The organism is Pseudomonas sp. AC172, assembly GCF_979258595.1.
In genome coordinates, this window is sequence record NZ_OZ409868.1 from 1,591,450 (window position 1) to 1,706,792 (window position 115,343).

86 protein-coding genes, 2 pseudogenes and 2 riboswitches (1 of these 90 running past the window's edge) are annotated in these 115,343 nt (G+C 60.7%); of the genes and pseudogenes, 59 read left to right on the forward strand and 29 right to left on the reverse strand.

Translation table 11 applies throughout. The annotated features are described in order from the left end of the window. The first annotated feature begins 7 nt into the window (after window positions 1-7). The 8 genes from gspK to ACZ0A4_RS07290 all read left to right on the forward strand — a co-directional run bounded on the left by gspK (window position 8) and on the right by ACZ0A4_RS07290 (window position 21,940). Entirely contained in the window at window positions 8-967 is a 960-nt protein-coding gene (gene gspK / locus ACZ0A4_RS07255; RefSeq protein ID WP_463573815.1) for a type II secretion system minor pseudopilin GspK, read from the forward strand. Beyond that, window positions 964-2,142 (forward strand): type II secretion system protein GspL, encoded by a 1,179-nt coding sequence (gene gspL, locus ACZ0A4_RS07260; RefSeq protein WP_463573817.1) that lies wholly within the window; start codon window positions 964-966, stop codon window positions 2,140-2,142. Before gspK ends, gspL begins: the two co-directional genes overlap by 4 nt. Beyond that, window positions 2,135-2,680: a type II secretion system protein GspM gene (gspM, locus tag ACZ0A4_RS07265; protein WP_463573819.1), complete on the forward strand. Its 546-nt coding sequence runs from the start codon at window positions 2,135-2,137 to the stop codon at window positions 2,678-2,680. The genes gspL and gspM overlap by 8 nt, the downstream gene beginning before the upstream one ends. Beyond that, window positions 2,677-5,049: a type II secretion system secretin GspD gene (gspD, locus tag ACZ0A4_RS07270; protein ID WP_463573821.1), complete on the forward strand. Its 2,373-nt coding sequence runs from the start codon at window positions 2,677-2,679 to the stop codon at window positions 5,047-5,049. Before gspM ends, gspD begins: the two co-directional genes overlap by 4 nt. Beyond that, a complete protein-coding gene (gspE, locus tag ACZ0A4_RS07275) occupies window positions 5,046-6,452 on the forward strand; it encodes a type II secretion system ATPase GspE (RefSeq protein WP_463573823.1) in 1,407 nt (468 codons plus the stop codon). Before gspD ends, gspE begins: the two co-directional genes overlap by 4 nt. Further along, window positions 6,452-7,663, forward strand: a complete 1,212-nt coding sequence (gene gspF, locus ACZ0A4_RS07280) for a type II secretion system inner membrane protein GspF (RefSeq protein WP_463573825.1) — start codon at window positions 6,452-6,454, stop codon at window positions 7,661-7,663. Before gspE ends, gspF begins: the two co-directional genes overlap by 1 nt. 469 nt (window positions 7,664-8,132) lie before the next feature. Beyond that, the gene (locus tag ACZ0A4_RS07285) at window positions 8,133-9,239 is read left to right on the forward strand and encodes a substrate-binding domain-containing protein (RefSeq protein WP_463573827.1); all 1,107 of its coding nucleotides are present in this window, start codon (window positions 8,133-8,135) and stop codon (window positions 9,237-9,239) included. Window positions 9,240-9,442: 203 nt separating this feature from the next. Next, complete coding sequence (locus ACZ0A4_RS07290) at window positions 9,443-21,940, forward strand: filamentous haemagglutinin family protein (RefSeq protein ID WP_463573828.1); 12,498 nt, start codon at window positions 9,443-9,445, stop codon at window positions 21,938-21,940. A gap of 47 nt (window positions 21,941-21,987) precedes the next feature. On the opposite strand, the gene ACZ0A4_RS07295 is transcribed toward ACZ0A4_RS07290, so the two are convergent. The 3 genes from ACZ0A4_RS07295 to ACZ0A4_RS07305 form a co-directional block, all read right to left on the reverse strand. Next, the gene (locus tag ACZ0A4_RS07295; RefSeq protein ID WP_127930382.1) at window positions 21,988-22,329 is read right to left on the reverse strand and encodes a type II toxin-antitoxin system RelE/ParE family toxin; all 342 of its coding nucleotides are present in this window, start codon (window positions 22,327-22,329) and stop codon (window positions 21,988-21,990) included. Next, window positions 22,262-22,456: a type II toxin-antitoxin system RelB family antitoxin gene (relB, locus tag ACZ0A4_RS07300; RefSeq protein ID WP_122600383.1), complete on the reverse strand. Its 195-nt coding sequence runs from the start codon at window positions 22,454-22,456 to the stop codon at window positions 22,262-22,264. The genes ACZ0A4_RS07295 and relB overlap by 68 nt, the downstream gene beginning before the upstream one ends. 259 nt (window positions 22,457-22,715) lie before the next feature. Next, the gene (locus ACZ0A4_RS07305) at window positions 22,716-23,663 is read right to left on the reverse strand and encodes a SphA family protein (RefSeq protein ID WP_463573829.1); all 948 of its coding nucleotides are present in this window, start codon (window positions 23,661-23,663) and stop codon (window positions 22,716-22,718) included. A gap of 211 nt (window positions 23,664-23,874) precedes the next feature. On the opposite strand from ACZ0A4_RS07305, the gene ACZ0A4_RS07310 reads away from it, so the two are divergent. From ACZ0A4_RS07310 to ACZ0A4_RS07360, 11 genes and pseudogenes are all read left to right on the forward strand, one after another. Continuing rightward, complete coding sequence (locus ACZ0A4_RS07310) at window positions 23,875-24,972, forward strand: AraC family transcriptional regulator (protein ID WP_463573831.1); 1,098 nt, start codon at window positions 23,875-23,877, stop codon at window positions 24,970-24,972. 242 nt (window positions 24,973-25,214) lie between these two features. Next, on the forward strand, window positions 25,215-26,102 hold the full coding sequence (locus ACZ0A4_RS07315) for a Dyp-type peroxidase (protein ID WP_463573832.1): 888 nt from the start codon (window positions 25,215-25,217) through the stop codon (window positions 26,100-26,102). 10 nt (window positions 26,103-26,112) lie between these two features. Continuing rightward, window positions 26,113-27,081, forward strand: a complete 969-nt coding sequence (locus ACZ0A4_RS07320) for a Gfo/Idh/MocA family protein (protein ID WP_463573833.1) — start codon at window positions 26,113-26,115, stop codon at window positions 27,079-27,081. Window positions 27,082-27,303: 222 nt separating this feature from the next. Further along, entirely contained in the window at window positions 27,304-28,056 is a 753-nt protein-coding gene (locus ACZ0A4_RS07325; protein ID WP_038368826.1) for a GntR family transcriptional regulator, read from the forward strand. Further along, window positions 28,053-29,783, forward strand: coding sequence for a fumarate reductase/succinate dehydrogenase flavoprotein subunit (locus ACZ0A4_RS07330; protein WP_463573835.1), 1,731 nt, complete (start codon window positions 28,053-28,055; stop codon window positions 29,781-29,783). Before ACZ0A4_RS07325 ends, ACZ0A4_RS07330 begins: the two co-directional genes overlap by 4 nt. Window positions 29,784-29,811: 28 nt before the next feature. Next, a complete protein-coding gene (locus tag ACZ0A4_RS07335) occupies window positions 29,812-30,057 on the forward strand; it encodes a 4Fe-4S dicluster domain-containing protein (RefSeq protein WP_003225615.1) in 246 nt (81 codons plus the stop codon). Window positions 30,058-30,333: 276 nt separating this feature from the next. Next, window positions 30,334-31,758 (forward strand): ABC transporter substrate-binding protein, encoded by a 1,425-nt coding sequence (locus tag ACZ0A4_RS07340; RefSeq protein WP_463573836.1) that lies wholly within the window; start codon window positions 30,334-30,336, stop codon window positions 31,756-31,758. A gap of 251 nt (window positions 31,759-32,009) precedes the next feature. Continuing rightward, complete coding sequence (locus ACZ0A4_RS07345) at window positions 32,010-32,792, forward strand: ABC transporter permease (protein ID WP_463573838.1); 783 nt, start codon at window positions 32,010-32,012, stop codon at window positions 32,790-32,792. Next, window positions 32,792-33,640 (forward strand): ABC transporter ATP-binding protein, encoded by an 849-nt coding sequence (locus tag ACZ0A4_RS07350; RefSeq protein ID WP_463573840.1) that lies wholly within the window; start codon window positions 32,792-32,794, stop codon window positions 33,638-33,640. Before ACZ0A4_RS07345 ends, ACZ0A4_RS07350 begins: the two co-directional genes overlap by 1 nt. Beyond that, window positions 33,637-34,599 (forward strand): HEAT repeat domain-containing protein, encoded by a 963-nt coding sequence (locus ACZ0A4_RS07355; RefSeq protein ID WP_463573841.1) that lies wholly within the window; start codon window positions 33,637-33,639, stop codon window positions 34,597-34,599. Before ACZ0A4_RS07350 ends, ACZ0A4_RS07355 begins: the two co-directional genes overlap by 4 nt. After that, window positions 34,596-34,868: pseudogene (locus tag ACZ0A4_RS07360) on the forward strand (DUF971 domain-containing protein); the annotation flags it as partial. The gene ACZ0A4_RS07355 and the pseudogene ACZ0A4_RS07360, both read left to right, overlap by 4 nt. 128 nt (window positions 34,869-34,996) lie before the next feature. Here the strand turns inward: ACZ0A4_RS07360 and ACZ0A4_RS07365 are convergent. From ACZ0A4_RS07365 to ACZ0A4_RS07375, 3 genes are all read right to left on the reverse strand, one after another. Further along, window positions 34,997-36,655 (reverse strand): phosphoethanolamine transferase, encoded by a 1,659-nt coding sequence (locus tag ACZ0A4_RS07365; protein WP_463573843.1) that lies wholly within the window; start codon window positions 36,653-36,655, stop codon window positions 34,997-34,999. A 227-nt stretch (window positions 36,656-36,882) separates the two neighbouring features. Continuing rightward, complete coding sequence (locus tag ACZ0A4_RS07370) at window positions 36,883-37,620, reverse strand: TorF family putative porin (protein WP_463573844.1); 738 nt, start codon at window positions 37,618-37,620, stop codon at window positions 36,883-36,885. A 97-nt stretch (window positions 37,621-37,717) separates the two neighbouring features. Then, the gene (locus ACZ0A4_RS07375; RefSeq protein ID WP_463573846.1) at window positions 37,718-39,460 is read right to left on the reverse strand and encodes an amidohydrolase; all 1,743 of its coding nucleotides are present in this window, start codon (window positions 39,458-39,460) and stop codon (window positions 37,718-37,720) included. 103 nt (window positions 39,461-39,563) lie between these two features. Here ACZ0A4_RS07375 and ACZ0A4_RS07380 point away from each other — a divergent pair, with 103 nt between their 5' ends. The 8 genes from ACZ0A4_RS07380 to ACZ0A4_RS07415 all read left to right on the forward strand — a co-directional run bounded on the left by ACZ0A4_RS07380 (window position 39,564) and on the right by ACZ0A4_RS07415 (window position 48,321). After that, complete coding sequence (locus ACZ0A4_RS07380) at window positions 39,564-40,481, forward strand: LysR family transcriptional regulator (RefSeq protein ID WP_457465670.1); 918 nt, start codon at window positions 39,564-39,566, stop codon at window positions 40,479-40,481. 89 nt (window positions 40,482-40,570) lie between these two features. Beyond that, window positions 40,571-41,188: a transcriptional repressor LexA gene (lexA, locus tag ACZ0A4_RS07385; RefSeq protein ID WP_463573847.1), complete on the forward strand. Its 618-nt coding sequence runs from the start codon at window positions 40,571-40,573 to the stop codon at window positions 41,186-41,188. After that, window positions 41,188-41,805 carry a translesion DNA synthesis-associated protein ImuA gene (gene imuA / locus ACZ0A4_RS07390; RefSeq protein WP_122600346.1) on the forward strand — a complete coding sequence of 206 codons (618 nt, stop codon included), beginning with the start codon at window positions 41,188-41,190 and terminating at the stop codon, window positions 41,803-41,805. The genes lexA and imuA overlap by 1 nt, the downstream gene beginning before the upstream one ends. 7 nt (window positions 41,806-41,812) lie before the next feature. Beyond that, a complete protein-coding gene (locus tag ACZ0A4_RS07395) occupies window positions 41,813-43,228 on the forward strand; it encodes a Y-family DNA polymerase (RefSeq protein ID WP_463573849.1) in 1,416 nt (471 codons plus the stop codon). Next, complete coding sequence (locus ACZ0A4_RS07400) at window positions 43,225-46,302, forward strand: error-prone DNA polymerase (RefSeq protein ID WP_463573851.1); 3,078 nt, start codon at window positions 43,225-43,227, stop codon at window positions 46,300-46,302. The genes ACZ0A4_RS07395 and ACZ0A4_RS07400 overlap by 4 nt, the downstream gene beginning before the upstream one ends. Before the next feature lie 275 nt (window positions 46,303-46,577). After that, window positions 46,578-47,264 carry a CsgG/HfaB family protein gene (locus tag ACZ0A4_RS07405; RefSeq protein ID WP_161986630.1) on the forward strand — a complete coding sequence of 229 codons (687 nt, stop codon included), beginning with the start codon at window positions 46,578-46,580 and terminating at the stop codon, window positions 47,262-47,264. Window positions 47,265-47,293: 29 nt separating this feature from the next. Continuing rightward, window positions 47,294-47,665 (forward strand): DUF4810 domain-containing protein, encoded by a 372-nt coding sequence (locus ACZ0A4_RS07410; RefSeq protein ID WP_463573853.1) that lies wholly within the window; start codon window positions 47,294-47,296, stop codon window positions 47,663-47,665. Further along, window positions 47,662-48,321 (forward strand): DUF799 domain-containing protein, encoded by a 660-nt coding sequence (locus tag ACZ0A4_RS07415; RefSeq protein ID WP_141130022.1) that lies wholly within the window; start codon window positions 47,662-47,664, stop codon window positions 48,319-48,321. The genes ACZ0A4_RS07410 and ACZ0A4_RS07415 overlap by 4 nt, the downstream gene beginning before the upstream one ends. A gap of 127 nt (window positions 48,322-48,448) precedes the next feature. On the opposite strand, the pseudogene ACZ0A4_RS07420 reads toward ACZ0A4_RS07415, so the two are convergent. Next, window positions 48,449-48,691: pseudogene (locus ACZ0A4_RS07420) on the reverse strand (flavin reductase family protein); the annotation flags it as partial. Window positions 48,692-48,812: 121 nt separating this feature from the next. Here ACZ0A4_RS07420 and ACZ0A4_RS07425 point away from each other — a divergent pair. The 3 genes from ACZ0A4_RS07425 (at window position 48,813) to ACZ0A4_RS07435 (ending at window position 54,414) form a co-directional block, all read left to right on the forward strand. Beyond that, the gene (locus ACZ0A4_RS07425; RefSeq protein ID WP_463573854.1) at window positions 48,813-49,502 is read left to right on the forward strand and encodes a GntR family transcriptional regulator; all 690 of its coding nucleotides are present in this window, start codon (window positions 48,813-48,815) and stop codon (window positions 49,500-49,502) included. 135 nt (window positions 49,503-49,637) lie between these two features. After that, window positions 49,638-51,749, forward strand: a complete 2,112-nt coding sequence (locus ACZ0A4_RS07430; protein ID WP_463573855.1) for a hybrid sensor histidine kinase/response regulator — start codon at window positions 49,638-49,640, stop codon at window positions 51,747-51,749. 31 nt (window positions 51,750-51,780) lie between these two features. Continuing rightward, window positions 51,781-54,414: an excinuclease ABC subunit UvrA gene (locus ACZ0A4_RS07435; RefSeq protein ID WP_463573856.1), complete on the forward strand. Its 2,634-nt coding sequence runs from the start codon at window positions 51,781-51,783 to the stop codon at window positions 54,412-54,414. Window positions 54,415-54,536: 122 nt separating this feature from the next. On the opposite strand, the gene ACZ0A4_RS07440 is transcribed toward ACZ0A4_RS07435, so the two are convergent. The 6 genes from ACZ0A4_RS07440 to ACZ0A4_RS07465 are packed head-to-tail and all read right to left on the reverse strand — an operon-like array spanning window position 54,537 to window position 59,962. After that, the gene (locus ACZ0A4_RS07440; protein WP_463573858.1) at window positions 54,537-56,480 is read right to left on the reverse strand and encodes a response regulator; all 1,944 of its coding nucleotides are present in this window, start codon (window positions 56,478-56,480) and stop codon (window positions 54,537-54,539) included. Further along, window positions 56,470-57,345 (reverse strand): sensor histidine kinase, encoded by an 876-nt coding sequence (locus tag ACZ0A4_RS07445; protein ID WP_463573859.1) that lies wholly within the window; start codon window positions 57,343-57,345, stop codon window positions 56,470-56,472. The genes ACZ0A4_RS07440 and ACZ0A4_RS07445 overlap by 11 nt, the downstream gene beginning before the upstream one ends. Next, window positions 57,338-58,348 (reverse strand): ATP-binding protein, encoded by a 1,011-nt coding sequence (locus ACZ0A4_RS07450; RefSeq protein ID WP_463577502.1) that lies wholly within the window; start codon window positions 58,346-58,348, stop codon window positions 57,338-57,340. The genes ACZ0A4_RS07445 and ACZ0A4_RS07450 overlap by 8 nt, the downstream gene beginning before the upstream one ends. Next, window positions 58,345-58,749, reverse strand: coding sequence for an anti-sigma regulatory factor (locus ACZ0A4_RS07455; RefSeq protein WP_003225570.1), 405 nt, complete (start codon window positions 58,747-58,749; stop codon window positions 58,345-58,347). The genes ACZ0A4_RS07450 and ACZ0A4_RS07455 overlap by 4 nt, the downstream gene beginning before the upstream one ends. Beyond that, a complete protein-coding gene (locus ACZ0A4_RS07460) occupies window positions 58,746-59,108 on the reverse strand; it encodes an STAS domain-containing protein (protein WP_007912539.1) in 363 nt (120 codons plus the stop codon). The genes ACZ0A4_RS07455 and ACZ0A4_RS07460 overlap by 4 nt, the downstream gene beginning before the upstream one ends. A gap of 2 nt (window positions 59,109-59,110) precedes the next feature. Further along, on the reverse strand, window positions 59,111-59,962 hold the full coding sequence (locus ACZ0A4_RS07465) for an STAS domain-containing protein (protein ID WP_463573861.1): 852 nt from the start codon (window positions 59,960-59,962) through the stop codon (window positions 59,111-59,113). A gap of 250 nt (window positions 59,963-60,212) precedes the next feature. Here ACZ0A4_RS07465 and ACZ0A4_RS07470 point away from each other — a divergent pair, with 250 nt between their 5' ends. Next, entirely contained in the window at window positions 60,213-60,479 is a 267-nt protein-coding gene (locus ACZ0A4_RS07470) for a hypothetical protein (RefSeq protein ID WP_463573863.1), read from the forward strand. 138 nt (window positions 60,480-60,617) lie between these two features. On the opposite strand, the gene ACZ0A4_RS07475 is transcribed toward ACZ0A4_RS07470, so the two are convergent. Next, on the reverse strand, window positions 60,618-61,139 hold the full coding sequence (locus ACZ0A4_RS07475; protein ID WP_463573865.1) for a DUF4142 domain-containing protein: 522 nt from the start codon (window positions 61,137-61,139) through the stop codon (window positions 60,618-60,620). Between the two features lie 203 nt (window positions 61,140-61,342). On the opposite strand from ACZ0A4_RS07475, the gene ACZ0A4_RS07480 reads away from it, so the two are divergent. After that, window positions 61,343-61,585: a DUF465 domain-containing protein gene (locus tag ACZ0A4_RS07480; protein WP_038368920.1), complete on the forward strand. Its 243-nt coding sequence runs from the start codon at window positions 61,343-61,345 to the stop codon at window positions 61,583-61,585. A 109-nt stretch (window positions 61,586-61,694) separates the two neighbouring features. Continuing rightward, a complete protein-coding gene (locus ACZ0A4_RS07485; RefSeq protein WP_007912545.1) occupies window positions 61,695-61,859 on the forward strand; it encodes a hypothetical protein in 165 nt (54 codons plus the stop codon). Window positions 61,860-61,966: 107 nt separating this feature from the next. Here the strand turns inward: ACZ0A4_RS07485 and ACZ0A4_RS07490 are convergent, their stop codons facing one another. From ACZ0A4_RS07490 to ACZ0A4_RS07505, 4 genes are all read right to left on the reverse strand, one after another. Next, on the reverse strand, window positions 61,967-63,043 hold the full coding sequence (locus ACZ0A4_RS07490; RefSeq protein WP_463573868.1) for an SMP-30/gluconolactonase/LRE family protein: 1,077 nt from the start codon (window positions 63,041-63,043) through the stop codon (window positions 61,967-61,969). After that, entirely contained in the window at window positions 63,040-64,185 is a 1,146-nt protein-coding gene (locus tag ACZ0A4_RS07495; RefSeq protein WP_463573870.1) for a sterol desaturase/SRPBCC family protein, read from the reverse strand. Before ACZ0A4_RS07495 ends, ACZ0A4_RS07490 begins: the two co-directional genes overlap by 4 nt. A 111-nt stretch (window positions 64,186-64,296) precedes the next feature. Continuing rightward, a complete protein-coding gene (locus tag ACZ0A4_RS07500; protein WP_322846979.1) occupies window positions 64,297-65,160 on the reverse strand; it encodes a LysR family transcriptional regulator in 864 nt (287 codons plus the stop codon). A 241-nt stretch (window positions 65,161-65,401) separates the two neighbouring features. After that, window positions 65,402-67,120 (reverse strand): hydrogenase maturation protein, encoded by a 1,719-nt coding sequence (locus ACZ0A4_RS07505; protein ID WP_463573872.1) that lies wholly within the window; start codon window positions 67,118-67,120, stop codon window positions 65,402-65,404. A 297-nt stretch (window positions 67,121-67,417) separates the two neighbouring features. On the opposite strand from ACZ0A4_RS07505, the gene ACZ0A4_RS07510 reads away from it, so the two are divergent. The 10 genes from ACZ0A4_RS07510 (at window position 67,418) to ACZ0A4_RS07555 (ending at window position 81,606) form a co-directional block, all read left to right on the forward strand. Continuing rightward, window positions 67,418-67,924 (forward strand): sigma-70 family RNA polymerase sigma factor, encoded by a 507-nt coding sequence (locus ACZ0A4_RS07510; RefSeq protein WP_463573874.1) that lies wholly within the window; start codon window positions 67,418-67,420, stop codon window positions 67,922-67,924. Beyond that, window positions 67,921-68,868 carry a FecR domain-containing protein gene (locus ACZ0A4_RS07515; RefSeq protein ID WP_463573876.1) on the forward strand — a complete coding sequence of 316 codons (948 nt, stop codon included), beginning with the start codon at window positions 67,921-67,923 and terminating at the stop codon, window positions 68,866-68,868. Before ACZ0A4_RS07510 ends, ACZ0A4_RS07515 begins: the two co-directional genes overlap by 4 nt. Window positions 68,869-68,959: 91 nt before the next feature. Then, window positions 68,960-71,869 carry a TonB-dependent receptor domain-containing protein gene (locus ACZ0A4_RS07520; RefSeq protein ID WP_463573878.1) on the forward strand — a complete coding sequence of 970 codons (2,910 nt, stop codon included), beginning with the start codon at window positions 68,960-68,962 and terminating at the stop codon, window positions 71,867-71,869. A gap of 270 nt (window positions 71,870-72,139) precedes the next feature. Next, window positions 72,140-72,616, forward strand: coding sequence for an antitoxin Xre/MbcA/ParS toxin-binding domain-containing protein (locus tag ACZ0A4_RS07525; RefSeq protein WP_463577503.1), 477 nt, complete (start codon window positions 72,140-72,142; stop codon window positions 72,614-72,616). Further along, window positions 72,613-73,116 (forward strand): RES family NAD+ phosphorylase, encoded by a 504-nt coding sequence (locus ACZ0A4_RS07530; protein ID WP_141129644.1) that lies wholly within the window; start codon window positions 72,613-72,615, stop codon window positions 73,114-73,116. Before ACZ0A4_RS07525 ends, ACZ0A4_RS07530 begins: the two co-directional genes overlap by 4 nt. Before the next feature lie 118 nt (window positions 73,117-73,234). After that, complete coding sequence (locus ACZ0A4_RS07535) at window positions 73,235-75,889, forward strand: TonB-dependent receptor (protein WP_463573881.1); 2,655 nt, start codon at window positions 73,235-73,237, stop codon at window positions 75,887-75,889. Window positions 75,890-76,115: 226 nt separating this feature from the next. Next, window positions 76,116-77,957: an extracellular solute-binding protein gene (locus ACZ0A4_RS07540; RefSeq protein WP_463573883.1), complete on the forward strand. Its 1,842-nt coding sequence runs from the start codon at window positions 76,116-76,118 to the stop codon at window positions 77,955-77,957. Then, the gene (locus tag ACZ0A4_RS07545) at window positions 77,944-79,008 is read left to right on the forward strand and encodes a microcin C ABC transporter permease YejB (protein ID WP_463573885.1); all 1,065 of its coding nucleotides are present in this window, start codon (window positions 77,944-77,946) and stop codon (window positions 79,006-79,008) included. Before ACZ0A4_RS07540 ends, ACZ0A4_RS07545 begins: the two co-directional genes overlap by 14 nt. Next, the gene (locus ACZ0A4_RS07550; RefSeq protein ID WP_463573887.1) at window positions 79,008-80,030 is read left to right on the forward strand and encodes an ABC transporter permease; all 1,023 of its coding nucleotides are present in this window, start codon (window positions 79,008-79,010) and stop codon (window positions 80,028-80,030) included. Before ACZ0A4_RS07545 ends, ACZ0A4_RS07550 begins: the two co-directional genes overlap by 1 nt. A 1-nt stretch (window position 80,031) precedes the next feature. Then, window positions 80,032-81,606: an ABC transporter ATP-binding protein gene (locus ACZ0A4_RS07555; RefSeq protein ID WP_463573889.1), complete on the forward strand. Its 1,575-nt coding sequence runs from the start codon at window positions 80,032-80,034 to the stop codon at window positions 81,604-81,606. A 190-nt stretch (window positions 81,607-81,796) separates the two neighbouring features. Here ACZ0A4_RS07555 and ACZ0A4_RS07560 read toward each other — a convergent pair whose 3' ends face one another. Both ACZ0A4_RS07560 and ACZ0A4_RS07565 read right to left on the reverse strand, forming a co-directional pair. Then, entirely contained in the window at window positions 81,797-82,114 is a 318-nt protein-coding gene (locus ACZ0A4_RS07560) for an SCP2 sterol-binding domain-containing protein (protein ID WP_007912567.1), read from the reverse strand. A gap of 49 nt (window positions 82,115-82,163) precedes the next feature. Then, on the reverse strand, window positions 82,164-82,874 hold the full coding sequence (locus ACZ0A4_RS07565) for a histidine phosphatase family protein (protein ID WP_463573891.1): 711 nt from the start codon (window positions 82,872-82,874) through the stop codon (window positions 82,164-82,166). Window positions 82,875-83,078: 204 nt separating this feature from the next. On the opposite strand from ACZ0A4_RS07565, the gene sohB reads away from it, so the two are divergent. Continuing rightward, a complete protein-coding gene (sohB, locus tag ACZ0A4_RS07570) occupies window positions 83,079-84,110 on the forward strand; it encodes a protease SohB (protein WP_463573893.1) in 1,032 nt (343 codons plus the stop codon). A 68-nt stretch (window positions 84,111-84,178) separates the two neighbouring features. Here the strand turns inward: sohB and ACZ0A4_RS07575 are convergent, their stop codons facing one another. Beyond that, window positions 84,179-84,673, reverse strand: a complete 495-nt coding sequence (locus tag ACZ0A4_RS07575; RefSeq protein WP_160058279.1) for a DUF934 domain-containing protein — start codon at window positions 84,671-84,673, stop codon at window positions 84,179-84,181. After that, window positions 84,657-86,315: a nitrite/sulfite reductase gene (locus tag ACZ0A4_RS07580; RefSeq protein ID WP_463573894.1), complete on the reverse strand. Its 1,659-nt coding sequence runs from the start codon at window positions 86,313-86,315 to the stop codon at window positions 84,657-84,659. Before ACZ0A4_RS07580 ends, ACZ0A4_RS07575 begins: the two co-directional genes overlap by 17 nt. A 523-nt stretch (window positions 86,316-86,838) precedes the next feature. Here ACZ0A4_RS07580 and ACZ0A4_RS07585 point away from each other — a divergent pair. Next, window positions 86,839-87,912 (forward strand): ABC transporter substrate-binding protein, encoded by a 1,074-nt coding sequence (locus ACZ0A4_RS07585; protein ID WP_463573895.1) that lies wholly within the window; start codon window positions 86,839-86,841, stop codon window positions 87,910-87,912. A gap of 5 nt (window positions 87,913-87,917) precedes the next feature. Here the strand turns inward: ACZ0A4_RS07585 and ACZ0A4_RS07590 are convergent, their stop codons facing one another. Together ACZ0A4_RS07590 and metH are read right to left on the reverse strand one after the other, a co-directional pair. Further along, window positions 87,918-88,136 carry a DUF2970 domain-containing protein gene (locus ACZ0A4_RS07590; protein ID WP_008080467.1) on the reverse strand — a complete coding sequence of 73 codons (219 nt, stop codon included), beginning with the start codon at window positions 88,134-88,136 and terminating at the stop codon, window positions 87,918-87,920. Window positions 88,137-88,329: 193 nt separating this feature from the next. Continuing rightward, complete coding sequence (metH, locus tag ACZ0A4_RS07595) at window positions 88,330-92,040, reverse strand: methionine synthase (RefSeq protein ID WP_463573897.1); 3,711 nt, start codon at window positions 92,038-92,040, stop codon at window positions 88,330-88,332. Between the two features lie 154 nt (window positions 92,041-92,194). On the opposite strand from metH, the gene ACZ0A4_RS07600 reads away from it, so the two are divergent. The 3 genes from ACZ0A4_RS07600 to nfuA all read left to right on the forward strand — a co-directional run bounded on the left by ACZ0A4_RS07600 (window position 92,195) and on the right by nfuA (window position 96,343). Further along, window positions 92,195-94,501: a fatty acid cis/trans isomerase gene (locus tag ACZ0A4_RS07600; RefSeq protein ID WP_463573898.1), complete on the forward strand. Its 2,307-nt coding sequence runs from the start codon at window positions 92,195-92,197 to the stop codon at window positions 94,499-94,501. A 177-nt stretch (window positions 94,502-94,678) separates the two neighbouring features. Further along, entirely contained in the window at window positions 94,679-95,701 is a 1,023-nt protein-coding gene (locus ACZ0A4_RS07605; RefSeq protein ID WP_463573899.1) for an acyltransferase family protein, read from the forward strand. A 57-nt stretch (window positions 95,702-95,758) separates the two neighbouring features. Next, window positions 95,759-96,343, forward strand: coding sequence for a Fe-S biogenesis protein NfuA (gene nfuA / locus ACZ0A4_RS07610; RefSeq protein ID WP_007912592.1), 585 nt, complete (start codon window positions 95,759-95,761; stop codon window positions 96,341-96,343). 144 nt (window positions 96,344-96,487) lie between these two features. Here the strand turns inward: nfuA and cobM are convergent, their stop codons facing one another. From cobM to ACZ0A4_RS07630, 4 genes are all read right to left on the reverse strand, one after another. Continuing rightward, window positions 96,488-97,234 carry a precorrin-4 C(11)-methyltransferase gene (gene cobM / locus ACZ0A4_RS07615; RefSeq protein WP_463573901.1) on the reverse strand — a complete coding sequence of 249 codons (747 nt, stop codon included), beginning with the start codon at window positions 97,232-97,234 and terminating at the stop codon, window positions 96,488-96,490. A 79-nt stretch (window positions 97,235-97,313) separates the two neighbouring features. Then, entirely contained in the window at window positions 97,314-97,727 is a 414-nt protein-coding gene (locus tag ACZ0A4_RS07620) for a cobalamin biosynthesis protein (RefSeq protein ID WP_463573902.1), read from the reverse strand. Then, window positions 97,724-98,425 carry a CbtA family protein gene (locus tag ACZ0A4_RS07625; RefSeq protein WP_463573903.1) on the reverse strand — a complete coding sequence of 234 codons (702 nt, stop codon included), beginning with the start codon at window positions 98,423-98,425 and terminating at the stop codon, window positions 97,724-97,726. The genes ACZ0A4_RS07620 and ACZ0A4_RS07625 overlap by 4 nt, the downstream gene beginning before the upstream one ends. Before the next feature lie 11 nt (window positions 98,426-98,436). Beyond that, window positions 98,437-98,634 (reverse strand): CbtB domain-containing protein, encoded by a 198-nt coding sequence (locus tag ACZ0A4_RS07630; RefSeq protein ID WP_016983301.1) that lies wholly within the window; start codon window positions 98,632-98,634, stop codon window positions 98,437-98,439. Between the two features lie 124 nt (window positions 98,635-98,758). After that, window positions 98,759-98,980, reverse strand: a riboswitch (cobalamin riboswitch). 616 nt (window positions 98,981-99,596) lie between these two features. On the opposite strand from ACZ0A4_RS07630, the gene ACZ0A4_RS07635 reads away from it, so the two are divergent. The 7 genes from ACZ0A4_RS07635 (at window position 99,597) to ACZ0A4_RS07665 (ending at window position 111,994) form a co-directional block, all read left to right on the forward strand. After that, window positions 99,597-100,739: an IS481 family transposase gene (locus tag ACZ0A4_RS07635; RefSeq protein WP_463573905.1), complete on the forward strand. Its 1,143-nt coding sequence runs from the start codon at window positions 99,597-99,599 to the stop codon at window positions 100,737-100,739. 439 nt (window positions 100,740-101,178) lie between these two features. After that, window positions 101,179-101,389, forward strand: a riboswitch (cobalamin riboswitch). Between the two features lie 99 nt (window positions 101,390-101,488). Beyond that, the gene (cobW, locus tag ACZ0A4_RS07640) at window positions 101,489-102,562 is read left to right on the forward strand and encodes a cobalamin biosynthesis protein CobW (RefSeq protein WP_463573906.1); all 1,074 of its coding nucleotides are present in this window, start codon (window positions 101,489-101,491) and stop codon (window positions 102,560-102,562) included. A 3-nt stretch (window positions 102,563-102,565) separates the two neighbouring features. Then, complete coding sequence (cobN, locus tag ACZ0A4_RS07645) at window positions 102,566-106,414, forward strand: cobaltochelatase subunit CobN (RefSeq protein ID WP_463573907.1); 3,849 nt, start codon at window positions 102,566-102,568, stop codon at window positions 106,412-106,414. A gap of 223 nt (window positions 106,415-106,637) precedes the next feature. Further along, complete coding sequence (locus tag ACZ0A4_RS07650; RefSeq protein ID WP_463573908.1) at window positions 106,638-107,639, forward strand: ATP-binding protein; 1,002 nt, start codon at window positions 106,638-106,640, stop codon at window positions 107,637-107,639. Window positions 107,640-107,692: 53 nt separating this feature from the next. After that, window positions 107,693-108,304, forward strand: a complete 612-nt coding sequence (locus ACZ0A4_RS07655) for a vWA domain-containing protein (RefSeq protein WP_463577505.1) — start codon at window positions 107,693-107,695, stop codon at window positions 108,302-108,304. Window positions 108,305-108,478: 174 nt separating this feature from the next. Further along, window positions 108,479-110,125, forward strand: coding sequence for a phospholipase D-like domain-containing protein (locus ACZ0A4_RS07660; RefSeq protein WP_463573909.1), 1,647 nt, complete (start codon window positions 108,479-108,481; stop codon window positions 110,123-110,125). Between the two features lie 309 nt (window positions 110,126-110,434). Further along, window positions 110,435-111,994, forward strand: coding sequence for a TerC family protein (locus tag ACZ0A4_RS07665; RefSeq protein ID WP_463573910.1), 1,560 nt, complete (start codon window positions 110,435-110,437; stop codon window positions 111,992-111,994). 280 nt (window positions 111,995-112,274) lie between these two features. On the opposite strand, the gene ACZ0A4_RS07670 is transcribed toward ACZ0A4_RS07665, so the two are convergent. Beyond that, window positions 112,275-112,703 carry a thioredoxin family protein gene (locus ACZ0A4_RS07670; protein WP_463573911.1) on the reverse strand — a complete coding sequence of 143 codons (429 nt, stop codon included), beginning with the start codon at window positions 112,701-112,703 and terminating at the stop codon, window positions 112,275-112,277. A gap of 337 nt (window positions 112,704-113,040) precedes the next feature. Between ACZ0A4_RS07670 and ACZ0A4_RS07675 the strand changes: the two genes are divergently transcribed. The 4 genes in view from ACZ0A4_RS07675 to ACZ0A4_RS07690 are tightly spaced (at most 51 nt apart) and all read left to right on the forward strand, a layout consistent with a single transcriptional unit that may run on beyond the window. After that, window positions 113,041-113,889, forward strand: a complete 849-nt coding sequence (locus tag ACZ0A4_RS07675; protein WP_463573913.1) for a transporter substrate-binding domain-containing protein — start codon at window positions 113,041-113,043, stop codon at window positions 113,887-113,889. A gap of 51 nt (window positions 113,890-113,940) precedes the next feature. Continuing rightward, window positions 113,941-114,603 (forward strand): amino acid ABC transporter permease, encoded by a 663-nt coding sequence (locus ACZ0A4_RS07680; RefSeq protein WP_038368362.1) that lies wholly within the window; start codon window positions 113,941-113,943, stop codon window positions 114,601-114,603. A gap of 9 nt (window positions 114,604-114,612) precedes the next feature. Then, window positions 114,613-115,275: an amino acid ABC transporter permease gene (locus tag ACZ0A4_RS07685; protein WP_463573914.1), complete on the forward strand. Its 663-nt coding sequence runs from the start codon at window positions 114,613-114,615 to the stop codon at window positions 115,273-115,275. Continuing rightward, a protein-coding gene (locus ACZ0A4_RS07690; protein ID WP_463557916.1) for an amino acid ABC transporter ATP-binding protein crosses the window boundary here: on the forward strand, window positions 115,272-115,343 show its beginning. 720 nt of this gene lie beyond the right edge of the window; the window shows 72 of its 792 coding nt (coding positions 1-72); the start codon lies at window positions 115,272-115,274; the stop codon falls past the right edge of the window. The genes ACZ0A4_RS07685 and ACZ0A4_RS07690 overlap by 4 nt, the downstream gene beginning before the upstream one ends.

Sequence of the window (115,343 nt, forward strand, 5' to 3'; positions counted from 1 at the left end):
GCCGGGCATGAACAGCCGCTCGCCTGAGGGGGCGAAGCAACAGGGCATGGCGATTATCAGCGCGTTGTTGATTGCGGCCGTGGTGGCGGTGATTGCGGCGGGCATGTTGACGCGCCAGAGCGTGTCGACCCGGGCGCTGGAGGCGGATCAGCAGCGTGTGCAGGGGCGTTGGCTGGTGCTGGGCGGGTTGGAGATCAGCCGTCAGTTGCTGTGGGACGCACGTCAGCGCGATCCGTTGACCCGGCTCGATCAGCCGTGGGCGCAGCGTCTCTCCGCGCAAGGTTTTGAAGGGCGGCTGGAGGATGAGCAGGGCAAGTTCAACCTGCGCAATCTGGTCGCCAACGAGCGGATTGATGAGGCGCAGGTCGCGGCGTTTCAGCGCTTGTGCGAGTTGATCGGGGTCAGTGCCGGGTTGAGTCAGCGCATCAGTCAGCGGGTGATTGCTTCGTACCCGCGACTGCTGAATGCGCAAATGGCCGAGGCGTCGAAAAGTGGTTTCGACAGTGGCCGCGCCACCTCGCCTAACGCTTCACACAAACCGCAGAATCCGACGCTGCCGATGCTGCGCAGCATCGATGATTTGCGCAGTGTCGACGGCGTGAATGAGGCGCTGATCGGCAAACTGGCGCCGTACCTGACGGTGATTCCGGCGACGACTTGGCTTAACGGCAACACCGCCACCGCGCCGGTGTTGGCCGCGTATGTGCCGGGGCTGTCGCTGGAGCGTGCCAATGCGCTGATTGCCGAGCGCGATGCCGGGCGTTGGTTTATCAACCGGGGCGACTTCGTTAACCGTTTGCGCATGCCGCAACTGGAGTTGACCAGCGTCAAGGTCGGCATCACCAGTGACTGGTTTCGCCTGCGCGGTGAGGCGCGGCGTGATCAGCGGCGGGTCAGTCTCGAGGCGTTGTTGCATCGCAGCCAGGACCGCTTGCCGCAAGTGATCTGGTCGCGGGTGGGCGTATGAGCCAGTTGAAGATTGCGTTGCCGCCCTTGGCGGAGCTGGATCTGCACAGTCAATTGCACTGCGCGTGGCTGGATCGTCAGGGCCAGGTCACGCGCGAAGAACGCCTCAGTCTGAGCCAGTTGAGCCAGCAGTCGAAACTGCCACCGCTGGTGTGTTTTCTGCACCCGGCTGACAGCCTGTTGGCGAGTCTCGATTTGCCGCCGTTGCCGGCCAACAAGATTGTCGCGGCGGTGCAATGTGCGGCGCAGGCTTTGATGCTTGGCGACAGCAACGAGATGCACATCGCGCACAGTTCGCGGGATGAGGCCGGGCAGGTGCAGATCGCCTGGGCGCCTCGGCAGCAATTGTTGCGGTTTGGCCAATTGCTCAAAAGCGCTGGGCTGAACCTGCGCGGTCTCTATCCGGCGCCGTACAGCTTGCCGGTGCTGCCCGGCACTGTCGCTTGCGTGCAGGACGGGCATTTGTTGTTGCGCGATAGCGTGCAAGTGGCGCGGGTGCAGCCGTTGTTCGATGACGGTTTTGACGGTGTGGTGTGGGAACCGGGTGCGACTTTGCATTGGATCGGTGAGCAACCACCGCCGGGCGCCGAATTGCCGATGGCGGGTGCGCAGCGTTGGACTGGACCGCTACCGGGTTGGGGCCTGCACGGCGCAGTCCAGCAGCAACAAACCGAGCATCGCGGTTGGGGCCGAGCCATTGGCTTGTCGGCGTTGGCCGTGGTGGTGTGGGTGATCGGTTTGAACCTGTATGCCGCTCGCGAGGCCGGGCAGGGTCAGCAGCTGAAAACCCAGATGAACCTGCGGGTAAAGCAGGCATTCCCTGAGTTGCCAGTGATCCTCAATCCATTGCAACAAGCGCGTCAGCAATTGGCGGCGCGGCAGAAGGGCGCGGCGGATGATCCGGCGCAGACGTTCAATCGTCTGGTGTTGCAGGCGGGCAGCGGCATGCCGTCGATGGCCGGCAGTGTTGAGCGGCTGGCGTTTGTCGACGGCACGTTGCAACTAAGTCTGCTGAGTGAAGCCCGTCGCGGCGGCAATGATCAGGAGTGGCAAAGCACCTTGGCCCAGGCCGGTATCAGCGTGACGGCGGATGACGAGGGCTGGACCTTGCGGCCGTCCACTGAGGCCAGCCCAAGTGAAAGCGACGACAGCGGTGGAGCAGAAGAAGATGAATAAGGCCTCGCTCGCGCTCTATCGCACCAAGTGGCAACGCTTTAACGCTCAGGTGCAGGCGCGTTGGCAGCCGTTGGCCCTGCGTGAAAAACGCATGGTTGCCGGCATGGCCATTGCGCTGATCGGCCTGCTGCTCTGGGTGGCGCTGATCCAGCCGCCGCTGAAGAAAATCACCTATTGGCAAACCGAGACGCCAAAGCTGCGCGCCCAGACCGAAGCGCTCGAAGTGCTGCTGCGCGAAGTCAGCGTGCGTCCGGACGGGCAAAGCGTGGCGCAGTCGCTGGAGCAGACCCTGCAGGCCAGTGGCTTGGCGGGGCATTACCAACTACAGGAGGCACAAGGCGCCTGGCAGTTGACCTTCGACGCGGCGCCGGCCGACGCCGTGCTCGATTGGCTGTTGAGCAACCCGGCACAACTTTCTCTGCAAGTGGTCGAGGCCCGTTTGCAACGCGCAGACAACCCCTCGACCGAAGTCACCGCCGGCACTTTGTCAGGCACCGTTCGCATGGATCAGGCGCAGGGCGCTAAGGAAGCTTCATGAAGTGGTCAGGTTCCAATTGTGTACGTACGGCCGCGCCGTTTCTGTTGTTGGCACTGAGCGCATGCAGCAACACCACCGCGCCACAGAATCAGCCGCCGTTGCTGGTCGACAGCGAACTGGGGCGGCCGCTGGCCAACACCCAGCGCAGCGGCGACGCAGTGCTCGACCGCGAACGCGCTCAGGCGCAGGCGCGACCTGTGCCGAAGCAATTGCACAACATCACTAAGAGTGCGCGCAGTGGCGCGGCGGCGTCGGGCATTGCCTTGCCGAGTAATCCTTTGGGCGATCAACCGGTGACGCTGAATTTTGTCGACGCCGATATTCAAGCGGTGGTGCGGGCGTTGGCACGTTCGACCGGTCAGCAGTTTTTGGTCGACCCTCGGGTCAAGGGCACGCTGACGCTGGTCTCGGAAGGTCAGGTGCCGGCGCGGCAGGCTTACGACATGCTGTTGGCGGCGTTGCGCATGCAGGGTTTCAGTGTGGTTGACGTGGGCGGTGTGGCGCAGGTGGTGCCGGAGGCGGATGCGAAGCTGCTGGGTGGGCCGATTTACAGCGCCGATAAGCCGGCCGGCAACGGCATGCTCACGCGCACGTTTCGGCTGCAATACGAGAACGCGGTGAACTTGATTCCGGTGCTGCGGCCGATCGTTTCGCCGAATAATCCGATCAACGCTTACCCCGGCAACAACACCATCGTTATCACCGATTACGCCGAGAACCTGACCCGCGTTGCGCAGTTGATCGCGAGCATTGATTCGCCGAGTGCGATCGATACGGATGTGGTGCAGATCCAGAACGGCATCGCTGCCGACATCGCGCCAATGGTGGCTGATCTACTCGATGCGCCGGGCAATGATCCGACGCAGAAAATTGCGGTGATCGGTGATCCGCGTTCCAACACCATCATCATTCGCGCTGGCAGCCCGGAGCGCACGGAGTTGGCGCGTAACCTGATCTACAAACTCGACAACGCGCAGAGCAATCCGAGCAATCTGCATGTGGTTTATCTGCGCAACGCTCAGGCGGCGAAACTGGCGCAGGCGTTGCGCGGTTTGCTCACCGGTGAGAGCGACAGCGGTACCAGCGACAGTGCGCGTTCGGTGCTCAGCGCGATGGGCGGCAGTACCGGCGGCAGCGCTGGGCAGAACGGCCAGAGCGGTACGCAAAGCAGCGGCAGCACGTCGACCACTACCAGCAGCGGCAGCACGGGCGGAAGTTACGCGCAGGGCAGCAGTGGCAGCACAACCGGTAGTGGCGGCGCGCAGAACAGCGAGCAGAACGTCGCCTTCAGCGCCGGTGGCGTGACCATTCAGGCTGACGCCACCACCAACACCTTGCTGATTTCCGCGCCGGAGCCGCTGTATCGCAACCTGCGCGAAGTCATCGACTTGCTCGACCAGCGCCGCGCGCAAGTGGTGATCGAGAGCCTGATCGTCGAAGTCGGCGAGGACGATGCCAGCGAATTTGGTGTGCAATGGCAGACCGGCAACCTCGGTGGCAACGGCGTGATCGGCGGGGCCAATCTGGGTGGTTCGGGGCTCAACACCAACGGCAAGACCAGCATCGACGTGTTGCCGCAGGGTTTGAACCTGGGCTACGTCAACGGCACCGTGGATATTCCCGGCATCGGCAAGATTCTCGACCTGAAAGTGCTGGCCCGAGCCTTGAAAAGCAAGGGTGGCACCAACGTGCTGTCGACGCCGAACCTGCTGACTCTCGACAACGAAGCAGCGAGCATTTTTGTCGGCCAGACCATCCCGTTTGTCAGCGGCAGTTACGTGACTGGCGGTGGTGGCACCAGCAATAATCCGTTCCAGACCGTGACCCGTGAAGAGGTGGGTTTGAAGCTCAATGTGCGCCCGCAGATTTCCGAGGGCGGTACGGTCAAGCTCGACATCTATCAGGAAGTCAGCAGCATTGATGAGCGGGCTTCGGCCAGTGCCAATTCGGCGGGGATCGTCACCAACAAACGCGCGATCGATACCAGCATTCTGCTCGATGACGGGCAGATCATGGTGCTCGGCGGTTTGCTGCAGGACGGTTACAGCCAGAGCAATGACGCGGTGCCATGGCTGGGTAGCCTGCCGGGGATCGGCGCGCTGTTTCGCAACGAGCGCCGGGCGATCACCAAGACCAACCTGATGGTCTTTCTGCGCCCGTACATCATCCGCGACAGTGAGGCGGGGCGCAGCATCACCCTCAATCGCTACGACTTCATGCGCCGCGCTCAGGGCGGTTTACAGCCGGAACGCAGCTGGGCGATGCCGGACATGCAGGCGCCGCAGTTGCCGACGGCGGCGCAGGGTGTGCCGGCAGTTTTACCGGTATCGGGTCCGCGCGCCACTATCAAAGCGGTGCCGATCCAATGAGTTCGCTGCCCTACGCCTGGGCCAAGGCGCAGCGGATTTTGTTGTGCGATGGTGTGCTGACGGTGTGCCCATCGACGCCGGGCTGGTCGATCAGCGAGGCGCGGCGTCAGTTCGGCGCGACCACGATTCAGCGCGTGCGCGATGACGAACTCGATGGCTTGCTCGCCAGCGCTTACGCCGACACCGGCAGCGCAGCGGCAGTGGTCGGTGCTGCAGAAAACGAAGTCGACCTCGATCGGCTGATGCAAGACATGCCGGAAATCACCGACCTGCTCGACACCCAGGACGGCGCGCCGGTGATCCGCATGATCAACGCCTTGCTGACCCAAGCCGCGCGCGACGAGGCCAGCGATATTCACATCGAACCCTTCGAAACCCATTCGGTGGTGCGCTATCGCGTCGACGGCACGCTGCGTGATGTGGTCTCGCCGCGCAAGGCGTTACACGGTGCGCTGGTGTCGCGGATCAAGATCATGGCCCAGCTCGACATCGCCGAGAAACGCCTGCCGCAGGACGGTCGCATCGCTCTACGCGTGGCCGGGCGGCCCATCGATATTCGTGTTTCAACGGTGCCCACTGGGCATGGCGAAAGGGTGGTGATGCGTCTGCTCGACAAACAGGCCGGGCGTCTGCATCTGGAAACCCTGGGCATGGACGCGCAGGTATTGGCCAAACTCGATCACCTGATCCGCCAACCCCATGGCATCGTCTTGGTCACCGGGCCCACCGGCAGCGGCAAAACGACCAGCCTCTACGCGGCACTGGCACGACTGGATGCGAGCACCAGCAACATACTCACCGTTGAAGATCCGGTGGAATACGACCTGCCGGGGATCAGCCAGATTCAGGTCAACGCCAAGATCGACATGACCTTCGCCCTCGCACTGCGGGCGATTCTGCGTCAGGACCCGGACATCATCATGATCGGCGAAATCCGCGATCTCGAAACCGCGCAAATCGCCGTGCAGGCCTCGCTGACCGGACATTTGGTGTTGGCGACCTTGCACACCAATGACGCGGTGTCGGCGGTCAACCGCTTGATCGACATGGGCGTCGAGCCGTTTCTGCTGGCGTCTTCAATGCTCGGGGTTTTGGCGCAGCGACTGGTGAGGCGGCTGTGCAATCAATGCAAGGAAGAAGACCCCACCGCGCCCGGCACCTGGCGCCCGGTCGGTTGCGCAAACTGCAATCAAACCGGCTACAGCGGTCGCACCGGCATCCATGAATTGTTCTGCATCGACGACGACATCCGCACCCTGATTCACCAAGGGGCAGGGGAGCAGGCCTTGCGCGCATCCGCCGCGAAAGCCGGGATGTTCAGCCTGCGCGAGGACGGTGAACGCTGGATCCGCAGCGGCGCCACCGCCCCTGAAGAAATCTTGCGTGTAACACGGGACGCCTGATGAATCGCTATCGTTTTGAAGCCGCCGATGCCACCGGCAAGATCGAATCCGGGCACCTTGAAGCGGACAGTCAAAGTGCCGCTTTCACAACATTACGCGGGCGCGGTTTGACCGCACTGTCGGTGCACAAGGAAAGCAACGTCGCGCAGCATGGTGGCGGTGGATTGTTCAGCGCCAAACTCTCGGACAACGATCTGGCGTGGGCCACGCGGCAACTGGCAAGTCTGTTGGGCGCGAGCCTGCCGCTGGAGGCCGCGCTCAGTGCCACAGTCGAGCAGGCCGAGAAAAAGCACATCGCCCATACGCTCAGTGCTGTTCGTGCGGATGTGCGCAGTGGCATGCGGTTGGCGGAATCGCTGGCGGCACGGCCACGGGATTTCCCCGAGATCTATCGCGCGTTGATTGCGGCGGGGGAAGAGTCTGGCGATCTGGCGCAGGTCATGGAGCGACTTGCTGATTACATCGAAGAACGCAACAACCTGCACGGCAAGATTCTCACCGCTTTTATCTATCCGGGTGTGGTCGGGCTGGTCTCCATCGGCATCGTGATTTTCTTGCTCAGCTACGTGGTGCCGCAGGTGGTCAGTGCGTTTTCCCAAGCGCGGCAGGATCTGCCGGGGTTGACCCTGGCGATGCTCAACGCCAGTGATTTCATCCGCAGCTGGGGCTGGTTGTGTGCCGCGATCATGGCCGCCAGTTTCTGGAGTTGGCGGTTGTACCTGCGCAACCCGGCGGCACGTTTGAGTTGGCATCATCGGGTGCTGAAGTTGCCGTTATTTGGGCGCTTCATCCTCGGCCTTAATACTGCGCGTTTCGCCTCGACGCTGGCGATTCTCGGCGGCGCCGGAGTGCCGTTGCTGCGTGCGCTGGAGGCGGCGCGGCAGACGCTGTCCAACGACCGCCTGAGCCTGAGCGTCACTGAGGCCACGGCCAAGGTGCGCGAAGGCGTCAACCTCGCGGCGGCGCTTCGGGTGGAAAATGTCTTCCCGCCAGTGCTGATTCACTTGATCGCCAGCGGCGAAAAAACCGGGTCGTTGCCACCGATGCTCGAGCGTGCGGCGCAGACGTTGTCGCGGGATATCGAACGGCGGGCGATGGGCATGACCGCGCTGCTTGAACCGCTGATGATTGTGGTGATGGGCGGGGTGGTGCTGGTGATCGTGATGGCGGTGTTGTTGCCGATTATTGAGATCAACCAATTGGTGCAATAGATGTCTGCTGTTTTGTGGGTGTCTGGTCGGGCCTCATCGCGAGCAGGCTCACTCCTACATTTGAAATGCGTTCCCCTGTAGGAGTGAGCCTGCTCGCGATGAGGTCAGCTCAGGCAAAGAATCTGTAAAACTTTTTCACCGCCTCTGACCATCACCCGACCCTCGATTCCCCCATCCTCGGGTTCTCCTTTCTGTCATCTGCAACCACCCGCCAACGCCTCCAGCCCGATTCAGCCAAACCCCCGATCCAGGTCCTCCGCCAGCCTCCGCAAACACCCGAGAAAATCCCTTCAGAAACACCGTTCAGCTCCCGAGGTTTTTTCCTTTATCTGTCACCGGAAACTGCGAATTTCTCAGTGCGACTTAACCACGGCCACCGCTAGCGAGGGTCAACGGTGAGTCTTCCCAGTGTCATGCAAGCAACCCCGAAAACCTGTGTTCCCAAACCTAGTTGAAAAGGAGATTCTTCATGTTCAAGCGCACTCTGATCGCAGCTTCCCTGACCGTCGCCGCTCTGGCTTCCGCTCAAGCCATGGCCGTTACCGGTGGTGGTGCAACGCTGCCTGCCGCTCTGTACAAAGGTTCTGCCGACAGCATCCTGCCAGCCAACTTCTCCTACGCTGCCATCGGTAGCGGCGGTGGCAAGACTGCTTTCCTGAAGAACAACCCGGCTGGTTTCGGCACCACCGGCACCGTGCACTTCGCCGGTAGCGACTCGATCCTCAGCGCTTCGGAACTGAGCACCTACAACACCGACTTCGGTGCTTCGTACGGCCCGCTGATCCAACTGCCTTCGGTGGCCACTTCGGTTGCCATCCCTTACAAAAAAGCCGGCCAGACTGCTCTGAACCTGACCAGCGCGCAATTGTGCGAAGTGTTCTCCGGCCAGAAAATCACTTGGGGCGCGCTGCTGGGCACTGCTGACACCACCGCCATCCGCGTGGTTTACCGCAACGTTTCCAGCGGCACTTCGGAAATCCTGACCCGTCACCTGAACTCGGTCTGCCCGACTCAGTTCAACACCAACTCTACCTTCACCAGCGCCCGTATCGGCGGTATCGCTCTGCCTTCGAACTGGGTCGGCGTCGCCAACACTTCTGAAGTCGCCACTGCCGTGAACGCGGTTGACGGTTCCATCGGTTATGTTGGTCCGGACGGCGTTGACGCTACCAGCAACGCTGTGGTTGCTCGCGTCAACGGTGTTCAGCCTACTTCGCTGAACGTGACGCTGGCCCTGTCGTCGGTTTCCGCGCCTTCGACTCAAGCTGCGGCTGTACTGCCGGCGAACTGGTCGCCAGTGGTGGCTAACCCGGCTTCGGGCTACAAACTGGCTGCCTACACCAACTTCATCTTCGGCCAGTGCTACAAGGATGCAGCTGTGGCCGCTGACGTCAAAGCCTTCCTGACCACTCACTACAGCATCCCTGGCAACAACGCTGCGACTCAGGCTCACAAGTTTGTCGCTGTGCCTAACGCCTGGAAAAACGCTGTAACCGCGAGCTTCATCACCAACACTTCGGGCTACAACCTGGACATCAACAACGCTAGCGTCTGCAACGCTATCGGTCGTCCTTAAGCTCAAGCTGGCGTAATCGAAATGGCGGCAACCTTCGGGTTGCCGCCATTTTTTTTGCTCGAATACACCCCGAACATGAAGTTTGTGTGACATCCGTTCGGTCGTGACCCTCGCCAACTGCCTATGTCGTAACAGCAGGTTTTTGCACGCCTGCGGCCTTGCGTGGCAACCCAAGTGTGGCAAAAAAAAAGGATCTCGTAGTGATGCTCGCTCGCCCATCCCGTCGTCGTACCAATGTTCAGTCCTTCAAGCGTGATGCCGTGGACCCGGCGCTGTGGCTGCTCAAGCCGTTGGCGCAAGCGGTGGCGTTGTGTCTGGTGGCGGGCAGTGCGCACGCGCAGACGGCGTTCAGTTCAGGTTGGTTCGCCGCCAAGGGCGCCGCGCAGCAAGCCGCGGCGGCACGGCCGAGCGTCGGTGGTTTGCCGGGGATGACGCCGCCATTGGCGCAGCAAGAAAAGGCCAATCAGCAGTTGCAGCGTTCGATCCAGACCTTGAACAACACGGTTGCTGCGATTGCCGCGCAGCAGGCGGCGCAGGCGGCCGGACGTGCAGCGGCGCTGGGCGCGGTGCAGTTTGTGCCGGACGGTCTGGGTGAGGGCGGTTTGAAGGTCGATAACAGCCTCGCGCAAGGTTGGCAGAACGCCAAGGGGCCGCAACAGACGCAGGCCGATGGCAAGACCACGGTGAAGATCGAGCAGACGGCCGACAAGGCGATCCTCAATTGGGAAACCTTCAACGTCGGTCGTAACACCACGGTTGAGTTCGCTCAGCAAGCGAACTGGGCGGTGCTCAACCGCGTTAACGACCCAAGCGCACGGGCCAGTCAGATCCACGGCCAGATCAAGGGTGACGGCACGGTGATGCTGATCAACCGCAACGGCATCGTGTTCAGCGGCAGCAGCCAGGTCAACGTGCGCAACCTGGTGGCGGCGGCAGCGAATATCACCGATATCCAGTTCCGCGACCGTGGCCTGTATTTCGACAGCACCGGCACTCAGCCAACCTTTACCGACGCTGCCGGCAAGGTGCTGGTGGAGCGCGGCGCATCCATCTCGACGCATCAACCGGCGGCCTCCACCGATGCGGGCGGCTATGCCTTGCTGCTCGGCAACGAAGTGCAGAACGACGGCAGCATCAACACCACCAAGGGCCAGACTGTATTGGCGGCCGGTGACCGTTTTTACATTCGTAAAGGTTCGGGCACCGAAGGCAACGCGCTGTCCACCACCTTCGGCAGTGAAGTCATTCCCGGCTTCAAAGCCGGGGCCGCTGCGGGAAAAGTCACTAACAACGGCTTGATCCAGTCCGCCACGGGTGACATCACCCTGACCGGTCATGAAGTGGTGCAGAACGGTGTATTGCTCGCCAGCACGTCAGTGGCGACGCGCGGCACGATTCACCTGACCAACCCAAGCAGCGACACCAACGGCAGCGTGACGCTGGGGCAGGGCAGTGCCACGGCAATCATGCTCGACAGCAGCGATCTCACCGCCCTCGACAGTCAACATGACGCGGCGCTGACCGGCGTCAGTGCGAACAACCGGATCCGTGGCGATCAGTCGCGCATCGACATCCAGAGTGGCGGCAGCGTCGAGTTCCAGAACGGCTCGATCACCCTGGCCACGGGCGGTCAGATCGCGGTCAATGCGCAACACCGCAGCCTGGTGCGAGACGGCGCGATGATCGATGTGTCCGGTGCCCTTGGCGTCAAAGTGGCGATGGAAAACAACAACATCAAGATCAACGTGCAAGGCAACGAGCAGCGCGATGCCTCGGTCAACCGTGAGAAGGGCGCGCTTAACAGCAATGACATCTGGGTCGATGTGCGTGAGCTGGTTTATGTGCCGGCAGGCACCAACGGTTACGCCACCGATCGCTGGTACACGGCGGGCGGTTTGCTCGAAGTCGGCGGTTATCTCGGCACGCAGGGCCATAGCGTTGGTGAGTGGATGGCGCAGGGCGGCACGGTGAGTTTTGCCGGCAACGATGTGGTCACTGAAAAGGGTTCGCTGATCAACCTGTCCGGCGGCACCCTCGATGTGCAGAGCGGCGAGATTCGCCAGAGCTGGCTGCGTGGCGCCGACGGCAAATTGTATGAAGTCTCCAGGGCGCCGGGCGATCTGCTCTACACCGGGCTGTACAAAGGTTATGAAGACAGCAGTGAACGCTGGGGTCAGACGAGCTATTTCTACAACCCGCTGATTGCCCCGCGCTCGCGTTTCGAGTCTGGGTACACCGTGGGCCGCGACGCCGGGCAACTGGTGATTGCCACCGCCAACGCGGTGCTCGATGGGCAGATGATTGGCGAGGTGTATCAAGGCGAACGGCAGAATCAGGCACCGAAACCGCTGCTTGATGGTTATGAACAAAGTCAGACGGCACTGGCGCGTCGTGCGCAACTGATTGTCGGCAACTATGACCCGGCCTATGTAGCGGCGGCGAGTGGATTGCTCTACACGCTCAATCCGCTGCTTGATCAGGTGCAGATTGGCGGCGAGCGTCCGGTCGCCGGCAATGATCTGGATCTGCTCGGTGCAGTGTCCGATACGCGCAAGGGCACGTTGTATCTTGATAACGATCAGCTCAATGGCTTCCGTCTCGGCGCGCTCAAGGTGGCGGCCAAGGATCAAATCGCTGTTGATGGCGCGCTCACGGTCGATGCCGGAGGCGACATCACCTTGTATGCCCCGGATGTGCACATTGGCGCTGACCTGACCGCACGCGGTGGCAGTTTGCGGCTGGGTAACGTGCTCAATCAGTTCAACGGCTCTACAGCCACCGATACCCAAATCACGGCGAAATCCGGCAAGTCGACACACGTTGTCGTGGCAGAAGGCGTGCGCCTGGATACTCGCGGTGTGTGGAGCAACCTGCGCACCAACCCGGACGATGGCGCGAGTCTGGCGTATCTCAACGGTGGTCTGCTGTCGATCCGTAGCAGTGGCGATATCGATATTGGCGCGGGTAGCCTGCTTGATGTTTCCTCTGGCGGCGCGATGCTCGCCAACGGCAAGACCCGGGGCGGCAAGGGCGGTGATGTGACGCTGGAATCCAGCGCCATTAGCGCACCGGGCAAGACCCATTTGAATTTCGATGGCGAGTTACGCGGCTTCGGTGTCACGGGGGGCGGCACCCTGACCGTGCAGGCCAACAAGATACTCATCGGGCAGACCGACAAGGTGCTGGCCGACAACACCCTGCAGTTGTCCGCCGACCTGTTCAGCAAGGGCTTCTCCGCTTACAACCTGATTGGCCTGAGCGGGCTGGACGTCGCCGAAGGCACGGCGATCGATGTGAACATGCCGGTGTACCGCTTTGCCGATGCCGCGCCAAATCAGGTCAGCGGTGTTGAGCCGCAATCGGCACTGGAGCTGTGGGCGCCGACGCTGTTCCAGGAAAACCCGATCAAGGGTGTGTTGACCCAACGCGCCGGTGCCAGCCTGACTTTGCAGGGCGGGGCCAGCCTGATCGATCTGATCGACGCGGCCAACAGTCCGTTGACGCTTGGCCGCGGTTCGCGCATCAGCGTCGATCCGGGGCAGAGCATCAAGTTGCGTGGTGCCGGGCAGATCACGGTTGAAGGTGAGCTCAATGCCTGGGGCGGCACGGTTGATATTCGTCAGCAGCAGTTCGGCTCGATCAAACCGGAAACGTCGATTCAGTTGGCCGATCCGAATGCGCATAACCGTTCCATCTGGATCGGCGAGCAGGCGGTGCTGGATGTCGCCGGTCGCGCCAACACCGCGCTCGATAACCTGGGTCGCACTTACGGGCAGGTCGGCAAGGGCGGCAGCATCATCATCGGCGGCGAACTCGATTCGAAACTGGCGACTGCCACGGCTGCCGATGCCTACGTGATTGTGCGTCCCGGCGCTCGGCTTGATGCCTCTGGCACCGAGGCCATTGTGGATATCGCCGGGCAGGGGCCAACCCGAGTCGCGACGGATGGCGGGCGCATTAGCCTGGGTTCCTACAACGGCCTGTTCATTGATGGCAACTTGCGTGCGGCGGCGGGCGGTGTCGGCGCTGCCGGCGGTCGTCTTGACATCGCCCTGGAGACGCCGCTTTACGTTGATTCGGCAAGCAATGCGGTGCGGGCGCCGAGGGAAATCATTATCGCCCAGGGTGCGGGTGATAAGCCGCTCGCGCAGGATCTGCGTCCGGGCGAGGGCGCCGAAGGCTTGCGCTATGGCCAGGCTCTTTTGAGTGCCGACGGCTTGATGGCGGGCGGTTTCGATAACCTGAGCCTGTTGAGCAACGGCCTGCTGTCGTTTGACGGCGACGTCAATCTGCACATGAATCAGAGCCTCAATCTGTACGCCGGGGCGTTGTCGCTGGCCGAAACTTCCAGCCACACGACACGTGTCGACTTGAGCGCGCCGTACTTGCGTTTGTCCGGTGTGGGCAGCTACTTCGCGGGCGTCAACAGGATCCGGCCGCGGTTGACCAATAACCCGACGGCTCAACTGTCGGACGCGACATTCAATGCGTCGGCAGACTTGCTGGACGTGGGCAATGGCCTTTCGGTCGGCACGCAGGGTTCGATTCTGCAACTCAATGCCCCGGCTGTTGAGTACAGCCGCCGGGCGTTCGGTGTGGTGTCTCTCGACAGCCGCGGCGACCTGCGTTTCCTCGCGACAAACGATGGTGCCGAGAAAACCCGGCTGTGGACGCCGGGTGACTTGAATCTCGGTGCTGCGCAGATCTATCCGGGCACTGGCGTCCAGGCTGAAGTGCGGGTCGGTTATCAGGGCGCCGTAGCGGGTTCTGAACACACCTTGCGCATCAGCGGCCGTGGCGCGGCGCCCGCTGAGGTGCCGTACTCGGTATTCGGCAATCTGAGTTTTTCCGCTGCGTACATCGAGCAGGGCGGAGTTGTGCGGGCACCGCTGGGCAAGATTGTCCTGGGCGACGATTTGCTGACCAGCAGCCGCGAGGTGCGTCTGCTTTCTGGCAGTACAACGTCGGTGAGCGGTGCCGGTCTGGTCATGCCCTACGGCGGCACTACTGACGGCATCGATTATCTCTACAACGGCAAGTCGGTGGTGTTGAATGGCATCACGGGCGAAAAAAACGGTGTGGCCATCGGTGGGCAATTCATCGATGTGCAGAACGGTGCGCTGATCGATCTGTCCGGCGGCGGCGATCTTCGCGGCGCTGGTTTCATCTCCGGGCGCGGTGGTTCTACCGATGCGCGTTTCAATCCGCTGGTGCGCAATGCCACCGACGGCACTTTCAGCTTGCCGGGGCTGAGCAGCAACCCGGTCTACGCCATCGTGCCGGGCAATCAGAGCCGTTATGCGCCGATGCTGGCGGAAGCGGGCGCGGTCGATCCGCGCGTGGGCCAGCAAATCACCATTGGCGCCGGTGTTCCGGGGCTGGCGGCGGGAACTTACACGCTGATGCCATCCACCTTTGCCTTGTTGCCGGGGGCGTTCCGGATCGAAGTCAGCGGGCAGGCAACACCGGCTGCGCCGACGGCGGCGCTGCAACTGCGCAATGGTTCGTGGACCGGCAGCGGGCAGATGTCGATTGCCAATACCGGCCTGCGCGACAGCCTGGCCAGTCAGGTCATCCTGACGTCGGCGGATGTGCTGCGGCGTTACTCGCAGTACAACGAAACCGGGCTTACCGAATTCATCCGCAATGATGCCGCCAGGCGCGGGGTGCCCCGTGCATTGGCACCGATGGACGGCAAGACCCTGGATCTGCGTTTGAGTACCAGTGGTCAGCAAGACATTGCTTTGCAGTTCAACGGGCGCGCGCTGTTCAACGCCGCCGAGGGTGGGGTGATCGGGACGGCGGTGGTGCGCGGAGGTTATGCCGGCAGTGACCTGGAAATCCTCGGCGCCGGGCAGGCGCCGACCGCGCACGCCGGTGGTGTGTCGTTGTACGCCGACACGCTGAACAACCTCAACGCCGGGCGTTTGACCCTCGGTGCAATGCCCGATGTCGTGTACAACACGTCAGGCAATATCATCAGCTTCCTCGGCAGCACCTCCAATATCGTGTTACGTGAGGGGGCCGTCCTTTCTGCGCCGGAAGTCTTGCTGCGCACTACCTTGAGCACGGGCGGTATCACGGTCGAGGCGGGTGCCGGGATCAACACGCTTGGGCGTGGCAACGTGGCCTACGATTCAACGGCCGGCTACCTCTACCAGCCCGGTGCATCCAGTCTGTTGGTCGTGTCCAACGGCTGGACAAACGTGTTGGCGCCAGACTTGGGCCGTGGCACTAGCGGCGCGGGCAGCATTCGAATCGGCACGTGCGCCAGCGCAGCCTGCAGCAATCCGGCGCTGCTGTATTCCAACGGCAGCATCACTGCGGCCACGGACAATCAATTCGAACTCGGTGAAGCAGTGCGATTCGGCACGCGGCACCTGGCGCTGTCGGTCGGTTCGGTGAATGCCGGCAGTGCCGAGGCGCTGGCGGCGGCAGGCAGTCGCGTACCGGCCGGGCTGACCCTGAACCAGAACGTGCTTGACCGTTTGCTGCGCGGTGATACGCAGTACGGCGCACCAGCGCTGGAAACCTTGAGCCTGACCACCCGCGACGCGTTCAATTTCTACGGCAGCGTCAGCCTCGATACGCTCGATCCGCAGACCGGCCAAAGCAAACTGCAAAACCTGGTGCTGGTCACTCCGGCGATCTACGGTCTGGGCGATGCCAGCGATGTGGCGACCATTCGCACCCAAAGCCTGATCTGGAACGGCGCCACTCAGACACCCGGCAGCGTCATCAATGGCGGCGCCGGCACGGGCAGCGGCACGCTGGACATTCAGGCGCAACGCATCGAACTGGGTTACGGCCCGATGCCGCAGGCCAGCGGGCTGGATCAGAACAATCGCCTGGTGCTGGGTTTTGCCAACGTGAACCTGACGGCCAGTGAACGCATCACCGCCAATCATAAGGGCAGTCTGGCGGTGTATCAGGAGCAGGGCGCTTACGACCCGCTCAAGGGCTACAGCTACAGCGGCGGTAACCTGAATCTGCGTACGCCGTTGCTCACCGGTGAAGCCGCGTCGGTCAACCTGCTCAAGGCCGGCGACAGCCTGACGCTCAGCGGCGGCGCGGCTTCCGGGGTGGCTGATGCCTTGGGTGCGGAACTCAACCTTGAGGCGCGCAACATCGCTCTCAACAGCCGTATCACCTTGGCCAGCGGCAAACTGACGGTGAAGTCTGAAGGTGATTTGACCCTCGGCAACGCGGCCGTACTGGATCTGGCCGGGCGCACCTTGCCGTTCAACGACGTGAGCAAATACAGCTGGGGCGGCGATGTGTCGCTGTACAGCGCCAATGGCAATATCCAGCAGGCGGCGGGCTCGCGGATCGATCTGTCGGCGAAGAACAATCAGGCCGGGACGCTTAGCGCCATTGCGTTGACCGACGCGGCCGGGACAGTCGATTTGCAGGGTGAAATCCTCGGCGGCAGCAGCGGTTATTACGATGCCGGCGGCACGCTGGTGCCGTACAAGGCCGGGGGCGTGGACATTCGCGCGCAAAATCTGGGCGCAGATGCCACTGCGCAGTTTGCCGCGCTCAATCAGCGCCTTAACGCCGGGCAGGTGTTCGGCAGCCGCAGCTTGCAACTCAAGCAAGGCAATCTTGTGATCGGCGATGGCCTCAAGGCCAGTGACATCAGTGTCTCGGTGGACAGCGGCAGCCTGACCGTGGCCGGTCTGATCGACGCCAGTGGAGAGCGCGTCGGCAACATTCGTCTGTCAGCGAAAAACGGTCTGACCCTGGCCGGTAATAGCGTGCTTGACGCCCATGGGCGCGTGCTGCGCGTCGACAGCTACGGCAAAATCATCGATGCGCCGAACCGGGCCACGGTGGAACTCAATTCCGGTGAGGGTGTACTCACGCTGGCGTCCGGGGCGTGGATCGACCTGCGTCACGGCACCGATGCCGTGCCCGGTATTCTCGCCGGGCAAAACGATGCCTTGCTGCGTGGCACGCTGGAGCTGAACGCGCCGCGCCTGGGCAGCAATGACATCGCCATTGATGCCAGCGGTGCGTTGACTATTCAGGGCGCACGTTCGATCGGCCTCAATGGCGTGCGTCGCTACACCGATGCCCGCGATGGCACCGATCAGGCCGTCACTGGCCGACCGTATCAAGTCATCGACAAAGCCATGCTCGAGCGCATTCACGGTGACAGCGACACCTTCATCAACGCCGCCCTGGGCAACACCGATTTGTTGCAACGCAAACTTGCCGGGTTGAACAACGCCGCTTACGCCGATGCGTTCCATCTGCGCCCGGGCGTGGAAATCGCCAGCAAGACTGCCGACGGCGACTTGGTGGTGGAGGGTGATCTGGACTTGTCTGGCTATCGCTACGCAAGCCTCAATCCGCATACACGGTTGAATCCCTCTGTATATGGATCGGGCGAGGCCGGCAGCCTGGTAATCCGCGCTGGGGGCAATCTCGACATCTACGGCAGCATCAACGACGGCTTCGCTCCGCCACCGGAAACTCAGGATGACGCTGGTTGGAAACTGATCGCCGGTGTGCAGCCGTTCGGTGGCGATCTGATCGTACCGGGCACCGGCGTGTCATTGGCCGAAGGTACGCAGTTCCCGATAGGCGCCACGCTCAATTACGACGTGACCATCCAGGGTGCGGTTCTGGCCAGTGGCACGTTGCTGCCGACTCAGGCAGTGCTGGGTGAGGCGTATACCTTCAGCGCCGGTACCGTGCTGGCGGGGGCGATTCACGACCAGAGCGACAACCTGTTGTACGCCGCCGGCACGCTGCTTGGCGACAGTGTGACGCTGCCTGCGCAAACACGCCTGGGTGCCGGCATCCGCTTGAACAAAGCCACCGCTCTGCAAGCGATGAACTGGCCCAAGGGCGTGCCCTTGCCAGGCGTTTACGATGCAGATCTGACCAGCGTTTCCGGGGTGAAATTAAGTGGCGAGCTGGCCTTGCTGCGCGGGTCGCTGATTCCGTCGATGACCGATGTGAAGCTCGCAGAAGGTACTTCGGTGATTGAACTGCGCCCGTTCAACGGCACGCAACAAGGTAAAAACTGGGCGGTGGCCCGCATGCTGCCGTCGGGCAGTGCGTCGTGGTCGATGCGTGTCGTGGCGGGGGCCGATCTTGACGCCGCTGACAGTCGTGCAGTGAAACCTGTGACCAACGAGGGCAACCTGAGGTTGGCAGACACTCATTACGGGGTGAAGGTGACGACATCCGCTGGCAGGCTCGTTTGGGCGGCGGGTAACCAGTATGGCTTTCCCGAATTTGAACCTGTACCGGATGATGCGCTTGCTGCGTGCACTATTGAGCCGAGCGATTGCGCGCCCATGGCCCGCTGGGTCTGGGCGCCCGGCAGCGGAGCAGGGGCTGACTACGAGCCGGTTCCCGAGGAAGCTCAATTCATTTGTGATTTACAACCGGAACTGTGTATCGGCAACAATCCCGGCAAAACTGCCAAAGCCCATACGCAGATGTTCAGCGTCCTGCGCACCGGTACTGGCGATCTCGACCTGATGGCCGCTGGTAACCTGAGTATGAATTCACCCTTCGGTGTGTACACCGCCGGTACTCAATCAGCGAATGTCGACCCGCTCTACAACCAGCAACGCGGGCATCTCTCGGACAATAATTCGGTGCTGGGCACGGCTGGCGCCGACTATGAAAAATGGGTCAACGGTGGCACTGACAGCCTCTATCAGGCCTGGTATCCGCAGCTGGGCGGCAACTTGACGATCAATGCCGGTGGCGCCGTATCGGGTGACTCGGTGGGCACCAAAGCGCAATCGGCGGCAGGTGGCTTCCGCGAGCAGGTGGCCAGTGTGGCGGTTGGCAATTGGCTGTGGCGCCAAGGCACGGGCAATCCGGACGTGCCCACCGCCTGGTGGATCAACTTCGGCAGTTATGCCTCCCGCTTGATGCCAACCGGAGACGCCAATACCGAACCTTACCTGGTGGGTTTCACCGGTTTCGGCACTTTGGGTGGCGGCAATATCAGCCTGCGGGCCGGCAGTGACGCCGGGATGCTCAGACCGTTGGGTGATGCCGGTAATTATCCGCGCAGCCAAGGGCTGATCGTGGCTGTGGGCAGCACCGGACGCGTCGCGAGCGACGGTAGCGTGCAGATGACCGGTGGCGGCGACATGGACATTCGCATCGGCGGCGCGCTGAACCCATCGCTGCAAGCGCGGGCCGGGGAAAATGGCTCCCGCACACCGACACACGATCTGCAAGGTGCGCTGATCAACCTGCGTGGCGCGGCGCAATTGAGCGCCGGTGCGCTGGGCGGGATTGACCTGCAATACGGCGCCGGCTACCAGTTCAATGACCCTCGTGAAACCCGCGCATTTGATCCATTCACCTCCACCACCAGTACCGCTTCCGGTGGACTGGTGCTGATACCCGGTGACTCGGGCATGAGCCTCAACACCCGTGGTGACCTGGTGCTGGGCGGGGCTGCGGATGCGGGCCGGATGATTTTGCAGAACGCCACACCGGTATTCAATGCCAGCGGGGAGATACAGCAGGGAGGGCTGCTGAGCGGCTTCTCACTATGGACTGATCACACGGCCATCGACCTGTTTTCGGCTGGCGGAAACCTGACGCCGAGCACGCAACTCGGCGAGTTCAGTGGCAGTAATGCGTTGATCACCGGCCGTAATACTTCGCCTACCGATGGCCGATTCGTGTATCCGTCCATATTGCGCGCCGTGGCGGGGCAGGGATCCATTTATGCCGGGCCGTCAGCCAGCTACACCGGGCTGTCGAATTTCCCGCTGGCGGGTTATTCATTGCTCTTGGCTCCGTCGGCAGCCGGACAGCTTGAGTTGCTGGCGGGCGACTCGATTTATGCCGGCGGTTATGCGATCAATCAGTCCGGTGCCAGTCCGTTGGCGATTGCCACGCCGTTCAATCCGGCCTTCAACCGGTATGTCACCAGCAGGGATAGCAAACCTGCGGCTACCAATTACAGCCGCGACGGTATTGTTTCGGTCGGCAACGACCGTTATCCGTTATTCGCCTTTGGCCCCGACAGCTATTCGGAACTGAGTAATGTACAAGGCCCCGCGCGGTTCTATGCGTTGACCGGTGACCTGGTGGGGGTTCGCAGTGGCGAGACGTTGAATTTTGCAACATCCAAACGCACTTGGTACGAATCGGCGGGGCCGGTCTGGATGAGTGCCGGTCGCGACATTGTCGCCTCCGGTACTAACCTGGGGCAGCCAACGCTCGCTCCCAACGATCTGAGCAACATTGCAGACAACATCACTTCGACGGGCAACCTGTTCGTCCATAACGATCCGCGAGACGTCTCACGGGTTTCGGCCGGCCGCGACATCCTTTACAGCAGCTTCGATATCGCCGGTCCCGGCACGCTGGAGGTCAATGCCGGGCGAAATATTCTGATGGAGGACCGCGCCAGCATCACCAGCATTGGTTCCTTGGTGGCGGGTGATCAGCGACCGGGTGCCAGTGTGGTATTGCAGGCGGGCACAGGCGCGCAGGGACTGGATTATTCGCGGTTCATTGCGCGTTACCTGAACCCGCAAAACGTCGCCAGTGCGCAGACCTCCCTCGGCGCGCAACCGGGCAAGGTCGTCAAGACCTACCTCGACGAACTGCAGAGCTGGCTGACCTTGGGCTACGGCTTCAGCGGCAACGCCGAACAGGCGCAAGCGTTCTACGCCGCGTTGCCAAGTGCCGAGCAGGCGATCTTCGCGCGGCAAGTCTACTTCGCCGAACTGCGTGCCGGTGGCCTGGAATACAACGATATCGACGGCCCACGCCAAGGCAGTTATCTGCGTGGTCGCAACGCTATCGCCGCGTTGTTCCCGAGCACAGATGTGGCGGGCAACCCGATCCGCTACGACGGCGATATCACGATGTACGGCGGAGCAGGGGTCAAGACCCTGTTCGGCGGCGACATCCAGATGCTCACCCCGGGCGGCGGTCAGGTGTTCGGCATCGAAGGTGCGGCACCTCCATCCACGGCGGGGATCATCACTCAGGGTTCGGGCAACATTCAGCTCTATTCGCAGGGCAGCATTCTGCTGGGGCAGAGCCGGATCATGACCACGTTTGGCGGCTCGATTCTCGGCTGGTCTGCCGAGGGCGATATCAACGCCGGTCGCGGCTCGAAAACCACCGTGGTCTACACCCCGCCGAAACGGGTTTACGACACCTGGGGCAACGTGACCCTGTCACCGTCGGTGCCAAGCACCGGCGCCGGTATCGCCACGCTCAACCCGATTGCCGAAGTGGCGCCGGGCGATATCGACCTCATCGCGCCGCTGGGCACCATTGATGCCGGCGAGGCGGGGATCCGCGTGTCGGGTAACGTCAACATCGCCGCACTGACGGTGGTCAACGCCGCGAACATCTCGGTGCAAGGCAAGGCAACGGGTGTGCCGGTGGTGTCGGCGGTGAATACTGGCGCGATCACTTCAGCCAGTTCCGCCGCGTCGTCGGCCACGCAAGCGGCGGAAGATGTCGCGCGTCAGCAGCAAGCGGCGTCGCGGCAGAATCAGGCGTCGGTATTTACCGTGCAGGTATTGAGTTTCGGCAATGAGCAACTCGCGCCGTCGCGCGATGGCGCCAGCCGTGCGCCGGCACCGGGTTACAACCCGAACAGTCCGGTGCAGGTGTTGGGGGCAGGGGCGCTGGATGAACAGGCGAAGCAGCAGTTGACCGAGGAGGAGCGTGGGCAACTGACGTTGTAAAAGACTCTCGTGTAGTACGTTTGGGCGACCGGTTGGTCGCCCTTTTTTTATGTTGATGAAGTTGAAGGGTATTTTTGTCGGGCGTGAAGCACCCTCAGTATTCTGATGCGCCCATTCACTCGATAGACCAGCAGATAGTTCGGATGAATCACCATCTCACGAGTACCAGGCACTCGGCCAGGTCGGTAACCGTAAGGTATTGATGAAAGCCGTTGTGCTGCCGCACCAACCTTGTGTCTTAGCGAAATTGAAGCGTTGGTGTTGTGTTGCTCGATGTATTTGAAGATGTCAGCCAGTTGACGCGAGGACTTGCTGCTCCATTCAAGCAGCAGAGCGGCGCTTCCTGCGCATCTCTTCCAGCATCTGGTCGAGCATCGCCATAGCCTCATCATGGGGAATACCAGGACTAGGATCATCGAGTGCATCCTGTACCTCTGCACGAAACCAGCGATCGTAGCTCTCGGCCTCTTCTTCGGATTCGAAGTCAGAGTAAAACGGGGAAAGTAATATGCTCATAGTGATCTCCGTGATCAATCTCGGCAGTTTAAGGGGGGGGGACATGGCCCATTGTCGTCACTGGCTGACGATGCACCCCCATGAGCCCTTGAGGATCCATGGGATAACGGAGCCCAGTATCTACAAGCGCACCCTTTAAATCTGCCAGACGTTTCCCCCCGTTGTCCGGTGATCTCGACCGCCGCTGTAGGCGTATTCCTCCCCTCCGTTTTTCAGGTTTTCAGGCTACAAATCCAGGTGCGCTTTCCTACAAATGCACTCAGAACGCATAGGGAATACTCACCTTCGCCCAAAGCATTTCACCTTCCGGCCGGTTCTCCACATCAAACTCCTTGGCCCAGCGAATCTCCGCGCTGGCGTACTTGAGAAAGGTGAAGTGCAGCGCAGGACCAATCGCGAAGACCTTGCCGCGTACGCCATCATCGACGTCCTGCCCGGCGAACTGCACGGTGTGGTCGAACTGTTTGTCGTCGGTGGTCTGCTTGAGGAAATAGCCGTTGACGCCGAGCATCAGATCGTCGGTGATCTTGTAGCTGGCTGAATAGTCGAAGTGGAAAATCTGCCCCGATTTGTAGTCGGTGTCCTTGTTTTTCTCGTTGAAGCTGTAGGTGGTCTTCATCGAGACTTCGGTCTTGTCCGTCGGTAACCAAGTGAAGGAGAACAGCGGCTTGTAGGTGTAGAAATTGTTGCTGGTGTTGGCCAGCCGATCGACGCTGTACTCACCGGTGGGCACGGTGACTTCCACGGCGGCGCCAAGGGTCAGGTTTTTGCCCATGTCCCACAGAATGATCGGTGCGAATGTCGTATCGCCCATGCCTTCGCGGGTGTCGCTCAAGCCGAACACCGAGACTTCCTGCTTCAGCCACGGCTGGGCGATGTAACCGGCCAGGCGTCCGCCGAACACGCGCACGGGGCTTAAGTAATCGAGACGCGGAATCACGGCGGTGGATTCGATTTCAACCTTTGGCACCTTGCCGCCCAGTGAGCTGATGTTGAGCTTGGTCGACTTGTAATGGTTGTAGTAGAGGTTGAACGCGACCATGTTCTGCGGAAGGCTGTCGACTTCCAGCGGCAGCATGAAGAAACCGTCGGTACCGGTGCCGATGTTGTCGACGCCGGCTTCGGTGGCCAACGCCGGTACGGTCACGGTGCAGCCCAGCAAGGAAAGGGTCAGGCGCAGGGGCAATGTCGCGCGGTTCGGTTGCATATCCGTCCTCATTATTATTGTGTTTTGGGCGCAACGCCGGCACGCAGCACGCCCGGCACTATAGAAATAAGCGCTTGGCGCCCGGCGGGGCAGGGTATTGGCGGACAGTTAGGGGGACTTCTGCGGACAGTCGGCGAACCCTGTGCTAACTTCCTTCGACATAACCGGTTACAAAAATAACAATCAAGCGTGATCCGGAAAGTCAGCCCCCATGAACGTAAAAGTCCAAGACCCGACCTTTGAATTGGCGCTGGTCTCGCCATTTCTTTTGCAAACCCTCGCTGAAGTCGCGCAGAACAAGGGCGTCGATCCCCAGAGCCTGTGCCGTGGGCTGGGTTTTACTCTTGAGGATCTGCAGGATCCGGCGCAGCGGATTTCCTATCGTCAGGCGGTGGCGATGATTCAGCGCGCACTCAAAGTGCTGCCCAATCAGGGGTTGGGATTGTGGGTCGGCGCGCAGAATGTACTCGGCACCCTGGGTCTGCTCGGGCATGTGCTGTCGTTGTGCAAGACCTTGCGAGATGCCTTCGCGCTCGGGATTCGTCATCAACACACTTCGGGCGGCATCGTGGTGTCCAGCGTCGATGTGGTCGGCGCTCAGGTGCATCTCGATGCTGAATGTCGTCTGCCGTTCGCTGATGTGCAGGTGTTTGCGGTCGAGGAGTTCTTCGCCAGTTTGCTGGTGTATGGCCGCGCGCTGGTCGGGCCTGAGTTCAAGGCGATTGCCGTGGAATTTGTGCACGCCGCGCCGGATTACCTCAGCGAATACCACCGCCTGCTCGGGCCGGACGTGCGCTTCGGTTGCCTGCATAACCGCATGCTGATCGATGCGCAATGGCTGGACGTGAACCTGCCCAATCATCATTCGCTGGCATTGCGTCAGGCTGTGGCATTGCTGGAACTGGAAGCGGCGCAGGTGCATCAGAAACTGGATCTGATTCAGGCCGTGGAGCGGGCGATTGCCCGGGATTTGAGCAGCGGCAGTCACATTGAAAAGATTGCCGGCGATTTGAACATGAGCAGTCGCACATTGCGCCGGCGTTTGACTGAGCATGCGTTGACGTTTGAAGCGTTGCTGGAGCAGGTGCGGCAGGCGCGGACGATGAGTTTGCTGGGCAATCCTGATATGCCGATTGAGCGGATTACCGAAGAGGTGGGCTACAGCGATGTGCGCAGTTTTCGCCGCGCGTTCAAACGCTGGACCGGGTTGAGCCCGAGTGCCTGGCGTCATGACGCTAACCCTCACCCCAGCCCTCTCCCGGAGGGAGAGGGGGCCGACCGCAGTGTCTTGCGAGTTACATCGACCTGAAAGATTGCGTCGATTATGGACTTGAGAGATTGAGGCCGATCGAGGTGTCTTGAGTCATGCACCGACCTGAATTATGGATTCACCGATGCACGTCCAAGTCGGTGTAGATCTCCAATCTCCCCGAATCAGTTCCCTCTCCCCCCGGGAGAGGGCTAGGGTGAGGGTGCTTTTGACTTCCATCCAAACCCCCACAAACCCTCCGGCCACAGGTAAACTCCCGCGCACTTTCCCAAGGAGTTCACATGAGTTACTACCAGCCGGGCATTCTCGCCACCCCAGTTCCTGCGCAAGCACGTCACCTGTTTTTCGCCTTTGAGTCGGTTGAAGCGCTACCGCAGGCGATCGACAACCTGATGAATCAGGTGGACGGCAAGTCGGCGGTGGTCGGTTTCGGCGAATCCTTGGCCAAGGCCCTCAACGTGCAGATCGACGGCCTGCGCAGCTTCCCGGCCATGAGCGGTGTTGGCGTCGAAAACCCGTCGACCCAGCACGCCCTGTGGGTCTGGCTGCACGGCGTCGACCGTGGTGAACTGCTCAACCGCTGCAACGCCCTCGAAGCCGCACTGGCCCCGGCCCTGCGCCTGGTAGAGATGCAGGAAGCCTTCCGCCACAAGGACGGCCACGACCTGACCGGCTACGAAGACGGCACCGAGAACCCGCACGACGAAGCTGCCATCGCTGCCGCCCTGCAAAGCGCAGGCACTGACGGCATGGTCGGCGGCAGCTTCGCCGCGATCCAGCAGTGGCAGCACGACCTCAAGGGTTTCCACAAACTCTCGGCCGACGACAAAGACAACATCATGGGCCGTCGCCTCAGCGACAACGAAGAGATCGACGATGCCCCGGTTTCCGCCCACGTCAAACGCACTGCGCAGGAAAGCTTTGCGCCGGAAGCGTTCGTCGTGCGCCGCTCGATGCCGTGGATCGAAGGTGATCGCGCCGGCCTGATGTTCCTCGCTTTCGGTTTCTCGCTGGATGCCTTCGAAGCGCAACTGCGGCGCATGAGCGGTCTGGAAGACGGCATCACCGACGGTTTGTATCGCATCAGCCGGCCGATCACTGGCGGCTACTACTGGTGCCCGCCATTGAAGGACGGTCACCTCGATCTGCGCGCCTTGCGCATCGGCTGAAGGAAGAAGAATGAACGTGGTGCGCTGGGGCATGATCGGTTGTGGCAGCGTCACTGAACGCAAGAGCGGGCCGGCCTTCTACAAGGCGCCCGGTTCGGCGTTGGTGGCGGTGATGGGCCGACGTCTTGAGGCGGTGACCGACTACGCCGCGCGCCACGGCATTGACCGCGTCTACACCGACGTCGATGCACTGATCAACGATCCCGAGGTGGACGCGGTGTACATCGCCACGCCACCCGACAGCCATCACGCCTACAGCCTGAAAGTCGCCGCCGCCGGCAAACATTGCTGCGTCGAAAAACCCATGGCGCTGAATGCCGGGCAAAGCCGCGAGATGCAGCAGGCGTTTGCCGACGCCGGTTTGCACTTATTCGTTTCTTACTACCGCCGCTCTTTGCCGCGCTTTGCGCAGGTGCGGCAATGGTTGCAGGAGGGGCGCATCGGTGATGTCCGGCATTTGAGCTGGACCCTGACCAAAGCGCCGTCAGCGGCGGATCTGGACGGCAGCAATAACTGGCGCACCGATCCGGCGGTGGCCGGTGGCGGCTACTTTGCCGACCTTGCCAGCCATGGTTTCGACCTGTTCCAGTACCTGCTCGGCGACATTGTCGAGGTCGCCGGTTTTACCGCACGTCAGGCCGGGTTGTATGCGGCGGAAGATGCCGTCAGCGCCAGTTGGCGGTTCGCCTCCGGGGCGCTCGGCATGGGTTGCTGGAGCTTTGTCGCGGATCGGCGTGAGGATCGGGTCGAGATCATTGGCAGCCTCGGGCGGATCGGCTTTTCGGTGTTTGATGAGCATCCCGTGCAATTGCATGCCGATGAAATCATCAGCCTGGAAATCCCCCATCATGAACATATTCAGTGGCATCACGTGCTGGGCATGAATGCGCACATTCGTGGTGGTTCAGAACATCCCGCCGTCGCCGAACAAGCCCTCAAGACCGACTGGGTCATGGACCAGATCCTCAAACGCCACTGATCCTCCATGTGTACACCGTCCCCTGTGGGAGCTGGCTTGCCAGCGATAGCGGTGGTTCAAATAGCCAATCAGTTGGCTGACAGGACGCCATCGCTGGCAAGCCAGCTCCCACAGTGAATCGCGTGTGTCCTGCATCTAAGGTTATGCCCATTCGGTATTTCTCAACCTTGTCATAACAACTCTAAGATCACGTCATAACTCGTTATAACAAGTGATCCCGTGATGACCGATAACGTTCTGTCCCTCAGCAGCGTCCCGCTGCACACCCAACTGCGCGACGTCCTGCGTGCGCGCATTCTGGACGGTGAATACCCGCAAGACAGCCAGATGCCCTCCGAAAGCGAACTCGGTGCGCTGTTCAAAGTCAGCCGCATTACCGTGCGCCAGGCGCTCGGCGATCTTCAGAAGGAAGGGCTGATCTTCAAGATCCACGGCAAAGGTACCTTCGTCGCCAAGCCGAAAACCTTTCAAAACGTCAGCAGCCTGCAAGGCCTCGCCGAGTCCATGACCGGCCGTGGCTACGAGGTGATCAACCGCCTGCGCAGTTTCAAATTCATCCCGGCCGACAAGCGCGTCGCCGAACGTTTGCAGGTCGCCGAGGGCGAAACCGTGGCGCAGATCAAACGCGTGCGGCTGATCAACCGTGAGCCGATCTCGCTGGAAATTACCTACCTGCCCAAAGCCGTCGGCGAGCGCCTGGAGAAGGCCGATCTGGTCACCCGCGACATCTTCCTGATCCTCGAAAACGACTGCGGCATCGCCCTCGGCCACGCCGATCTGGCTATCGACGCAGTGCTCGCTGACAGCGACCTGACCCAAGCCCTCAACGTCGAGGCCGGCTCGCCGATCATGCGCATCGAGCGTCTGACCCATGACGCGCAAGGCCAGCCGCTGGACTTCGAACACCTTTACTACCGTGGCGATGCGTTCCAGTACCGCCTGCGGATCGACCGGCAAAAAGGGGAGCAGGCATGACCCGCAACGTGCTCGAACAGGAATACGACATCGTCGTCATCGGCGGCGGCACCGCCGGCCCGATGGCCGCAATCAAGGCCAAGGAAAACAACCGTGACTTGCGTGTGTTGCTGGTCGACAAGGCCAACGTCAAACGCAGCGGCGCGATCAGCATGGGCATGGACGGCCTGAACAACGCGATCATCCCCGGCCACTCGACACCGGAGCAGTACACCAAGGAAATCACCATCGCCAACGACGGCATCGTCAATCAGGCCGCCGTTTACGCCTACGCAACGCACAGCTTCGAAACCATCGAACAGCTCGACCGCTGGGGCGTGAAGTTCGAGAAGGACGAGACCGGCGATTACGCAGTGAAAAAAGTCCACCACATGGGCGCCTACGTGCTGCCGATGCCGGAAGGGCACGACATCAAAAAAGTCCTCTACCGGCAGTTGAAACGCGCACGGGTGAACATCACCAACCGCCTCGTCTGCACGCGGTTGCTGACCGACGAGGAGGGCACCGTCAATGGTGTGATGGGGTTCGATTGCCGCACCGCTGATTTCCACGTGATCAAGGCCAAAGCGGTGATCCTTGCGTGCGGTGCTGCCGGACGCCTCGGTTTGCCATCGTCGGGATACCTGATGGGCACTTATGAGAACCCGACCAACGCCGGCGACGGCTACGCGATGGCCTATCACGCCGGCGCTGAACTGGCCAACCTCGAATGCTTCCAGATCAACCCGCTGATTAAGGATTACAATGGCCCGGCCTGCGCTTACGTCACCGGCCCGCTGGGCGGCTACACCGCCAACAACAAAGGCGAACGCTTCATCGAGTGCGACTACTGGAGCGGGCAGATGATGTGGGAATTCCACCAGGAACTGGAAAGCGGCAACGGCCCGGTGTTCCTCAAACTTGATCATCTGGCCGAAGAAACCATCCAGAACATCGAGGAAATCCTCCACAGCAACGAGCGCCCGAGTCGCGGCCAGTTCCACGCCAATCGCGGCACCGACTACCGCACGCAGATGGTCGAAATGCACATCTCCGAAATCGGTTTTTGCAGCGGTCACTCGGCGTCTGGCGTGTGGGTCAACGAACGCGCCGAGACTTCGGTGAAAGGCCTGTACTCGGCGGGCGACATGGCTGCCGTACCGCATAACTACATGCTTGGCGCGTTCACCTATGGCTGGTTCGCCGGGCACAACGCGGCGGACTTTGTCGCCGGACGCGAGTTCACCGAGCTGGATGTCGAGCAGGTCGAAAAGGAAAAAGCCCGGGTCTACGCACCGCTGGATCGCGAACACGGCCTGCCGCCAGCGCAGGTCGAATACAAGCTGCGACGCTTCGTCAACGATTACCTGCAACCGCCGAAAGTCACCAAGAAAATGCAGATCGGCCTGCAACGCTTCAGCGACATCGAACGCGATCTCGAGCAGATGAAGGCCAACAACGCCCACGAACTGATGCGCGCGATGGAAACCAGCGTGATTCGCGACTGCGCCGAAATGGCCGCCCGCGCCTCGTTGTTCCGCGCCGAAAGCCGCTGGGGCCTGTACCACTATCGCGTCGATCACCCGCAACGCAACGACAGCGAGTGGTTCTGCCATTGCCATCTGAAGAAGGGCGATGACGGCCAGATGACCAGTTTCAAGAAAGCCGTCGAGCCCTACATCATCCCGCTCGATGCCGAGGAAATGCAGGCCTACGACCGTTTGCGGGTCGGCGCTTTCGCCGCTTGATACATCAATGAATCAAAGAGTCCAAACCATGGCCTATCAAGCTCAGGAAATCTTCTTCCGCTCCAACGCCCCCGTCACCGTGGACGAGGACAAATGCATCGCCGAAAAGGGCTGCACCGTGTGTGTCGACGTTTGCCCGATGGACTTGCTGGCGATCAACCCGGCGACGCAGAAGGCCTATATGGCGTTCGATGAGTGCTGGTACTGCATGCCGTGCGAGAAGGATTGCCCGACGGGTGCCGTCAAGGTCGACATCCCCTATCTACTTCGTTGACCCCAAATCCACTGTGGGAGCGAGACTGCTCGCGAATGCGGTGATCCAACCAGCACATCGACACCTGACACACCGCTTTCGCGAGCAAGCTCGCTCCCACAGTGGATCGAGTTACTGCACAAATTGAATACGCCAGAAATCCTGTGGGAGCGAGCTTGCTCGCGAAGAGGTCCGCCCAGACAACCCAAAGCCATCCGGAAACCCCGGACGCTGGATTTACCGAAAACCCCTCGTTTCCCACCGCGCCCTGATCGCGGCGGAGACGAACTCAAATAAATGATTCGAGGGGAAACACTCATGTTGCGTGCAGCAATCGCCGGTCTGGTACTGGCTTCGTTCACTTTGTCGGCCTCGGCCGAAACCATCCGCATCGCCATCGGCACCCAGGACACCACTATCAACTGCGCCGCTGGCGGACTGTTGATTCGTGAACTCGGCTTGCTCGACAAATACCTGCCACACGACGGCGCTTACAAAGACGCCAAGTACGACGTGCAGTGGAAGAACTTCACCAGTGGTGCACCGCTGACCAACGAGATGGTCGCCGGCAAACTCGACTTCGGCGCCATGGCCGATTTCCCAGGTGCGTTCAACGGTGTTGCGTTCGAAACCGCCGGCAAGCACAGCCTGTTCATCAGCGTGTTGTCGGGGAGTATCAAGGGCAGCGGCAACGGCATCGTTGTGCCGAGCGCGTCGGGCGTGCAGGCGCTTAGCGAACTCAAAGGCAAGACCATTTCCGTGCCGTTCGCCTCCACGGCCCACGGCATGTTGCTCCGTGCCGTGGCGGCGCAGGGCTGGGATCCGCTCAAGGATGTCAACATCATCGCCCAGCCGCCGGAAGTCGCCGGCTCCGCGTTGCAGGCCGGCAAGATCGACGCCCACGCCGATTTCGTGCCGTTCGCCGAACTGTTCCCGAGCCGAGGCTTCGCGCGCAAGATCTACGACGGTGCCCAGGCCAATGCGCCGACGTTCCATGGTGCACTGGTGGATCAGGCCTATGCGAAGAAGTACCCGGAGATTGTTGTCGCTTATCTGCGAGCGAGTATCGAGGCCAATCAACTGCTCGCCGCCGAGCCTGAGAAGTACAGCGAGCTGATCGCCAAAGTCACGGGTGTCGATGCCGAGGTGAATTATCTGTTCCACGGCCCGCTTGGCGTGCAGACCCGCGACCTGAGCTGGAAGCCTGAATATCGTCAGGCAGTCGGCACGGCTATCGATACGTTGAAGTTGCTGAAGAAGGCTGACCGCGGGCTCGATCTGAATACGTTTATTGACGATCAATACATTCGTGCGGCGTTCAAGGCGTCAGGTCTGGATTACACCGCTCAACTGGCCAACTACGCGCAGACGCCGCTAAAAGCCACGGATGCCGCGACCGGTAAAGCGATCACCGACTTCAGCCATGTCGCCGAGATCTGGGTGCGCGGTGAGGACAAGGTGCGCCAATACGCCTCGGCGGAAGAGGCCTTCACCGCGCTCGCCGCGTTGAAGCAGGAAGGCAAAAACGTCCGTGCGGTGTATGCGCAGGCCAGTGACAGCGGGATCAAGTTGCTCGCCGAACAGGCGTGGTTTGCCAGTGATGCCAAGGGCCGCCTGAGCGCCTTTCTGCTCAAAGGCCAGGCCCAGCAATACGCCTTGGCCCAGGGCGGCAAGGTCCTCGATTTCACCGATGCCACTACCCAAGCCGTCGCTGCCCGTTGATGAAGATCAAAAGCCCCTCACCCTAGCCCTCTCCCTGAGGGAGAGGGGACTGATTGAGGTGTTTGGGCGAGGTACGTCGACTTGAAATACCGAGTTGAACTCGGGTTCTGAAAAGACTCTATCCAGCCGAACTCAAGTTTTGAAAAGCACGAAGATCGGCTCCCTTTCCCCTTCGCCCCCCTGGGGGAGAGGGCTGGGGTGAGGGGGTAAATATGAGCCACACCACAGTTCCACAACCGGAAACCCGCTCCATGAAAACACCCACCCTACGCTGGACATCCAGAGCCGCTTCACTGCTGCTCTGCCTGCTGTTCTGGCAACTCGCCGCCAGCCACCACTGGAACCTCGGCCTGGTCACCTTCGCCAACGTGCCAACCCCGTTGGCCGTGATCGAAGCCGCACTCGGTTTGGGCGACTCCGGCAAGCTCTTGCAACACCTGACCGCCAGCCTCAGCCGCGTCTTCGCCGGCTACCTCGCGGCGCTGCTGATCGGCATCGCCCTGGGTTTGGCCATCGGGCGCTCGAAACGGGCAGAAGACCTGCTGCTGCCACCGCTGGAAGTTCTGCGCCCGATCCCCGCCGTCGCATGGATCCCGCTGGCGATCCTGATGTTCCCATCCTCCGAGCTGTCGATGATCTTCATCACCTTCACCGGCGCGCTGTTCCCGATCCTGCTCAACACCGTGCACGGCGTCGAAGGCGTCGACCCGCGCCTGATCGCCTCAGCGAAAAGCCTCGGGGCAGGGCGCCGCGCGATCCTGCTGGAAGTGATCCTGCCCGGCGCAGCGCCAAGCATCATTACCGGTCTTGCCATCGGCATGGGCACCTCGTGGTTCTGTCTGGTCACAGCGGAAATGATCTCCGGCCAGTTCGGCATCGGTTACTACACCTGGGAGTCCTACACGATTCAGAACTATGCCGACATCGTCGTCGGCATGCTGCTGATCGGTGTGTTGGGCATGGGCAGCAGTCTGCTGATCAAACGCCTCGGCGGGTTGTTCACGCCCTGGCATCGACCGCGAGGAAAAGCCTGATGAGCGTGATGCAAACCCCGGAAGGGCGGATCGACATCCGCCAACTGTCCATCGTCCTCGGCGCAGGGCGGGAAGCGTTCGAAGCCGTGCGCGAACTCGATTGCCAGATCGAACCGGGCCAGTTCGTCTGCATTCTTGGTCCGTCCGGTTGCGGCAAATCGACCTTGCTCGGCGCCTTGGCCGGGCATCTGAGTGCGCATGCCGGCAGTCTGAAAGTCGATGGCGCTGCGGTGTCTGGCCCGTCACCGCAGCGCGGCATGGTGTTCCAGCACCACACGCTGTTCCCGTGGCGCACGGTGCGTGACAACGTTGCGTTCGGCCTGAAGATGCGTGGCATCGGCAAGGTTGAGCGCCACCGCGCCGCTGACGAGATTCTCCAACTGGTCGGCCTCGAAGGTTTCGCCGAACGCTGGCCCGATCAGCTTTCCGGTGGCATGCAGCAACGCGTCGAGATCGCCCGAGTGTTGGTCAACCGTCCGCGCCTTCTGCTGATGGACGAACCGTTCGGCGCGCTGGATGCGCTCACCCGTTTGAACATGCAGGAACTGCTGCTGGACATCTGGACGCGCATCCGCACCACCGTGGTCTTCGTCACCCACGACATTGACGAGGCACTGTTTCTCGCTGACCGCCTGCTGGTGATGAGCGCACGGCCGGGGCGCATCATCGAGGACCTGCGCCTCGACTTCGCCCGGCCACGCACCAGTGAGCTGGTCACCAGCCCTGAGTTCTCGCGCCTCAAGCGCCACTGCCTCGACCTGTTGCGTCACGACGATGACCGACCGCTGCCGCGCCTCAATCCGCTCGGTCTGCCTCCCGAAAACCCTTTGCCGCGATTTGCCCTATGACCTCTATTTTTGCTGTGACCGATAACCAGGACATCCTTGCCCTGCAACCGCGCCTGACTGCTGAAGATGCGGGTGTGCGGCGTATTGCGCTGATTGATCTGGCGGATCTGGAAGAGCCTGATGGCTTGCTTTGGCTGGTCGATCGCCTCGGCCAGGATCCCGCTGAAGACGTCCGAGCTGAAGCCGCGCGTTTGCTGGAGGCCTGGGAGGATGAAGACGTTGTGCAAGCCTTGTGCGAGGCGCTGACCGATTCGTCGCCTGCCGTGCAATCCGCTGCTGCGCAGAGCTTGAGTCTGCTCAAGACTGAAGCGGCGGGGCAGGTGATTTTGCCGTGGACCGATCACGCTGACGTCAGCGTGCGCATCGCCGCGTTTCGCGCCTTGCGTGAACTGCGTTTCGCCGACGCCGCACCGGCTGCGGTTTCTGCGTTGAACGATACCGACGCCAGTGTGCGCCGCGAAGCCGTCGGTGTGCTCGGCTGGCTCAAACAACTCGACGCACTGCCAGCCCTGGCACGATTGGCCAGCGACGATCCGGACACCGAAGTACGCCGCGCCGCCACCGGGGCGTTGGGACTGGCCTCCAGCGCCGAAGTTCTCCCAGCCCTACGCCAGGCCTTGCAGGACAACGCCTGGCAAGTGCGCGAAGAAGCCGCGACGACGTTGGGCAAGGTCGGCCACATTGACGCGGGCCCGGCGCTGGTTGAAGCCTTGAGCGACGACTATTGGCAAGTGCGCCTGCGCGCCACCCGCAGTCTCGGCCGTTTGCAATTTGCCCCGGCACTGGACGCGCTGATCGACACCCTCGCTCATCGCATCAGCAACCTGCGCAAGGAAGCCGCGCTGGCTTTGGGCGAGTTGAATGATCGCGGCGCTGTGGCCGCGTTGCAGGCCGCGCAGGACGACGGCGACCCGGAAGTGCGCAAAGCCGTGCGCATTGCCTTGAGTCAGCTGCAATGAACCCGCTGTCGGTGGGTAATTCGCAGAGCGAAGGCACTCTGCGTTTGAACTGGCCGGACGGCCGCGAACAACAGCTCAACCACGCCGAACTGCGCCGCCAGTGCCCGTGCTCGCAATGCCGCGCGTTTCGCATGAAAGGTCTGACGCCCATGGTTGATGAACGCGTGCGCCTGATCGAACTCAACCCCCAGGGCTATGGCGTGCAACTGGTGTTCAGCGACGGCCACCAGCGCGGCATTTACCCGTGGGCCTATCTGGCAAACCTCACCCCTGAGAGCACCATTTACCCTGTGGGAGCTGGCTTGCCAGCGATGGCGGCTTGTCAGTCAACACAGACACCGGATGTGCCGGCCTCATCGCTGGCAAGCCAGCTCCCACAGGGATCTTCAGTGTCTGGTTATTTCGTGGCAGTCATCGGAGGCCGGCACCCATGAAAAATATCCAGCCCCGGCTGATACACCGACGTCCTCACCTCAAACAACCCCAGCACCGAATGAAACAGGTTGTCGTGGCTCAGATCCGCCTGCCCGGTCTTGCCTTGCAGGCAACCGCGATCAATCCCCTCACTGGCGAGCGTGCCAGTGCCAAACCACATCACCATCGGCACATGCGTCTGTGCTTCCGGCGCCAGCGCATACGGCGCCGCATGCAGATACAGGCCGTTCTCGCCCAGTGACTCGCCATGATCGGAGACATACACCATCGAGGTATCCAGCGAATCCTGATTGCGTTCGAGCAGTTCGATGACCTTGGCGAGGAAATGGTCGGTGTAGAGAATCGTGTTGTCGTACACGTTCACCAGTTCATCGCGGCTGCAACTGCCCAGTTGATTGGTGTGGCAGATCGGTTTGAAGCGCTCCATGTCGCTCGGGTAGCGCTCGTAGTACTCGGGGCCGTGGCTGCCGTCGGCGTGCAAAACGATGATCGCGTGGCCTTTGAGGCTGTCGATGTAGCTTTGCAGATCTTGCAGCAGCGCCTCGTCGAGGCAGTTGTTGCCATCGCAGAACGGCCCCGGCTGATTCTTCGAAATGTCGCGATGCGGTACGCGCAGGCAGGTGCCTTTGCAGTCGCTGTTGTTGTCCAGCCACAGCACCTGCACGCCGGCGCGCTGAAGGATGTCGAGCAGGCCTTCGTAGGTTTTGCCTTTCTTGTCGCTGTAATCCTCACGCGGGAACATCGAGAACATGCACGGCACCGACACCGCCGTCGATGTGCCGCAGGAGTGCACCTGGGTGAAATTGAGGATATCGAGTTTGCGCAGTTCGGGATTGGTCTCGCGCGCATAGCCGTTCAGCGAAAAGTGATCGGCGCGGGCGGTTTCACCGACCACAAACACCATCAGTGATTTCTTCTCGCGGCTGGCGGCCTTGGCGCTCATCACCGCGTCTTCGCCGATGGCCTGCACCACAAAGTGCTTTTTGATGCCCAGGCGTTGCTTGGCGTACTTGCTGATCGCGTAGATGTAATTGGTCGGGTTGATGAAGTGGGTGAGCTTGTCTTCTTCGCGAAAGATCGGCGCGTAGGTCGAATAGAACGCGCCCACCGATGCGGCGATCACCAGCACACAGGCGATGATCACCAACATCTTGTTGAGCAGACCACGAAAGAACGGCCGATAACTCACCGGCCAACGCCAGATCAACGCCGCCGGCAACACACCGAGCAACAGCAGGTAAGCCAGCAGCTTGCCGTTGAACAGCGCGGTGGCTTCGGCGGGGTTGGTTTCGAAGACGTTCTGAATCATCACCGTGTCGATGGTGATGCCGTATTCGTTCATGAAATACGCGGCGCACGCCGAGAGCAGGGCGACCACGGTGAGCACCGGTTTCAGTGTCCAGCGAAACGACACCACGGTCAGCAGCAGGGTGATCGCCGCCCACAAAAACAGCCCGAACGAAGCAAAGAACGCCATTTTGTGCGCGCCTTGCAGGGTGATCAAAGTACCCAGCGCCTTCCAGGTCGCCAGGTTGTACAACGCCACCAGTGCCAGGGAAAACAGCAGGACCAGTCGAGTCGGCGTGATGGACGGTAAACGCAGTCCGTTGCCCAAAGCCATGTCAAACATTCCTCTACATGAATGAAAACCGCGCGGTTGCGCGTGTAACTGTAGAAGAACATTAGTAAAAAATTCGTAAACATCCTGTAACAACTACCTGCTGGCTCACCCCAATCAAAACTGTGGGAGCGAGCCTGCTCGCGAAGGCGATGTGTCAGTCAAGATTGATGGCGACTGTTCCACCGCTTTCGCGAGCAGGCTCGCTCCCACAGGTGAACGGCGTTTTTTCAGAAAGATTTGCTGACGCTGGCCACGACTGTCGCGGTGCAGACGTCCTTGAAGCCCCAATTGCTCAAACACTGGCTCTGCGACAGATCGGTGTCGATATAGCTCAACCCCAACACCACGCCGGCGAGATTGTGGGTGAGTTTGACTTCCCACTCCCGATAACTGTCCTCAGCCTGCCCGGACGCCGAGTACAAATGCGGATCCTTGAAATCCATATTGCCGTAACGCAGCTTCAACCCCGAGTCGTACGGCAATTCAGTTTCATAGCCGATGTAGCTGTACAGCGAACTCTGCTTGCTATCGATCCCCGGCGCATCGCTGGAGTAATACGCCGCCAGTTTCACCCCATAAACCCCGAGAATCCCGTAGACCTCGCTCTGGTTGAACTGGCTTTCCTTGGGATAGGCGTACTTGATATAGCCCAGATCGAGGCTGATCTCGTCGGTCGCCTGCCACAGCCAGCCGCCGTAGTAATCGACTTCCTGACGGGTGTTCAGGCCGCCGCCAAAATCGACGTTGGAACTCCATGCGCCAAGGTACAGACCGCTGCTGTGCGCGAGGGTCAGGCCGGCCTGCACGGCAGGGTCGTTTTGCGTTTGCGAGATGCCGCGAGTGCGGTAGTCGCTGGCTAAAGTGAGATCCACCACCAGCGCAAAGTCATCGTTCAAGGGGATCGCAAAGCTGCTCAAGGGCAGCACGCTCAAGAAACTCAGGGCGAACAGGGGCAAGGCTTTCATGTGAAGTCCCGATGTTGTGATTATTTTTGGGCAGTACGAAAACTGTGGAGGGAATGCCATATCGGCCACCCACACAAACCCTGTGGGAGGGTTGTTGTTATTTTGTGGCGGTGTAGACCTGACGGCCGCCGAACCAGGTTTGCAGCACTTTGGTGTCATGCAGGGCTTTGTTGCCGACGCTGAACACGTCGCGGTCGAGCACGATAAAGTCCGCCTGCTTGCCCGGTGTCAGCGAGCCGATGTGCTTCTCCAGGCCAATCGTCCGTGCGGCGTTGACGGTGTAGGCATAGAACATCGTGTCGCGGTCCAGACGCTCATCGGCATTGAGCACACCCAACGGGCCGACACGAGTGATCGCCTGCGCCATGGCATTGAACGGGTTCGGCGAAGACACCGGCCAGTCGCTGGCGCCGGCAATCGTTGCGCCTTGTTTGAGCAATGAATGCGCCGGGTACTGATAGCGGAAGGCGAGGGCGCTGACGTACGGCTTGATCATGTCGGTGGTGTAATCATCGGCGCTGGCCCACAGCAGTTGCATTGAGGCGATGACATTGAGCGGTTTGAAGCGGGCGAACTCTTTCGGGTTGACCATTTGCAGGTGAGTGATCGAATGGGTCACACCGCTCTGCCGATCCTTGCGTGCCTGAGCGATGCCGTTCAGCGACTCACGCACGGCGCGGTCGCCTATCGCATGGATGTGTACCAGCCAGCCGCGCTGATCGATGGCGCTGACCAGTTCGCCGAAATGCTGCGGATCGATCAGCAGTTCGCCCTGTTTGTGCGAGTTGCTGTACGGATCGATCATCGCCGCACTCTGTGCCGGGAACTCGATCACGCCGTCGGCGAAGATCTTGATCCCGGGCAAGGTCAGATTGGGGATGCCCTGAAATTGCTGGCGCACCTTGTCCAGCGTGTCGAGGTCGGCGGGCACGCTTTTCGGGTTGGCCACCAGCAGCGCCGCGACGTGCACGCTCATGTCGCCGCTTTCCGAGAGGGCTTTATAGGCCGGCAGCACGCCGACGGTTTTCTCGGTCGGTTTGAGCGCGAACACCGCTTCGCCCGGCGCGGCGTTGGCGGCTGGATCCATCCATGCGGTGATGCCGAGGCTGTTGTTGTAGCGCACCGCTGATTTTGCCGCGTTCAACATGTCGGCGGGGCTCGGTACCGGCATTTTCGAGGCGACCCGGTCCCAACCGGCGTCGACCACAAAGCCGTTCGGCTCGCCGCTCGCCAGTTTGCCGATGGTGTCTTTTTCCGCATCGGGCAGGGTTTTCAGCAGGGCCGCGTCAATCCCGGCGCGCTTGAGCATGACGTTGTTGGCCCACGCCGTGTGGTGGTCGCTGCCGATGAACACCACCGGCACATTGGCCCATTCGCCGCTGTTGAAGGTGGTGCCCAAGGCCTCGGCCTGCGCCCAATAAGCCGAACTCATGCCGGCAATGCTCAGCACGTCGCCATGTTTGGCCTTGCCGTCTGCACGCCAGTCGCGCAGGCGCTTTTGCAGTTCGTCGAGGCCGACGACTTCGTCTTCCATGTTCGCCGAGACCATTTCCAGACCGCCGAAAATCGCGTGGGAATGGCTGTCGATCAGGCCGGGCATCAGCGCTTTGCCCTTGAGGTCGATGACTTGGGTGCCGGGTTCGATCAAGGCTTTGATCTGTGCGTCGGTGCCGACTTTCAGCACTTTGCCGTTCTCCACGGCCAGCGCTTGCACCTTCGGTTGTGCGCGGTCAGCAGTGAAAATCTTGCCGTTGAGCAGGGTTAGATCGGCGGCGGCCATGGCTTCCATTGAGGCAAAACTTACAGCGACTACCAACAGACTCGGGATGAATCTTTTCATTGAAGATTTCCTTGTTATTGCGTCTGATGGCGAGATTAGTGGCTGACACCGGCCGACAGAACGCCTCCCTCACGAAAAACATTTTTGCCTGAATGGAAAAAGCATGGACAAGTTGGGTGCATTGAAAATGTTCGTGGTCACCGCGCAGCTCGGCAGTTTCAGCCGCGCCGCCGAGCAATTGGGCAAGACCCCGTCGGCGCTGACCAAAGCGGTCAATCACCTGGAATCGGAGCTGGGCGCACGGCTGTTCGAGCGCAGCACGCGGCGGATTCTGTTGACCGAAATCGGCCGGGTGTACCTGGAAACCGCGCGGTTGGTGTTGCAGCGGCTGGACGAGGCCAGCGAGGAAATCGAGCAGTTGCAGCACGGCTTGCGCGGCAGCCTGAAAATCACTGCACCGCTGGCGTATGGGCGGGCGTTTCTCGATGAGGTGTGTGACGGCTTTTTACAGCAATACCCGCAGATCAGCCTGCAAGTGGACCTGTGCGATGCCTTCGTCAATCTGCTGGAAAGTGGCTACGACTTGGCGCTGCGCGAGGGCCACGATGATTTGCCGGGGCTGATTGCGCGGGTGGTTGGCAGTAATCGTCTGGCGTTGTGCGGCAGCCCGGAATATCTGGCGCGCAAGGGCTTGCCGGTGAATCCGCAGACCCTTGAACAGCATGAATGGCTGCTTTATCAACACCCGTTGCTCAGCCGCGAATTCTGGTGGGCCGAGCGCGATGGGCAGCGTTTGAGTCTGGCGCAACCTACGGCGCCGTTGTTGCGCAGTGACAATTATGATTTGTTGCTGGCCAGTGCCTTGGCCGGGCGCGGTTTGCTGCACACGCCGCTGTGGAGTGCCGCGCCTTACATTGCCGACGGGCGACTGGTGCGGGTCATGGCGGATTACGAGATCGATCCGGATACCTTTGGCCCGCACATTCTGGCGGTGTATCCGAGTCATCGCCGGGCCACGGCCAAGGTTGTTGCCTTCATCGATTACATCGCCGAATTCCTCGCCGAACGCGGCCTTGGCTAACTTGATCGTTCCCACGCGGAGCGTGGGATCGATCAAGTTAGGGTGGGCCGACCTGCGGCGCTTGTCAGGAAAATCCTACAGGAGTACAAATGTACTCCATGACGAACCTGACTCCCCGCCGTACCGCCATCCTGACCTTTATCCGCGATCGCATCGCCGAACACGGTCAGCCCCCAAGCCTCGCTGAAATCAGCGAGGCTTTTGGTTTTGCCTCGCGCAGCGTGGCGCGCAAGCACGTGCTCGCGCTCACTGAAGCCGGTTTTATCGAGGTCAACCCGCACCAGGCCCGCGGCATTCGTCTGCTCGGGCAAGCGCCGCGTCCGGAGTTGCTCGACATCCCCGTGCTTGGCCGCGTGGCTGCCGGTGCGCCGATTGGCGCCGATGCCGACATCCATAGCCGCTTGATGCTCGACCCGGCGCTGTTCTCCCGCACGCCCGATTACATGCTGCGGGTGCAGGGCGATTCGATGATCGAGGACGGCATTCTCGACGGCGATCTGGTCGGCGTGCGGCGCAATCCCGAGGCGCTCAACGGCCAGATCGTCGTGGCGCGGCTCGACGGTGAAGTCACCATCAAACGCTTCGAACGGCTCGGCGATGAAGTGCGGCTGTTGCCGCGCAACCCGGCGTATCGGCCGATTGTCGTGCGCGATGATCAGGACCTGGCCATCGAAGGCGTGTTCTGTGGTCTGGTGAGGCAAGGCTGATGGGCGCCGTCGTTGCGTTGGATACGCTGTTCAATGGCGGCCAGGTCTGGAAGGGCCGGCCTGCGCCACCCGCTGCCAGTCCGCAACCGACCGGCCATGCAGCGCTGGACGCGGCACTGCCCAGCGGTGGCTGGCCGGAAGCCGCATTGAGCGAAATCCTGTTGGCCGGCCCCGGTGTCGGCGAGCTGCAACTGGTCTGGCCGACGCTGGCGCGGTTGTCGGCGGCGGGCGAGCGCATCGTGCTGGTGGCGCCGCCGTTCGTGCCGTACCCGCAGGCGTGGGCAAACGCCGGGGTCGATCTGCGCCAGTTGTCGGTGATCCAGGCCAGTGAGCGCGATGCCTTGTGGGCGGCCGAACAGTGCCTGCGTTCGGGCAGTTGCGGCGCGGTGCTGTGCTGGCCGCACAAGGCTGATGACCGCGCGTTGCGCCGTTTGCAGGTGGCGGCCGAAACCGGTCAGACCCTGGCGTTTGCATGGCGCCCGTTGAGCGAGGCGGTCAACCCGTCGCCAGCCGCATTGCGCATTGCCATCGACGCCAAACCTGCACAACTGCGCGTCCTCAAGTGCCGTGGCGGATTGGCGCGTACGGCACCGATTGCCTTCGCCGTGGGGCACTGAGGTCGCCATGCGCTGGGTCTGTATTCTTTTTCCGCAATTGGCCCTCGACGCCGTGCAGCGTCAGCGCCCCGATCCCGATGAGCCGTTGGTGCTGCTCAACGGCCCGGCCCAGCGCCGGGTGCTGCAAGCGGTCAACCCGGCGGCGCGCAAACTCGGTTTGCGTGCCGGCCAGTCGATGACTGCTGCGCAGGCGATGAGCAAAGGGTTTGCCACTGCGGATTACGAGGTGGCTGAGGTCGAGCACTGGCAGCAATTTCTCGCTGCGTGGGCCTACCGTTTCAGCGCGCAGGTCAGCGTGCATTACCCGCGCACCGTAGTGTTCGAGATCGAATCGAGCCTGGGCCTGTTCGGCTCCTGGGCGCAGTTCGAAGCACGACTGCGCAAGGAACTGACCGATCTGGGCTTTCGCCATCGCATCGTTGCCGCACCGAATCCGGTGGCGGCGCGGGTACTGGCCAATGCTTACGACGGGCTGGTGGTGCCGGACGGCGAGGCCTTGCAGCATCACCTTGGCCAGTTGCCCGTCGATCGCGTCGGTCTGGAACCGGCGGTGGCCACGGCGTTGTCGCGCATGGGCCTGCGCAATCTCAGTCAGGTGCAGAGCCTGCCACGTCAGGCGCTGGCCCGGCGCTTCGAAGCGCAGATGCTCAAACACCTCGACACTCTGTTCGGTGCGCGGCCATTGGCGCTTGAGTTTTACTTGCCGCCGGATCGTTTCGATGTGCGTATCGAACTGAATTTCGACGTGCAATCGCATCAGGCCTTGTTGTTCCCGTTACGGCGTTTGACCGGCGATCTGTCGGCGTTCCTCTGCGGGCGTGACAGCGGCGTGCAGCGTTTCGACCTGCATCTGGAACACGCCGGGTTGCCGGACAGTGTGATCAAGGTTGGCCTGCTCAGCGCCGAACGTGATCCGGCGATGCTCTTCGAACTGGCGCGCGGACGCCTGGAGCAAGTGCAGGTGGAGGCGCCCGTGCGCGGCTTTCGTCTGCGCGCCGAGGACCTGCCGAGTTTCGTCCCGCAGTTTCAGGAACTGTTCGATGATCGTCCGCAACAGACCTTGCCGTGGGAGCAATTGCGCGAACGCCTACGCGCTCGCTTGGGTGATGACGCCGTGCAGGGGCTGCGCTTTCAGGCCGATCACCGCCCGGAGTGCGCGTGGCAGCACGGCGTCGACAAACAGCGCTGCGCAGGCTTGCCGAGCGTGCACCGTCCGGGCTGGTTGCTTGGCGAGCCGCAAAGCGTGGCAGAAGGTTCGGCGCGGATTCTCATGGGCCCGGAACGTATCGAATCGGGCTGGTGGGACGGTGACGATGTGCGCCGCGATTATTACCTGATCCAGAACCGCGCCGGCCAACAGGGCTGGGCTTATCGCGCGGTGGGTGAGGGCGGTCCGTTGTGGCTGCAGGGCTGGTTTGCATGAGTGACGGTTATGCCGAACTGCACTGCCTGTCGAACTTCAGTTTCCAGCGCGGTGCGTCCAGTGCGCTGGAACTGTTTCAGCGCGCAAAAAAACACGGCTATCAGGCACTGGCGATCACCGATGAATGCACACTGGCCGGGATCGTCCGCGCCTGGCAAGCGGCGAAATCCGTTGAGCTGCCGCTGATAATCGGCAGTGAAATTCGTATCGAAAACGGCCCGAAACTGGTGCTGCTGGTGGAGAACCTGGCGGGCTATCAGGCCTTGTGTGGTTTGATCACCCGCGCCCGACGGCGCACGCAGAAGGGCCAGTATCAGGTGCTGCGCGAAGACTTCGCCGGGTCGTTGCCGGGATTACTGGTGTTGTGGGTGCCGGACTCGCTTGATCAGGTGGAAGAGGGCCGTTGGCTGCAGCAGACCTTCGGCGAACGCCTGTGGCTAGCGGTACAGTTGCATCGCGGTCAAGACGATCAGCAACGGCTGGCGAGCTTGTTGAGTCTGGCCGCCGAGTTGCAGATTCCGCCGGTAGCCAGCGGCGATGTGCACATGCACGCCCGTGGCCGGCGCGCCTTGCAGGACACCATGACGGCGATCCGTCATCACGTGCCGGTGGCCGAGGCCGGGTTGCGTTTGCACCCCAATGGCGAGCGGCATTTGCGCAGCGTTGAGGTGTTGCGTGAGTTGTATCCGCAGACCTTGCTCGACGAATCGGTGAAGCTGGCCCGGCGCTGCACGTTCGATCTGGGCGAGTTGCGTTATCAGTATCCAAAAGAACTGGTGCCTGAGGGGCACAGCGCCAGTTCCTGGTTGCGCCATCTGACTGAACAAGGCATTGCCTGGCGCTGGCCCAAAGGCCCGCAAGCCAAAGTGCTCAAACAGATCGACGATGAATTGCAGCTGATCGCCGAACTCGGCTACGAAAGCTACTTCCTCACTGTGCACGATGTGGTGCGCTTCGCCCGCGAGCAGCAGATTCTCTGTCAGGGTCGTGGCTCGGCGGCCAACTCGGCGGTGTGTTTTGCCTTGGGCATCACCGAGATCGACCCGGATCGCACCACGCTGCTGTTCGAGCGCTTTATGTCCAAGGAGCGTAACGAGCCGCCGGACATCGACGTCGATTTCGAGCATGAACGCCGCGAGGAAGTCCTGCAATACGTGTTCCGCCGTTACGGCCGTGGTCGCGCGGCGTTGACGGCGGTGGTCAGCACCTACCACGCCGCTGGTGCAGTACGCGATGTGGCCAAGGCCTTGGGCCTGCCGCCGGATCAGGTCAATGCACTGGCCGATTGCTGCGGCCACTGGAGCGATGAAACGCCGCCGCTCGAGCGTTTGCTCGAAGGTGGTTTCGACCCGGACAGCCCGGTGCTGCGCCGGGTCTTGAGCCTGACCGGGCAACTGATCGGTTTCCCCCGGCACCTGTCGCAGCATCCCGGCGGCTTCGTGATTTCCGAGCAACCGCTGGACACGCTGGTGCCGGTCGAGAACGCGGCGATGGCCGAGCGCACGATCATCCAGTGGGACAAGGACGACCTCGATGCGGTCGGCCTGCTCAAGGTGGATATCCTCGCCCTCGGCATGCTCAGCGCAATTCGCCGTTGCTTCGACTTGCTGCGTCGTCACCGCAATCTGGATCTGAGCCTGGCGAATATTCCGGCCGAAGACAAACCGACCTACGAGATGATCAGCCGCGCCGACACCATTGGCGTGTTCCAGATCGAGTCCCGCGCACAGATGTCGATGCTGCCGCGTCTGAAACCGGCGAAGTTCTACGACCTGGTGATCGAAGTGGCCATCGTCCGCCCGGGGCCGATTCAGGGCGGGATGGTGCATCCGTACCTGCGCCGCCGGAACAAGGAGGAAGAGGAGACCTATCCGTCACCGGAACTGGAAGTGGTGCTCAAACGCACCCTCGGCGTGCCGCTGTTTCAGGAACAGGTGATGCAGATCGCCATCGTCGCCGCCGATTACAGCCCCGGCGAGGCCGACCAGTTGCGCCGCTCCATGGCGGCGTGGAAACGCCACGGCGGACTGGAACCGCACAAGGAACGCCTCGCCGCCGGCATGAAAAAGAACGGCTACACGCCGGAGTTCGCCGCGCAGATTTTCGAGCAGATCAAAGGCTTCGGCAGCTACGGTTTCCCCGAATCCCACGCCGCCAGTTTTGCCTTGCTGACCTATGCCAGTTGCTGGCTCAAGTGCCACGAACCGGCGGCGTTCGCCTGCGCGTTGATCAATAGCTGGCCGATGGGCTTCTACAGCCCGGACCAGATTCTCCAGGACGCACGCCGGCATCAGTTGCAGATTCGCCCGGTCGACGTGCGCGCCAGTGACTGGGATTGCAGCCTGGAAACCACCACGGCTGCGCAACCGGCGATTCGTATGGGCCTGCGCATGATCAAGGGTTTTCGTGAGGACGATGCCCGGCGCATCGAAGCGGCGCGCGCGCGGGGGGCATTTGCCGATGTTGCCGACCTGGGCGAGCGGGCGGCGCTCGACAGTCGGGCGCAGGCATTACTGGCCGATTCCGGGGCGTTGCGCGGCTTGGCCGGGCATCGGCATCGGGCGCGCTGGGAAGTCGCCGGGGTGCAGAAACAGCTGGGCCTGTTTGCCGGGTTGCCGAGTCAGGAGGAGGCCGAGGTGGTGCTGCCCAAACCCAGTGTTGGCGAAGATCTTCACGCCGATTACAGCACCGTCGGTACCACGTTGGGGCCGCATCCGCTGGCGCTGTTGCGCGGTGAGCTCAAAGCCCGGCGTTGCCGCAGTTCGCAGGAGTTACTCGACGTCGAACACGGTCGGCCGGTGAGCGTCGCCGGGCTGGTGACGGGACGGCAACGACCGGGCACCGCCAGTGGTGTGACGTTTGTGACCCTGGAAGACGAGTTCGGCAACGTCAATGTGGTGGTCTGGCGCGATCTGGCCGAGCGTCAGCGGCAAGTGCTGGTCGGTTCGCAACTGCTCAAGGTCGATGGCCGCTGGGAGCGCGAAGGCGAAGTGCGTCACCTGATCGCCGGCCGCCTGAGCGACCTCAGCCCGCTGCTCAATGGCATCCGCGTGCAGAGCCGCGATTTCCACTGATTTCTTTCCCTCAAAAACAAACACCAAACCCTGTGGGAGCGAGCCTGCTCGCGAAAGCAATATTTCAGTCAGAGATGATTCGTCTGATACACCGCTTTCGCGAGCAGGCTCGCTCCCACAGTGGATTTGTGTACGGCCAATCCAAGCCAATTCACTGGCGTCAAAAAAACCTGTCCTCAATGATGGCACTTTGTCATAATGCCGCCCCTTTTCAGCTCCCGCCGCGCATCGCCGCGCCGGGACATCCCCGTTTTTCAAAGGAATACTCAGTGAGAATGATCTCCCGGATGCTGGTCTCAGGCGTCGCGATTGCTGTGCTCGGTACGATTGCCGGCACGCTCGCCGGTTGCGCCACTGAAAGCTCCCGTGCATTGCCGGTGGCCAAGGTTGAAAGCGCCACACAAGTCTGGACCGGCGTTCGCGTGCCAATGGCCGTGGGCAAGTTCGACAACCGCTCCAGCTACATGCGCGGGATCTTCTCCGACGGCGTCGACCGTCTCGGCGGTCAGGCCAAGACCATCCTGATCACCCACCTGCAGCAGACCAACCGCTTCAGCGTGCTGGATCGCGACAACATGGGCGAAATCCAGCAGGAAGCGGCAATCAAGGGCCAGGCCCAACGCTTGAAAGGCGCTGATTACGTGGTCACCGGTGACGTCACCGAGTTCGGCCGCAAAGAGACCGGCGATCACCAGTTGTTCGGCATTCTCGGCCGTGGCAAGACGCAGGTCGCCTACGCCAAGGTCAACCTGAACATCGTCAACATCAGCACCTCCGAAGTGGTGTATTCGACTCAGGGCGCCGGCGAATACGCCTTGTCCAACCGCGAAATCATCGGCTTCGGCGGCACCGCTGCCTACGACTCGACCCTCAACGGCAAAGTACTGGATCTGGCCATGCGCGAGGCGATCAATCGTCTGGTCGATGGCATGAACGCCGGTGCCTGGAAACCGGGCAACTGATCGACGCCCATTGCAAGGAGCAACACCCCATGACTTTGAATTTGTCGCGCTCGTTGATGGCGCTGACGCTGGCTGCCAGCGCCTTGCTGGCCGGTTGTGCTGCCGGCCCGCAAACCCTGTACCAATGGGAAGGCTACGAACCCCAGGTCTACGAATACTTCAAAGGCGAAGAGCCAAAAGAAGCCCAGGCTGAAGCGCTGGAACGCGACCTGCAGAAAATCCGCTCCACAGGCAAAGCCGTACCGCCGGGTTACCACGCGCACCTTGGCCTGCTCTATCTGAGCATGGGCAAGGACGACCAGATGGTGCAGCAGTTCAGAACCGAGAAAACCCTGTTCCCCGAGTCCGGCACGTACATGGATTTCCTGCTCAAGAACGCCAAGACCGGAGACGCGAAATGATCGCGCGCACCTTGAAACTGCTGGCCGCCGGTTTGGCCCTGACCGTGCTGGGTGGCTGCGTCGCGCCCAAGACCGTGGATTACTCGGCCTACAAACAAGCGCGGCCGAAAACCATTCTGGTGCTGCCACCGCTGAACACCTCGCCGGATGTGAAGGCGTCGTACAGTCTGCTGTCGCAGGTGACGTTCCCGCTGGCCGAGGCCGGTTACTACGTGCTGCCGATCGCGCTGGTTGACGAGACGTTCCGCCAGAACGGCCTGACCACCCCGGACGATATTCATCAGGCACCGCCGAGCAAACTGAAGGAAATCTTCGGCGCGGACGCGGCGCTGTACATCACCGTGACCGAATACGGCACGCGTTACATGGTGATCAGCAGCGAAACAGCAGTGACCGCAACGGCGAAACTGGTCGACCTGAAATCCGGCACCACGCTGTGGACCGGTTCGGCGCGGGCGTCGAGCGAGGAGGGCGGCAACAACGGTGGTGGCGGTCTGATCGGCATGCTGATCACAGCGGCGGTGAAGCAGGTGATCAACAGCGCCACCGATGCGGGCTACCCGATCGCCGGCGTGGCGAGCAATCGTCTGCTCTCGGCCGGACACCGGGCAGGCCTGCTGTACGGCCCACGCTCGCCGAAGTACGGCACTGACTAAGAAACGACATAAATCCCCGTGGGAGCGAGCCTGCTCGCGAAGGCGGTCTGTCATTCAAAGATTATTTGTCTGATATACCGCTTTCGCGAGCAGGCTCGCTCCCACAGGGGTAATGCGTTGCTCTGGGTTATTTGGCGGTTGGCCAAAACCGCTCGCCACCGCCCGGCGCTTCCGTCCACGCTTGCAACGAGCGGGTCGGCAGATCGAAGTAATCGCGGGTTCGCGCGTAACCATGGCCACCCATGCGTCCGATCGCATCCAGGACCAATTGATCGATGTACAGCGTCTTCGGATCAATCAACTCATCGCGCACATGCGCCATCAACACCTCGCCAAAAATGATCTCCCGTGACTGACCGATGTTCAGCGCCTCCGTCGGTATGCAATATATGAATGCAATTTGCAAAGGCCCGGATTAACCTGCGTCTGCCGCCCTTTTCCAGGCCAGGCATCGCCAGGGGCTGGTTGCCCGACGCTAAAGGAGTGTTCGAATGACCGAGAAGAAACTGGAAACCACGGTCGACCGCGTCTACCAAGGGGTTTACGAGGCGATCAGCAAGCGTTCGTTACGCCCGGGCATGAAGCTGGGCGAGGCCTCGCTGGCCGAGTTATTCAATGTCAGCCGCACGTCGGTGCGCGCTGCGTTGAAGCAATTGGAGGCCGACGGACTGGTCACTACCGAGCCCAATAAAGGTGCGTCGGTGTCGCTGCCGAGCAACGGAGAGATCCGTTCGCTGTTCGAAACCCGCCGTCTGATCGAGATCGGTATCGTCACCGAACTGTGCCGGCGCAAGGACACTGCCGCGATGCAGGATTTGCGCGAACACCTGCTGCTGGAAGATGAAGCCCACGCCGCCGGCGACCACGAGCGGCTGATTCATCTGCTCGGCGAGTTCCATATCAAACTGGCTCGCAGCCTGAATAATCCGGTGCTGCTCGACTGGTTCCAAAAGCTGATTTCCCGCGCGTCGCTGTATGCCGCCGCGCTGGACGATGACAGTCACGAGGTGTGCCGCGATGACGAACACCTGCGCCTGATCGAATACATTGAGGCCGGCAATCAGAGCGCCGCCATCGAGTTGACCTGCATGCATTTGAACGGCATCGAGAAGGCCATTCTCGACGTCGCCGCAAAGATGAAAACTGGCTACCATCCGCTCAAGCACCTGATCGGCGTCTAGTCTCCGAACGGAGATGAAATCGGCTATACCTCTAATGAAACCAATACGACTGAAGACGCTCGAAACAGACGGGCGCCCAGTCGTTTTGGCGTTGCAAGGCACAGGGCAATCAGCACAGGACACCGAGTTCAAACGATGCAGTTTTTATCCGATAGTCATGGGTGTAACGGCTGGAAAGGCGAAATGGCCGAGCGCATCTGCGCGTTCGACTGGCGCCATACCGAACTCGGCCCGCTGGGCGACTGGCCTGCCAGCCTGTGCAGCACGGTGCAACTGATGCTCGCTTCGCCGTTGCCGATGGTCATGCTCTGGGGCCACGCTGGCTACATGATCTACAACGATGCCTATTCGAAATTTGCCGGCGGTCGCCATCCTTATCTGCTCGGTGTGCCGGTGGAACTGGGCTGGCCGGAGGTCGCCGAATTCAACCGGCATGTGGTCGATACCTGTCTGGCCGGCGGCACCTTGTCTTTCCGCAATAAAGAGTTGGTTCTGCTGCGCGATGGCGTCCCCGAAGACGTCTGGATGGATTTGTATTACAGCCCGGTCGCCAATGATGATGGTGTGCCGGCCGGGGTGATGGCGATGGTCGTGGAAACCACCGAATTCATGCATTCCGAACGCCTGCGTCAGGCCGCCGAAAACGCTTACCGTGCCGATAACGAACGGGTGCGACTGGCACTGAATGCCGGCGCGTTGCTCGGCTCGTTTGTCTGGGATGTGAAAAACAACACATTGTCGGCTGATGAGCGTTTCGCCCGCACCTTCTCTTACCCGCCGGATCAGGATTTGAGCAATCTGGCGCAGGACATTGCCGAGTCGCGCATTCATCCCGATGACCACGCCTGGGTGCAGGAACGCGTCGCCCATTCCGTGCAGACTGGCGAGCCGTATAACGCCGAATACCGGGTATTGCGCAGCGACGGCAGCTACCTGTGGGTGCTGGCCAGCGGTGGTTGCGAGTTCGACGAGCAGGGCGAACCCTTGCGTTTCCCCGGCGTGTTGATCGACATCCATGAACGCAAGAATGCCGAAGAGTCGCTGCTCAAATTTACCCGCAACCTCGAACAGCGCGTGGGCGAAGAAGTCGAGGCGCGGCTGGCGGCTGAAGAGCAGTTGCGCCAGTCGCAAAAACTCGAAGCGATTGGTGGGCTGACGGGCGGTGTCGCCCACGACTTCAATAATTTGCTGCAAGTGATCGCCGGCAATCTGCATTTGCTCGCCCGCCACGAACCGAACAACGCCAATGTACAGCGCCGCGTCAGTGCGTCGCTGGCGGCGGTAGAGCGCGGCGCCAAGCTGTCCTCGCAACTGCTCGCCTTTGCCCGCCGTCAACCGTTGTCGCCGGCGGTGTGCAACCCGCAGCAGATCTTCGACGGCGTTGGCGAATTGCTGCAACGGGCGTTGGGCGAAACCATTCAGATCGACGTGCAGCTGCCACCCGCGCCGTGGCACATCAACGTCGACCGCAATCAACTGGAAAACGCGATTCTCAATCTGGCGATCAACGCCCGCGATGCCATGAAGGGTGAGGGCACCATCGGTTTGAGCGCCGCCAATGTGCGACTCAGCCGTGAGTTTTGCGCCGGTAAAGGCATAGTTCCCGGTGACTTCGTGCGGGTGGCGGTCAGCGATTCCGGCGCCGGCATCCCGCCAGACATGCTCGAGCAGGTGTTCGAGCCGTTTTTCACCACCAAGGCCGATGGCCAGGGCACCGGTCTGGGCCTGAGCATGGTGTTCGGTTTCGTCAAACAGAGCGGCGGCCACGTCGAGATCGCCAGTACCGTCGGCGAGGGCACGCGGGTGCAATTGTATTTTCCGCGTAGCTTGCGACCGATCCTTGATGAGTCACCCAATCTGCAAAGGCAGCAGAGCGGTGGCCATGAGACGCTGCTGGTGGTCGAGGACAACGACGCGGTGCGCGCCTCGGCGGTGGAGTTGCTGCGCGAAGAAGGTTATCGCGTGTTGACCGCCGGCAATGGCGATGCGGCCATGCAGATGCTGCTGGAAGGTGTCGACGTGGATCTGATTTTCACCGACGTGGTCATGCCGGGGCTGATCAAGAGTTCCGACCTGTTCGCCTGGGCCAAGGTGCAGACGCCGCCGGTGGCGGTGCTGTTCACCTCCGGGCACACCCGCGACATCATTTCGCGCAATCACCAGCTCAGTCCCGACACGCATTTGCTCGGCAAACCGTATAGCCCGGAAGCCATGTTGCAGATGATTCGCGTGGTACTCGGTAGCTGAGCGTTGAACATACCTTCACCAAGGCAGGCCGATGACTTCCAAACGCACCTCCAAAGCGCCCGCCGGCATGGTCCGAGTGCGTGGCGCCCGTGAACATAACCTGAAAAACGTCGATGTCGACATCCCCCGCGATGCACTGGTGGTGTTCACCGGGGTGTCCGGTTCGGGCAAGTCGTCGCTGGCGTTTTCGACCTTGTATGCCGAAGCCCAGCGCCGCTACTTCGAATCGGTGGCGCCGTATGCGCGACGGTTGATCGATCAGGTTGGCGTGCCGGATGTCGATTCCATCGAAGGCCTGCCGCCGGCCGTGGCCCTGCAACAGCAACGGGGTACGCCGAGTACGCGTTCGTCGGTGGGCAGCGTGACGACGTTGTCGAGCCTGATCCGCATGCTCTATTCGCGCGCCGGCAGTTATCCGCCGGGGCAGCCGATGTTGTACGCCGAAGATTTTTCGCCGAACACGCCGCAAGGCGCCTGCCCGGAGTGCCATGGCCTTGGGCGGGTGTATGAAGTCACCGAGGCGCTGATGGTGCCTGACCCCAATCTGACCATCCGCCAGCGTGCGGTGGCGTCCTGGCCGTTGGCGTGGCAGGGCCAGAACCTGCGCGACATCCTCGTGACCATGGGCATCGATGTCGATATTCCATGGAAGAAGCTGCCGAAGAAACAGCGCGAGTGGATTCTCTTCACCGAAGAAACCCCGACCGTGCCGGTGTACGCCGGGCTGACCCCGGAAGAAACCCGCGTCGCCCTCAAGCGCAAAATGGAACCGAGTTATCAGGGCACCTTCACCGGCGCCCGACGCTACATCCTGCACACGTTCACCCATTCGCAAAGTGCGCTGATGAAGAAGCGCGTGTCGCAATTCATGCTCGGCAGCCCTTGCCCGCTGTGCGATGGCAAACGCCTGAAGCGTGAGGCGTTGTCAGTGACCTTTGCCGGGTATGACATCGGTGAACTGGCGCAGATGCCATTGCTGCAAGTGGCCGAGGTGTTGAAACCTGTCGCGGCGCAAAGTTACCTGGAGCATGCCGAAGAAACCGGTGAGACCTTGAGCCACGCGCAAACCCGCGAGGCCCGCCAGCAGCGCGTGGCCCACGGTGCCAGCGGCCACGGCAGCGCGCCAGACGTGCGGCACACGCCGAACCTGTCGCTGGAGAAACGTCTGGCGGCGCAGCGCATTGCCGAGGATCTGCTGGAACGGGTCAGCACCTTGACCGATCTGGGCCTTGGTTATCTGGCGCTGGAGCGCAGCACGCCGACGCTGTCGTCCGGTGAGTTGCAGCGCTTGCGCCTGGCGACACAATTGGGTTCGCAATTGTTCGGGGTGATCTACGTGCTCGACGAACCCTCCGCCGGTTTGCATCCGGCTGATGGCGAGGCGTTGTTCGAGGCGTTGCAGCGCTTGAAGGCCGATGGCAACACGCTGTTTGTTGTCGAGCATGACCTGGAAACCATGCGCCGCGCCGATTGGCTGATCGACGTGGGTCCGGCGGCGGGCGAGCAGGGTGGTCAGGTGCTGTACAGCGGCCCGCCGGCTGGTCTGGCCGCAATCGAACAGTCGCAGACGCGGGCCTATCTGTTTGCCGAATCTCCGCGTCAGACGCGCACGGCGCGCAAGCCGACGGCGTGGCTGAAACTCGACGGGATCACCCGCAACAACCTGAACAACCTCAGTGCCGAATTCCCGTTGGGCTGCTTTACCTCGGTGACCGGCGTGTCCGGCTCCGGCAAATCGAGTCTGGTCAGTCAGGCTTTGCTGGAACTGGTCGGCGCGCAGTTGGGCCGTCCCGCGCAGGAACGCGAGCCGGAAGAACTCAGCCTCGAAGATGACGCACCGCAGGTCAGCAGCGGCCAGGTGACGTCGGGGCTGGAGTCGATCAAGCGCCTGGTGCAGGTCGACCAGAAACCCATCGGCCGCACGCCACGCTCGAATCTGGCCACCTACACAGGGCTGTTCGACAACGTGCGCAAGCTCTATGCCGCCACCGATGCTGCTCGGGCTGCGGGTTATGACGCTGGGCAGTTTTCCTTCAACGTCGCCAAGGGCCGTTGCGCCACCTGCGAAGGTGAGGGGTTTGTCAGTGTCGAGTTGTTGTTCATGCCGAGTGTTTATGCGCCGTGCCCGACCTGCCATGGCGCGCGCTACAACCCGCAGACCCTGGCGATTCTCTGGGAGGGTTTGAGCATCGCCCAGGTGCTGCAATTGACCGTCGAGGAAGCGGTGACAGTGTTTGCCGAGCAACCGGGGATTCGCCGTTCACTGGAAGTGCTGCGGGATATTGGTCTCGGTTATCTGCGCCTGGGGCAACCGGCCACGGAGCTGTCTGGCGGTGAAGCGCAGCGGATCAAACTGGCCACCGAGTTGCAGCGCACTCAGCGCGGCGCGACCTTGTATGTGCTGGATGAACCAACCACCGGGCTGCATCCGCGCGATGTCGACCGGCTGCTGGAGCAGTTGGATACGCTGGTCACGGCGGGGCACACGGTGATTGTGGTCGAGCACGAAATGCGCGTGGTCGCGCAGAGTGACTGGGTGATCGACATCGGGCCGGGGGCGGGGGATCAGGGCGGCAGGATTGTCGTGGCGGGTACACCGCAGAAGGTTGCTGCGAGCAAGAAGAGCCGGACGGCACCGTTTTTGGCCCGTGCCTTGAGCCGATAGGTGGGTTGGCAGGGCTGACGTCTTCGCGAGCAAGCTCGCTCCCACAGTGGTTTTGTGTGTACGCCTATTCCGCGTACATCACTAAAACCTGTGGGAGCGAGCTTGCTCGCGAAAGCGGTTGATCAGGCACCATCAAGGGTGCGGCGGACCTTATCCAATAATTCGCTGATCTGAAACGGCTTGACCAGCATGTCCATGCCGCTGCCCAGAAACACCTGACGATTGATCGCTGTCTCGGCATACCCGGTCATGAACAGAATCGGCAATCCGTCACGCCAACCCCGCGCCACATCCGCCAATTCACGACCGCTCATGCGCGGCAGGCCAACGTCGGTCAGCAACAGGTTGATCGACGGATCATTCTGCAGCCGCTCCAGCGCCGTTTCGATATCCGCCGCCTGGGTGCAGCGATAACCCGCGTCCTCCAGCACTTCGGTGACAAACATGCGCACCGACGGCATGTCCTCGACAATCAGCACATGCTCCCCGGTGCCTTGCGGGTCAACCACTGCCGCAGGGATGTCGGCCCCGGTCGGGTCGGTGGTCGCCGGCAACATGATGGTCACTTCGGTGCCGCGCCGGGCGACGCTGCGAATGTGCGCATCGCCACCCGACTGGCGGGCAAAACCGTAGATCGTCGACAACCCCAAGCCCGTGCCCTGACCCAATGGTTTGGTGGTGAAAAACGGATCGAAGACCTTGTCGATGACGTTGTGCTCGATCCCGGTGCCGTCGTCACGGACTGACAGCGCCACGTAAGCGCCGTCAGCCAGATTCGGATCGCCGTGGGAGTACGCGGCGTAGGTGTTGACCCAGATATTGCCGCCCGCCGGCAGGGCATCACGGGCGTTGATCACCAGATTCAACACCGCGCTTTCCAGTTGCACCGGATCAACCAACGCGATCGCCGGTTTGCTGGTCAGCTCCAGCTTGAGGGTGATCCGCTCACCGATGGTGCGCACCAGCAATTCTTCCAGCGAACGGACTTGGTCGTTGATGTCCACCGGCCGTGTATCCAGCGGCTGCTGTCGGGCAAAGGCGAGCAAGCGATGGGTCAGGGACGCGGCACTCATCGCCGAATTCAGCGCCGCTTCGCTGTAGAACTGCACCTTGTCCAGGCGCTCATCGGCGACTCGCTTCTGGATCAATTCCAGGCTGGTGATGATCCCGGTCAGCAGGTTGTTGAAGTCATGGGCGATGCCGCCGGTGAGCTTGCCCAGCGCATCCATTTTCTGCACTTGCAGCAATTGCGCCTCGGCCCGCACGCGTTCGGCGGTTTCCTTGGCCAGTTGCGTGGTGGTGTCGTTCAGGCGCGCCAGATGCGAGCGCTCGCGATGGCGGTGTTCGGTAACGTCCTCAACGAAGACCAGGCTCAATTCGGGCGTGCGGTACGGTGAGATCTGCCACTCGGTCTCGCGAATCTGGCCCTGCACGCGCATGTTCAGCGTGCCTTTCCAGCGTTCCCCGTCGACCAGACGCAGGCGCAGTTCATTGAGGATAGCGCTCTGTTCCTCGGCGAAGCATTCACGCAGGGTTTGCGGGTCCTGATTGTCGAGAATCAGTTGCGCGAAAGCATGGTTGCATTCGTGCACCTTGAGGCTGGCATCGAGTACGGCAATCGGCGCAGACACATTGACGAAAATCTCGCGGAACCGCGCCTCGCTTTCACGCAGGGCATTTTCCGTGTCGCGCACCCGCAGCAACGTGCGCAGGGTCGCCAGCAGCACGTCCGGGTCGACCGGGTGAATCAGGTAAGCATCGGCGCCCGCGTCGAGGCCGGTGATGATGTCACCGGTCTGGATCGACGCGGCGGACACATGGATCACTGGCAGCAATGCTGTGCGAGTGTCCGCACGCAGAATCCGCACAATGTCGAAACCGCTCATGTCCGGCAGATTGACGTCGAGGATCAGCGCATCGAGCGCTTCACTGTCGATCAACGCCAGCCCCTCGCCACCCGTGCCGGCTTCCAGCACCTCGTAACCGTGCCGCTCCAGCCGTCGACGCAGGGCGTAGCGGGTGGCGACGTTGTCGTCGACGATCAACAGGCGGATGTCACGTTTCATCGACGTTCTCCAGAGCGATCGCCAGTGGAATGACCACGAAGAAGGTCGAGCCGACCCCCGGCGCACTTTCCAGCCCGACTTCACCGCCGAGCAGGGCCGCGAAGCGTTTGCACAGTGACAGGCCCAGCCCGGTGCCGCGCAGACGTTTCTGCAGCGGCGAGTCGACCTGAGAAAAGTCCTCGAACAATGCACCATGCAGCTCTGCAGCGATACCGATTCCGGTGTCGCTGACGGCAAAACGCACCTTGTCCCCGCCTTCCAGGCGCGCGGACACCCGCACTTCGCCACGGGTGGTGAATTTCAGCGAGTTGGAAATGAAGTTACGGAGGATCTGCGCGAGTTTCTTGTCATCGGTGTACAGGCGCGGCAAGCCCACCGGTTCTTCGAAGATCAGATCGACGGCGGAGGCATCGACAATCGGCCGGAACATCCCGCGCAAGGCGGAGAACAGGTCGAACATGTCGAACCACGCCGGGGAAATCGTGATGCGCCCGGCCTCGATCTTCGCCAGGTCGAGCAGGTCATCGACCATGTCGCTCAACTCGCGGGCAGCGGTGCTGACGAACGCGACCTGCTTGTGTTGTTCAGGGCTGAGCGGGCCGTCGAGTTCATCGGCGAGCAGGCTGTTGATGCTCAGGATCGAACCCAGTGGCGTGCGGAACTCATGGCTCATGTACGACAGGAAACGGCTTTTCAGATCCGAGGCCTGTCGCAGTTCCTCAGCCTGTATGTCGAGTTCGGCGTACAGGGCCAGCACGCCCTGATTGGTTTCATCGAGTTCTTCGCGCAGGGCCGCGGTTTCGCTCTGCAACTGCGCAATCAGCGCGGTCTGTTCCGCGCTGCTCAGAATCGGCGACTCAGCCATGGGCGGCCTCCAGGGCAACGACCAGCACCGTTACATCGTCGCGCCCGCGACAGAAGTCGCGGTGCAGGACGGCGGCTATCACGGCGGGATGGCGGTGCACCAGACCGGGGTAGTCTTGAAGATTCCAACGGGACTGCAAGCCGTCGCTGTACATGATCAATAGATGTCCGTTCACGTGAGCATAGTCAAAGGGCCGGGCTTTTCGGTATTGCACGCCGACAATTCCCGGGTGCGAGGCCAGGCCGCGGGATTTGTCGGCGTTGATCAGGCTGGCGCCGATGTTGCCGACGCCGGCAAAGGTCAGGTGGTCGCGCCTGCCGTCGAACTGAGTGAACGCAACGGCGCCACCGCGGGTGCCGATCATGTCCCTGTGCATGTCCTCCATCAGCATCACCGGGTCGGCAAATGGCGTCAGGGCAAAGGCTCTCGCCCCCTCGCGACCGGCGCGTTCAGCTTCCTCGCCATGACCGAGACCATCGATCATCAGTGCGCTAATGCTGGCGCCTTCATACGCCAGGTGCCAGACGTCACCGCACGCCGGATCGTTGTGCAGCGAGTGCTGGCTGACGCCAAAACGCATGTCAGGGGCGCGATCCGTGCGCGCGTACAGTCTGGCCAACAACACTGCGCCACGGGCATCGGCGTACACATCAAACACTTCGGTCTGACGCGATATCGAGCCGAGGCCGATGCCTTGGGTGCCGCCGGTAGAAAACCCATCGGCCATGCAGGCCTCGAGGTCAAAACCCTGGGCACGGTCGATGGCGAGCAATTCAATGCCAAAACCATTGGCGCGCGGCAGTACCCGCAAGTGCATTTCACCGTGGCTGGCGTGCTTGAGCACGTTACTCGCCAGCTCCGTCGCCACCAGCGCCACGCGCCCGGCATCGCGCTCGTCGAAGCCATGTTGTTCGGCCAGTTGTTGCGCGGTGCGCCGGGCATGACCGATCTGGCTGCTGTCTTCGATCGGCAGAACCTGGGTCAGCGCCCCAACGATATTCATGTCCATCGGGTGATCGTTATGCGCGTGCCTTTACCGGGCTCGGTGTCGAGTTCGAACTCTTCGACCAGCCGTTTGGCGCCGGTCAGCCCCAGCCCCATGCCGCTGCCAGACGTCCAGCCGTCGGTCATCGCCAGTTTGATGTCGGCAATACCCGGGCCTTCGTCGCGAAAAGTCAGGCGCAGACCGACCTTGTGATCTTCATCGAGAATCTGCCAGTCCATGTCGCCGCCGCCACCGTAAACCATGGTGTTGCGCGCCAGTTCGCTGACCGCCGTGACCATTTTCGTCAGGTCGATCAGGCGCATGCCGCATTCGGTGGCCAGTTTGCGTGCTGTCTGGCGCGCGAGCACGACGTCCTGCTCGATATGGATGGGTTGAGTACCGCTGCTGCGTACGGTCATTGCCGGTCTACTCGTTCCTGCAGCAGCTTCATCCCGCGCTCGACATTCAATGCCGTGCTGACACCGGGCAGGGTCAGGCCGAGTTCGACCAAGGTGATCGCCACGGCCGGCTGCATGCCGACCAGCATGGTTTCGGCGTCCATGATTTTCGACAGGCCGGAGATCGTGCTGATCATCCGGCCAATGAATGAGTCGACCATGTCCAGCGCCGAGATGTCGATCAGCACGCCCCGCGCCGAGGTCTTGCTGATGCGCTCGGACAAGTCGTCCTGCAAGGTGAGGGCGAGCTGGTCATGCATGTCGACCTGAATGGTCACCAGCAGGAACTTGCCCATCTGAAGAATCGGAATACGTTCCATGCTTAAACCGTCTTGACGAGGCTGACACCCAGACGGGTGAGAGCCAGTTTCAACGCGTCCGCCAGGTTGGCCTTGGTCACCACGCCTTGCAGGTCGAGGCCAAGGTGAACGATGGTCTGGGCAATTTGCGGACGCACGCCGCTAATGATGCAATCGGCGCCCATCAGGCGGATCGCGGTCACGGTTTTCAACAGGTGCTGGGCGACCAGGGTGTCGACGGTCGGCACGCCGGTAATGTCGATGATGGCGATTTCCGAACCGGTGTCGACGATGCGTTGCAGCAGCGATTCCATCACCACTTGCGTGCGCTGCGAATCGAGGGTGCCGATCATCGGCAGCGCGAGCACGCCGTCCCACAGTTTGACCACCGGAGTGGAGAGTTCCAGCAGTTCTTCCTGTTGACGCTTGATCACCGCTTCGCGGGATTTCTGGAAGGTGCGGATGGTGTGCATGCCGAATGCATCGAGCAGCTCGGAGACTTCCCAGAGCTGTTCGGCGAGCAGCGCTGGCTGGTCTTTGTAATGGGCCTGGAGCAGGTTAAACAGCGGGCCTTTGAGGGCGAAGATGAAACTGGCGGTCTGCTGCGAATCCTGGCCGAGCAGGGCGCGGCTGTGGGAGAGCTTTTCGAGGAACTGGCGGGTGGTTTCCCAGCCCGGCGTTGCGATGTTGGTGCCGTTGTCGCTCTCGATACCACTGACTACCAGTTGAAGGAACTCGCTGGTTTGTTGCTGTACATCGTGATCTTTCAGATTACGGGTGGCGCCGCTGGCTTGCAGGCCATTGATCCATTCGCCCAGCAGTTGTGTTTGTTTGTTTTTCATCGCATCGAGTGTGCTGTTCTGCAGTGCTGCCATGTGCCTGTTGCTCCGTCGCGAATTGGGGGGCAATCGTGAAAAGTGATCGCCGCGAAGTGATCGACATTTGCCGTTCGAAATAGTTGTTCGTTCCTGCACGTATATTTTTCATCTGGCGCAAGGAACGTCCCGGTAACTCTAGTCGGCGTGGCCGCGAGCGGCGATGTTTTGAACGATGGCGCGGGGCAGGCTTCGAATCTTCAAGGCCCGACTGATTTGCGTCGGGCTGGTTTTGACGAACGAGGTGGCCATGAACGAGCAAAAGCATCAGCAGAGTCAATCGGGCGAACCGATCAACCGCAATGATCCGGCAATCGACCCGCAGGTGCCGGGGCAAGCGGCGCCTACGCAGCAGCAGGGCGAGGATGGTCAGGCGCAGAGTGCGGATCCGGCGGTGGATCAGAAGAACCAGCATACGGATAACGACAATGAGTTCAGCCCGGGCTTCAAACCGCAACCGGATCGGGCGCAGCCGGGGGAGGAGACGGATGCGGATATTGATACGGATGGCGGTTGATGTTCGGAAGATATGACAAGGCCGCATCTATCTGGATGCGGCCTTTTTTTTGCTTGAGTCTCGTGGTGTGGCTGATATCGATCCCCCTCAACCCAGCCCTCTCCCTCCGGGAGAGGGCTGGGTTGAGGGTAAGGCTTTTTACTTGCTCGGATGTTTGGCCTGCAATTGCTTGGCGGCGGCGAGATGCTTCTCCAGCGCCGGCAGCATTTTCTGCGCAAACGCCTTTAATTCAGGGGCGCCTTTAACTTTGTCATCCGTCACGGTATTGGCTTGTTTCTTGAACAACTCAATAGTCTCTTCGTGCGCCTTCACCTGATTGTTGGCGTAAGCGGCATCAAAGGACTCATCGCGCATATCGAGAATTTTTTCCTTGGCCTGTTTGACCAGGGTCGTAGTGTCCGGGACTTCGATGTCATTGGCCTTGGCGATGGTCGCCAGTTCATCGTTGGCTTTACCGTGATCGGTGATCATCATGTTGGCGAACGCCTTGATGTCCGCCGATTGGCTCTTTTCCAGGGCCAGACGACTGGTTTCGATTTCGGCAATGCCACCGGCTGCGGCGTTATCGACGAAGTCATTGTCGGTCGCGGCGAAAGCACTGCCCATGCCGCTGCTCAAAGCGACAGCCAAAACCAGATGACGCAGGTTGAATCCGTCCATTGGTGTATCTCCACGCAGTTTTTGTTGGGGGTATCCAATGGAGGCAACGCGGTGAACAAAGGTTTTATCGCATTTGCGACAGGGCGACGAACGGCCACCGCTGGTCTGACAGGTGGTCGACAGAACGGCTCAACCAAGGCCATTCTGATAACGGGCCAGCGCATCGGTCGCGCTGGCTGCCGATCAACTGACGGAGGTGTTCCATGCCGGTTCCCCATGACCTGTTTCAGGACTTGAGTTGCACGAAGGAAGAGATCCAGCAAAAACGCACCCAGGATCCACGACTGGATTCACTGATCAACAAGTATTCCCAAGCCGACGCCGAAGTGGTCAAGGCCGAAACGGCCACTTCAGATGCTCCCACCGACGACGCATTGAAAAAGCTCAAAGAGAAGCGCTTGAAGGTCAAGGACGAAATCGTCAGCCATTTGCAGGCTCCGTCCTGACTCGACAATGATCCGCCGACCTGCGGTTGCGGATTGACGGGAACGACAGCCACGACCGGCACCTCGAATGTACAGAGTCTTCAATCCCCGACTCTTTGCGAGGTGCCTTATGAACGATCCCAAATTCCCCAGTGAAGAGCAGGGCGCATTCGACCCGGTTCCCACCCATCCCGAACCCAACAGCCCGGCGCATACCACCGCTAACCCCGAAGAGCCGGATGAGGATTTGCCTGAAGACGAAGATCCGGACAAATTCGACAAGTCCAGCAACTGACAGACCGTCTTCGCGAGCAGGCTCACTCCCACATTTGAAATGCGTTCCCCTGTGGGAGCGAGCCTGCTCGCGAAGGCGTCGGTCCATTCACCACAAAACTGTCAGATTCACTTAAGGGCCGCATCCAGTGGCATCCGCGCCATATGCATCGCCTTCAACGAGCCAAAATACAACCACGGCCCATACTCACGCACCGTGGTAATCGGCGAGTAATTGCCACTGCTCGCATCCTGCAGATTGGCGATCACCTTGCCCTCCAGATCCAGCCCCAGCACAAACCCGCGCTTCTCCACCGGCTTAGGCAAAACTGTCAGTGCTCGCACAATCATCTTGCGCACGAATGGATGCCCGGCCGTGCCGTCGAGCAACGCACTGCGCGGCGCATACAACGCCACCCAGAACCGGTTACTGCCATTGAATGCAAGGTTGTCCGGCAGCCCCGGCAGGTTGTCGATGAACAGGTCGTGAGTGCCGGCTTTCGGTCCGGTCAGCCAGTAACGGCTGATGCGGTAAGCGCCGGTTTCATTGACCAGCACATAGGCGTCGTCGGGGCCGAGGGTCACGCCGTTGGCGAACTGCAGTTTGTCCAGCAGCACACTGGTTTTACCGCTCTGAAAGTCATAGCGCAGCAGACGTCCGTCGCCGCCGTGCTCAATGATTGCCTCGCCGTCATGGCCATAACCCCAGCGGCTGGAAGCATCGCTGAAATAGGCATAATGCCCGGACTTGTCGATGGCCACGTCATCAGTGAAACCGAAGGCCAGACCATTGGCCTCCGTGGTCAAAGGCACCAGCTGACCTTGCGCATCGAGGGACAACAAGCCCTTGACCCCATCAGCGATCACCAGCATGCCGTTCGGGTGCCGGGCCAGCCCCAGTGGGCGGCCACCGGTGTCGGCGAGTACTTTGCGTTGCTGGCCGTCGAGGCTGGTGCGGATCAGTCGGCCGTCGTGAAGCCCGGTGATCAGGAAGTCACTCTCCAGCAGCAAGGCTTCCGGCCCTTCGATGTCGCTCGGCCCGACCTGCGCTGCGGCTTTTAGTTTCTGGTTCTCGGCGTAGATGCCTGCTTTCAGCGATGGCGCTGGCGGCGGCTTCCAGGCCACGGGTTCGACTCTGGTCGGCATCAACAATAAAAAGCCGATGACGATGAGCACCAGCAGCAACAGCAAATGTCGCAGCTTCACGCGCTGGCCCTCGCCGATGACAGGTATTGCGCGGCCACGTCGCGCAGCGCCAGCATCGATGCGGCAGATTCGCGCTCGATGCGCCGTTTCAGCAGCAGGTGATTGGCGATGCGCATGCCCAGACCGCCGAAGCGATAATCCAGCGTGCGCACAAATCGCGTGCCGCTGCCTTCCGTGCTGCATTCATAGGTCAGCAGCAACGATAAGCCGTGATCGCCCTGCGCCCGCGCGCACCAGCGCCGGCCGGGCAAATACTCGGTGACTTCCCAACTCAAATGGCCTTCACGGCCGCCGGCATGAATGTCCTCTTCGAAACGCGCGCCGGCATGCAGTGGGCCATGTGGGCCGTCGATTTTCAGCGACGAGGGGTGCCACTCCGGCCAGCGCCCGACACTGGCGGCGTAGGCGAGCACGGCAATGGGGTCGCCAGCGATATCGATGATGTGCTGCATGCGGGTCATGGGCATTTTCGAATAGCTCAAAGGGGTGGTTTCCGGCTCCCAGTAAAGAGTGCCGAACAGGTAGTCCATCAGCGGCAGGACGATGTTGAAATTGCGCTCCTGCATGCGCTCGCGGCGGTGATGCAATTCGTGCAGGCGGCGCATCTGGCGGATCCATGGCAGGCGTGCCAGAGGGTTGTCTGCCGGCAAATGCTCGCAGGCATGGAACACTTCGTAAGTCAGATAACCCAGCACCATGCAACCGCCGAACAACCCGGCAACGTTGGCGTTTACCTGTGCCAACAGCCACCACAACGGTACGGTGATCACCAGCGTATGAAGCACGATCAACCAGGCGGGGAACAAAATCACCCGCCAGTCACGCGCACTGTCGTAGGTCATATGGCCCGGTGTGAAAAAGCTGTGATGATCGCCGGCATGCCGGGCGTAGAACATTTTCGCGAAGGTTTTTTTGTGGTGACCGAGATGGCGATGGACCATGTACACGCCGAAATTGAAGAGCAGCAGGGTCAACGGCACCGTCAGCCATTCCAGCAGTCTCGCCTGCTGCACGCTGCTCCAGAACGCACCGATGGCCAGCACGCCGAACAACAACACGAAGGCGCCGTGCAGCCAGGGGTTATACAGCGGGTGAATGGCCGCACGGTAGCGGCTGCGAAATATCTCGGTGGTCTGCCTCACTGCGTCACCTGCGGGGATTGTTGTTATACCCGGCAGATTAGCCGATCCGGCCGTTTGTGCAGGCCGGACCTCAGTGTCACATGCGCCATGCTCCGGTACGAAGCCGCCGCTTTAGCTCAGAGGGTTCCAGCGTTGCGACCAGTCGTCATCGGTGCGGATCACTTCGCGCAGCAGATTGAAGGCTTGCTGCAGCGTCGCCGAATCACGATCGCGTGAGTAGACAAGGTAAGTCGGGTAGCCGAATTCCGGGGCTTTGGTCACCGCTTCCAGGGCGCCGCTTTCCAGATACGTACGCACCACGCGGGTGCGGAAGTAGCCGCTGCCGCCGTGTTCGAGAATGTATTGCAGGGCCAGTGGGCCGAGGTTGAAGCTCAGCGCCGCTTTGGCTTTTTCCGGCAGGGCAGCGTCATGCTGGCGGCGGAAGTCCGGGCCCCAGTCGATGTAAACGTAGGGATCGGGGCGATCGGGCGCACGCACCAGAATCAGTTTTTCTTCCAGCACTTGCTCGACCTGCAATCCCGGCCAGTATTCCGGCTGGTAGACCAGCGCCGCGTCGAGTACACCGAGTTCGAGCTGGCGCAGGAGGTTTTCGCCGTCGCGGATTTCCATGCGCAGGGCATGCCCGGGAATCTTTTCGCGCAGCTCCGCCGCCCAACTGAGCATCAACGGGTTGCACAGGCTGACTTCGCCGCCGATGTGCAGCACGTTGTGATAACCCTCGGGCAGCGGCAGGTCGCGGCGTGCCGCTTCCCAGGTCTGCACCAGTTGATTGGCATAGATGACAAAGGCTTCGCCATTGGGCGTCAGCTTCGCCCCGGCGCGGTTGCGCACGAACAGGGTGCTGCCCAGCTGACTTTCGAGTTTCTGCACGCGCGCGGTGATTGCCGTTTGTGTGACGAACAGCTTCTGCGCGGCCGCGGCGAGGCTGCCGTGGCGAACGATTTCCAGGAAGGTGCGAGCGAGATCGATGTCCATGGGCGGGCCGGTGTTTGAGGTGTCGGGCATTGTAAAGGCAAAAGCCCCTCACCCTAACCCTCTCCCCGAGGGAGAGGGGACTGACCGAGGTGTCTTGCGTTATACATCGACCTGAAAGATCGAGTCGATTATGGATTCAGAGCAAGACCTTCAGGTCGGTGTAAATCCCCAATATCCCCGGATCGGTTCGCTCTCCCTCTGGGAGAGGGCTAGGGTGAGGGAAAGTGCAGTCACCGCAAAATCAACGGGCCAACTCGGTCAAACGCCCCCGCGCCCATTCCTCGATCAACCGCGCCGGCGTGCCGCAAACCTTGCGCTTGTAGACAAAATTCCGGCACTTCTCGGCAAACTGATTGCGGTTGTAGAGCATGTCTTCCTGCATCTCTTGCAACTCGGTTTCGCGGCACTGCTGGATCAACACCTGATCAATCCGCGCCTTGCGCTCACGCACCGCCGCATAGGTCGGATCGCTCAACACACCGTTGGCCCGTTGCAGCAACCACAGGGCAAACTCATCCGGGCAGCGCGGGCCAACTTCCTGAACCATTCCCAATTGCCACGCCTGCACCGCGCTCACCGGCAAACAGGCCTGGGTCAATTGTTCGGCCATTGCCGGGCCGACGGCGCGGGGCAGGCTGTAGGTCCAGTATTCGGAGCCGTATAAACCCATGCTCCTGTAATGCGGATTGAGCACGACATCGGCGCGTGCAAACACAATGTCCGCCGCCAGCGCGAGCATCACACCACCGGCGCCAGCATTGCCGGTGACGCCGCTGACCACCAGTTGCCGGGCCGTCAGCAGTTCTGCGCAGACATCGTCGATCGCCTGAATGTTCGCCCAGGCTTCGGCGCCCGGATCCTGCGCAGCTTGAATCACATTCAAATGCACGCCGTTGGAAAAACTGCCGCGCCCGCCCTTGATCAACAGCACTTGAGTATCACGGGACTTGGCCCAGCGCAGCGCGGCGACCATGCGCTGGCATTGCTCGGTGCTCATGGCGCCGTTGTAGAACTCGAAGGTCAGCTCGCCGACGTTGCCGGATTCGCGATAACGCAGCGGTTGATAGGCTTCGTTGCTGAACGGCTGTGTGGCGATCGACCAGTCCAGCACCGGCACGTCGGCCAATTGTTCGGCCAACAAGTGCCGCGCCGGTTGCTTGAAGGTTTCCTCGCCGGGTTGCGGTTTGCGCCGTAGTGCGCCGATCCACAGGCTTTGATCACCGGCCGCGACGAGTACGGCATCGTCATGCACCGCGAGAATTTCGCCGGGCACGCCGCTGCGCGAATCCAGGTGTGCGTCGTACACGTAATACTGACCGCCGGCCAGGCTTGCCAGGACGCCGGGTTGGCCGTCGGCGGCATCGATGCAGCGTTTGATGAAGCGCGCGCAGTCGTGCCAGCTGAAACTGCGGTCGACCTGTTTCATGTTCGGCTGCAAGCGCCCGCGCACTTTCGTATCGGCATAGTCGAGGGCAACCGGTTCAAAACCCTCGATGAATTTCTCCACCACTTCGCGTATGCAACGAATCGCCGCGTCACTGACCCGGCCGTTGTACAACTCGGATTTGCGCAAGCCCGCCTGCAGGTTGAATTCGCAGGTGGCCCACACCGGGCCAGCGTCCATTTCTTCGACCGCTTGCAGCGCGGTGACGCCCCAGCTCGGCAACTCGTTGGTAATCGCCCAGTCGAGGGCACTGGCGCCACGATCGCCGACGATGCCGGGATGGATGATAACTACCGGACGCTGCGCATTGCTCCACAGTGCTTCGGGCACACGGTCCTTGAGGAACGGGCAAATCACCAGATCCGCGCCGCTGTGTTCGATCTGCTCGCACACGGCTTGTTCATCGGTAAACAGCACAACGCTGGGCGAGTGCCCGGCCTCGCGCAGTTCCAGCCAAGCGCGTTGGGTCAGGCCGTTGAACGCTGACGACAGCAAAATGATGTTGAGTGGTCGCATGCTTGCTCTTCCTTGAGTGGGTTCGGCCGCGGGCTCTCGGTGAGCCGTCCCTGGCTTTCGATGGAGCCGCGAGATTAATCAGTGACCGGCCACGCGCCAGTGATCGAGGTCAACGTTGTGTCAGCCAATGTTTCTGCGACGACGAAGCGGCTTATGCTTAATGGTTTGCCTGTGCTGATTTTTTATTACTTCAAATGTCGCGTGCGCTATTGCACAGTCGCGCCTGATCAGAGCCGGACGATCCCGGCAGAACGATGGTTTTTCGCAGCGGGTGGGACCCGTTTCAGGGAGCAAGGCATGGGTGGGTACAACCCGCATTACCAGATCATCGGGCAGATGTTCCAAAAGGACTATCGCTGGCTGTGCGTTGCCGTTGGCCGCACGCTGGGTTGCCCGCACAGTGCGCAAGACATTGCCTCGGAAACCTTTTTGCGGGTGCTGGCATTGCCGGACCCCACGGCCATTCGCGAGCCGCGCGCGCTGCTGACCACCATCGCCCGCCGATTGGTGTACGAAGGCTGGCGCCGTCAGGACCTTGAGCGCGCCTATCTGGAAAGTCTGGCGTTGGCGCCTGAACCGGTGCATCCCTCCCCGGAAGAACGGGCACTGGTGATCGAAGCACTGCTCGCAGTCGATCGCCTGCTCAATGGGCTGTCGGCCAAGGCCAAAGCGGCGTTTCTCTACCATCAACTCGACGGTTTGACTTACAGCGAGATCGGCGAGCGCCTCGGGGTGTCCACCAGCCGCGTGCAGCAATACATGGTCGAAGCGTTCAAACGCTGCTATCAGGCGATGCAGGCATGAGGCCGGACGAAGCGGTGATCGACGAGGCGGCGCAATGGCTGGCGTTGTTGCAATCGGGCGAGGCGGGCATGTCTGAGCGTGCCGCGTTCGAGGCCTGGCGGGTTGCCGATCCACGGCATCAACAGGTCATCGAGCAGATGGGCGGCGGCCTCAATCTGCTGCGTAACCCGACCCTGCGCAGCGTACCGCGCAGCAGTCTGCTGCACAGCCTCAATGCGCCATCGAGTCGTCGACGCTTTGTCAGCGGCAGTTTGAGTGTGCTCGGCATCGCGCTGTTGGCCGGATTCCTCGGGCGGCGCTACGGCTGGCTGCCGGAGGCGGGGGAGTTGTCGACCGGGACTGGTGAGCGACGCAACTTCACCTTGGCGGATGGCAGTGTGCTGACCCTCAATGCGCGCAGTCGTGTGGTGCCGTTGTTCGATGGTCAGCAACGCTTGCTCGCGTTGCGCAGTGGCGAGTTGCTGGTCGACGTGGCAAAAGAGCCGGCACGGCCTTTTGTGGTCGAGACCGAGCATGGGCGCATGCGTGCGCTGGGGACGAAATTTCTCGTGCAGTACAGCGACGAGTCGACGCGATTGGTGATGCTTCATTCGCAGGTCGAAGTGGTCACGGGTGATGGCGAACGGCAAGTGGTGCAGGCCGGAGAAAGCCTGTTATTCAACGGCGCCGGACTGTTGTCACTGGAACGCAGCAATGGTCAGGAAAGTGCCTGGGTGCAAGGTCGGCTGGAGGTGCGCGACCGGCCTTTGCACGAGGTCATCGACAGCCTGCGCCGCTACCGTCGCGGCATCTTGCATCTGAGTCCGGAAGTCGCTGACCTGCGCCTCAGCGGCCTCTATCCGCTAGACGACAGTGATCGCACGTTGCAACTGCTCGAACGCTCGCTGCCGATCCGCGTCACCTGGCACAACCCGTACTGGGTCAGCGTCGACGCGCGGTTATAACCCCATAACTTCTTGGCCTAATCGCCGCCCTATAAAAAGCGCTGGCCCGCTGCTCATTCCCTGCAGATGCCTCCAACAGGGAAACCCTTCGATGTTCTCAATCAAACAACAATTACCTCGATTGACCCTCGCCGCCGCATTGGCGATGGGCATCAGCCCATGGGCGGCGGTTGCCCAGGAACCCGCTGCGGCGGTGTTTACCTTCGACATCGCCACCGGGCCGCTCGACGAGGTGCTGCTGGACATCTCGCGGCAGAGCGGCGTGCCGATTTCCTTTAGTCAGGAACTGGTGCAAGGCAAACGCAGCGCGGCGGTGCGCGGTGCATTGGGCGGCCGCCAGGCGGTGGAAAAAGCCTTGCTCGGCAGCGACCTGCGAGTCGAGCAAAGCGCTCAGGGCCTGACCGTTCGCGCAGCCGACGCGCCGGCAAAAGTCACTACCGTGGCGCCGGTCACCAGTGCCGATTACCGCATGGAAAAAGTCACCGTAACCGGTTCGCGCATTGCCCGCGCGCAGAGCGATGGCGCCACGCCGGTCAACGTCATCACCCACGAAGAAATGGAAGCGCGCGGCTACAAAAACGTCTACGACGCCTTGGCGACGCAGACGCAAAACACTGGCATGACCCAAGGCGAAGATTACGGCAACACCTGGCAACCGGCGGCCAGCGCGCTCAACCTGCGCGGCCTCGGCCCGAACCATACGCTGGTGCTGATCAATGGCCGTCGCGTGGCCGACTACCCGACGCCGTACGACGGCAAGGTCAACTTTACCAACCTGGCGAACATCCCGTCGGCGGTCATCGAGCGCATCGAAATCCTCAGCAGCGGCGCCTCGGCGATTTACGGCTCGGACGCGATCGCCGGGGTGGTCAACATCATCCTCAAGGACAAGATCAACGGCGTCGACGTCAATCTCAAGGGCGGCACCAGTGAGCGCGGCGGCGGTGACAACCAGCGTTTGCAGATCAGCGGCGGCGGTAGCTGGGGGGATTTTGACGGCTTGTTCGGTCTGGAACTGACTAACCGTGATCCGATTTGGGCCGATGACCGTGGCTTTATGCAAAACGGCCCGTTGGCGGACGTCGGTTACCGCCGTGACCTGAGTAACAGTCGTTATCTGGGACCGGGTTGCGGTGCTTATCAGGGCACCTTCGACAACAAACTGGTCAACAGCGGCGGGCGCTGCCGCACCGATCAGATGTACAACGATTACTGGACCGTGCAGACCCAGAAGGAAAACTACGACGGCTACACCCGTGGCACCTGGCACTTCAGCGACAGCGGCCAGGTCTTCGCCGATTTGATGTACGGCCTCGACCATATCCAGAACAACACGCGCGGGCCGACCTTCACCTCGCCGGATTTCATCAACCAGAACAGCGGCAATCTTGAGCGCTGGTATCGGCGCTTCGGGGAAGAGGAAATCGGTGGTCGCACCAGCAACAACAGCAAGTGGCGCGATACCTCGTGGACCGGCACTCTCGGCCTCTCGGACAAGATCGCCGACACCGGCTGGAGTTACGATCTGGCAGCCAACCGCTCGGAATATCGCAGCGTCAGGACCACGCGCTACACGCCACTGTCATCGATTCAGGATTTCTACCTCGGCCCGCAGTCAGGTGTGAGCGGCGGTTATCCGGTGTTCGCCCCGGACGCCTCGCGGCTCGACCGGCCGCTGACGCCGCAGGAGTGGCAGCAGTTTCGCGGCAACCTGACCCAGAGCAGCAAATCGGTGTCGACCAGTTACAACGCTTCGGTCAATGGTGATCTGTTCGACTTGCCGGCCGGCCCGGTGGGCTTCGCCGGTGTGCTGGAGGCGGGCAAGCAGGAGTATCGCGTTGACCCGGACGATGGCCTCAACGACGGCACGTTTTACGGCGTGAGCCCACAGCAAAGCTCCGGTGGCTCGCGCAAGCGTTATGCGGCGGGCGGCGAGTTCAGCATTCCGGTGACTGACACGATTCTGGCAACCGCCGCCGGGCGCTGGGACCAATACAAATTCAGCGGCCGCACCGAGCAGCAGAAAACCTACAACCTCGGGCTTGAGTGGCGCCCGGTGACCAGCCTGTTGTTGCGCGGCAGTTACGGCACCAGTTTCCGTGCGCCGGACCTCAACTACATCTATCAGTCCGACAGCAATGGCTACTATCCGGCGCAGATCGATTACTACGGTTGCAGCCAGGGCCTGGAGGGCGCGTGTGATCGTGGGCGGGTCGATTACACCCAGAGCGGTACAGCGAATCTGGAGTCTGAACGCGGCAAATCGTGGACCTACGGATTTGTCTGGTCGCCGTCGCGCAATTTCGATTTCTCCACGGATTTCTGGCGTGTCGAGATCGACGATCTGCTGACCACTGTCGATGAAAACCGTCTGCTACAGCAGGAAAACGAATGCCGCAACGGCACGCAGGACATCAACTCGGCCAATTGCCAATCGACCCTGGCGCGCATCGATCGCAACGCCGGCAATGCGGCGGTCGATCCGAACCGGTTGAACCGTGTGCGGGTCAATGCGATCAACGCCGCCAGCGAGCGGGTCAGTGGTCTGGACTTCAAGAGCAATATTCGCTGGGGTGCCGGGCAGTACGGCGCGTTCAGTTCGGCGCTGGGCTATACCTTGGTGCTTTCGCATTATTACAAGGAATCGGAAGAAGCACCGACGCAAGACTGGCGCACCTCACGCACCAATTACGACTGGCGCAGCAAGGTCAACGCCAGCCTGACCTGGGATTATCAGAAAGCCACGGCGACGCTGATGGGTATTCGTTACGGTTCAGTCACCAACGGCGCAGGAGACGGACGCTTGTCGCCGTGGACGGTGTTCAACGCCAGTGCGCGTTACAAGCTCAATGACCGCGCAAGTGTCGGGCTGACCGTGAACAACGTGCTCAATCAGGTCAAACACGATGACTCGGCGGGGTGGCCGTATTATCCGACCGGCAACTATGACCCGTACGGACGGCAATGGTGGCTCGATGTGAGTTATCACTTCGGCGGCTGAGGGCAGGAATCTCGGGTTTACGTCCTACGGAAAATGGCATTTTTTGCGGCAAGCAGGGGATTTTTCCGACGACCTTTTCAGGTTGGTCGTCGGAAGCGCGATCTATAGCATCGGACCTGACATTGAAGTCGCTGAGCGGTTTGAGCGCTCAGGCTCCCAGATAAAGGATCGATTATGCGTACCCCACACATAGAGCATGAAACCTCTGTTTATTCCCTGCGCAACTTCTGGATCGACGATCGCGCCAGATGCCCCATGGAGGATGTCGCGATGCCCACAGCAAAAGTGCCCCGGCTGACGGGGCTGAAGAAGGTCGAGGGAAAACCAGTCGATTTGCTCGTGCATGGCCAGGACCTTGGTGACGACGCCATGCTGATTGTCCGCCTTACCGAGGAGGGCTTTGAGCTGAGCGACGTCGTCAACATGCTTTCAACTTCCGAAATGTACCTGCGCGAAGACATGGTCAAACGCATCACCGGCAGGTCTGTCAGAACCGTGCAGCGACTGCTGAAGGAAGGCAAATCGATACGGCTTGACTCGCAGCAGAGCGTTGTCGCTTATCAATATGCGCTGGTGCTGGAGATGGCCACTCGGGCGTTCGGGGGGCTGCCACAGGCGGAAATATGGATGCAGAAGTCCACCCCGTACCTTAACGGCTACGTGCCGTTGGAGTTGACCCACCATTCGCTCGGTTTCCAGATGGTCGAGCAATACTTGTGTCGGGTCCTGTACGGGGGTTACCCATGAATCCATTGCCCTGGGAAGGGCACTGGTATGGCTGGCGCCTGGATCAGGAGGCCTACGGAGAGACATGGGACAGCGGGATGGGTTCAAAACTGAAGGGCGGTCGATGGAATGCGCCTGGCCGGCGAGTCGTCTATGCATCTGTCGACCCGTCCTCGGCCATTCTGGAGGTGGCAGCCAATAATAGTTTTGATGCACTGGACAGAGAACCTTATGTGCTGACGTGCTTTGAGGTCATCCGCGATGCACGGGTCAAAGTCGTTCAGCCCGAAGAGGTACCGAATCCTTACTGGTTGAGTCCCGCTTGGCCGTCGCCCAACCAGCAGCGGTTTGCCGACGCTTTACTGGATGAACATCCGTTTGTCCTGATTCCCTCGGCGGCAACCCGCCACTCGTGGAATCTGCTGGTGAGCTGCGACCTCGCAGAGGGGCAGTTCAAGATGGTCTCTCAAGAACGTTTTGGCCTGGATACACGGTTGCTGCGGGAGATGGCATCGGCTTGATACGGAGGCATGGCATTCTTTGCATAACCTCAGCACTCAACAGTCTAAGTCGCCCTCTATAAATCCTTATTTGTCATCGCACATCCCTGCATAAACCAAAACGCAGGGATGGCTGTTCATGATTCAGTTTTCACCCGTCAAATCACCTTTGAGCCTGGCCTTGCTGCTGGCAATCAACACGCTGCCGGCCATTGCCGCCGACAGCAAGGCAACCGAACCGACCACCCAACTGCAGCGTGTCGAAGTCACAGGGACGGCAATCCGCCGGGTCGATGCAGAAACGGCGGTGCCGGTGACCATCCTGCGCGTCGAAGAGTTGCGCGAGCAGGGCGTCACGACCACCGAGGAGCTGGTCAGTCGCATTTCCGCCAACCAGTCTTCGGTCGGCTCCGGGCGTTCGGTGGGGTCCAGCAGTGGTGGCGCGTCCTATGCGGATCTGCGCGGCATCGGCGCCAACAAAACCTTGGTGCTGCTCAATGGTCGGCGCCTGAGCAACAACGCCACCAATGCGATCAACGGCTCGGGTGTCGATCTCAACACCATCCCGTTCGCCGCCATTGACCGTGTCGAAGTGCTGCGTGATGGCGCCTCGGCGCTGTATGGCACCGATGCGATTGGCGGGGTGATCAACTTCATCACCAAGACCAGCCTCACCGAAGGGCAGATCAGCACCAACTACGACACGCCCACCCATTCGGGTGGCGGTGAAAGCCGCAACTTCAGCGGCAGTTGGGGCTTCGGTGATTTGCAGGATGATCGCTTCAACGTGTTTGGTGTAGTCAGTTACGACAAGCAGCAACGCCTGGCCGCTGAGGACCGGGGTTACACCTACAACTATCAGCCGAACCGCGGACTCGATTACACCTCCGGCACCGCTTCGCCGGCCAACTGGAGCCAGGGCAGCAATGCCACCAACCCTTTGGCCGGCTCCGGCTGCAACGCACCGGGTTTGCTGGCGCGCAACGGTATCTGCCGGCAGAGCCTGTGGAATTACCTCGATCTGGTGCCGGAAACGGAGAAGACCTCGGCCTTCGCCAAAGCCACCGGCAAGCTGTCGGACGATCACAACGTCAGCCTCGAATACTTCTGGGCGCAAAACGAAAACCGCACGCAAATCGGCCCCGGCACGTTGATGGGTAATCAGGTCAACCCCGGCACGGCGTTCTATCCGGGCAACGGCATCACCCCCGGGCCGAACGGTTTTGCCCTCGACCCGACGCAACCGGTCGATGTGAACTGGCGCGAAACCGCCGTTGGCGCGCGTCAGCACGAAGACGACAACACCAGTCAGCGCTTGCTGCTGAGTTTCGACGGCACGCTGGTCGGCTGGGACTACAACCTCGGTGCCTCTTACAACCAGAACAAAGTGGTCAACAGCATTCAGGACGGTTACGTCAACGACCGCGCCGTCAGCGCCGGTATTGCCAATGGTGTGATCAACCCGTTCGGTCCGCAGACGGCTGCCGGTTCCGCGCTGTTGGCGGCCAACGCGGTGGACGGTGATTACGCCACGGCGGTAGGGCGGGTGAAGGCCATTGACGGGCGCATCAGTCGTGAAATCGGCGACTGGTTTGGCGCCGGTCCTTCGGCATTGGCGCTCGGCGGCGAGTATCGCAAGGAAGACTTCCATCAGGATTTCGCGCAATTTGCCGGCGACGTGCAAAGCCTGGGTGTCGATCCGAACGGCAGCGTTGCCGGGGATCGCAGCGTTTCCGCCGAATACGCTGAGGTCAACGTGCCGGTACTCGACAGCCTCGAACTGTCTGCGGCTGTGCGCCACGACAAATACAGCGACTTCGGCAGCACCACCAATCCGAAATACTCGTTCCGCTTCCAGCCGTTCAAGGAGTTGGTGGTACGTGGTGCCTACAGCGAAGGGTTCCGTGCGCCGTCGTTGTATGAGTTGTACAACCCGACGTTCAGCAGTTTCACCAACGCCAACTACAACGATCCACGCTTGTGCGCTGGCGGCAATCCGAGCAATGGCGGCATCGCCAACCGCGACTGCGCGCAGCAGTTCAATCGCACCAGCGGCGGCAATACCGATCTGAGCCCGGAAACCGCACGCAACGTCACCCTCGGGTTTGTTTACCAGCCTTTTGAACGCCTGACGGCCGGGCTGGATTTCTGGTGGATCGACATCGCCAACCAGATTGCCGAATTCCCCGAGTCGGCGGTGTTCGAGAATCCTGAGTTGTACCCGGATCGCCTAGTCCGCAAGCCGGATGGCTCCATCGATCACATCGTCACCGGGCTGGCCAACCTCGGCAAGATCAAAACCAACGGTGTCGATGTCAGCTTTGATTACCGCTTGCCGAGCACGCCGTACGGCAATTTCGGCATCGGCCTGCAAGGCACTTACGTCACCCGCTATGACTATCAGCAACAGCTCAAGGGCGACTACATCGACAAGCTCGGCGATTTCCGTGGCGGTGACTTTGCGTCGGCGGGTGCCGTGGCGCGCTGGCGGCACAGCCTGGCCGGCAGCTGGAATTACGGCCCGTTCGGCGCTGCTCTGACCAACCGTTACACCAGCGGTTACCACGACTCCGATCGCGACACTCACGATTACGTTGGCTCGTACAACGTCTGGGATCTGGCCGGCACCTACACCTGGCGCAAGACCCTGAGCGTGACCCTCGGCGCGAAAAACCTGTTTGACCGCGAACCACCGTTCAGCAACCAGACGTACACGTTCCAGAGCGGCTACGACCCGAAATATGGCGACCCGTTTGGCCGAACGCTGTACACGCGGGTCAGTTACAAGTTCTGAAAATGCTCAGAGACGGCGGGTTTTAGTCACCGATTGATCTAAAGCCTGCCCTATAAAAACCGCCGCCCTGTTGCACATCACAGGTAGGCAGAAGGTGTATTGACTGCACTGGCCCCATCGCTGGCAAGCCAGCTCCCACATGGAATTTGTGAACACCACAGACCCTGTGGGAGCTGGCTTGCCAGCGATGAGGCCATTAGCAGCACCTTGTAAAAGGATCTGCCCTATGTTCTCCAGGCTCATTTTATTCAGCGCTTTCGCGCTTTTAACGCCGTTCAGTTGGGCCGCCCCGCAACCGGCGTTAACGGTCTACGGCGAATCCGCCAAATACGGCCCCGACTTCCAGCACCTGGTCTACGCCAACCCCGACGCGCCGAAGGGCGGCAGCCTGCGCCGGTCTTCCCTGGAAAGCGGCCCGTTCGATCACCTGATTCCTTACACCGACAAAGGCACCGGCGTGGCCGATATCGATGGCTGGCTCTACGCGCCACTGGCCTATCGCAGCAAGGACGAACCCTACAGCGTCTACGGTCTGGTGGCGCAGCAGATGGAGCTGGATCCGGATCGCCGCTGGATACGCTTCTACCTGAACTCGAAGGCGCGTTTCGACGATGGCACGCCGATCACCGCCGAAGACGTGCGTTACACCTTCGAGCTGTTCACCACCCAAGGCAGCCTCAAATACCGTCAGCAGTTTCGCGATGTCGCTGAAGTCGTCGTGGAGTCGCCGACGCAAGTGCGCTTCCTCTTCAAGAACAACGACAGCCGCACTTTGCCGCTGGACCTGGCGACACTGCCAGTGCTGCCCGAACATTGGTGGCGCACCCGCGATTTCGCCGAGGGCGGTGGTTTCGAGATCCCGCCAGGCAGTGGCCCGTATCGCATCAGCGCGGTGGATGCCGGGCGCAGCGTGAAATTCCAGCGGGTGCAGGACTGGTGGGCCAAGGATCTGCCGATCACTCGCGGGCTGTACAACTTCGATCAATTGAGTGTGGAGTTCTTCGCCGACACCGACGTGTCGCGGCAGGTACTCAAGGCCGGCGGCTTCGATTACAACCGCGAATTCTCCGCCACCAGTTTCACCATCGGTTACGCAGGGGCTGCGCTGGAGCAAGGCAAATTGCTCCGTGAACATCTCGCACCCGGTGCCGCTCAAGGCGCGCAGGGCTTTGTGTTCAACTTGCAGAAGCCACAGTTTCAGGACCGTCGCGTGCGTCAGGCGATCGCCATGCTCTGGGATTTCGAATGGAGCAACCGGCAAATGATGCGCAGCATGTACCTGCGTCAGCGCAGCTTCTTCTCCCACAGCGCACTGGCGGCTACTGCATTGCCGGATGCCGAAGAGCTGAAGATTCTTGAGCCGTTGCGCGGACAGATTCCCGATGAAGTGTTCACCACGGTGTTTGAAGCACCGAAAACCGACGGCAGTGGCAATATCCGCGCCGAACAATTGCAGGCACTGAAACTGCTGGAGGCCGCAGGCTGGAAACCTCAGGGCGATCAATTGGTGAACGCCAATGGCGAGCCGCTGCACTTCACTTTCCTCAATGGCCAGAAAGGTTTCGAGCGGCTGTTGTTGCCCTTTAAACGCAATCTCGCGCAGATCGGCATCGGCTTCGATATTCGCCAGGTCGACACCGCGCAATACACCAACCGCGTGCGCAATCGCGACTACGACATGATCGTCGCCGGTTACCCGGTGAGTCAGGCGCCGGGGCGCGAGATGTTCAATTACTTTGGTTCTGACGGCGCCGATGATCCCGGCTCGAACAATTACATGGTGCTGCGCGATCCGGCCGTCGATGCACTGCTCGAAGGGCTGGTGCAGGCCGACAATCGCGAGAGTCTGCTGCGCCATGCTCATGCGCTGGATCGGGTGTTGCAGTGGGGCTATTACTGGGTGCCCAACTATTACCCACCGGGAATTTCCACGGTGTGGTGGAATCGCTTCGGCCGACCGGCGATTGCACCGCTGTACGACGCCGGTCTCGACACCTGGTGGGAAATCAGCCCGACCGCACTGACCACAACGCAGATGCACAAGGAGTACGCCCATGTGGGGTTATAGCCTGCGGCGTCTGCTGCTGATCGTGCCGACCTTGCTCGCGATCCTGCTGGTCAACTTCGTTATCGTGCAAGCGGCGCCCGGTGGCCCGGTCGAGCAGGCCATTGCGCGCTTGCAGGGGATTGGCGTGGGGGCTGTGGTGGGTTCCAGCCAAGTTGAAACCGTCGGTGGCGAGTCTCGCGCCACCCGAGGGCTGGACCCGAAACTGGTGGCCGATATCGAGCGTCAGTACGGCTTTGATAAGCCCGCCAGCGAGCGCTTGTGGCTGATGCTCAAAAGTTATGCGCAACTGGACTTCGGCCAGAGTTTCTTTCGCGGTGCCAGCGTCACGGAGCTGATCTGGCAGAAACTGCCGGTGACCTTGTCGCTGGGCCTGTGGGCGACGCTGATCACCTATCTGGTGTCGATTCCGCTGGGCATTCGCAAAGCCGTGCACAACGGCTCGGCGTTCGATGTCTGGAGCAGCGTGGCGATCATCATCGGTTATGCGTTGCCGGGATTTCTCTTTGCGCTGCTGCTGATCGTGGTGTTTGCCGGTGGCACGGCGCTGGACTGGTTTCCGGTGCGCGGGCTGGTCTCGGACAACTTCGCCGAGCTGTCGCCGTGGGCCAAGGTGGCCGACTATTTCTGGCATTTGGTGCTGCCGGTGATCGCCTTGGTCATTGGCGGTTTTGCCACATTGACGATCCTGACCAAGAACAGCTTTCTCAACGAGATCTCGCGACTGTACGTGGTGACCGCGCGCGCCAAAGGCCTGAGCCAAAGGCAGGTGTTGTACGGCCATGTGTTTCGCAATGCAATGCTGTTGGTCGTCGCCGGTTTGCCGCAAGCGTTGGTGACGGTGTTCTTCGGTGGCTCGTTGCTGATCGAAGTGATCTTTTCCCTCGATGGCCTCGGCCGTCTCAGTTACGAAGCGGCGGTCGCACGCGACTATCCGGTGGTGTTCGGTTCGCTGTTCATCTTCACCTTGTTCGGCCTGCTGATAAAACTGCTCGGCGATCTCTGTTACACACTGGTCGATCCGCGCATCGACTTCACCGCGAGGGCTGCCTGATGCTGACATTGTCTCCAATCGGCCGGCGCCGCTGGGCACGGTTCAAGGCGCATCGGCGTGGCTGGTGGTCGTTGTGGCTGTTTCTCGCGCTGTTCGGCCTGAGTCTTGGCGGTGAGCTGGTGGCCAATGACAAACCGTTGCTGGTGACGTACCAGGGCCAATGGTATTTCCCTGCGTTCAAGCGCTACACCGAGCAGGACTTTGGCGGCGAGTTGCCGTTTCAGCCGGACTATCGCAGCGCGCAGGTGCGGCAATTGATCGAGGGGCAAGGCGGGCGGATGTGGTTTGCGCCGATTCCATTCGCGTTCGACACGGTCAATTACGACCTCACGGAACCGGCACCGAGTCCGCCCAGTGGCGACAACTGGCTGGGCACCGATGACCAGGCGCGGGACGTGCTGGCACGGGTGATATTCGGCACGCGTATATCGCTGCTGTTTGCCTTGGCCCTGACCGCGGCGAGTGCGCTGGTCGGTATCGCCGCCGGGGCGTTGCAGGGCTACTACGGCGGTTGGGTTGACCTCATCGGTCAACGTTTGCTGGAGGTGTGGTCAGGCCTTCCGGTGTTGTACTTGTTGATCATCCTGTCCGGGTTTGTCGAGCCGAATTTCTGGTGGTTGCTAGGGATCATGGCGCTGTTTTCCTGGTTGAGCCTGGTCGATGTGGTGCGCGCCGAGTTCCTGCGCAGTCGTGGTCTGGAATACGTGAAAGCCGCGCGTGCACTGGGTGTCGGCGATGCGCAGGTAATCGTTCGGCACATTCTGCCCAATGCCATGAGCGCGACGCTGACCTATCTGCCGTTCATTCTCACCGGGGCAATCGCGACCTTGTCGGCACTGGATTTTCTCGGTTTCGGCATGCCGGCCGGCAGCGCTTCGCTGGGGGAGTTGATCGGTCAGGGCAAGAGCAATCTGCAAGCACCGTGGCTGGGCTTGACCGCGTTCTTTGCTTTGGCGCTGATCCTTTCACTGCTGGTATTCATCGGCGAAGCCTGCCGCGATGCGTTTGATCCGAGGACTTGAGATGCCTGAACATCTGATCGAAATACGTGACCTGCGCGTCGCGTTCAATGGCCAGTCTGTGGTGAACGGCATCGACCTCGATATTCGCCCCGGCGAGTGCGTGGCGCTGGTCGGGGAATCCGGCTCCGGTAAATCGGTGACGGCGCACAGCATTCTGCAATTGCTTGACCCGGGCATCACCCGTATCGGCGGCAGCATCCGCTATGACGGCACGGAGCTGCTGGGTGTGCATGAGCGCTATCTGCGGCAACTGCGGGGTAATCGCATCGCGATGATTTTTCAGGAACCGATGAGTTCGCTGAACCCTTTGCACACGATTGAGCGGCAACTGGGTGAAAGCCTTGCGCTGCACAAGGGGCTGGCCGGGGCGGCGGCGCGTCAGCGAATTCTGCAGTTGCTGGAGCTGGTGGGCATTCAACGCCCGCGCGAACGGCTCAAGGCCTATCCGCATCAACTGTCGGGCGGACAACGGCAACGGGTGATGATCGCCATGGCGCTGGCCTGCGAACCGCAGTTACTGATTGCCGACGAGCCGACTACAGCGCTGGACGTAACCGTGCAACGCAAGATTCTGCTGTTGCTCAAGGAGCTGCAAGAACGGCTGGGCATGGCGCTGTTGATCATCAGTCATGATCTGAATCTGGTGCGAAACATCGCTCAGCGGGTGGCGGTCATGCGTGGCGGGGTAATTGTCGAACAGGCGTCGTGTGAACAGTTGTTCAGTGCGCCGCAACATCCTTACAGCATCGAATTGCTCAACGCTGAGCCGGGTGGCGAGGCGTTGTGTCGGGAACCTGCCAAGGATTTGCTGGAGGTGCGCGATCTCAATGTGCGCTTCCGATCAGGCGGCGGATGGCTTCGCGCGAAGTCTTGGTTGCACGCGGTCAACGGCATTGATTTGAATCTTCAGCGCGGCAAGACCTTGGGGATTGTCGGCGAATCCGGGTCAGGTAAATCGACATTGGGCCAGGCCATTCTGCGTCTGATCGACGCCCAAGGCAGCATCCGTTTTCAAGGCGAGGCGCTGGAGCACTTGAGCGGCAAGCAACTCAGGCCTCTGCGCAAGCGTCTGCAAGTGGTGTTTCAGGATCCGTTCGGCAGCCTCAGTCCACGTCTGTGTGTGGCGCAGATCATCGCTGAAGGTTTACAGGTGCACAGCGATTTGAATGCCGCTGAGCGTGAAAGGGCAGTGATCGATGTGCTGCGTGAAGTCGGTCTTGATCCGGCCACCCGCCATCGTTATCCCCACGAGTTTTCCGGTGGTCAGCGCCAACGCATCGCCATTGCCCGGGCACTGGTGCTCAAGCCCGACTTGATCCTGCTGGATGAACCGACTTCGGCACTGGATCGCACGGTGCAGAAGCAGATTGTCGCGCTGTTGCGACGCTTGCAGGCGGAGCATGGCTTGACTTATCTGTTCATCAGCCACGATCTGGCGGTCGTCCGCGCGCTGGCCCATGACTTGATTGTGATGAAGGAAGGTGAAGTGGTTGAGCGTGGCGAGACGAATGCGCTGTTTCATGCGGCGCAGCATCCGTATACCCGAGAGTTGCTGGCGGCTTCGTTCACCGGTTGACCACCTATCAAATGTGGGAGCGAGCTTGCTCGCGAATGCGATGTGACAGGCAATAGTGATGTCGACTGAGTTGACGCCTTCGCGAGCAAGCTCGCTCCCACAGGTGTTGAGCATAAGCAGTAAAGCTCGGCGCTCGAATGTAAAAATCCCGCCATGAAGGCGGGATTCTTTTTTTTACTGAACGACGCTATTACGACGGGAACAGCTCGGACAGTTTCATCGACAGCATCATGTCGCCTTCAACGCGCAGCTTGCCGCCCATGAAAGCCTGCATGCCGTCGGTTTCGCCGCTGACGATACCTTTCAGGGTTTCGCTGTCCAGCACCAGCGTGCAGTTGGCGTCCGGGTTTTCGCCTTCCTGGATGTCGCAGGTGCCATCTTTGACGATCAGCGAGTACTGCTTGTCTTCGTCGGTGATGTTGAAACCGAAAACCAGATCCAGACCGGCAGCAGCGGCTGGGTTGAACTTGGCTTGCATTGCTTTTACGGCATCGGCTACGGAGGTCATGGTTCGATCCTTATGGGTTGATTACAGCAAGGTTCACAGTTAACCGGACTCAGCGGAAAGTGATGAGTTCCGGAGCCTTCAACAGTTGCAGGTGTGCATGACTGTTGAAGGAGGCCAAAGCCACCTCGCGACCGCGGAACTTCAGCTGGTTGAGCGAGGTGTTGACGATTTGCCAGTTCAATTCAAAGGCCTGTTTCGCAGGCATTTGCGTAATGAGGTGGAGCAGGGCGGTGATGGTGCCGCCGGAGGTGAACACGGCGATTTTCTGATTTTTATCGGCCAGATCGAGTATCCGGTGCAGCCCGGCCTGAACCCGCTCGACGAAACCCAGCCAGCTTTCCAGCCCCGGCGTGTCGTAGGTGCCGGCCAGCCAGCGCTCGATGATGAGGGCGAAAATGCGTTGGAATTCGCCACGGTTCTGCGCGGCGTTGCGCAGGATGTCGAGGGCCTCCGGTTCGTCCGCCAGCATGTCCGGGAGCAGGGCGCGAATGACCGCGTCGGCATCGAATTCGTTGAAAGCGGAATCGGTTTCCAGCGTCGGTACCGGCAGGTCTTTGGCGGCGAACTGCGCCAGCGCGCTGGTGGCCGTGTGTTGCTGACGACGCAGGTCTCCGGCGAGGCAGCGATCGAAGCTGATACCCAGTTCAGCAAGGTGCTGACCGAGGATTTCTGCCTGGCGCACACCGGTCGGCGACAGGACGTCATAGTCGTCTGCACCGAAGGAGGCCTGGCCATGTCGAATCAAGTAGATGCTGCCCACGTCCGCGTCATCCCGGTACGTTGAAGGTTGTGGCGAGGTTATGAGGATGACGGGTAGCTGTCAATGAAAAAACAGACGCTTGTTTGAAATGCCCGTTACAGGGGTGTTGCCAGAGGTTTCACGGCTGGCCGACAAGCCGGCGCATGGGTATGCTGGAGCCATCCCGCGTGTGCCTCACATCCGCGCATCGTTTAAGGAGTCTCTGTGGAGTTTTTCACCGAATACGCCAGCTTCCTGGCCAAGACCGTTACCCTGGTAATCGCCATTCTGGTAGTGCTCGCCAGTTTTGCTGCATTGCGCAGCAAGGGCCGGCGCAAATCGGCCGGTCAGTTGCAGGTCAGCAAACTCAATGATTTCTACAAAGGCCTGCGTGAGCGCCTGGAGCAGACTTTGCTCGACAAGGATCAGCTCAAGGCCTTGCGTAAAGGCGAAGCCAAGTCCGAGAAAAGCGCGAAAAAGCAGAATAAGCAACCTGAAGCCAAATCCCGCGTATTCGTCCTCGATTTCGATGGCGACATCAAGGCGTCCGCCACTGAAAGCCTGCGCCATGAAATCACTGCGCTGCTGACCTTGGCCACGCCAAAAGACGAAGTGGTTCTGCGTCTGGAAAGCGGTGGCGGCATGGTTCACAGCTACGGCCTGGCGTCGTCACAACTGGCGCGGATCCGCGAGGCCGGTGTGCCGTTGACGGTGTGCATCGACAAAGTCGCGGCCAGCGGCGGCTACATGATGGCGTGCATCGGCGAGAAAATCATCAGCGCGCCGTTCGCGATCCTCGGCTCGATCGGCGTGGTCGCGCAACTACCCAACGTCAATCGCTTGCTGAAAAAACACGACATCGACTTTGAAGTCCTCACCGCCGGCGAATACAAACGCACCCTGACCGTGTTTGGCGAAAACACCGAGAAGGGCCGCGAGAAGTTCCAGGAAGACCTGGACATCACTCACCAGCTGTTCAAGAACTTCGTCGCTCGTTATCGCCCGCAGCTGGCGATTGATGAAGTGGCAACCGGTGAAGTCTGGCTGGGTGTCGCCGCACTGGACATGCAACTGGTCGATGAGCTCAAGACCAGCGATGAATACCTGGCGCAGAAGGCCAAACTGGCCGAGGTCTACCACCTGCACTACGCCGAGCGTAAAAGCTTGCAGGAGCGCATCGGCATGGCGGCCAGCGGTTCAGTCGACCGCGTGCTGCTGAACTGGTGGAGCCGCCTGACCCAGCAACGCTTCTGGTAAATCGAACAGGCATAAAAAAACGCCGGTCACATGACCGGCGTTTTTTTGTTCACGCTAAACCTGAAGACTTAGCGGCGACGGAACAGCGGCAGCGGTTCGTCGGTGGCGGCCTGATAGGTCACCGAGAAGTCCTTGAGGCCTTCCAGTGCTTCGTACGGGTCTTTATCCGCGCGAATGGCAAAGGCGTCGAAACCGCAGCGGTGCATGTAGAACAGTTGATCACGCAGCACGTCGCCAATCGCCCGCAGTTCGCCTTTGAAACCGTAACGGTCGCGCAGCAGGCGAGCGTTGGAGTAGTTGCGGCCGTCAGTGAACGCCGGGAAGTTGAGCGCGATCACCTGAAACTCTGCCACGTCTTCACCGATTTCTTCGGCTTCTTCGTCGGCGTCCAGCCAGATACCCAGGCCCCCGTCGCGGGCTTTGAGCATGCGGCTGTGTTCGCGCCACAATTGCAGTGGCACGATCAGATCGTCGCAGTTGCTGATCTCGTCGATGTTGAAATCCTTGGGCAGCAAGTGCCAGGTTTCGTCGACGACCTCGTTGTTCTTAATGATTCGCTGCATAGACGCGTTCCTTGAAGAGGTCGATGCCAATACGCTGGTAAGTGTCGATGAAGCGCTCGTCTTCGGTACGTTGTTCTACGTACACGTCGATCAGCTTCGAGATCACGTCAGGCATGGCTTCCTGAGCGAAGGAAGGGCCGAGGATCTTGCCCAGGCTCGCATCACGGCTGGCGCTGCCGCCGAGGGACACCTGATAGAACTCTTCGCCTTTCTTGTCGACGCCGAGGATACCGATGTGGCCGACGTGGTGGTGACCGCAGGCGTTCATGCAACCGGAAATGTTCAGGTCCAGCTCACCGATGTCGAACAGGTAATCGAGGTCGTCGAAACGACGCTGGATCGACTCGGCAATCGGGATCGACTTGGCGTTGGCCAGCGAGCAGAAGTCGCCGCCAGGGCAGCAGATGATGTCGGTCAGCAGGCCGATGTTCGGCGTGGCGAAACCGCCTTCACGCAGTTCGCCCCAGAGGGTGAACAACTGGCTCTGCTCAACGTCGGCAAGAATGATGTTCTGTTCGTGCGAAGTGCGTAGCTGACCGAAGCTGTAGCGGTCGGCCAGATCGGCGACGGCGTCAAGCTGCTTGTCGGTGATATCGCCCGGGGCAACGCCGGTCGGTTTCAGCGACAGGGTTACGGCGACATAACCCGGCTTCTTGTGTGCCAGGGTGTTGCGGGTACGCCAGCGAGCGAAACCGGCGTGCTCTTTGTCGAGATCGGCCAACTGGGCGGTCTGGTTTTCCAGCGCCTTGTAGTCCGGATCGACGAAGTGCTTGGCGACACGCTGCAGTTCGGCGTCGGTCAATGTGGTCTGGCCACCGCGCAGGTGCTCCATTTCCGCATCGACTTTCTGCGCGAACACTTCCGGCGTGAGGGCTTTGACGAGGATCTTGATCCGCGCCTTGTATTTGTTGTCGCGACGGCCGTAGCGGTTGTAGACCCGCAGGATAGCGTCGAGGTAGCTCAACAGGTCCTGCCACGGCAGGAACTCGTTGATGAACGCGCCAACCACCGGCGTACGACCGAGGCCGCCGCCAACCAGCACACGGAAACCCAGTTCGCCAGCGGCGTTGTGCACCGGCTCCAGGCCGATGTCATGGACTTCAATGGCGGCACGGTCAGCGGTCGAACCGTTGACGGCAATCTTGAATTTACGCGGCAGGTAGGCGAATTCCGGGTGGAATGTAGTCCACTGACGAACGATTTCGCACCATGGGCGCGGGTCGATCACTTCATCGGCAGCGACGCCGGCGAACTGGTCGGTGGTGACGTTGCGCAGACAGTTGCCGCTGGTCTGGATCGCGTGCATCTGCACGGTGGCCAGTTCAGCCAGAATGTCCGGGATATCTTCCACCGCCGGCCAGTTGAACTGCACGTTCTGCCGCGTACTGATGTGGGCGTAGCCCTTGTCGTAGTCGCGGGCAATCTTGGCCATCATGCGCAGCTGACGCGAAGTCAGTTGGCCGTAAGGCACCGCCACACGCAACATCGGCGCGAAGCGCTGGATGTACAGGCCATTTTGCAGGCGCAGGGGGCGGAATTCTTCTTCGCTCAGCTCACCTGCCAGATAGCGTCGGGTCTGATCACGGAACTGCTTGACGCGGTCCTCGATGATCCGCTGATCGTACTCGTCGTATACGTACATATAAGTCCTGTTCTCAGGCTTGGGCTACTCGGAAAACGCTGCGTTTTCGCGTGCTGGAGTCCGATTTTGCCTCTGCAATTCTGCGCGCACGGCCGCGCACTCCCTAGAGGAGCCGGGGCAATATACCCGTTTGCAGTTATGCGCAAAAGTGATGTTTGAGTATATGTAAAGAACCAAATCGCCTAACGAGAATGGCTGTCAACTAACCCACATTTGTCGTGCGGACAATCATCGTCTTAACTGTGGTCGAGTCTTTCTGCAATCACCGATAAAACCGACAAGAGGCGATGCAATGAGCAACCCGACCAAGGCAAGAAAAAGCGACAGCAGTGTCGATGCGTGGGCCATTTTGTTCCTGATCATTCTCGTAGTAGGGACAGCGGTATTCTGGGTCAGTCATCAGTAAACGACCCATCCGGGCCCGCGCCCGACTAATTGTCGGACAAAAACGGGATCAGGCATCAATAGCCGGTGGAACGAGGGCTATAATGCGCGGCCATTTTTCCTTGGGCCCGGATGTTTCATGTTCAAGCTTTTCCATATCAGCCTTCTGTTGTTCGGCGCGCTGTTCCAGACCGGCGCACGGGCGGAGTCTGTGCTGTTTTTGAACCCGGGTTCGACGCAGGAAGCCTTTTGGGTCAGCTATTCGCAATTCATGCAGGCGGCCGCGCATGATCTGGGTATCGACCTGCAAATCCTCTATTCCCAACGCCAGCCCGAACTGACCCTGGCTCAGGCGCGCCTTGCGTTGCAGGGGCCGAATCGTCCCGAGTACCTGATATTCGTCAACGAACAATACGTCGCCCCGCAAATCCTGCGCCTGGCGCAGAACAGCGGTGTGAAACTGTTTATGGTCAACGCCGCACTGACCTCGGACCAGCAGGCGTTGGTCGGTGAACGTGCCGACCGCATCGGCAGCCTGGTGCCGAACGACGAGGAGGGCGGTTACTTGATGATGAAGGAGCTGATCCGCCTGCATGCTTCTGCGGCAAACGCTGAGCCGATTGAAGTGTTGGCCTTCTCCGGCTTGAAGGTCACCCCCTCGGCGCAGCTGCGCGAGCGCGGCATGCAGCGGGCGTTGGCCGAACATCCACAGACCCGCTTGCGACAGCTGGTTTACAGCGGCTGGACGCAAGAACGCGCCTATGAACAGGCAAAACAGTTGTTTGCGCGTTATCCGAAAGTGTCGCTGGTGTGGTCGGCCAATGATGAAATGGCCTTCGGCGCGATGCGCGCGTACGCCGAGACCGGCAAAGTCCCCGGTAAAGATGCCTTGTTCAGTGCGGTCAACACCTCACCGGCGGCCTTGCAGGCGCTGGTTGACGGGCGCCTGAGCGCGTTGGTTGGTGGGCATTTCACCTTGGGTGGCTGGGCGTTGGTTGAGTTGCATGACGTCGAGCAAGGCGTCGAACTGAATCACTACGGCGGCCGGGATCGGCAAGTTCCGTTGCTGCAACTGATCGACAAGTCGCACGCCCGACAAATGCTGGCCATGGGCAAGTCGCCGCAATACGGCGTGAACTTCCGCAAGCTCTCAGCCAAGGGCCAGCCGGATTCGTATCGTTACCCATTCACCCTGCAAACCCTGATGCGCTGATCTCGTCAAACCCCGGCGAAATGCAGCACCAGTTTGACGATGGCAAACAGCGTCAACGCAAACACAGCCGTAAAAAGTATGCCCAGCACCACGAAATGGCTGGGCTTGCCATGGGTGAAATCCCTTGCCCGGTTCTTGCCGCTCTGCACCCCGAACGCCGCCGCCATCACGCTGTGCAGCATCTGCCAGAAGGTCGGCGGTTTGTTGTCGACTGGATCGTCCATAAATCCCTCGTCTGCCGTATGTGTCAGACAAGCATAGCCAACCCTCTGGAGAACACCGCAAAAGCAAATGTGGGAGCGACGGTGCGACGATTCGACTTGCTCGCGAATGCGGTCGATCATTCAGCATTAATGTTGAATGACATGACGCCTTCGCGAGCAAGCTCGCTCCCACAGGGTTTTGCGTAAGTCTTGATTAGTTGTCGTAACCCAGATTCGGCGCCAGCCAGCGCTCGGTCACGCTCAGTTCCTGACCTTTGCGCGAGGTGTAGCTGGCGACCTGATCCTTGTCGACCTTGCCCACGGCAAAATACTGCGCCTGCGGATGGGCGAAGTACCAGCCGCTGACCGCAGCCGCCGGGAACATCGCGTAGTGTTCGGTGAGGAACACGCCACTGCGGCCGGCGCGCATCTCTTCGGCTTCCGGATCGAGCAAGGCAAACAACGCCGCCTTTTCGGTGTGATCCGGGCACGCCGGATAACCCGGAGCAGGGCGGATGCCGCTGTATTGTTCTTTGATCAGCGCGTCGTTGTCGAGCACCTCGTCCTTGGCATAACCCCAGTGCTCTTTACGCACTTGCTGGTGCAGCCACTCGGCGCAAGCTTCGGCCAAACGGTCGGCCAGTGCCTTGACCATGATCGAGTTGTAGTCGTCGCCAGCGTCCTGATAAGCCTTGGCGACTTCTTCGGCGCCGATGCCGGCGGTGGTGATGAAACCGCCGACGTAGTCGGTCACTTCGCTGTCCTTCGGTGCAACGAAGTCGGCCAGCGAGAAGTTCGGTTTGCCGTCGGTCTTGATGATCTGCTGGCGCAGGTGATGCAGTTTGGCCATTGGCTGGCCGTCATCACCGTACAGCTCGATGTCGTCGTCATGCACCTGATTGGCCGGCCAGAAACCGAACACCGCGCGGGCGCTGATCAGCTTCTCGTCGATCAGTTTGGCGAGCATTTCCTGTGCGTCCTTGTACAGCGCGGTGGCGGCTTCACCGACCACCTCGTCTTCAAGGATGCGCGGGAACTTGCCGGCCAGATCCCAGGAGATGAAGAACGGCGTCCAGTCGATGTACTCGGCCAAAACCTTGAGGTCGATGTTGTCCAGCACCTTGCTGCCGGTAAACGTCGGTTTGACCGGCTCATAAGTCGCCCAGTCGAACTGTGGCTTCTTGGCGATGGCCGCTGCGTAGCTCAGGCGCTCGGTGCGGGCGCTGCGGTTGGCGGTGCGTTCACGCACTTCAACGTACTCGGCACGGGTTCTTTCAACAAAACCGGCCTTCAATTCTTTCGACAGCAACTGCGTCGCTACGCCCACCGCGCGGGAAGCGTCAGTCACGTAAACCACCGCATCGTTGCTGTACTTCGGCTCGATCTTCACCGCCGTGTGCGCTTTGGAAGTGGTCGCGCCACCGATCATAAGCGGCAGGTGGAAATCCTGACGCTGCATCTCGCGAGCGACGTGGACCATTTCATCCAGCGATGGTGTGATGAGACCGGACAGGCCGATGATGTCGCACTTCTGCTCTTTGGCTACCTGCAGGATCTTCTCTGCCGGCACCATCACGCCGAGGTCGACGATGTCATAGCCGTTGCAACCGAGCACCACGCCGACGATGTTCTTGCCGATGTCGTGCACGTCGCCTTTCACCGTCGCCATGAGGATCTTGCCCTTGGCTTCTGGCTTGTCGCCTTTTTCCAGTTCGATGAACGGGATCAAGTGCGCCACGGCTTGTTTCATCACGCGGGCGGATTTCACTACCTGCGGCAGGAACATTTTGCCGGCGCCGAACAGGTCGCCAACGATGTTCATGCCGGACATCAGCGGGCCTTCGATCACTTCGATCGGACGGGCGAACGACTGACGGGATTCTTCGGTGTCTTCAACTATGTGCGTGGTGATGCCTTTGACCAGCGCATGTTCCAGACGCTTGTTGACCTCCCAGCTACGCCACTCTTCGGTCTCGGCTTCCTTGACGCTGCCATCGCCCTTGTACTTGTCGGCAATGGCGAGGAGGGCGTCGGTGCCGTTTGGCGTGCGGTTGAGTACCACGTCTTCCACGGCGTCACGCAGCTCTTGCGGGATCTGGTCGTAGATCTCCAGCTGACCGGCGTTGACGATGCCCATGGTCAGGCCCGCGCGGATCGCGTACAGCAGGAACACCGAGTGGATCGCCTCGCGCACCGGGTTGTTGCCCCGGAACGAGAACGACACGTTGGACACGCCGCCCGAGGTCAGCGCATACGGCAGTTCGTCGCGGATGTAGGCACAAGCGTTGATGAAGTCCACAGCGTAGTTGTTGTGTTCTTCGATACCGGTGGCAACAGCGAAGATGTTCGGGTCGAAAATAATGTCTTCCGGCGGGAAGCCGACTTCGTTGACCAGAATGTCGTAAGAGCGTTTGCAGATCTCTTTCTTGCGCGCTTCGGTGTCGGCCTGGCCGGCTTCGTCGAAGGCCATCACCACCACTGCCGCGCCGTAACGCTTGCACAGTTTGGCGTGGTGGATGAACTGCTCGACGCCTTCTTTCATGCTGATCGAGTTGACGATGCCCTTGCCCTGAATGCACTTGAGGCCGGCTTCGATGACTTCCCATTTCGACGAGTCGATCATGATCGGCACGCGCGAGATGTCCGGTTCACCGGCGATCAGATTGAGGAAGGTCACCATGGCCTTCTTCGAATCGAGCATCCCTTCGTCCATGTTGATGTCGATCACCTGCGCGCCGGCTTCGACCTGTTGCAGGGCAACTTCCAGCGCTTCGGTGTAGTTGTCTTCACGGATCAGACGGGCGAACTTGGCGGAACCGGTGATGTTGGTGCGCTCGCCAACGTTAACGAACAGCGAGCTGCGATCGATGGTGAACGGTTCCAGACCCGAGAGGCGGCAAGCCTTCGGGATATCCGGAATCTGACGCGGTGCATAACCGGCGACGGCTTTGGCGATCGCTTCGATATGCCCCGGCGTGGTGCCGCAGCAGCCGCCGACAATATTGAGGAAACCGCTCTGGGCGAACTCTTCGATGACCTTGGCGGTTTCCGACGGCAGTTCGTCGTACTCGCCGAACTCGTTCGGCAGACCGGCGTTCGGGTGCGCGGAAACGTGGGTGCTGGCCTTGTTCGACAGTTCTTCCAGGTACGGACGCAGCTCACTGGCGCCGAGCGCGCAGTTGAGGCCGACCGAGATTGGCTTGGCGTGTGCCACCGAGTTCCAGAACGCTTCGGTGGTCTGGCCCGACAGAGTGCGGCCGGAGGCGTCGGTGATGGTCCCGGAAATCATGATCGGCAGTTCGAGGTGCAGCTCTTCGAACACGCCTTGCACGGCGAAGATCGCCGCTTTGGCGTTGAGGGTGTCGAAAATGGTTTCGATCAGGATCAGGTCGGCGCCGCCCTCGATCAGGCCTTTGGTGGCTTCGGTGTAGTTTTCCACCAGCTCATCAAAGGTAACGTTGCGGTAACCCGGATTGTTGACGTCCGGCGACAGCGAGCAGGTGCGGCTGGTAGGACCGAGCACGCCGGCAACGAAACGCGGCTTGTCCGGGTTCTCGGCGGTCTTGGCGTCGGCGACCTTGCGGGCCAGACGTGCGCCTTCTACGTTTAGCTCGTAGGCCAGTTCTTCCATGCCGTAGTCGGCCATGGAAATGCGCGTGGCGTTGAAGGTGTTGGTTTCGAGGATGTCGGCACCGGCATCCAGGTAGGCTTTCTCGATGCCGCCGATCACGTCCGGACGGGTGATGACCAGAAGGTCGTTGTTGCCCTTGACGTCACTCGGCCAGTCCGCGAAGCGCTTGCCGCGATAATCCTGTTCTTCGAGCTTGTAGCTCTGGATCATCGTGCCCATGCCGCCGTCGAGTATCAGGATGCGCTCTTTGAGAGCTTGCTTGAGAGCTTGAAGGCGGACGCTGCGATCGGACATTTGGACTACTCGGAAAGACCATTACGAAGGAGCGGGATCATAGCAAACCTGTGCGCTTTTAGAGCATGTGGGGCTTTTGCATGAATATCGCTCATGTTGGTACGAGCGTCATACTGTAGAATCGCGGCGTTTTTTAACAATCGGGATCAGCAGCATGTCTTACCGCGTCATTGGTTTTGTGTTGCTGTTTCTCAGCTGGGGCGCCGTGGCGCAAGAGCCAGCGACTGCGCCGGCCATTTCTCCTTCGATTTCGTACGTCCGCGACATCCAGCCAATTTTCACCGAGAAGTGCGTGGCCTGCCATGCGTGCTACGACTCCGCTTGCCAGTTGAATCTGGGCAGTGGCGAGGGCGCGGCCCGTGGTGCAAGCAAAATGCCGGTGTATGACGGCGAGCGCACCGTCGCGGCGCCGACCACCCGATTGTTTTACGACGCCTTCGGCAAACTCGCCTGGCAGCAGAAAGACTTCTATTCGGTGCTTGATGCGCAGGGCAGTCAGGCCGCGCTGATGGCGCGCATGCTGGAGCTGGGCCACAAAACCCCGCTGACGCCGAACGCCAAACTGCCGGAAGACATCGTGCTGGGCCTGAACCGCCAGAATATGTGCGCGCTGCCTGCCGAGTTCGAAGGCTATGCCGGCGCCCATCCAAAAGAAGGCATGCCGCTGGCGGTCACTGGGCTGACTGATCAGCAATATCAGACGCTGCAGCGTTGGCTGGCGTCAGGTGCGCCGATTGACGAGCAAAGCCTGGCGCCGAGCGCGAAAGAGGCGCTGCAAATCGTCCAGTGGGAAAATCTGCTCAATACTCCCGGCGCCCGGCAGAGTCTGGTCGGCCGCTGGCTGTACGAGCACTTGTACCTCGCGCACCTCTATTTCAAGGATGGCGAGCCGGGGCATTACTTCCAGTGGGTGCGTTCGCGTACGCCGACCGGGCAGCCGATCGATCTGATCGCCACCCGTCGCCCCAATGATGATCCGGGCACCCAGGTGTATTACCGCTTGTGGCCGGTGCAAGGGGTGATCGTGCACAAGACCCACATCACTTATCCGCTGAGCGCGGCGAAAATGGCGCGGGTCAAAAGCCTGTTTTATAGCGGCAACTGGCAGGTCAATGCGCTGCCCGGATATGGCCCGCAGAGCCGCGCCAATCCCTTTGCCACATTCGAGGCGATTCCGGCGCAGGCGCGTTATCAGTTCATGCTCGATAACGCCGAATATTTCGTCCGTACCTTTATTCGCGGCCCGGTGTGCCGTGGGCAAATCGCGACCGACGTGATTCGCGACAACTTCTGGGCGCTGTTCCAGGCGCCGGAACACGACCTCTACATCACCGATCCGAACTATCGCGGCCAAGCCACACCGTTGCTGGCCATGCCGGGGCAGAACGACGATGTCGGCAGCGTCCTGAGCCTGTGGCACAACTACCGCAACAAGCGTAACGAATACGAAGCTTTGCGCCGCGACAGCTACGCCGATGTGCCCGCGCCGAGTTGGTCGACCCTGTGGGCCGGCAACGACAACGCGCTGCTGAGCATTTTCCGCCACTTCGACAGCGCCTCGGTGACCAAAGGTCTGATCGGCGAGGTGCCGCAGACAATGTGGCTGTTCGACTACCCGCTGCTGGAGCGCACCTATTACCAGTTGGCGGTCAACTTCGATGTGTTCGGCAACGTCTCCCATCAGGCGCAAACCCGTCTGTATTTCGACCTGATCCGTAACGGCGCCGAGCAGAACTTTCTGCGCCTGATGCCCGCCGATTCGCGCGAAGACTATCTCGACGATTGGTACCAGAGCAGTGGCCAGTTCAAGATGTGGCTCGATTACGAGGCGATTGACGACGACAAACCGACTGCGCTGAAACTCGACGAGAAAGACCCGAAACACGACTTCGCCATGCAGTTGCTGGCACGTTACGGCGACCTCAATGCTCGGCCGGATCCGATCAACCGTTGCGACGGCGCTTACTGCTCGCGGCCGAACATCGAGCCGGCGCTGCAAAATGCCGAACAGGCGCTGAGTCGCCTGACCTCGCGCCCGGCCGCCGGATTGAAGGTCATCGATCAACTGCCGGAAGCCAGCATGCTGCGCGTTGAAACTGCCAGCGGCAAACGCGAGGTCTACAGCCTGCTGCGCAATCGTGCGCACAGCAATGTGGCGTTCCTGCTCGGTGAGTCGCTGCGCTATCAGCCAGGCTTGGACACAATCACCATTTACCCGGGCGTGCTCAGCAGTTATCCAAACTTCATCTTCAACGTCCCGGCCGATCAGGTGCCGGCGTTTGTCGATGCGATGGAAAACGCCAAGGATGCCAACCGCTTCGAGAAAATCGTCGAACGCTGGGGGATCCGCCGCAGTCATCCGCAATTCTGGTTCTATTTCCACGATTTGAGCCAGTACATCCACGAAACCGATCCGGTGGAAGAGGGCGTGCTGGACATGAACCGCTACGAGAATCTTTGATCATTTGAAACCGGCCGACTGTCACAGCTTCAGGTAACACACAAATCCCCTGTGGGAGCGAGCCTGCTCGCGAAGGCGGAGTGTCAGGCACCGAATACATTGAATGTGCCGTCGCTTTCGCGAGCAGGCTCGCTCCGGGTGAAGTGGTGTTTTTTAAATTGTGAGCGGGAGCGGCAGATGTTGATTTCAGTGCAAGCCCTGCGTGCGCTGGCCGCGTGGACGGTGGTCTGCCACCACTTCATGCAGATTTTTTTCGACTTCAAGTCGCGCGGGCCGGTCGGCCAGTTTTTCATCGACAAAGGCGCAGTGGGCGTCGATATCTTCTTTGTCATCAGCGGGCTGGTCATCTTCCTGTCTACCGAGAGCAAACCGCTGCCACCGGCGCGCTTTCTGTTATATCGGCTGTTTCGCATCGTCCCGGCGTATTGGCTGTACACGCTGTTGATGGCGCTGCTGGTGGTGTTCGCCCAACCGTTGCTGCCGGACCAGAGCGTGGATTGGGGGCATCTGCTGTTGTCGTTGCTGTTCATTCCGACTGAAAACCCCGGCGGTTACGGTTTCTATCCGACGCTGAATGTCGGCTGGACCCTGAATTACGAAATCCTGTTTTACGTGTTGTTCGCCTGGGCGCTGCTGTTTCGCTTGCAGGTGCGCCTGATGGTAGTCGCGGCGTTGCTGTTTGCAGTGAGTCAGGCGTGGACCGGGTTTGGCTGGATCAGCGAATTTTACCGTTCGGACATCGTCTATGAGTTTCTGCTGGGGATTGGCATCGGCATGCTCTATCGCCGGGGCTGGATCGGTGCGGGACTGTGGCTGCCACTGGCGGCCATCGTTGCGGCATTGCTGGCGATTTATAACCTGGCACCGGCACCGAGGCTGCTCAACTGGGGTGGGCCGAGTGCGGTGCTGGTGATGGCGTGTATCTCACTGGAGCGTTATGTCGAGCGCAGTCGTGTCCTCAAGCTGCTCGGCGATTGCTCGTATTCGGTGTATCTGATGCACGTTCTGGTGTTGTCGGCAGGCGGGTATCTGGCCCGGCGCCACGGCATCAACCCGTATTTGATGTTTGTCGTGTGTGCGCTGGCCATCGGCGTCGGCTCTTGGCTAAGCTACGAATGGGTGGAAAAACGCAGTTATCGCTGGCTCAAGGCGCGGATCGACAACGGGGCGGACGAGAATCTTTCCCGACAAAAATACTAGGACTTTGTCCGGCGCAACGATTGGCGTAAACTGCGCCCAAGCCTGCGAGGAGTTTCCATGACCGCTATTACCATTACCGACGCCGCCCACGATTACCTGGCCGATCTGCTTTCCAAGCAGAACACCCCGGGCATTGGCATCCGCGTCTTTATCACCCAGCCTGGCACCCAGTACGCCGAAACCTGCATTGCCTACTGCAAGCCGGGCGAAGAAAAACCTGAAGACACCGCGCTGGGGCTGAAAAGCTTCACCGCTTATATCGATCACTTCAGCGAAGCGTTTCTCGACGACGCCGTGGTCGATTACGCCACCGACCGCATGGGTGGCCAGCTGACCATCAAGGCGCCAAACGCCAAAGTGCCGATGGTCAACGCCGACAGCCCGGTCAACGAGCGTATAAACTACTATCTGCAAACCGAAATCAACCCGGGGCTGGCCAGCCACGGCGGTCAGGTCAGCCTGATTGATGTGGTTGAAGACGGCATCGCCGTTCTGCAGTTCGGTGGCGGTTGCCAGGGCTGCGGCCAGGCGGACGTGACCTTGAAGGAAGGTATCGAGCGCACGCTGCTCGAGCGCATTCCTGAGCTGAAAGGCGTTCGCGACGTGACCGACCACACGCAGAAAGAAAACGCCTACTACTAAGGTGTTCGCTGCGGACATGAAAAACGGCGCCCCGTGAGCGCCGTTTTTTTATGCGTAAGTTTTGCTTAAGCCTTCGCGAGCAAGCTCGCTCCCACATTCGATCGCATTACAAATGTGGGAGCGAGCTTGCTCGCGAAGGGGTCTTCATGGGCGATAGAGATGCGCATGCCCCGCGCGATACAACGATGACTCGCTGAACACCTCACTGCCCAACACCCGCCCAACCAGAATCAACGCGGTACGCCGAAACCCTTTGGCTTCAACCTTCGCGGCAATATCCGCCAGCGTCCCCACCACCCAATCCTGATCTGGCCACGTCGCCCGGTGAATCACCGCGATCGGGCAGTCGGCGCCGTAATGCGGCAACAGTTCCACCAGAATCTTCTCCAGATGGTTGACCCCCAGATGAATCGCCATGGTCGCGCCATGCTGGGCCAGACTGCCCAGTTCCTCACCGGCCGGCATCGCGGTTTTATCGGCGTAGCGGGTCAGAATCACGCTTTGCGAGACGCCCGGCAACGTCAGTTCCGCACCGAGCAACGCGGCGCAGGCTGCCGTCGCCGTCACCCCGGGAATGATCTCAAATGGAATGTTCAGCTCGCGCAGACAGCGAATCTGCTCACCGATCGCGCCATACAGGCTCGGATCGCCGGAATGCACTCGTGCCACATCCTGACCTTTGCCATGCGCGGTTTTGATCAGTTCGATGATTTGTTCCAAGTGCAATTCAGCACTGTTGATCACCGTCTCCGCTTGATGCCCTTCGAGCACCGCCGCCGGCACCAACGAACCTGCATAGATAATCACCGGGCAACTGCGGATCAGCCGCTGGCCTTTGACGGTGATCAATTCCGGGTCGCCAGGGCCGGCGCCGATGAAGTAGACGGTCATTGTTAAATCCTTGGAAAAGAGGCGCAACAACGCTTCAGATGAAGATTGCTCATGATCAATGGCGGGGATTATCGGGATTTTACGCCGCGCCGGCCAATGCCAACGTTGCCTGAGCGTACTTCTGCCGGGAAATCAGCAGTTTTGCCGGTGCCTGAATCAGTTGTTCGGCGAGTGCCAACGCTGCACTTTCCGCTACGCCGTAGCAACCGGTGCGTTCGTAGGCGATTTGCGAATGGTGGCTGAGTCGTTGCTGATAACTGGCCAGTTCTTCACTGCTGAAATACAGCAAAGGCAAAGCCAGTTGTGCGGCAAGTTCTTGCAGGCCTGGCTCGTCGCGCTTCAAGTCGATGCTGGCCAACGCCTTGACCGCTTGGAGCTCGATACGGTGTGCCTGTAAGGCTTGGTCAAGCAATGCGCGCAGCGTGCTGGCCGGGCAGCCGCGCTGGCAGCCCAGGCCGACGACGAAGGTCGGCGCTGCGCTGTCAGCGGTCATGCGTGGTATTGGCCATCGCTTTTGCGGCGGAACAACCAGGCGCTGATCAGGCCGAGGGCCAGCCAGAACGCCACGTTGGTCAACTGCGAAGCGATTTTGAACTGGGCTTCCAGTGCTTCGGGCGCGAGCATCGAATGCACTTGCGGCTGCGGTGCGCCAATGACGTGTGGGACAGCAAGGATGGCCACACCGAGGACTTTCATCAGCCAGTGCCGGCTGAACGCAATCAGCGACAGGCCGACGGCGGTCGAAGCGGCAGTACCGATCCACCAGATCTGGCGCGAAGCCAGATCAGCGGCAGCGGTGCCCGGCAACTCAGGTGGCAGACCCATCGTCGGTGCCAGTACGAATGTCGCGTAACCGGCCAGGCCCCAGAGCAGGCCTTGCGAGGTTTTGGTCGGGGCGCGCAGGGTGTACAGGCCTGCGAGCATCAGGGCGAAACCCACTGCAACCACCAGATTGCCGCCAGTAGTCGAGACCACGCGCTGCCAGCCGTCTTCCGGCTCCCAGGCTTCGGCGTCGTGGGTGTGCGCAGCGGTGCCTGCGGCGTGTTCGTGAACTTCTGCAACAGGTTCGGCTTTCTCGAATGTCTCGGCCTGGAGAATCAGCGGAGATACCCAGAAGCTTTGCAACAGAGTGAGGAGCAGGGCGGCCAGCAGACCGGTGAAACCTGCGGTTTGCGCAATACGCTTGATCATGTCGGCAGGTCTCAGTGGCACGGGAACGCGGCGCTGTGGCGGGTATCGTGGGCGGCGTTGTGCACCGCTTCGATGTGCGAGAAACCGGCGAAGTAGACCAGGCTGGCGCCGAGGATCGACGCAAAGATCGCGGCGGTCAGGCGTTGGCTCAGGGTGGTGGTGCTGGAAATTTTGTCCGTGTTGCTGCCGGTGCTGCTGATGATCGACATGGCGCTTCCCTCTGGAATGTCAGTGGGTGAATCGAGCGCATGAAAACCCCTGCGGGTCGGGCTCGCAGAGGTTCGAACAGCGCCCGCCCACCGCGGGTTTGTTATGTTCAGCGACGCACAAAGTGCGGGCTGTGTGTTGCGGGCCGGTCTCCGGGCTCACGAGGGGTTGGCGTCAGGCCGACCTGTAAGCGTCACCTTCCCATGCCGTACCGGCACAGTGGTTTTGACGCTTCGCTCGCTTACCGTTGCGGGGGCAGCACCGGACTGACATGGGCTTGAGTAAAGCACATGATTCACCGGTTTCCCGTTTCACCCTGTGAAGGGCACCCGTAACAAGTTGTGTAGGAGAGCATGGGGGTGGGGTTTTGGTCAATTTTTGGGTGTATATCCGTTGCTGTGGGTGCTGCTGATTAGGGTTCCGCCCTTACGGCGGGTCACTTTTGGCAAACGCCCCAAAAGTAACCAAAAGGTCTTCGCCCTGACGTTCGGCCCGCTCGCTAAAGCTCGGGGTTCCTTCGCTCCGGGAACGATCCGGGCGCAGCGTCTCCGGTTTGCTTCGCTGCACCTACTCCCGCTGTGTTTGACTTCGCCAAACGGTCGCTGCGCTCCCACCCCCGGATCAATCCCTCCACTCAGCCTGCCGACGGGCTCCGAGATCAAGATCAAGAGCAGGCGAGCTGACACTCGGCCTATTGAGTGGTGAGGAACGGGTGTACGGCGTTATTTTTGTGTTGGATTCGCCCCTCACCCCAGCCCTCTCCCGAGGGAGAGGGGGCCGATTTGTGGGCTTTTCAGAACCTGAGTTCAACTCGGTATTTCACGTCGGCGTTGCTCTCCCAAACACCGGGATCAGTCCCCTCTCCCTCCGGGAGTGTATGTACCGGAGACATGGTGGACGGGTGTTCGGAGACATGGTGGACACTTTTTAATAGACACATTGCTCATCACCGAGGAGATGACCTGTGTCCTGGGAAGAGGTGTCCACCGTGCAGCTTCGTTCAGAATTCGTGCTTTTGGCTCGGCAAGAAGGGGCCAATGTTCGGCAGCTTTGCCGTCGATTCAATATCAGCCCAAGCACTGCCTACAAATGGCTCAGCAGGTTTGAAAATCTCGGTGCGCAAGGGTTGATCGATCAGTCTCGACGACCAAAGACGTCACCCAAACGCTGCGCTGAAGAGGTTGAGCAGCAGATTTTGACCCTGAGTCAGGAGTACGCCGCTTGGGGCGCTCGCAAGCTCAAGCGTGTGTTGGAAGACGACGGCAAAGTGATGCCCTCTGTCAGCACCGTGCATGCGGTTTTACAACGTCATTCGCGGGTTGATCCAAAGGCTGCCGAGGTCAAACCGTTTATCCGGTTCGAGCACGAGGAGCCCAACGATCTTTGGCAGATCGACTTCAAGGGCCATATCAGCCTGAGCCACGGACGTTGCCATCCGCTGACGATACTGGACGATCACTCGCGGTTCTCACTGTGCATCGCTGCGTGCGCCAATGAGCAGCGCCGAACCGTCCAGGAGCAACTAATGCGGGCCTTTCGGCTCTACGGTCTGCCTCTGCGCATGACGATGGACAACGGTTCGCCATGGGGTGACCAGACCGGCGTTTATACCGCGCTGGAGGTCTGGCTGATGAGCCAGGGCATCAAGGTCGGCCACTCCCGACCTTATCACCCGCAAACCCAGGGAAAGCTGGAGCGCTTCCACCGCAGCCTGAAAAGGGAAGTCCTGCAAGGCCATCCCTTCACCGATCTGGACGATGCACAACGGGCGTTTGATATCTGGCGTGAGATTTACAACCAGAAGCGTCCGCATCAAGCGTTGAACATGCAGGTTCCTGCTACTCGCTACAGCAGCAGCCCACGGGAATATCAGGAGCAACCGGCGGCGCCGGAGTACGACGATGGGGATGTGGTCAGGAAGGTTCAGGTAAAAGGAGAGATCTACTGGAGGAACCGTGAATACACAGTCGGAAAGGCTTTTCACGGGAGGTCAGTAGCTATCCGGGAAACGACGGAGGACGGCATCCACGATGTCTACTGGAGTAGACATCGTATCGCCCGGATCGACTTGAACTTGCAGATCGTTACGGCAGGTAAGAAGATCTAAAACCGTCCACCATGTCTCCGAACATGTGTCCACCATGTCTCCGGTACATACAGGGAGAGGGCTAGGGTGAGGGGCCCTTGATCTTGCTCTGGCTCTGGCTCTTGATCTTGATTTGGCTTTTGATTTTTTGCCCCTTCGGCAGGCCGAGCGTAGGTGTTCATCCGGGGGTAGGCGCGTAGCGCCGTTCGACGAAGTCCAACACATCGAGAGGAGGTGCAGCGAAGCAAACCGTAGGCGATGCCCCCGGATGGGCACCGTAGCGAGGGAACACTGAGCCTCAGCGAAGTGCCGTACGCCGGGGCAACGCCTTTTGGTTCCTTTTTGGCGTTTGAAAAAGGGACTCGCTGTAAGAGCGAAACCGCCAGCGGCAGCACCCGCAGCAACTGATATGCCCCCAAAACCAAAGCTCAACGCCCATTGACCCACCCTCAGACGATGCGTAGCCTTGCGCTTTCGAGGTTCTTCGGCCCACGCCGAAGCTAAGAAGGGAACGCGGTCAATGCCGCGGCTGCCCCCGCAACTGTGAACGGTGATGTTCGCTGCCACGCCACTGCCAGCTCAATCGATGAGCCGCGGGAAGGCGCAGCAAACGCCAGGCCCAGCGCCTGAACGCCGTCAGCCAGGAGACCTGCCTCGTCACAGATTCTCAATTCAACCGGGCGGGGTGATCCGGTGGCGAACTCTCCGGGCACGCACGCGCGTTGCCGGCTCTCGTCCCGTATGCCCGCCGCTTGCCAAAGGGCATACCGATGAAAACACTGGCCAAACTCCCCGTCACCATCGTCACCGGCTTCCTCGGCTCGGGCAAAACCACACTGCTGCGGCACATGCTCGACAACGCACAGGGCCGTCGCATCGCGGTGATCGTCAACGAATTCGGCGAGTTGGGCATCGACGGTGAAATCCTCAAGCAATGCACCATCGGTTGCACCGAAGAAGAAGCCACCGGTCGTGTTTACGAACTGGCCAACGGCTGCCTGTGCTGCACTGTTCAGGAAGAGTTCTTCCCGGTGATGCGTGAACTGGTCGCGCGTCGCGGTGACCTCGACCACATCCTAATCGAAACCTCGGGCCTGGCCCTGCCGAAACCGCTGGTGCAAGCCTTCCAGTGGCCGGAAATCCGCAGCGCCTGCACCGTTGACGCGGTGATCACCGTGGTCGACAGCCCGGCCGTGGCCGCTGGCACCTTCGCCGCGTTCCCGGATCAGGTTGACGCCCAGCGCAAACTCGATCCGAACCTCGATCACGAGTCGCCACTGCACGAACTGTTCGCCGACCAACTGGCCAGCGCCGACCTCGTCATCCTGAACAAGGCCGACCAGACCAGCCCGGAAGATCTCGCTCGTGTCCGCGCTGAAGTCGCCGAAGAGCTGCCACCGGCGGTGAAAATCATCGAAGCCAGCAACGGTCGTCTGCCGCTGGACGTGTTGATCGGCCTCGGCGCCGGTTCCGAAGAACACATCGACAGCCGCCACAGCCATCACGATCACCACCATGGTGAAGGCGATGACGACCACGATGACCACGATCACGACGCCTTCGATTCGATCTCCATCGAACTGCCGCAAGCCGACGAAAGCCTGCTGCTCGACGCCCTGACGCAACTGGTGGTCAAGCATGGCATCCTCCGTGTCAAAGGTTTCGCGGCGATCCCGAACAAGCCAATGCGCTTGCTGATCCAAGGCGTGGGCACGCGTTTCGACAAGCATTTCGACCGTCAGTGGGGCGCCGATGAAACGCGCGTCACGCGTCTGGTGTTGATCGGTCAGGAACTCGACGCCGCCCAACTCGAAGCGCAACTGCGCGCTGCGCTCAGCGTTTAAACCATGCACCTGCTCAGGACCCAGCCCGGCGGTTTCGTCTCGGATGACAACATTGCCGACCTTGGACAGACCCCCGCCGAGCTGGTGATCCTGTGCAGCGGCGACTCCAGCCTGGCGCTGCTCGCCGAAGCCGCGCAGCAGTTGCCGGAAGATTATCCGAGCCTGCGTCTGGCCAATCCGATGCAGGTGCAGAATCACGCCTCAGTCGATCTGTACGTCGACGAAGTGTTGCGCCATGCCAAGGTGATCCTGATTTCGCTGCATGGCGGCATTGCCTATTGGCGCTATGGCGTTGAGCGGCTGGTCGAGTTGTCCGAGCGTGGCGTGCAGTTGATTCTGGTGCCGGGCGATGATCGGCCCGACCCGGAGCTCAGCGACTTGAGCACCGTCAACGCCGAGGAGCGCGACCGGCTCTGGCAGTTTTTGCGTCAGGGTGGATTGGGCAATGCGCTGGATTTCTTCCACTGTCTGGCCAGCCGTTGGCTCGGCCGCGATTACCCTTGGGAAGAGCCGCAGATCCTGCCGCGCACGGCGATTTACCACCCCAATAAAACCTCCGCCGCGCTGAGTGACTGGCAAGCCGAATGGCTGCCGGAAAACCCGGTCGCGGCGGTGCTGTTTTATCGTTCGCATCTGCAGGCGGCGAACACTGCGTTCATCGATGTTTTCTGCCAGCGCCTGCAAGCAGCAGGATTGAATCCGCTGCCGATAGCCGTGGCCAGTCTGAAAGAACCCGGCTGCCTGACGGTGGTCGAGGATTGGCTGGATGAAGTCGAGGCCGGGGTGATTCTCAACACTACCGGATTCGCTCAGTCCAGCCCGGAAGCGCCGCATCTGCGGCCGTTTCGCCGCAATATTCCGGTGATCCAGGCGATCTGCGCGCAGGACAATGAGCCCGGCTGGCGCGACAGCGAGCAAGGCCTGGGGCCACGGGATCTGGCGATGCACATTGCCTTGCCGGAGCTCGACGGGCGCATCATCAGCCGGCCGATCAGCTTCAAGGATCTGGCTTGGCGCAGTGAGCGCAGTCAGTCCGATGTTGTCTGCTACCGCGCGCAACCCGAGCGCATGGATTTCGTCGCCGAACTGGCGCGGCGCTGGATTGATCTGGCGCGGGTGCCGAATGGCGAAAAACGCATCGCGTTGATTCTCGCCAACTACCCGACTCGTGATGGCCGCATCGGTAACGGCGTCGGTCTCGACACGCCGGCAGCAGCGCTGAATGTCCTTCGCGCGTTGCAGGCTGAGGGTTATCCCATTGCGGCCGAACTGCCGGACAGCGGCACCGAGTTGATCCAGCAATTGCTCGGTGGCGTCAGCAACGATCTCGACACGATTGATCTGCGACCGTGCCAGCAAAGTCTGGCGATGGACGCTTACCTGACGATGTTCAACGCGCTGCCCGAAGCCAATCGCGCCGCTGTGGTTGCTCGATGGGGAGCGCCACAAAACGACCCGATGTGCCGCGACGGGCGCATGATGATTGCCGGCATTCGCTTCGGTCTGACCTTCGTCGGCATCCAGCCGGCGCGCGGTTATCAGGTCGATCCGAGCGCGGTCTATCACGATCCGGATCTGGTGCCGCCGCACGGTTATCTGGCGTTCTATTTCTGGCTGCGCAACACCTACGGCGCGCACGGTGTGATTCACGTCGGCAAGCACGGCAACCTCGAATGGCTGCCGGGCAAAGGCGTCGGCCTTTCGGAAAACTGCTGGCCGGATGCACTGCTCGGGCCGCTGCCGAACATCTATCCGTTTATCGTTAATGACCCGGGCGAGGGAGCCCAGGCCAAGCGGCGCACGCAAGCGGTGATCATCGACCACCTGATGCCGCCGCTGACCCGCGCCGAAACCTACGGCCCGCTGCGCAATCTGGAACTGCTGGCCGACGAGTATTACGAAGCGCAACTGCTTGATCCGCGCCGCGCCCGCGAGTTGCAGCGCGACATTCTGCAACTGGTGCGCGAGACGCAGATCGACCGCGAACTGCAACTCGATGCCGGACTGGACAGCGACGCCGATGCGGCGATCTGGCTGCCGCGTCTCGATACCTATTTGTGTGATCTGAAGGAATCGCAGATCCGCGATGGCTTGCACATTTTTGGCGAATCACCGACGGGGCGATTGCGCATTGATACGTTGTTGGCGTTGCTGCGTATTCCAAGAGGGGACGGCAAAGGCGCGCAATCGAGCCTGCTGCGCGCATTGGCCAAAGCATTCGAACTCGGTTTCGATCCGCTCGATTGTTCGTTGGCCGAACCGTGGACAGGTCTGCGTCCCGAGCACTTGCAATTGCAAAGCGACGAAGTCTGGCGGACCGCTGGCGACACCCGCGAACGCCTCGAACTCTTCGCCACACAGCTGATTTCCCAAGCCCTGCACGATCCATGTGGGAGCGAGCTTGCTCGCGAAGGCGTCGTATCAGCCAACACTTCATTCACTGACACACAGCTTTCGCGAGCAAGCTCGCTCCCACAGGGATCGGGGTGGTCTGATGTTAATGCGATCATTCAGTCCCTGCGCGAAGTCGTCGCCCCACGTCTGGATGCCTGTGGCCCCGCTGAAATGCGCGGCCTGCTCGACGCCCTCAGCGGCCGTTTCGTCCCAGCCGGCCCGAGCGGCGCGCCCAGCCGTGGTCGCCTCGACGTGTTACCGACCGGCCGCAATTTCTATTCCGTGGACGTGCGCAACCTGCCGACCACCACCGCATGGCGCATCGGTTTCCAGTCAGCGACGTTGATTCTTGAGCGACACCTGCAAGATCACGGTGATCACCTGCGCCAGCTCGGTTTGTCGGTCTGGGGCACGGCCACCATGCGCACCGGCGGTGACGACATCGCTCAGGCGATGGCGTTGATGGGCGTGCGTCCGGTGTGGGCCACCGGCAGTCAGCGCGTCGATGATTTCGAGATTCTGCCGCTGAGTCTGCTCGACCGTCCGCGTGTTGATGTCACGTTGCGCGTTTCCGGATTTTTCCGTGATGCCTTCGCCAATCTGATTCGCCTGTTCGATGCGGCGGTGCAGGCAGTAGCGGCACTGGACGAGCCGGACGACCTCAACCCATTGGCGGCCAAAGTACGAGCCGAGCGTGAGGCACTGCTGCAATCGGGCCTTGATGAGGACACCGCACGGCGTCAGGCCGGTTGGCGGATTTTCGGCGCCAAACCCGGTGCCTATGGCGCAGGTGTGCAGGGCGCTATCGATGGGCGTTTGTGGCAGAGCCGCGACGATCTCGCTGAGGTTTATCTGAACTGGGGCGCCTACGCCTACGGCGGTGCCGACGAAGGCACCGCTGCGCGCGAGCAATTCGTCCAGCGTCTGAGCCAGGTGCAAGCGGTGCTGCAGAATCAGGATAACCGCGAGCACGACCTGCTCGATTCCAATGACTATTACCAGTTCCAGGGCGGCATGCTTGCTGCCGTGGAAACCCTGCGGGGCGAGGCGGCGGCCAGTTATCACGGCGATCACAGTCAGCCGGATCTGCCGAAGATTCGCACCTTGAAAGAAGAGCTGAACCGGGTGATCCGTTCGCGCGCGGCCAATCCGAAATGGATCGACGGGGTCAAGCGCCACGGCTATAAAGGCGCGTTCGAGATGGCGGCGACGGTTGATAACCTGTTTGCGTTCGATGCCACCACGCAGTTGATCGATGATCACCAGTACGCTTTGCTGGCCGATGCTTATCTGCTGGATCCGGCGACTCGGGAGTTTGTTCGCGAGCATAATCCGCATGCGCTGCGGGACATGACCGAGCGCATGCTGGAGGCGCAGCAGCGGGGGATGTGGCAGGAACCGGGGGCTTATAAAGAGGCGTTGGAGAATTTGTTGCTGGATATAGAGGAAGATGGCTAGCCGGTTAAAAGCTACCCTCACCCCAGCACTCTCCCGGAGGGAGAGGGAGCCGATCTATGTTGCTGTCAAAAATTGAGCTCGGCTCAATACATCAGGTCGGCGTAACTCGCCAGAACAACTCGGTCAGTTCCCTCTCCCTCCGGGAGAGGGCTAGGGTGAGGGCCACCCCAACTGACACACCACAACCCCAAGCACACCAAAGACCACGACAGAGAAAACCCAAATGACCGACACCCCGCATTTCCCGCTCTCCGCCGTGGTCGGCGCCGATGACCTGAAACTCGCCTTGTGCCTCACCGCCATCGACCCGAAAATCGGCGGTGTGCTGATCGAAGGCCCGCGTGGCATGGCCAAATCCACGCTGGCCCGTGGCTTGGCTGATTTGCTCGCCAGCGGTCAATTCGTTACCTTGCCGCTGGGCGCGACTGAAGAGCGCCTGGTCGGCACCCTCGACCTCGACGCAGCTCTCAGCGAGGGGCGCGCGCAGTTCTCGCCGGGCGTGTTGGCCAAGGCTGACGGCGGCGTGCTCTACGTCGATGAAGTCAATTTGCTGCCTGATCACCTGGTGGATCTGCTGCTCGACGTTGCCGCCAGCGGCACCAACCTGATCGAGCGTGACGGTATTTCCCATCGGCATTCGGCGAAGTTCGTGTTGATCGGCACCATGAACCCGGAAGAAGGCGAGTTGCGCCCGCAACTGCTTGATCGCTTCGGCTTGAACGTTGCCCTCAGCGGCCATACGGCACCGACCGAACGCGGACAGATCATTCGTCGGCGACTGGATTTCGACAGCGACCCACAGGCGTTCTGCGCACAGTGGGAAACACAGCAACAAGCGTTGCGCGAACGTTGCGAAAACGCCCGCGAAGCCTTGGCCAGTATTGCGCTGGACGACGCTGCACTGGCGCAGATCACCGAACGGTGTTTCGCCGCCGGGGTCGATGGTCTGCGTGCCGATCTGGTCTGGTTGCGCGCCGCTCGGGCCCACGCGGCATGGCGCAGAGCTGAGGAAATTAGCGAAGAAGACATCGACGCCGTGGCCGAGTTTGCCCTGCGCCATCGTCGTCGCGAGCATCCACCATCGAGTCCGCAACAACCTGCCCAGTCGCCGGCCGAAACCCAGGCCTCATCGAGCGAAGGACAGGGCCAGTGGGGCGAAATGCCGGCGCCCGCGCTCGCGACGGGCGCGCGCCGTGAAGTGCCGAGCTGGCCAAAAAAGCCTTAGGCATTCGCCCCCGATCCGACGCGGGGGCGAATGCCAGACCCCGCGCCGGACGGCTGGACAACGGACGCCAAGGCAAACGCCATGCCGCCCGCAGCGGCACGGTGAACTGGCCGGGCACTCTGCTCAATGGGCGTCCTCGGGTGCGGGAAGATCTGCTGTTTCAACTGCGCACACGCTCGCCGCATGAACTGTGGCTGGTCATCGTCGATGCCTCCGCTTCGACGCGACGCCATCACGCCTTGAACGACGCCAAAGGTTTACTCGCGCAGCTGTTCGATGACGCCTATCGCCAGCGCGCGCGCCTCGCATTGTTAACGGCCAGTGGCTCGGCGCCGAAATGGCAGGTGCAAGGGTTGAAGGCGTCGAGCGGCTTGCGCGTCTGGCTGGAAGCCTTGGGCGCTGGCGGCGGCACACCGTTGCTCGCGGCGCTGGTGCAGGCCGAGCATTGGCTGGCGGTGCGGCGCAAGCGTTTTCCTGCCGAGCAGCAACGACTGTTGGTGGTAACGGATGGGCGTTTGAAGCAGTGGTCAGGATTGCCGGCACTGGCGTGTCCGGGCTTGTTGGTCGATATCGAGCGTGGGCCGATTCGGTTGGGGCGGGCGCGGGATCTGGCTTCAGCGTTGAGTGCAGAGTATCGACATATCGATGAGCTGATTTCTCTCTGACGGTTTCTGGCGCCTGGTTAGCCGCCTTCGCGAGCAAGCTCGCTCCCACATGGGACTGCATTCGTCTGTGGGAGCGAGCTTGCTCGCGAAGGTATCGACTCGGTCTGGAGCCGAACGACCAAAATTTGCATCCCTGCTCTATGCTGCACCCAGCCCAATCACAAGGAGTGAGCGATGCGCGTACTGGTCAAAAATCCCGCGGACGATTTCCGCGTCAAAGCCTACGCCGGTGCCAACGGCGTGCTGCTGGCCATGGATCTGGCCGAGCCGCGACGCAAAGGGTTGTTGGGTTTCGCCATCGAAAAGCAGCAGGGCGCCAAACCCTGGTTGTTCCTGTTCAACAGCCTGACATTCCCTGGCAAGGCGCACACGTTTCCCCAGTTCCACGCCACACCGAGCGATACCGCGCCGCTGCAGAAATTTCGCTGGGCGGATTACGCGGTCAATCCGGGCATGACCCTCCACTATCGCGTGCACCTGGCCTACGGCACTGCCGATGCCGTGCAGTTGGGCGAGTCGCTGGAGCTGACGATCACTTCCGATGACGGTCACCCGAGCAACCAAAGCGTGATATTCAATCGAGCCGTTGCCGCCAGTCAGGCATTCCAGCGCAAGTTTCCCGACCTCGACGCGCAGATCAGCGCCAACAAAAACATGCCCATCGAAGCCTGGCCCGATGCGGCCCGTCAGTGGCTGGAGAACGGCTTGCTGGGGCGCTTGCTGGGTTTTATCGAGCGCGCCGTCGATGGCCAATGGGCGCTGGACATTGCCATCTACGAGTACCAGTTACAGGCGATCATCGATGCGGTGAACGCGGCATTCGCGCGGGGCGTGCAGGTGCGGGTGCTGTATCACGCCCGGCCGGATGACGAAGACACCACGATCAACGAAGCGAGCCTCGCGGCACTGCCTCCCGCGAGCAAGCGCGGGCGAGTGACCCATAACATTTTTCACAACAAATTCATGGTTCTCAGCCGCGTCGATGCCAGTGAGGAGCGTCAGCCTGAAGCGGTTCTGTGTGGCAGCACCAATTTCACCGCCAACGGCGTTTATCGTCAGGCCAACGTGGTGCATGTGCTGGACGACGAATCGGTTGCCGCCAGATACCTGCAAACGTTTGAGCTGATCTGGGCGCAGCCGGATGATATTGGCGCAACCCGTGACTGGGTGACCGAACACAACCCGATGAACCCGCAGCAGCCGCTTTTCGTCGGGTTTTCACCGCGTACTGGCGGAACTGATCTGCAGGCGTTCGAGAACATCATCCGCGCGGCAAAAAAGGACGTGCTGTTCGTCACGGCGTTTTCGCTGCCGGATGCGATTCTCAACGCGTTACTCGGCCAGCCCCACGACGACATTTTGCGTTATGGCCTGCAGAACACCGCAAGCCGCATCACCGGGTTTCACGCCGACCGCAGCGCCGAATTCGCCGCCACTGCGTTGCTCAATACCGGGCTGGAGGGCTGGTTGCGCGAAAACATGAAAGGTCAGAAAGGCAATCTGCTGGTGCACACCAAAGCGGTCGTCACCGACTTCACCACCGATACGCCGACCATCATCAGTGGCAGCCATAACCTCAGTGCTTCGGCCAGCAATGGCAACGATGAAAACTACCTGATCATTCGTGGCGACACCGATCTTGCCGACCGCTATGGTCTGGAATTGCTGCGGTTTTACGAGCATTACCGGTTTCGCTATTTCGCGAAGAAACTGGCGTTGAAGCAGGTGAGTCCTTTGGCGGCGGACAATAGTTGGACCCGTGATTACTACATCGAAGGGGATTTGCGGCAGTTGTCGCGGTTGCGTTTTGCCGGCCGCTGACACCCTACTGTAGGAGCTGCCGCAGGGGTATCTGGAGCGCTGTTACAGATTTTGAAATGATTTGCCGCTGTAGGAAATGTTCCCAAAGACTGTACGCTCCAAGGCCATTTTTCATTCAGGATCTACATGAACACCCTCTCGGAGCCTCCCAGTCGCACCTTCCCCTCGCGCCACGGCGCGGTCTTGACGCACTCGCAGCATCCAGTTTTCCGACACCCGACTATCGTAGATAACGCGGCCCCAGAGCCTTTGCGTTGCGCTTTGCCGTGTCCGGCAGCCTGAATCAACCGAGAGAGATAGAGACGTTTTATGGAATGGTTAGCGGATCCCACAGCCTGGTTGGGCTTGTTGACATTGATCGTGCTGGAACTGGTGCTGGGTATCGACAACCTGGTGTTCATCGCAATCCTCGCGGACAAACTGCCCCCGCATCAACGTGACCGTGCGCGGATTATCGGCCTGTCGCTGGCGCTGATCATGCGCCTTGGTCTGTTGGCGAGTATCTCCTGGCTGGTCACCCTCACGCAGCCGTTGTTCGAGGTGTTCGACAAGAGCTTCTCCGGCCGTGACCTGATCATGCTGTTCGGTGGTGTGTTCCTGTTGTTCAAGGCCACCATGGAATTGCACGAACGCCTTGAAGGCCACGTCGGTGAACGCACGACCAACGCCGCCTATGCCATGTTCTGGCCGATCGTCGCGCAGATTGTGGTGCTTGATGCGGTGTTCTCGCTCGATGCGGTGATCACGGCCGTGGGCATGGTCGATGAACTGGCGGTGATGATGATCGCGGTGATCATCTCGATTGGCTTGATGATCGTTGCCAGCAAGCCGCTGACGCGCTTCGTTAACGCACACCCGACGGTAATCATGCTGTGTCTGGGCTTCCTGATGATGATCGGTTTTGCCTTGACCGCCGAAGGTCTGGGCTTCCACATTCCGAAAGGCTATCTGTATGCCGCCATCGGCTTCTCGATTCTGATCGAGGTGTTCAACCAGATCGCCCGGGCCCGGCGCAAGCGCTCGATGCAAGGCCTGCGACCAATGCGCGAGCGTACGGCGCACGCGGTCATGCGTTTGCTGGGCGGGCGCAAACTGGCAGCGGAAGAAGTGGGCGAGGAGATTTCCGACCTGCTCGACGACGGTGACGCGCCAAGCGCGGAGCTGTTCGACCGTCGTGAGCGGGTAATGATCAGCGGCGTGCTGCAACTGGCCGAGCGCCCGATTCGCGGGCTGATGACCGTGCGCGCCGATGTCGACATGATTGATCTGGCCGATGATCGCGAGGCGATTCGTACCCGCATGATGCACTCGTCCTACTCGCGTCTGCCGTTGATTCGCAACGGTGCGGTGGATGAACCCTTGGGCTTCGTGCACAAGAAGGAACTGCTCAAGGAGTATCTGGCCGGCACTGAGCCGAATCTGGAACATCTGGCGCGCAAGACCCTCAACCTGCTCGACAGTTATTCGATTCTGAATGCGCTGGAGCAGATGCGTGCGGCTTCTACTCACATTGCTTTTGTGGTCAACGAATTCGGCGACTTCGTCGGGGTGTTGACCATGACAGACATCCTCGAATCGATTGCCGGTGAGTTGCCGGATGCCAGCGAAATCGAAGGCCCGGACGTGGTCGAGGAGCAGGGCGGGTTTATCGTCAGCGGTGCGTTGAACCTGGCGCGGGTACGCCAACGGACCGGGTTTGGCGCTGAACCCACCGAGGACTATCAGACCATGGCCGGGTTGGTGATGAGCCTGCTCGACCGCCTGCCGGTCATCGGTGATCGTCTGGAACTTGAAGGCTGGCAGATGACGGTCAAAGCGGTGGAAGAGCGGCGGGTGACGCGGGTGTTGTTGGTACGCGCTGCCGCGTAATACTTGAGTTCTCTACTAACTGTGCCGGCCTCTTCGCAAGCAGGCTCGCTCCCACTTTGGAACACGTTTCAAATGTGGGAGCGAGCCTGCTCGCGAATGCTTGGGTTCAGGCAGCGCAGTACTCACGGATGAAAAGTGTTACGAGGCAATGATGACGCGTCTTGATGATCTGGAGTTGATCGCGCTTTGCAAAGAGCGAGAAAACGACCCCACCATCAAGGTCTCGATAGATGACCTATGAGCTGGAGTTTTCTGAAAAGGCCTGGATTCACCCCGTTCATCACTGACTCCGCAGGCGCGCACGTCCGACAGTGCGCAAAGTACGAAGTCTCTGACGCAACCAAGACAGATCATGTGTTCGCTTGCGGGGCGCAGTGGGCGCTTTGGTCTTGCCGACATGCTCGGCGAAATCCCGTGCGAGGGTTTCCTCAGTGCCGATGCCTTTGAGTTTTTTTACCAGTCTGCCGTCCTTATAGAACAGCACGGTTGGCGTCCCGGTCACCAGCGGATGACGCGCAGTTTCGCTGGTCTTGAGCATGTAGATATTGGCGCGATGCCGGTATGGCTCGGCAGTCTGGCGAAAAATCGGACCGGCCCACTCGCAGGCGGGGCAATGTTCGTTGGCGAAATAAAGGATCACTGGGCGCCAGGTTTTCAGGGCTTTGCGGTAGGTGGGCGGCAAAGCAGCGAGAGGGATATTCGCGCTCATCAGAATCTCCGTTTCAGGTGTGCCTGTATCTCTTGACGGTAATCCAGCAAGCACCGTACGCCTACTGTCAGAGTTGACAGGTGTCACGCGCTTTGTTTTGTGTAAGGCGCCCTGAAATGTGGCGCGAATACCCGCCGCGTGTAGCCAACGGTAGCGTGTCGTCTTGGCGCCTTTCGTAACAGCGTCACTGTGCTTTTCTGCATCTCTTTGATTTCGAAAACATTTAGATCTTCTGCAGATTCTCATCCAGTCCTGTGGCACACTTTCTGCTGTCTATTCCGTAGTAACAAACCGTGTTCCGGTATAGCGGAATAAACACCATTCTGGAGTGCTTGCCATGCATCGCCGTCCTTCGTTGTTCAAAGCGTGTGTTTTCGTTCTTGCGGCTTCGTCCGCTGTCATGGGTATGGCCCAGGCAGCCGACAGCAAGCTCGACAATGTTCTGGCCCGTGGCAAATTGATTGTCGGCACCGGCAGTACCAATGCGCCGTGGCACTTTCAGGGCGCGGACGGCAAGTTGCAGGGCTTTGATATCGACATCGCCAGAATCGTCGCCAAGGGTCTGTTCAACGACCCGAGCAAAGTCGAGTTTGTGGTGCAGTCGTCCGATGCGCGGATTCCCAATCTGCTGACCGATAAGGTCGACATGAGCTGCCAGTTCATCACCGTTACCGCCAGCCGTGCGCAGCAAGTGGCATTCACGCTGCCGTACTACCGCGAAGGCGTCGGCCTGTTGCTGCCGAACAACAGCAAGTACAAGGAAATCGAAGATCTGCAAGCCGCCGGCGACAGCGTCACCGTGGCGGTGCTGCAAAACGTGTATGCCGAAGAACTGGTGCATCAGGCCCTACCCAAAGCCAAGGTTGATCAGTACGACAGCGTCGACCTGATGTATCAGGCGGTGAACTCCGGCCGCGCCGATGCCGCCGCCACTGACCAGTCTTCGGTCAAGTACCTGATGGTGCAGAATCCTGACCGCTACCGCAGCCCAAGCTATGCGTGGAGCCCGCAAACCTACGCGTGTGCGGTGAAACGCGGCGACCAGGACTGGCTGAACTTCGTGAACACCGCGTTGCATGAAGCCATGACCGGCGTTGAATTCCCGACTTATGCGGCGTCGTTCAAACAATGGTTTGGTGTAGATCTGCCGTCGCCTGCGATCGGTTTCCCTGTCGAATTCAAATGATCCCGTGAGAGTGGGGCGATTGCCGTCGCCCCGCTCAAGGTACTGCTGACCATGAACTATCAGTTGAACTTTGCCGCCGTGTGGCGCGATTTCGACACCTTGCTGGCGGGGCTCGGTCTGGGTCTCGAACTGGCACTGGTGTCGATCGCCATCGGCTGCGTGATCGGCCTGCTGATGGCCTTTGCCTTGCTCTCCAGGCATCGCGCCTTGCGGGTGCTGGCTTCGGTGTACGTCACGGTGGTGCGTAACACGCCGATTCTGGTGTTGATTCTGTTGATCTACTTTGCGCTGCCGAGTCTGGGGATTCGGCTGGACAAGATCCCTTCGTTCATCATCACGCTTTCGTTGTATGCCGGGGCATACCTGACCGAAGTGTTCCGTGGTGGTTTGCTGAGCATCCCCAAAGGGCAGCGTGAAGCCGGGTTGGCCATCGGCCTCGGCGAATGGCAGGTCAAGGCTTACGTCACCGTGCCGGTGATGCTGCGCAATGTGTTGCCGGCGTTGTCGAACAACTTCATTTCGCTGTTCAAGGACACCTCGCTGGCGGCCGCAATTGCGGTGCCGGAGCTGACCTATTACGCGCGCAAGATCAACGTCGAAAGCTACCGGGTGATCGAAACCTGGCTGGTGACCACGGCGTTGTATGTCGCGGCCTGTTACCTCATTGCCATGCTGCTGCGATACCTCGAGCAGCGTCTGGCGATTCGCCGATAGGAGGCTGCGATGTACGAATCTCCCAGTTGGTTAAATGAATTGTGGATTGCACGCGAGCCGCTTTGGCAGGGTTTTTTGACCAGTGTGCAAGTGTCGGCGCTGGCGATCCTGCTCGGTACGATGCTCGGCGTGGTCGCCGGTCTGGTGCTCACGTATGGCAAGTTCTGGATGCGCGCACCGTTTCGGTTTTACGTCGACCTGATTCGCGGTACGCCGGTATTTGTGCTGGTGCTGGCCTGTTTCTATATGGCGCCGGCACTCGGTTGGCAGATCAGCGCGTTTCAGGCCGGTGCCTTGGGTCTGACGCTGTTCTGCGGTTCGCACGTTGCCGAGATTGTCCGTGGTGCGCTGCAAGCCTTGCCGCGCGGGCAGATGGAAGCGAGCCAGGCCATCGGCCTGACGTTTTATCAATCCCTCGGCTACGTGCTGTTGCCTCAGGCTTTGCGGCAAATCCTGCCGACGTGGGTCAACTCGTCCACCGAAATCGTCAAGGCTTCGACCTTGCTCTCGGTGATCGGCGTCGCCGAATTGCTCCTCAGCACCCAACAGATCATCGCCCGAAACTTCATGACCCTGGAGTTCTACCTGTTCGCCGGTTTTCTGTTCTTCGTCATCAACTACGGCATCGAATTACTCGGCCGGCACATTGAAAAACGGGTGGCCCTGCCATGACTCAAGCTCAAGTTTCCCCACAGAATCAGGCGTTGCTGGACATCCGTGGCCTGCATAAACAGTACGGC

Excerpts from the sequence above, each read along its gene's own strand:
- ACZ0A4_RS07375 (WP_463573846.1), bottom strand. The coding sequence starts at position 39,460 with ATGAAAAGATTCATCCCGAGTCTGTTGGTAGTCGCTGTAAGTTTTGCC.
- ACZ0A4_RS07555 (WP_463573889.1), top strand. The coding sequence starts at position 80,032 with ATGCCTGAACATCTGATCGAAATACGTGACCTGCGCGTCGCGTTCAAT.
- ACZ0A4_RS07345 (WP_463573838.1), top strand. The coding sequence starts at position 32,010 with ATGAAAACACCCACCCTACGCTGGACATCCAGAGCCGCTTCACTGCTG.
- ACZ0A4_RS07415 (WP_141130022.1), top strand. The coding sequence starts at position 47,662 with ATGATCGCGCGCACCTTGAAACTGCTGGCCGCCGGTTTGGCCCTGACC.
- imuA (WP_122600346.1), top strand. The coding sequence starts at position 41,188 with ATGGGCGCCGTCGTTGCGTTGGATACGCTGTTCAATGGCGGCCAGGTC.
- ACZ0A4_RS07585 (WP_463573895.1), top strand. The coding sequence starts at position 86,839 with ATGTTCAAGCTTTTCCATATCAGCCTTCTGTTGTTCGGCGCGCTGTTC.
- ACZ0A4_RS07480 (WP_038368920.1), top strand. The coding sequence starts at position 61,343 with ATGCCGGTTCCCCATGACCTGTTTCAGGACTTGAGTTGCACGAAGGAA.
- ACZ0A4_RS07605 (WP_463573899.1), top strand. The coding sequence starts at position 94,679 with ATGTTGATTTCAGTGCAAGCCCTGCGTGCGCTGGCCGCGTGGACGGTG.
- ACZ0A4_RS07530 (WP_141129644.1), top strand. The coding sequence starts at position 72,613 with ATGAATCCATTGCCCTGGGAAGGGCACTGGTATGGCTGGCGCCTGGAT.
- ACZ0A4_RS07545 (WP_463573885.1), top strand. The coding sequence starts at position 77,944 with ATGTGGGGTTATAGCCTGCGGCGTCTGCTGCTGATCGTGCCGACCTTG.
- ACZ0A4_RS07310 (WP_463573831.1), top strand. The coding sequence starts at position 23,875 with ATGAACGTAAAAGTCCAAGACCCGACCTTTGAATTGGCGCTGGTCTCG.
- ACZ0A4_RS07515 (WP_463573876.1), top strand. The coding sequence starts at position 67,921 with ATGAGGCCGGACGAAGCGGTGATCGACGAGGCGGCGCAATGGCTGGCG.
- ACZ0A4_RS07560 (WP_007912567.1), bottom strand. The coding sequence starts at position 82,114 with ATGACCTCCGTAGCCGATGCCGTAAAAGCAATGCAAGCCAAGTTCAAC.
- ACZ0A4_RS07665 (WP_463573910.1), top strand. The coding sequence starts at position 110,435 with ATGGAATGGTTAGCGGATCCCACAGCCTGGTTGGGCTTGTTGACATTG.
- ACZ0A4_RS07400 (WP_463573851.1), top strand. The coding sequence starts at position 43,225 with ATGAGTGACGGTTATGCCGAACTGCACTGCCTGTCGAACTTCAGTTTC.
- ACZ0A4_RS07325 (WP_038368826.1), top strand. The coding sequence starts at position 27,304 with ATGACCGATAACGTTCTGTCCCTCAGCAGCGTCCCGCTGCACACCCAA.
- ACZ0A4_RS07625 (WP_463573903.1), bottom strand. The coding sequence starts at position 98,425 with ATGATCAAGCGTATTGCGCAAACCGCAGGTTTCACCGGTCTGCTGGCC.
- gspF (WP_463573825.1), top strand. The coding sequence starts at position 6,452 with ATGAATCGCTATCGTTTTGAAGCCGCCGATGCCACCGGCAAGATCGAA.
- cobN (WP_463573907.1), top strand. The coding sequence starts at position 102,566 with ATGCACCTGCTCAGGACCCAGCCCGGCGGTTTCGTCTCGGATGACAAC.
- ACZ0A4_RS07540 (WP_463573883.1), top strand. The coding sequence starts at position 76,116 with ATGTTCTCCAGGCTCATTTTATTCAGCGCTTTCGCGCTTTTAACGCCG.
- ACZ0A4_RS07350 (WP_463573840.1), top strand. The coding sequence starts at position 32,792 with ATGAGCGTGATGCAAACCCCGGAAGGGCGGATCGACATCCGCCAACTG.
- ACZ0A4_RS07475 (WP_463573865.1), bottom strand. The coding sequence starts at position 61,139 with ATGGACGGATTCAACCTGCGTCATCTGGTTTTGGCTGTCGCTTTGAGC.
- ACZ0A4_RS07285 (WP_463573827.1), top strand. The coding sequence starts at position 8,133 with ATGTTCAAGCGCACTCTGATCGCAGCTTCCCTGACCGTCGCCGCTCTG.
- ACZ0A4_RS07550 (WP_463573887.1), top strand. The coding sequence starts at position 79,008 with ATGCTGACATTGTCTCCAATCGGCCGGCGCCGCTGGGCACGGTTCAAG.
- ACZ0A4_RS07505 (WP_463573872.1), bottom strand. The coding sequence starts at position 67,120 with ATGCGACCACTCAACATCATTTTGCTGTCGTCAGCGTTCAACGGCCTG.
- ACZ0A4_RS07465 (WP_463573861.1), bottom strand. The coding sequence starts at position 59,962 with ATGGCAGCACTGCAGAACAGCACACTCGATGCGATGAAAAACAAACAA.
- relB (WP_122600383.1), bottom strand. The coding sequence starts at position 22,456 with ATGAGCATATTACTTTCCCCGTTTTACTCTGACTTCGAATCCGAAGAA.
- ACZ0A4_RS07685 (WP_463573914.1), top strand. The coding sequence starts at position 114,613 with ATGTACGAATCTCCCAGTTGGTTAAATGAATTGTGGATTGCACGCGAG.
- ACZ0A4_RS07395 (WP_463573849.1), top strand. The coding sequence starts at position 41,813 with ATGCGCTGGGTCTGTATTCTTTTTCCGCAATTGGCCCTCGACGCCGTG.
- ACZ0A4_RS07305 (WP_463573829.1), bottom strand. The coding sequence starts at position 23,663 with ATGCAACCGAACCGCGCGACATTGCCCCTGCGCCTGACCCTTTCCTTG.
- ACZ0A4_RS07380 (WP_457465670.1), top strand. The coding sequence starts at position 39,564 with ATGGACAAGTTGGGTGCATTGAAAATGTTCGTGGTCACCGCGCAGCTC.
- ACZ0A4_RS07535 (WP_463573881.1), top strand. The coding sequence starts at position 73,235 with ATGATTCAGTTTTCACCCGTCAAATCACCTTTGAGCCTGGCCTTGCTG.
- ACZ0A4_RS07435 (WP_463573856.1), top strand. The coding sequence starts at position 51,781 with ATGACTTCCAAACGCACCTCCAAAGCGCCCGCCGGCATGGTCCGAGTG.
- ACZ0A4_RS07600 (WP_463573898.1), top strand. The coding sequence starts at position 92,195 with ATGTCTTACCGCGTCATTGGTTTTGTGTTGCTGTTTCTCAGCTGGGGC.
- ACZ0A4_RS07355 (WP_463573841.1), top strand. The coding sequence starts at position 33,637 with ATGACCTCTATTTTTGCTGTGACCGATAACCAGGACATCCTTGCCCTG.
- ACZ0A4_RS07410 (WP_463573853.1), top strand. The coding sequence starts at position 47,294 with ATGACTTTGAATTTGTCGCGCTCGTTGATGGCGCTGACGCTGGCTGCC.
- gspM (WP_463573819.1), top strand. The coding sequence starts at position 2,135 with ATGAATAAGGCCTCGCTCGCGCTCTATCGCACCAAGTGGCAACGCTTT.
- gspE (WP_463573823.1), top strand. The coding sequence starts at position 5,046 with ATGAGTTCGCTGCCCTACGCCTGGGCCAAGGCGCAGCGGATTTTGTTG.
- ACZ0A4_RS07340 (WP_463573836.1), top strand. The coding sequence starts at position 30,334 with ATGATTCGAGGGGAAACACTCATGTTGCGTGCAGCAATCGCCGGTCTG.
- ACZ0A4_RS07630 (WP_016983301.1), bottom strand. The coding sequence starts at position 98,634 with ATGTCGATCATCAGCAGCACCGGCAGCAACACGGACAAAATTTCCAGC.
- ACZ0A4_RS07290 (WP_463573828.1), top strand. The coding sequence starts at position 9,443 with ATGCTCGCTCGCCCATCCCGTCGTCGTACCAATGTTCAGTCCTTCAAG.
- ACZ0A4_RS07440 (WP_463573858.1), bottom strand. The coding sequence starts at position 56,480 with ATGAAACGTGACATCCGCCTGTTGATCGTCGACGACAACGTCGCCACC.
- ACZ0A4_RS07500 (WP_322846979.1), bottom strand. The coding sequence starts at position 65,160 with ATGGACATCGATCTCGCTCGCACCTTCCTGGAAATCGTTCGCCACGGC.
- ACZ0A4_RS07675 (WP_463573913.1), top strand. The coding sequence starts at position 113,041 with ATGCATCGCCGTCCTTCGTTGTTCAAAGCGTGTGTTTTCGTTCTTGCG.
- ACZ0A4_RS07370 (WP_463573844.1), bottom strand. The coding sequence starts at position 37,620 with ATGAAAGCCTTGCCCCTGTTCGCCCTGAGTTTCTTGAGCGTGCTGCCC.
- cobW (WP_463573906.1), top strand. The coding sequence starts at position 101,489 with ATGAAAACACTGGCCAAACTCCCCGTCACCATCGTCACCGGCTTCCTC.
- metH (WP_463573897.1), bottom strand. The coding sequence starts at position 92,040 with ATGTCCGATCGCAGCGTCCGCCTTCAAGCTCTCAAGCAAGCTCTCAAA.
- gspL (WP_463573817.1), top strand. The coding sequence starts at position 964 with ATGAGCCAGTTGAAGATTGCGTTGCCGCCCTTGGCGGAGCTGGATCTG.
- ACZ0A4_RS07620 (WP_463573902.1), bottom strand. The coding sequence starts at position 97,727 with ATGACCGCTGACAGCGCAGCGCCGACCTTCGTCGTCGGCCTGGGCTGC.
- ACZ0A4_RS07525 (WP_463577503.1), top strand. The coding sequence starts at position 72,140 with ATGCCCACAGCAAAAGTGCCCCGGCTGACGGGGCTGAAGAAGGTCGAG.
- ACZ0A4_RS07315 (WP_463573832.1), top strand. The coding sequence starts at position 25,215 with ATGAGTTACTACCAGCCGGGCATTCTCGCCACCCCAGTTCCTGCGCAA.
- ACZ0A4_RS07430 (WP_463573855.1), top strand. The coding sequence starts at position 49,638 with ATGCAGTTTTTATCCGATAGTCATGGGTGTAACGGCTGGAAAGGCGAA.
- ACZ0A4_RS07650 (WP_463573908.1), top strand. The coding sequence starts at position 106,638 with ATGACCGACACCCCGCATTTCCCGCTCTCCGCCGTGGTCGGCGCCGAT.
- ACZ0A4_RS07485 (WP_007912545.1), top strand. The coding sequence starts at position 61,695 with ATGAACGATCCCAAATTCCCCAGTGAAGAGCAGGGCGCATTCGACCCG.
- ACZ0A4_RS07680 (WP_038368362.1), top strand. The coding sequence starts at position 113,941 with ATGAACTATCAGTTGAACTTTGCCGCCGTGTGGCGCGATTTCGACACC.
- ACZ0A4_RS07590 (WP_008080467.1), bottom strand. The coding sequence starts at position 88,136 with ATGGACGATCCAGTCGACAACAAACCGCCGACCTTCTGGCAGATGCTG.
- ACZ0A4_RS07660 (WP_463573909.1), top strand. The coding sequence starts at position 108,479 with ATGCGCGTACTGGTCAAAAATCCCGCGGACGATTTCCGCGTCAAAGCC.
- ACZ0A4_RS07510 (WP_463573874.1), top strand. The coding sequence starts at position 67,418 with ATGGGTGGGTACAACCCGCATTACCAGATCATCGGGCAGATGTTCCAA.
- ACZ0A4_RS07330 (WP_463573835.1), top strand. The coding sequence starts at position 28,053 with ATGACCCGCAACGTGCTCGAACAGGAATACGACATCGTCGTCATCGGC.
- ACZ0A4_RS07405 (WP_161986630.1), top strand. The coding sequence starts at position 46,578 with ATGATCTCCCGGATGCTGGTCTCAGGCGTCGCGATTGCTGTGCTCGGT.
- ACZ0A4_RS07460 (WP_007912539.1), bottom strand. The coding sequence starts at position 59,108 with ATGGAACGTATTCCGATTCTTCAGATGGGCAAGTTCCTGCTGGTGACC.
- ACZ0A4_RS07670 (WP_463573911.1), bottom strand. The coding sequence starts at position 112,703 with ATGAGCGCGAATATCCCTCTCGCTGCTTTGCCGCCCACCTACCGCAAA.
- nfuA (WP_007912592.1), top strand. The coding sequence starts at position 95,759 with ATGACCGCTATTACCATTACCGACGCCGCCCACGATTACCTGGCCGAT.
- ACZ0A4_RS07450 (WP_463577502.1), bottom strand. The coding sequence starts at position 58,348 with ATGAATATCGTTGGGGCGCTGACCCAGGTTCTGCCGATCGAAGACAGC.
- gspD (WP_463573821.1), top strand. The coding sequence starts at position 2,677 with ATGAAGTGGTCAGGTTCCAATTGTGTACGTACGGCCGCGCCGTTTCTG.
- ACZ0A4_RS07455 (WP_003225570.1), bottom strand. The coding sequence starts at position 58,749 with ATGACCGTACGCAGCAGCGGTACTCAACCCATCCATATCGAGCAGGAC.
- ACZ0A4_RS07445 (WP_463573859.1), bottom strand. The coding sequence starts at position 57,345 with ATGGCTGAGTCGCCGATTCTGAGCAGCGCGGAACAGACCGCGCTGATT.
- gspK (WP_463573815.1), top strand. The coding sequence starts at position 8 with ATGAACAGCCGCTCGCCTGAGGGGGCGAAGCAACAGGGCATGGCGATT.
- ACZ0A4_RS07320 (WP_463573833.1), top strand. The coding sequence starts at position 26,113 with ATGAACGTGGTGCGCTGGGGCATGATCGGTTGTGGCAGCGTCACTGAA.
- ACZ0A4_RS07425 (WP_463573854.1), top strand. The coding sequence starts at position 48,813 with ATGACCGAGAAGAAACTGGAAACCACGGTCGACCGCGTCTACCAAGGG.
- cobM (WP_463573901.1), bottom strand. The coding sequence starts at position 97,234 with ATGACCGTCTACTTCATCGGCGCCGGCCCTGGCGACCCGGAATTGATC.
- ACZ0A4_RS07365 (WP_463573843.1), bottom strand. The coding sequence starts at position 36,655 with ATGGCTTTGGGCAACGGACTGCGTTTACCGTCCATCACGCCGACTCGA.
- ACZ0A4_RS07520 (WP_463573878.1), top strand. The coding sequence starts at position 68,960 with ATGTTCTCAATCAAACAACAATTACCTCGATTGACCCTCGCCGCCGCA.
- ACZ0A4_RS07470 (WP_463573863.1), top strand. The coding sequence starts at position 60,213 with ATGAACGAGCAAAAGCATCAGCAGAGTCAATCGGGCGAACCGATCAAC.
- lexA (WP_463573847.1), top strand. The coding sequence starts at position 40,571 with ATGTACTCCATGACGAACCTGACTCCCCGCCGTACCGCCATCCTGACC.
- ACZ0A4_RS07335 (WP_003225615.1), top strand. The coding sequence starts at position 29,812 with ATGGCCTATCAAGCTCAGGAAATCTTCTTCCGCTCCAACGCCCCCGTC.
- ACZ0A4_RS07575 (WP_160058279.1), bottom strand. The coding sequence starts at position 84,673 with ATGCAGCGAATCATTAAGAACAACGAGGTCGTCGACGAAACCTGGCAC.
- ACZ0A4_RS07295 (WP_127930382.1), bottom strand. The coding sequence starts at position 22,329 with ATGAGGCTATGGCGATGCTCGACCAGATGCTGGAAGAGATGCGCAGGA.
- ACZ0A4_RS07580 (WP_463573894.1), bottom strand. The coding sequence starts at position 86,315 with ATGTACGTATACGACGAGTACGATCAGCGGATCATCGAGGACCGCGTC.